71 protein-coding genes, 1 pseudogene and 1 riboswitch are annotated in these 90108 nt (G+C 73.3%); of the genes and pseudogenes, 46 read left to right on the top strand and 26 right to left on the bottom strand.

Annotated features, from left to right (window positions below):
* Positions 1 to 118: 118 nt before the first annotated feature.
* The 4 genes from ACZ3IL_RS01380 to ACZ3IL_RS01365 all read right to left on the bottom strand — a co-directional run bounded on the left by ACZ3IL_RS01380 (position 119) and on the right by ACZ3IL_RS01365 (position 2806).
* Positions 119 to 595, bottom strand: a complete 477-nt coding sequence (locus ACZ3IL_RS01380) for a MarR family winged helix-turn-helix transcriptional regulator (protein ID WP_467385522.1) — start codon at positions 593 to 595, stop codon at positions 119 to 121.
* A 140-nt stretch (positions 596 to 735) separates the two neighbouring features.
* Entirely contained in the window at positions 736 to 1521 is a 786-nt protein-coding gene (locus ACZ3IL_RS01375; protein ID WP_467385521.1) for an AIM24 family protein, read from the bottom strand.
* Entirely contained in the window at positions 1518 to 2168 is a 651-nt protein-coding gene (locus ACZ3IL_RS01370) for an AIM24 family protein (protein ID WP_467385520.1), read from the bottom strand. The genes ACZ3IL_RS01375 and ACZ3IL_RS01370 overlap by 4 nt, the downstream gene beginning before the upstream one ends.
* A complete protein-coding gene (locus ACZ3IL_RS01365) occupies positions 2168 to 2806 on the bottom strand; it encodes an AIM24 family protein (RefSeq protein ID WP_467385519.1) in 639 nt (212 codons plus the stop codon). Before ACZ3IL_RS01365 ends, ACZ3IL_RS01370 begins: the two co-directional genes overlap by 1 nt.
* Before the next feature lie 107 nt (positions 2807 to 2913).
* Between ACZ3IL_RS01365 and ACZ3IL_RS01360 the strand changes: the two genes are divergently transcribed.
* Positions 2914 to 3258, top strand: coding sequence for a DUF3817 domain-containing protein (locus ACZ3IL_RS01360; RefSeq protein WP_467385518.1), 345 nt, complete (start codon positions 2914 to 2916; stop codon positions 3256 to 3258).
* Complete coding sequence (locus tag ACZ3IL_RS01355; protein ID WP_401289571.1) at positions 3255 to 3548, top strand: MTH1187 family thiamine-binding protein; 294 nt, start codon at positions 3255 to 3257, stop codon at positions 3546 to 3548. Before ACZ3IL_RS01360 ends, ACZ3IL_RS01355 begins: the two co-directional genes overlap by 4 nt.
* A gap of 481 nt (positions 3549 to 4029) precedes the next feature.
* Here the strand turns inward: ACZ3IL_RS01355 and ACZ3IL_RS01350 are convergent.
* Positions 4030 to 5013, bottom strand: a pseudogene (locus tag ACZ3IL_RS01350) (ArsR/SmtB family transcription factor); the annotation flags it as partial.
* 254 nt (positions 5014 to 5267) lie between these two features.
* Here ACZ3IL_RS01350 and ACZ3IL_RS01345 point away from each other — a divergent pair.
* The 4 genes from ACZ3IL_RS01345 to ACZ3IL_RS01330 all read left to right on the top strand — a co-directional run bounded on the left by ACZ3IL_RS01345 (position 5268) and on the right by ACZ3IL_RS01330 (position 9325).
* Positions 5268 to 6578: an MFS transporter gene (locus ACZ3IL_RS01345; RefSeq protein ID WP_467385517.1), complete on the top strand. Its 1311-nt coding sequence runs from the start codon at positions 5268 to 5270 to the stop codon at positions 6576 to 6578.
* Between the two features lie 9 nt (positions 6579 to 6587).
* Positions 6588 to 7097, top strand: a complete 510-nt coding sequence (locus tag ACZ3IL_RS01340) for a MarR family winged helix-turn-helix transcriptional regulator (RefSeq protein ID WP_467385516.1) — start codon at positions 6588 to 6590, stop codon at positions 7095 to 7097.
* A gap of 98 nt (positions 7098 to 7195) precedes the next feature.
* Positions 7196 to 7528, top strand: a complete 333-nt coding sequence (locus tag ACZ3IL_RS01335; RefSeq protein ID WP_467385515.1) for a DUF3817 domain-containing protein — start codon at positions 7196 to 7198, stop codon at positions 7526 to 7528.
* A gap of 96 nt (positions 7529 to 7624) precedes the next feature.
* A complete protein-coding gene (locus tag ACZ3IL_RS01330; RefSeq protein WP_467385514.1) occupies positions 7625 to 9325 on the top strand; it encodes an acyl-CoA mutase large subunit family protein in 1701 nt (566 codons plus the stop codon).
* A 65-nt stretch (positions 9326 to 9390) separates the two neighbouring features.
* Here ACZ3IL_RS01330 and ACZ3IL_RS01325 read toward each other — a convergent pair whose 3' ends face one another.
* Entirely contained in the window at positions 9391 to 10023 is a 633-nt protein-coding gene (locus tag ACZ3IL_RS01325) for a TetR/AcrR family transcriptional regulator (RefSeq protein WP_467385513.1), read from the bottom strand.
* 339 nt (positions 10024 to 10362) lie between these two features.
* On the opposite strand from ACZ3IL_RS01325, the gene ACZ3IL_RS01320 reads away from it, so the two are divergent.
* The 4 genes from ACZ3IL_RS01320 (at position 10363) to ACZ3IL_RS01305 (ending at position 14588) form a co-directional block, all read left to right on the top strand.
* Positions 10363 to 11331: a tetratricopeptide repeat protein gene (locus ACZ3IL_RS01320; RefSeq protein WP_467385512.1), complete on the top strand. Its 969-nt coding sequence runs from the start codon at positions 10363 to 10365 to the stop codon at positions 11329 to 11331.
* A 600-nt stretch (positions 11332 to 11931) separates the two neighbouring features.
* Complete coding sequence (locus tag ACZ3IL_RS01315) at positions 11932 to 12621, top strand: DUF6230 family protein (protein WP_467385511.1); 690 nt, start codon at positions 11932 to 11934, stop codon at positions 12619 to 12621.
* Positions 12622 to 12730: 109 nt separating this feature from the next.
* Positions 12731 to 13288: a DUF6114 domain-containing protein gene (locus ACZ3IL_RS01310; RefSeq protein ID WP_467385510.1), complete on the top strand. Its 558-nt coding sequence runs from the start codon at positions 12731 to 12733 to the stop codon at positions 13286 to 13288.
* Positions 13278 to 14588 (top strand): hypothetical protein, encoded by a 1311-nt coding sequence (locus tag ACZ3IL_RS01305; RefSeq protein WP_467385509.1) that lies wholly within the window; start codon positions 13278 to 13280, stop codon positions 14586 to 14588. Before ACZ3IL_RS01310 ends, ACZ3IL_RS01305 begins: the two co-directional genes overlap by 11 nt.
* An 81-nt stretch (positions 14589 to 14669) precedes the next feature.
* Here ACZ3IL_RS01305 and pyk read toward each other — a convergent pair whose 3' ends face one another.
* From pyk to pta, 3 genes are all read right to left on the bottom strand, one after another.
* Entirely contained in the window at positions 14670 to 16100 is a 1431-nt protein-coding gene (pyk, locus tag ACZ3IL_RS01300; protein ID WP_467385508.1) for a pyruvate kinase, read from the bottom strand.
* Between the two features lie 82 nt (positions 16101 to 16182).
* Entirely contained in the window at positions 16183 to 17442 is a 1260-nt protein-coding gene (locus ACZ3IL_RS01295; RefSeq protein ID WP_467385507.1) for an acetate kinase, read from the bottom strand.
* The gene (gene pta, locus ACZ3IL_RS01290) at positions 17439 to 19520 is read right to left on the bottom strand and encodes a phosphate acetyltransferase (RefSeq protein ID WP_467385506.1); all 2082 of its coding nucleotides are present in this window, start codon (positions 19518 to 19520) and stop codon (positions 17439 to 17441) included. Before pta ends, ACZ3IL_RS01295 begins: the two co-directional genes overlap by 4 nt.
* A 371-nt stretch (positions 19521 to 19891) precedes the next feature.
* Here pta and ACZ3IL_RS01285 point away from each other — a divergent pair, with 371 nt between their 5' ends.
* Together ACZ3IL_RS01285 and ACZ3IL_RS01280 are read left to right on the top strand one after the other, a co-directional pair.
* On the top strand, positions 19892 to 20917 hold the full coding sequence (locus ACZ3IL_RS01285; protein WP_467385505.1) for an ATP-dependent 6-phosphofructokinase: 1026 nt from the start codon (positions 19892 to 19894) through the stop codon (positions 20915 to 20917).
* Positions 20918 to 21229: 312 nt separating this feature from the next.
* The gene (locus ACZ3IL_RS01280; RefSeq protein ID WP_467385504.1) at positions 21230 to 22444 is read left to right on the top strand and encodes a helix-turn-helix domain-containing protein; all 1215 of its coding nucleotides are present in this window, start codon (positions 21230 to 21232) and stop codon (positions 22442 to 22444) included.
* Between the two features lie 119 nt (positions 22445 to 22563).
* On the opposite strand, the gene ACZ3IL_RS01275 is transcribed toward ACZ3IL_RS01280, so the two are convergent.
* The 3 genes from ACZ3IL_RS01275 to ACZ3IL_RS01265 form a co-directional block, all read right to left on the bottom strand.
* On the bottom strand, positions 22564 to 23172 hold the full coding sequence (locus ACZ3IL_RS01275; RefSeq protein WP_467386754.1) for a helix-turn-helix domain-containing protein: 609 nt from the start codon (positions 23170 to 23172) through the stop codon (positions 22564 to 22566).
* Between the two features lie 295 nt (positions 23173 to 23467).
* Entirely contained in the window at positions 23468 to 24172 is a 705-nt protein-coding gene (locus tag ACZ3IL_RS01270; protein WP_467385503.1) for a response regulator, read from the bottom strand.
* Positions 24169 to 26163, bottom strand: a complete 1995-nt coding sequence (locus ACZ3IL_RS01265) for a sensor histidine kinase (RefSeq protein ID WP_467385502.1) — start codon at positions 26161 to 26163, stop codon at positions 24169 to 24171. The genes ACZ3IL_RS01270 and ACZ3IL_RS01265 overlap by 4 nt, the downstream gene beginning before the upstream one ends.
* Positions 26164 to 26352: 189 nt before the next feature.
* On the opposite strand from ACZ3IL_RS01265, the gene ACZ3IL_RS01260 reads away from it, so the two are divergent.
* The 4 genes from ACZ3IL_RS01260 (at position 26353) to ACZ3IL_RS01245 (ending at position 31109) form a co-directional block, all read left to right on the top strand.
* Positions 26353 to 27705, top strand: coding sequence for a cation:dicarboxylate symporter family transporter (locus ACZ3IL_RS01260; protein WP_467385501.1), 1353 nt, complete (start codon positions 26353 to 26355; stop codon positions 27703 to 27705).
* 176 nt (positions 27706 to 27881) lie between these two features.
* On the top strand, positions 27882 to 28298 hold the full coding sequence (locus ACZ3IL_RS01255; RefSeq protein ID WP_467385500.1) for a MerR family transcriptional regulator: 417 nt from the start codon (positions 27882 to 27884) through the stop codon (positions 28296 to 28298).
* A 5-nt stretch (positions 28299 to 28303) separates the two neighbouring features.
* Positions 28304 to 28645, top strand: a complete 342-nt coding sequence (locus ACZ3IL_RS01250) for a thioredoxin family protein (protein ID WP_467385499.1) — start codon at positions 28304 to 28306, stop codon at positions 28643 to 28645.
* A gap of 226 nt (positions 28646 to 28871) precedes the next feature.
* Positions 28872 to 31109 (top strand): HelD family protein, encoded by a 2238-nt coding sequence (locus tag ACZ3IL_RS01245; protein ID WP_467385498.1) that lies wholly within the window; start codon positions 28872 to 28874, stop codon positions 31107 to 31109.
* A gap of 114 nt (positions 31110 to 31223) precedes the next feature.
* Here the strand turns inward: ACZ3IL_RS01245 and glgB are convergent, their stop codons facing one another.
* The 4 genes from glgB to ACZ3IL_RS01225 all read right to left on the bottom strand — a co-directional run bounded on the left by glgB (position 31224) and on the right by ACZ3IL_RS01225 (position 39081).
* Positions 31224 to 33599 (bottom strand): 1,4-alpha-glucan branching enzyme, encoded by a 2376-nt coding sequence (gene glgB / locus ACZ3IL_RS01240; protein ID WP_467385497.1) that lies wholly within the window; start codon positions 33597 to 33599, stop codon positions 31224 to 31226.
* Between the two features lie 196 nt (positions 33600 to 33795).
* Positions 33796 to 35145 carry a maltokinase N-terminal cap-like domain-containing protein gene (locus ACZ3IL_RS01235; RefSeq protein WP_467385496.1) on the bottom strand — a complete coding sequence of 450 codons (1350 nt, stop codon included), beginning with the start codon at positions 35143 to 35145 and terminating at the stop codon, positions 33796 to 33798.
* A 232-nt stretch (positions 35146 to 35377) separates the two neighbouring features.
* A complete protein-coding gene (gene treS, locus ACZ3IL_RS01230) occupies positions 35378 to 37090 on the bottom strand; it encodes a maltose alpha-D-glucosyltransferase (RefSeq protein ID WP_467385495.1) in 1713 nt (570 codons plus the stop codon).
* On the bottom strand, positions 37087 to 39081 hold the full coding sequence (locus tag ACZ3IL_RS01225) for an alpha-1,4-glucan--maltose-1-phosphate maltosyltransferase (RefSeq protein WP_467385494.1): 1995 nt from the start codon (positions 39079 to 39081) through the stop codon (positions 37087 to 37089). The genes treS and ACZ3IL_RS01225 overlap by 4 nt, the downstream gene beginning before the upstream one ends.
* 702 nt (positions 39082 to 39783) lie before the next feature.
* Between ACZ3IL_RS01225 and glgP the strand changes: the two genes are divergently transcribed.
* Positions 39784 to 42333, top strand: a complete 2550-nt coding sequence (gene glgP / locus ACZ3IL_RS01220) for an alpha-glucan family phosphorylase (protein WP_467385493.1) — start codon at positions 39784 to 39786, stop codon at positions 42331 to 42333.
* Between the two features lie 123 nt (positions 42334 to 42456).
* Here glgP and ACZ3IL_RS01215 read toward each other — a convergent pair whose 3' ends face one another.
* The 3 genes from ACZ3IL_RS01215 to ACZ3IL_RS01205 all read right to left on the bottom strand — a co-directional run bounded on the left by ACZ3IL_RS01215 (position 42457) and on the right by ACZ3IL_RS01205 (position 48845).
* Entirely contained in the window at positions 42457 to 44484 is a 2028-nt protein-coding gene (locus tag ACZ3IL_RS01215; protein WP_467385492.1) for a M4 family metallopeptidase, read from the bottom strand.
* Positions 44485 to 45162: 678 nt separating this feature from the next.
* On the bottom strand, positions 45163 to 47001 hold the full coding sequence (locus ACZ3IL_RS01210) for an ABC transporter ATP-binding protein (protein WP_467385491.1): 1839 nt from the start codon (positions 46999 to 47001) through the stop codon (positions 45163 to 45165).
* A complete protein-coding gene (locus ACZ3IL_RS01205) occupies positions 46998 to 48845 on the bottom strand; it encodes an ABC transporter ATP-binding protein (RefSeq protein WP_467385490.1) in 1848 nt (615 codons plus the stop codon). The genes ACZ3IL_RS01210 and ACZ3IL_RS01205 overlap by 4 nt, the downstream gene beginning before the upstream one ends.
* Positions 48846 to 48988: 143 nt before the next feature.
* On the opposite strand from ACZ3IL_RS01205, the gene ACZ3IL_RS01200 reads away from it, so the two are divergent.
* Genes ACZ3IL_RS01200 through ACZ3IL_RS01185 form a run of 4 tightly spaced genes read left to right on the top strand, consistent with a single transcriptional unit; the run spans position 48989 to position 52657 of the window.
* Complete coding sequence (locus ACZ3IL_RS01200; protein ID WP_467385489.1) at positions 48989 to 49900, top strand: ABC transporter ATP-binding protein; 912 nt, start codon at positions 48989 to 48991, stop codon at positions 49898 to 49900.
* Positions 49897 to 50664 carry an ABC transporter permease gene (locus ACZ3IL_RS01195; RefSeq protein WP_467385488.1) on the top strand — a complete coding sequence of 256 codons (768 nt, stop codon included), beginning with the start codon at positions 49897 to 49899 and terminating at the stop codon, positions 50662 to 50664. Before ACZ3IL_RS01200 ends, ACZ3IL_RS01195 begins: the two co-directional genes overlap by 4 nt.
* 50 nt (positions 50665 to 50714) lie before the next feature.
* Positions 50715 to 52013 carry a sensor histidine kinase gene (locus ACZ3IL_RS01190; RefSeq protein ID WP_467385487.1) on the top strand — a complete coding sequence of 433 codons (1299 nt, stop codon included), beginning with the start codon at positions 50715 to 50717 and terminating at the stop codon, positions 52011 to 52013.
* Positions 52010 to 52657, top strand: coding sequence for a response regulator (locus ACZ3IL_RS01185; protein WP_467385486.1), 648 nt, complete (start codon positions 52010 to 52012; stop codon positions 52655 to 52657). The genes ACZ3IL_RS01190 and ACZ3IL_RS01185 overlap by 4 nt, the downstream gene beginning before the upstream one ends.
* A gap of 93 nt (positions 52658 to 52750) precedes the next feature.
* On the opposite strand, the gene glgX is transcribed toward ACZ3IL_RS01185, so the two are convergent.
* Positions 52751 to 54952, bottom strand: a complete 2202-nt coding sequence (glgX, locus tag ACZ3IL_RS01180) for a glycogen debranching protein GlgX (protein WP_467385485.1) — start codon at positions 54950 to 54952, stop codon at positions 52751 to 52753.
* A 114-nt stretch (positions 54953 to 55066) separates the two neighbouring features.
* On the opposite strand from glgX, the gene ACZ3IL_RS01175 reads away from it, so the two are divergent.
* The 5 genes from ACZ3IL_RS01175 to ACZ3IL_RS01155 all read left to right on the top strand — a co-directional run bounded on the left by ACZ3IL_RS01175 (position 55067) and on the right by ACZ3IL_RS01155 (position 59979).
* A complete protein-coding gene (locus ACZ3IL_RS01175; RefSeq protein ID WP_467385484.1) occupies positions 55067 to 56335 on the top strand; it encodes a L,D-transpeptidase in 1269 nt (422 codons plus the stop codon).
* A gap of 205 nt (positions 56336 to 56540) precedes the next feature.
* Complete coding sequence (locus ACZ3IL_RS01170) at positions 56541 to 57806, top strand: L,D-transpeptidase (RefSeq protein ID WP_467385483.1); 1266 nt, start codon at positions 56541 to 56543, stop codon at positions 57804 to 57806.
* An 84-nt stretch (positions 57807 to 57890) separates the two neighbouring features.
* The gene (locus ACZ3IL_RS01165; protein ID WP_467385482.1) at positions 57891 to 58658 is read left to right on the top strand and encodes an enoyl-CoA hydratase/isomerase family protein; all 768 of its coding nucleotides are present in this window, start codon (positions 57891 to 57893) and stop codon (positions 58656 to 58658) included.
* Positions 58659 to 58730: 72 nt separating this feature from the next.
* A complete protein-coding gene (locus ACZ3IL_RS01160) occupies positions 58731 to 59249 on the top strand; it encodes an ATP-binding protein (protein ID WP_467385481.1) in 519 nt (172 codons plus the stop codon).
* Positions 59250 to 59763: 514 nt separating this feature from the next.
* Positions 59764 to 59979, top strand: a complete 216-nt coding sequence (locus ACZ3IL_RS01155; protein WP_351895805.1) for an EF-hand domain-containing protein — start codon at positions 59764 to 59766, stop codon at positions 59977 to 59979.
* A 70-nt stretch (positions 59980 to 60049) separates the two neighbouring features.
* Here ACZ3IL_RS01155 and ACZ3IL_RS01150 read toward each other — a convergent pair whose 3' ends face one another.
* The 4 genes from ACZ3IL_RS01150 to gcvT form a co-directional block, all read right to left on the bottom strand.
* Positions 60050 to 61420, bottom strand: coding sequence for an L-serine ammonia-lyase (locus tag ACZ3IL_RS01150; protein WP_467385480.1), 1371 nt, complete (start codon positions 61418 to 61420; stop codon positions 60050 to 60052).
* A gap of 158 nt (positions 61421 to 61578) precedes the next feature.
* Positions 61579 to 62838 (bottom strand): serine hydroxymethyltransferase, encoded by a 1260-nt coding sequence (gene glyA / locus ACZ3IL_RS01145; RefSeq protein ID WP_467385479.1) that lies wholly within the window; start codon positions 62836 to 62838, stop codon positions 61579 to 61581.
* 32 nt (positions 62839 to 62870) lie between these two features.
* Positions 62871 to 63251 carry a glycine cleavage system protein GcvH gene (gene gcvH, locus ACZ3IL_RS01140; protein ID WP_030218599.1) on the bottom strand — a complete coding sequence of 127 codons (381 nt, stop codon included), beginning with the start codon at positions 63249 to 63251 and terminating at the stop codon, positions 62871 to 62873.
* 77 nt (positions 63252 to 63328) lie between these two features.
* Positions 63329 to 64444, bottom strand: coding sequence for a glycine cleavage system aminomethyltransferase GcvT (gcvT, locus tag ACZ3IL_RS01135; protein WP_467385478.1), 1116 nt, complete (start codon positions 64442 to 64444; stop codon positions 63329 to 63331).
* 157 nt (positions 64445 to 64601) lie between these two features.
* A riboswitch (glycine riboswitch) is annotated at positions 64602 to 64701 on the bottom strand.
* A 167-nt stretch (positions 64702 to 64868) separates the two neighbouring features.
* On the opposite strand from gcvT, the gene ACZ3IL_RS01130 reads away from it, so the two are divergent.
* The 11 genes from ACZ3IL_RS01130 to ACZ3IL_RS01080 all read left to right on the top strand — a co-directional run bounded on the left by ACZ3IL_RS01130 (position 64869) and on the right by ACZ3IL_RS01080 (position 77178).
* Positions 64869 to 65531: an AAA family ATPase gene (locus ACZ3IL_RS01130; protein WP_467385477.1), complete on the top strand. Its 663-nt coding sequence runs from the start codon at positions 64869 to 64871 to the stop codon at positions 65529 to 65531.
* 223 nt (positions 65532 to 65754) lie between these two features.
* Positions 65755 to 66492, top strand: a complete 738-nt coding sequence (locus ACZ3IL_RS01125) for an enhanced serine sensitivity protein SseB (RefSeq protein ID WP_467385476.1) — start codon at positions 65755 to 65757, stop codon at positions 66490 to 66492.
* A gap of 92 nt (positions 66493 to 66584) precedes the next feature.
* A complete protein-coding gene (locus ACZ3IL_RS01120) occupies positions 66585 to 67412 on the top strand; it encodes an enhanced serine sensitivity protein SseB C-terminal domain-containing protein (RefSeq protein WP_467385475.1) in 828 nt (275 codons plus the stop codon).
* 351 nt (positions 67413 to 67763) lie between these two features.
* Complete coding sequence (locus ACZ3IL_RS01115; protein ID WP_467385474.1) at positions 67764 to 68783, top strand: ABC transporter permease; 1020 nt, start codon at positions 67764 to 67766, stop codon at positions 68781 to 68783.
* 110 nt (positions 68784 to 68893) lie between these two features.
* Positions 68894 to 70660 (top strand): ABC transporter substrate-binding protein, encoded by a 1767-nt coding sequence (locus ACZ3IL_RS01110; RefSeq protein ID WP_467385473.1) that lies wholly within the window; start codon positions 68894 to 68896, stop codon positions 70658 to 70660.
* A 116-nt stretch (positions 70661 to 70776) separates the two neighbouring features.
* Positions 70777 to 71775, top strand: a complete 999-nt coding sequence (locus tag ACZ3IL_RS01105) for an ABC transporter permease (RefSeq protein ID WP_467385472.1) — start codon at positions 70777 to 70779, stop codon at positions 71773 to 71775.
* Positions 71772 to 72878 (top strand): ABC transporter ATP-binding protein, encoded by a 1107-nt coding sequence (locus tag ACZ3IL_RS01100; RefSeq protein ID WP_467385471.1) that lies wholly within the window; start codon positions 71772 to 71774, stop codon positions 72876 to 72878. Before ACZ3IL_RS01105 ends, ACZ3IL_RS01100 begins: the two co-directional genes overlap by 4 nt.
* A gap of 8 nt (positions 72879 to 72886) precedes the next feature.
* Entirely contained in the window at positions 72887 to 74188 is a 1302-nt protein-coding gene (locus tag ACZ3IL_RS01095; RefSeq protein ID WP_467386752.1) for an ABC transporter ATP-binding protein, read from the top strand.
* Between the two features lie 168 nt (positions 74189 to 74356).
* Positions 74357 to 75034 (top strand): trimeric intracellular cation channel family protein, encoded by a 678-nt coding sequence (locus tag ACZ3IL_RS01090; RefSeq protein ID WP_467385470.1) that lies wholly within the window; start codon positions 74357 to 74359, stop codon positions 75032 to 75034.
* A gap of 22 nt (positions 75035 to 75056) precedes the next feature.
* Complete coding sequence (locus ACZ3IL_RS01085) at positions 75057 to 75920, top strand: thioesterase family protein (protein WP_467385469.1); 864 nt, start codon at positions 75057 to 75059, stop codon at positions 75918 to 75920.
* A gap of 94 nt (positions 75921 to 76014) precedes the next feature.
* On the top strand, positions 76015 to 77178 hold the full coding sequence (locus ACZ3IL_RS01080) for a cysteine desulfurase family protein (RefSeq protein WP_467385468.1): 1164 nt from the start codon (positions 76015 to 76017) through the stop codon (positions 77176 to 77178).
* Between the two features lie 34 nt (positions 77179 to 77212).
* Here ACZ3IL_RS01080 and ACZ3IL_RS01075 read toward each other — a convergent pair whose 3' ends face one another.
* Positions 77213 to 77908: an N-acetylmuramoyl-L-alanine amidase gene (locus tag ACZ3IL_RS01075; RefSeq protein ID WP_467386750.1), complete on the bottom strand. Its 696-nt coding sequence runs from the start codon at positions 77906 to 77908 to the stop codon at positions 77213 to 77215.
* 61 nt (positions 77909 to 77969) lie between these two features.
* On the opposite strand from ACZ3IL_RS01075, the gene mnmA reads away from it, so the two are divergent.
* Positions 77970 to 79115, top strand: a complete 1146-nt coding sequence (gene mnmA / locus ACZ3IL_RS01070; protein ID WP_467385467.1) for a tRNA 2-thiouridine(34) synthase MnmA — start codon at positions 77970 to 77972, stop codon at positions 79113 to 79115.
* 200 nt (positions 79116 to 79315) lie between these two features.
* Here the strand turns inward: mnmA and ACZ3IL_RS01065 are convergent, their stop codons facing one another.
* Complete coding sequence (locus ACZ3IL_RS01065) at positions 79316 to 80029, bottom strand: alpha/beta fold hydrolase (RefSeq protein ID WP_467385466.1); 714 nt, start codon at positions 80027 to 80029, stop codon at positions 79316 to 79318.
* Between the two features lie 97 nt (positions 80030 to 80126).
* Between ACZ3IL_RS01065 and ACZ3IL_RS01060 the strand changes: the two genes are divergently transcribed.
* The 8 genes from ACZ3IL_RS01060 to ACZ3IL_RS01025 all read left to right on the top strand — a co-directional run bounded on the left by ACZ3IL_RS01060 (position 80127) and on the right by ACZ3IL_RS01025 (position 90060).
* Complete coding sequence (locus ACZ3IL_RS01060) at positions 80127 to 80660, top strand: LOG family protein (RefSeq protein WP_467385465.1); 534 nt, start codon at positions 80127 to 80129, stop codon at positions 80658 to 80660.
* 218 nt (positions 80661 to 80878) lie between these two features.
* The gene (locus ACZ3IL_RS01055; RefSeq protein WP_467385464.1) at positions 80879 to 81313 is read left to right on the top strand and encodes a hypothetical protein; all 435 of its coding nucleotides are present in this window, start codon (positions 80879 to 80881) and stop codon (positions 81311 to 81313) included.
* Positions 81310 to 83118, top strand: a complete 1809-nt coding sequence (locus ACZ3IL_RS01050) for an alpha/beta hydrolase (RefSeq protein WP_467385463.1) — start codon at positions 81310 to 81312, stop codon at positions 83116 to 83118. The genes ACZ3IL_RS01055 and ACZ3IL_RS01050 overlap by 4 nt, the downstream gene beginning before the upstream one ends.
* Before the next feature lie 92 nt (positions 83119 to 83210).
* Positions 83211 to 83681 carry a hypothetical protein gene (locus tag ACZ3IL_RS01045; RefSeq protein ID WP_467385462.1) on the top strand — a complete coding sequence of 157 codons (471 nt, stop codon included), beginning with the start codon at positions 83211 to 83213 and terminating at the stop codon, positions 83679 to 83681.
* 14 nt (positions 83682 to 83695) lie between these two features.
* A complete protein-coding gene (locus ACZ3IL_RS01040; RefSeq protein WP_467385461.1) occupies positions 83696 to 84394 on the top strand; it encodes an SDR family oxidoreductase in 699 nt (232 codons plus the stop codon).
* A 2-nt stretch (positions 84395 to 84396) separates the two neighbouring features.
* The gene (locus ACZ3IL_RS01035; protein ID WP_467385460.1) at positions 84397 to 85395 is read left to right on the top strand and encodes a methionine synthase; all 999 of its coding nucleotides are present in this window, start codon (positions 84397 to 84399) and stop codon (positions 85393 to 85395) included.
* A gap of 32 nt (positions 85396 to 85427) precedes the next feature.
* Entirely contained in the window at positions 85428 to 87608 is a 2181-nt protein-coding gene (gene ligA, locus ACZ3IL_RS01030) for an NAD-dependent DNA ligase LigA (protein WP_467385459.1), read from the top strand.
* A 280-nt stretch (positions 87609 to 87888) separates the two neighbouring features.
* Positions 87889 to 90060, top strand: a complete 2172-nt coding sequence (locus ACZ3IL_RS01025; RefSeq protein ID WP_467385458.1) for a putative bifunctional diguanylate cyclase/phosphodiesterase — start codon at positions 87889 to 87891, stop codon at positions 90058 to 90060.
* The last annotated feature ends 48 nt before the right edge of the window (positions 90061 to 90108 follow it).

Raw genomic sequence — 90108 nt, 5'->3', positions numbered from 1 at the left:
CGGCCGGGGGGGGGGGGGGTTGGGGGGGGGGGGGGGGGGGGGGGGGGGGGGGGGGGGGTGGGGGGGGGGGGCCCCCCCCCGGGGGGGGGGGCCCCCCCCCCCCCACCCACGGCTCCGGTCAGGGCTTGCCGCGCCGTCCGCGCAGCTGTTCCGCGATCGGCTTCAGGGACTCGTGGAGGTCGCCGAGCGCCTCCGGGGTGAGCTGGTCGATGAAGTGCCGGCGCACCGACTCGACGTGGTGCGGGGCGACCTTGTGCATGGTCTCCATGCCCTGGTCGGTGAGGACGGCGTAGAGGCCGCGCCGGTCGGACTCGCAGTTCTCGCGCCGTACGAGTCCGGCGCTCTCCATCCGGGTGATCTGGTGGGAGAGCCTGCTCTTCGACTGGAGGGTGGCCGAGGCGAGGTCGCTCATGCGCAGCCGGCGCTCGGCCGACTCCGAGAGGTTCACCAGGATCTCGTAGTCGTTCATCGTCAGGCCGAAGGGCTGGAGGTCCTTCTCCAACTGGTACGCCAGCATCCTCTGGACGTCCAGGAAGGTGCGCCAGGCACACTGCTCGCCGTCGGTGAGCCACGGGGTGGCCGTCTCGGTCTCCATGTATGGATTCTACCTAAGAAGTTGAATTCTTGACGAAGTCTGGGAGCGTGACGCCGGGCACCCGGTGCCCCGCCCGGACGGCGGCCCCGGCTCCGCCACCGGCGCGGACGTCCGGGGCGTCACACTCCGCAGACTACCGCTCACAGCCCGAAACGACGCTGGAGGTCCCCCAGCTGGCCGGGAAGGCGCGGTGCCGAACCCTGCTGACCCTGGCCCGATCCGTACCCTCCGTGACCGCCCGGCACCCCCGGCTCGGCCGGCGGCTGCCCGGCGGCCCGCTCCGCCATCAGCAGCTCCGTCGACTGGAGCAGGACCGTCCCCGCTCCCACGAACTCGAACTGGTGCTCCTCGCCCGACGTGCCGCCGAGTCCCGTCAGGGACCGCAGGCCGCCCATGACGCCCGTCAGATAGCCGTGGTCGTAGTGGTGGCAGGGCGAGGGGCAGTCCGCCCAGCCCACCAGGGCCTGCGGGTCCACCCGCAGCGGCGGCTCCATGAAGACCACCGGCCCGTTCGACGCCGCCACGAACTTGCCCGTGCCGATCAGCGTCACGAAGCCCGGCACGATCGACTGCTTCAGCGCCAGGGTCGGCTGGTAGGCCAGCAGGTTCCCGGACCGGATCGTCAGGTTGCCCTCGTCCAGGTCGTACGAGTTCACGTCGAACGCCCGGTCCGCGAGCAGCATCTTGCCGCTGCCCTCGGCCACCACCCAGTCGCTCGCGTGCAGCGGCGAGTGGAAGGACGTCCGCACCAGCCGGTCGAGCCGCCCGTGCCCGATGCCGTTGAACTCGATCCGCCCGTAGTAGGCGATCATCTTGCCCTTCTGGAGGAACCACGGGGAGCCCTTGAGGTCCACACAGAAGGTGTACGGGTTGACGTTGTCGTCCGACGGCAGGGTCTGCGGATCGTGGATGACGGGGGTGCTCACAGCTTCTCCTCCGATGCCTGCACGTACACCGTGCCGCTGCCGCTCAGCTCCAGCTGGAACGCCTCGCCCGAACCGCGCCCCACCATGTCCCGCCAGCCGAGCGCGGTGGAGAGCTTGTTCCGCACGTCGCCGCGGTGGGCCACGTACGCCTGCGGGTCGACGTGCACCGGGCGGCCCGGGGCGATCGGCAGCTCGATCACGCCGCCGTGCGCCATGACGGCCACCGAGCCGTGGCCCTTCAGGGTGGTCGTGAAGAGGCCCTGGCCGGTCACCTGGCCCCGGACCAGCCCCATGACCCCGCCCTGCGAGCCCATGAACATCGTGCCCTGCTCCAGGGACCCGTCGAAGGCGAGCAGCCGGTCGGCCTCGACGTACAGGGTGTCGCCGGACAGCGCGATCACCCGGACGTGGTGGCCGCCGTGCCCGAACATCACCGTGCCGCTGCCCTCGACCGTCATCAGCGGGGTCGCCTCGCCGGCCACCCGCCGGCCGATCATCGACATCAGGCCACCCTGACCGCCCGCCGTGTTCGGCGTGAAAGTGACGTCGCCCCGGTAGGCCAGCATCGCGCCGCGCTGGCTGAACATCCGCTGACCGGGGACGACGGTCGCCTCGACCATCTTCGAGTTGATCTCGCGGAACGGCATCAGACGTCGCCCCCGATCGTGTTCCGCTCGCTGGGCTGGACGTACACCAGGCCGTCCCCCTCGAAGCGGATCTGGAAGGCCTCGCCGCCGCCCTCGCCCATGAGGGTGCGGAAGGTCACCCCCGACTGGAAGTGCTGCTGGAGGTTGCCCTGGTGGGCGATGTAGGCGCCGGGGTCGACCTGGAGCGGGTACTGCGGGGACACCCGCAACACCACCGCCGGGCCGTCCGACATGATCGCGGCCTGCCCCGTCCCCTCCACGGTCGTGGTGAAGAGGCCGTTGCCGGTGGCTCCGCCGCGCACGCCCGTGAAGGCGGTGCCGGTGCGCAGCCCCGCGTCGGCGCACAGCAGGTTGCTCGCCTCCACCCACAGCTTGTCGCCGTGCAGCGAGACGAGGTTGATCTCCGAGGCCCGGTCGGCGAACCAGCAGGTTCCCTGGCCCCGCACCTCCATCACCTCCATCTGCTCACCCGTGAGCCGGCGGGTCACCATGCCGCGCAGGCCCTCGCCACCCCCGCTCATCTTCTTGAACGCCATCTGGCCGTCGTAGGCGACCATCGAGCCGTTCTTGGCCTTGACGGCATCGCCGGTCATGGAGACGGCGAGCACCTTGCTGCCCTGGAGTCGGAACGTTGCCACGGGCCGACGGTACTGGGGACCCGCTTAAAGGGACAGCAAAGTCGGCGTGCACAATGGACGGGCCCTTGTGCATCCGTTCACAAGACCGAACGAAGGTGACCCCCTCCGTGGACATCAAGACCGCATCCTCCCTCCACCGGCTCCGGCTCGTCTCCGCGCCGGAGGCCGTCTCGTTCCTGCTCCTGCTGGTCTGCTCGGTGCTCAAGCGGACGACGGAGTTCAACGCGGTGCCCGTCATGGGCGCGGTCCACGGCCTCCTCTTCGTCCTGTACGTCCTCTTCTGGCTGGACGCCTGGAACCGGACCAGGTGGAGCTTCGGCACCGCCGCCCTGTACTTCGTCCTCTCGGTCCTCCCGCTGGGCGGCTTCTACGCCGAGCGCCGGCTGAAGCGCGAGGCCGAGGACGCGGTCATCGCGTCCCGCGCCCGCCGCGAGGGCACGGTGAACGCGTGATCGTCGCCTTCTCCGTGACTCCCCTGGGCGTGGGGGAGGAGGTCGGCGCGTACGTCGCCGACGCCGTCCGGGTCGTCCGGGAGTCCGGCCTGCCGAACCGCACCGACGCCATGTTCACCTCGATCGAGGGCGAGTGGGACGAGGTGATGGACGTCGTGAAGCGGGCCGTCGCCGCCGTCGAGGCCCGCGCGCCCCGCGTCTCCGTCGTCCTCAAGGCCGACATCCGCCCCGGCGTGACGGACGGCCTGAACGGCAAGGTCGCCACCGTCGAACGGCATCTGGAGGGCTGAGCGCCCTTCGCGGGAGAAAGCCCCCGGGACCGGTCCGCCGGCCCGGGGGCTTTCTCCTGCCCGCGCGGGGTCTTCCCGTGCGGGGTCCTCCCGCGCGGGGTCTTCCCGTGCGGGGTCTTCCTGTGCGCGCGGGGCTCTCGACGCCGCCGCCTCGGCGGTCTGCCGCGTCGCCGTGGTCCTCCCGCGCGGGGCTCTCCCGTCCGCCCGGCCCTGCCCGTCCGCCCGGCCCCGCCCGTCCGCGCCGGTCCGTCCTCCCGGGCCCCGGCCTCCCACCGGTTTGGGCGATCGCTCACGATCGGATAGCTTCGCCCGCAGGCGGTCTTGAGCAGTCGCTCAAGATGCCGGTCGTCGCCGGTACCGGTGTCTCCGCGGGGGAGCGCCACCGGATCGACGGCGACCGGACCTCCGTCCTCCCCGCCCCGGAGCGGCCGTGCTCCCGTTCCTCGCGCGGACGCCCCCGGCCGGCGCCGCGGCCGCCCGGTTCCGGGTGCGACATCGCGAGACCCAGCGGGGTCCGCTCGTACAGCACCTGGTGCCCGTACCGCCGGGAGGTCAGCAGCCCCGCGTCCCGCAGCACCGACAGGTGCGCGGAGACGGACGAGGGCGCCCGGCCGAGCAGGTGGGCGAGCGCCGTCGTCCCCATCGGTTCCGTCAGGGCGCACAGCACGTCCGCCCGCACCGGGCCGAGGAGCCGCCCGAGCGCCTCCGGGGTGCGGCCCCCGGCGTCCGTCCACAGCCCGCCGATCCCGCGCGCCGGGTACACCACCGCCGGCTGCCACGGCGGGTCGAAACCGCTCACCACGTCGGGCCAGGCGAACACGGACGGCATCAGGACGAGGCCCTGCCCGTCCAGCGGCCGTACGTGCTCGCCGTGGTGGTCCACCCGGAGCGTGGCCGTCTCCGCCGCCCAGTCGAAGGACGGGTGCAGCTCGCCCAGGAGCCGTTCGAGCCCGCCCTCCGCGAGCCGCCGCGAGTGGTACGCCACGTCCGCCTCCAGGAGCGCCCGCAGCCGGGGCCAGTCGGGCGCGACCAGCGCCTCCCACGCGGCCCGCAGCAGCCCGGCCAGCCGTTCCACCGCCCCGGCCGGGTCCGCGAGCATCCGCCGCCCCTCACCGGTGTCCGCAGCCCCGGGGGTCGAGGCCAGCGCCCGCTCGAAGTCGTCCAGGGCGAGCGCCGGATCGGTCTTCCGCACCGCCTCGATCTCCTCCTCGAAGGAGGCGGCGGGCCCCGGCGGCGGCGGGGACAGGAAGTCCGGGCTGTGCCCGCGCAGCGGCATCAGCAGGTGCAGCGGCGCTAGGTCGAGCCCCCGCGCGGCGCCCGCGATCCGCCGCAGCCAGGGCAGGTGGTAGCCCTGCTGCCGGGGCCGCGCGAGGACCCGCACGGCGGAGTACGTCTCCCAGAGCGGCGAGACCGCGAACCTGATCCGCAGCGGGTCGGCCCCTCCGAAACGCAGGTGGTACGGCACGGCGCCCGCGCTCCCTCGCCTCACGACATTCGTCCGGAGCCGAAAGTCTAGGGCGGGCCCCGCCCCGGCGGCACGCTGCCACCATGCCGACACCCGACGCCCCCGACGCGCTCCCGCCCGCCGGGGGCACGCCGCCGGCCCCGGAAGCGCCCACGCGCACCGCGGCCCCCGCGCCCACGAGGGACCCCGCGACGCCCGCGCCCGCCGGGTCCGCGCCCGCGTCTGCCGGGTCCGCGCCCGCCGGGGACCCCACCGTGCCCACCGCATCCACCAAGCCCCTCGCCACCCCCGCCGTGCCCGCCGTCCCTCCCGTCCCGCCGGGGTCCCCCGTGTCTCCCGGCTACCGGGCGGTCTTCCGGGTCCGGGAGTTCCGCTTCGTCTTCGCGGCGCACCTGTTCTCGCTGCTCGGCGTCGTCGTCAGCGAACTCGCCCTCACCGTGCTCGTGTACGACCTCACCCGCTCCCCGCTCCTCTCCTCCCTCACCTTCGCCCTCGGTTTCCTCCCCCACCTCGTCGGCGGCACGCTCCTCGCCGGTCTCGCCGACCGCCTCCCGCCCCGCCGGGTCCTCGTCGTCTGCGACCTCGTCTGCGGCGGCTGCGTCGTCCTCATGACCGTCCCGGCCGCCCCCGTCGCCGCCCTGCTCGTGCTGCGCTGCGCCGTCGCCGTCGTCTCGCCCGTCTTCCACGGGACCCGCGCGGCGACCCTCGCCGACGTGCTCGGCGAGGGCGACCTCTTCGTCCTCGGCCGCTCCCTCCTGCGGATCGTCTCCCAGAGCGCCCTCCTCGCCGGTTTCGCCGCCGGCGGCGTCCTCCTCACCGCCGTCCCGCCGCGCGGCGCCCTCGTCGTCACCGCCGCCACCTTCCTCGCCTCCGCGCTCCTCCTCCGCCTGGGCACCGTCCGCCGCCCCGCCCGGGCCGCCGGAGAGGCTCCGGGGAGCGGGCTCTCCGGCACCTGGGCGGTCCTGCGCGACCGCCGTGTCCGCGCCCTGATGGTGATGTCCTGGGTGCCGCCGCTCTTCGCCGTCGTCCCCGAGGCGCTCGCCGCCCCCTACGCCGACGAGGCCGGCGTCTCCACCGCAGCCCTCGGCCTGCTCATGTGCGCCCTGCCCGTCGGCACCGTCACGGGCGAACTCCTCGCCGGCTCCCTCCTCTCCGCCGCCGCCCGCTCCCGGATCGTGCTGCCGCTCGCGGTCACCGGCGTCCTGCCCTACCTCCTGTACGCCGTCGGGCCCGGCGTCGCGCTCGCGGCCGCCGCCCTCTTCCTGGCCGGGGCCACCGGCGCGTACACCCTCGGACTCGACGCCTGGTTCGTCGCCGCCGTCCCCGAGGAGCGGCTGGGGAGGGCCATGACCCTGATGACGGCGGGCATGATGACCGTCCAGGGGGTCGGCATGGCCGGGGCCGGGCTCGCGGCCGAGTTCCTGCCCGTGCACACGGTCGTGGCGGGCACCGGCGTCCTCGGCACGCTCTGCCTCCTCGCCGCCGCCGCCGAGCTGAGGGCGGCCGGGGCCGCCGGGGCGACCGAAGGACGAGACGGGGCTGTCGGCCATGTTCCCCATGGGTAAGGTCGTCGCGTGCCGAAGCCGCTCAGTCTCCCCTTCGACCCCATCGCCCGCGCCGACGAACTCTGGCAGAAGCGCTGGGGCCCGGTGCCCTCGATGGCCGCGATCACCTCGATCATGCGCGCCCACCAGATCCTCCTCGCGGAGGTCGACGCCGTCGTCAAGCCGTACGGCCTGACGTTCGCGCGGTACGAGGCCCTGGTCCTGCTCACCTTCTCCAAGGCGGGCGAGCTGCCGATGTCCAAGATCGGCGAGCGGCTGATGGTCCACCCCACCTCGGTGACGAACACGGTCGACCGGCTCGTGCGGTCCGGGCTCGTCGCCAAGCGCCCCAACCCGAACGACGGCCGCGGCACCCTCGCCACCATCACCGGCAAGGGGCGCGAGGTGGTCGAGGCGGCGACCCGCGACCTGATGGCGATGGACTTCGGTCTCGGCGCGTACGACGCGGAGGAGTGCGCCGAGATCTTCGCGATGCTCCGCCCGCTCCGGGTCGCGGCGCACGACTTCGACGAGGCCTGACCGCCGCGAGGGCCGCGACGGGCCCGTCCCGCGCGAGGACCGCGACGGGGCCCGACCCGCGCGAAGATCGCCCGGAACGTGCGTTTACGCTCGTAGCCATGAAATCCAGCGTGCTGACCCGCTACCGCGTCATGGCGTACGTGACCGCGGTCATGCTCCTCATCCTCTGCGCGTGCATGGTGGCCAAGTACGGCTTCCACACCGGCGAGGACCTGACCTTCGCGGTCTCGCAGCTCCACGGCGTCCTCTACATCGTCTACCTGGTCTTCGCCTTCGACCTGGGCTCCAAGGCGAAGTGGCCGTTCGGCAGGCTCCTCTGGGTGCTGCTCTCCGGGACCATCCCCTTCGCCGCCTTCTTCGTCGAGCGCAAGGTCCACCGCGAGACGCTTCCGCTGGTCGGCGACGCGCGGCCGGTTCCCGCCAAGGCGTAGGACGCGTCCGCCGGGCACGCCCCGCCCCCGCCCCGCGCCACACCGGCGCGGGGTCTGCCATCGACATTTACTAGGACGTCCTAGTAAATTCGAAGCATGGACGCTGACGCCATCGAGGAGGGCCGCCGACGCTGGCAGGCCCGTTACGACAAGGCCCGCAAGCGGGACGCCGACTTCACCACGCTCTCCGGCGACGCCGTCGAGCCCGTCTACGGGCCCCGGCCCGGCGACACCTACGAAGGGTTCGAGCGCATCGGCTGGCCGGGCGAGTACCCCTTCACCCGGGGACTCCACCCGACCGGCTACCGCGGCCGGACCTGGACCATCCGCCAGTTCGCCGGCTTCGGCAACGCCGAGCAGACCAACGAGCGGTACAAGATGATCCTGGCCGCCGGCGGCGGCGGCCTCTCCGTCGCCTTCGACATGCCCACCCTCATGGGCCGCGACTCGGACGACCCCCGCTCCCTCGGCGAGGTCGGCCACTGCGGCGTCGCCATCGACTCCGCCGCCGACATGGAGGTCCTCTTCAAGGACATCCCGCTCGGCGACGTCACCACCTCGATGACGATCTCCGGCCCCGCCGTGCCGGTCTTCTGCATGTACCTGGTCGCCGCCGAGCGCCAGGGCGTCGACCCGGGCGTGCTCAACGGCACGCTCCAGACCGACATCTTCAAGGAGTACATCGCGCAGAAGGAGTGGCTCTTCGAGCCCGAGCCCCATCTGCGCCTCATCGGCGACCTCATGGAGCACTGCGCGGCGAAGATCCCCGCGTACAAGCCGCTCTCCGTCTCCGGCTACCACATCCGCGAGGCCGGGGCGACGGCCGCGCAGGAGCTGGCGTACACCCTCGCGGACGGCTTCGGCTACGTGGAGCTGGGCCTCTCCCGGGGCCTGGACGTCGACGTCTTCGCCCCCGGCCTCTCCTTCTTCTTCGACGCCCACCTCGACTTCTTCGAGGAGATCGCCAAGTTCCGCGCCGCCCGCCGGATCTGGGCCCGCTGGATGAAGGAGGTGTACGGCGCGAAGACCGACAAGGCGCAGTGGCTCCGCTTCCACACCCAGACCGCCGGCGTCTCCCTCACCGCCCAGCAGCCGTACAACAACGTCGTGCGCACCGCCGTCGAAGCCCTCTCGGCGGTCCTCGGCGGCACCAACTCCCTCCACACCAACGCCCTCGACGAGACCCTCGCGCTCCCCAGCGAACAGGCCGCCGAGATCGCGCTCCGCACCCAGCAGGTCCTCATGGAGGAGACCGGCGTCGCCAACGTCGCGGACCCCCTGGGCGGTTCCTGGTACGTCGAGCAGCTCACCGACCGCATCGAGGCCGACGCCGAGAGGATCTTCGACCGGATCAAGGAGCGCGGCCGCCTCGTCCACCCCGACGGGCGGCACCCGATCGGCCCGATGACCTCCGGCATCCTGCGCGGCATCGAGGACGGCTGGTTCACCGGCGAGATCGCCGAGTCCGCCTTCCAGTACCAGCGTTCCCTGGAGAAGGGCGACAAGCGGGTCGTCGGCGTCAACGTCCACCACGGCTCCGTCACCGGGGACCTGGAGATCCTGCGGGTCAGCCACGAGGTCGAGCGGGACCAGGTCCGTGTCCTCGGCGAGCGCAGGGCCCGCCGCGACGACGCGCGGGTCCGCGCCTCGCTCGACGCGATGCTGGCCGCGGCCCGCGACGGCTCGAACATGATCGCCCCCATGCTGGAGGCCGTGCGCGCCGAGGCCACGCTCGGCGAGATCTGCGACGCCCTGCGCGACGAGTGGGGCGTCTACACGGAGCCCCCGGGCTTCTGAGGCCGCCCGGCACGGAGCGGGGGCGGTACGGGACCTCCCGTACCGCCCCCGCCGCGTCGTACGCCTCAGCCGCCGGCCGCCACCGCGCCCAGGCCGCCCACCAGGAGCGCCGAGAGGCGGGCCACCCAGGGCGCGTCCACCGGCTCGGCGCTGACCAGGGCGCGGTGCACGACCGCGCCCGCGATCACGTCGAAGATCAGGTCGTCCGTGGTGCCCAGGGCCCTCAGCTCGTGGTCCGGCGGGAGTTCGCCGCGCCGCTGCGCCCGCATCCGGCCCTCCAGGACGAGCCGCTTCTGGCGGTCCACGATGGAGGCGCGGATGCGCTCGCGCAGCGGCTCGTCCCGGGTCGACTCGGCCACCACCGCCATCAGGGCCGTCTTGGTCTCGGGGCGTTCCAGGAGCGCCGCGAACTGGAGCACCACGTGCTCGATGTCGGCCCGGAGGGAGCCCAGGTCGGGGAGTTCGAGCTCGTCGAAGAGGACGGCGACCGCGTCCACCACGAGTTCGCTCTTGTTGGCCCAGCGGCGGTAGAGGGTCGTCTTCGCGACCCCGGCGCGCCCCGCGACGTCCCCCATCGTCAGCTTGGACCAGCCCAGCTCGACCAGTGCCGCGCGGGTCGCCTCCAGGATGGCCGCGTCCGCCTCGGTGGAGCGGGGGCGTCCGGTACGGCCGGTGCGGGGGTCGGTGCGGCTGCGCATGAACGCCGACCATACCCGCCAGTAGGTTTCGCGCCAGGGCCCAGCGGTGTGAGGCAGTTCACCGTGCGGATCGCTTCCGCGCCCTCCCGCCGCCTCCGCCCCGGCAGTTACGCTACGACGCGTAGCGAAAGGCCCTGAGCGGCCCCAGCGACGACCACGGTGCCGGGTGGGGACCCGGCACGCACCGAAGAACACGAAGAACGCGAAGAGTACGAACAAGGCACGGAAGACCGGACGGGCCGTGCCGCCGGGCGTCCCGCACACCGGCGGGAGGCGTGCGGACGGCGCTGTTCGGCCACGGCTTACCGCTTACGCGCGCGGAGGGGGGAGGATGGAGCCATGCAGCCCCGAAACATGTCCATGAGCGGCGTCGTCGACCTCGCCGCGGTGAAGGCGGCCGGAGAGGCCAAGGCGAAGGCGGAGCAGGCGCGCGCCGAAGCCGCCCGGCAGGGCGGTCCCGCCGCCGTGCCCCCGTCCGCCCTGGTGATCGACGTCGACGAGGCGGGCTTCGAGCGCGATGTGCTCCAGCGTTCCGCCGAGGTCCCGGTCGTCCTCGACTTCTGGGCCGAGTGGTGCGAGCCCTGCAAGCAGCTCGGTCCCCTCCTGGAGCGGCTCGCCGCCGAGTACCGCGGCCGCTTCCTGCTCGCGAAGATCGACGTCGACGCCAACCAGATGCTGATGCAGCAGTTCGGCATCCAGGGAATTCCGGCCGTTTTCGCGGTGGTCGCCGGCCAGGCGCTGCCGCTCTTCCAGGGCGCGGTGCCCGAGGCCCAGATCCGCGAGACCCTCGACCAGCTGATCGCGGTCGGCGAGGAGCGCTTCGGCCTCACCGGCATCGCCGTGGACGCGGACGCGGACACCGGTTCCGCGGCCCCCGCCCGCCCGGCCGGCCCGTACGACTCGCTCCTTGAAGCGGCCATGTCCGCGCTCGACGCGGGCGACCTCGCGGGCGCCGTCCAGGCGTACAAGAACGTGCTCGCCGACGCCCCGGCCCACCCGGAGGCCAAGCTCGGTCTCGCGCAGGCCGAACTCCTCACCCGCGTACAGGATCTGGACCCGGCCGCCGTCCGCAGGAACGCCGCCGAGAACCCGGCCGACGTCACCGCGCAGTGCGCCGCCGCCGACCTGGACCTGGCGGGCGGTCACGTCCAGGACGCCTTCGGGCGGCTCGTGGAGACCGTGCGCCGCACGTCGGGCGAGGACAGGGACGCGGCGCGGCTGCGGCTCCTCGACCTGTTCGAGGTGATCGGCGCCGAGGACCCCCGCGTGACGGCGGCCCGGCAGGCGCTCGCCCGCGTGCTCTTCTGAGGCCTTTCCGGGGCCCGCCCGGAGCGCCGGATCGTCGGACGATTTGGCAGCGGAGTGACAAAAGGCGGCCGCGCTTTACCAAATCTTGGTAATCGCGGCCGCTGTTACTTGCAGTAAATCAAGTCGGGCGTTCTGTCCGCATTCTTACGGCGATCTGCCGATATTCCCTGCTGCTCGAACGTACCGAGCGTGCCCGTTCGATCCCGTCTCGCCACGGCGCCGTCGCCTACCCGTTACTAGCCAGTAATGAACCCCCTTGTGCGGGCGCCCGGAATGGACCACGATCGGCCACGCCCGGTCCGAACCGCACCACCCGGCAGCCAACCGGGACCGCGGCGAAGGTCCCCACCGGGCGGACCGGTGCTCCGGCGCCGGTCGCGGACAGGGGGGTTCCCGCTCGCACCGAACGGGGCCTGTCCAATCAGGCCACGCGCACCGCGTGGCCCGTGGTTGTCGCTCGGGGGTGATCGCCGGTGACCGGGACGCGCTTCGCGCCACCCGCCGTCCAGGCGCTCTCCTTCCCGAGGACGTAGCTCTTCTCCCATCGCAGATCGGGCCCACGCCCCTTCTGGAGATGTACGTCCGAGAAGGAGGATTCTCATGCAGTCCCAGGTTCGTGGTGGAACCAGATGGAAGCGGTTCGCCGTCGTCATGGTCCCGAGCGTGGCCGCGACGGCCGCGATCGGCGTCGGGCTGGCGCAGGGCGCGCTCGCGGCGTCGTTCAGCATCTCCGGCCAGGAGTTCAAGGTCGGGGCGCAGTCCCTCGAGGGCTACGACTTCGTCCAGTACGGCAGCGTCGACTCCGGCAGCACCCTTGAGGGCAAGCCGTTCGCGGCACCCGTCGCGGTCTCCGGTTTCTCCGAGGCGTACATCACCAAGATGTGTCAGTCGGTCGTGACGCCGAAGGTGCCGTTCATCGGCGACGTCACTCTCCGTCTGGAGGCCGGCAACGACGGCGTGAAGGACAAGGACAAGCGCGTCTACGCCAAGGACATCTACCTCGATGTCTCCGACCTGAGCGCCGACGCTCAGTTCGACAAGATCGACATCGGTGTCGCGGCCGGTGACCTCAACAAGGCGAACGGCAAGGTGATCGAGGGCAAGCCGGGCATCGACCCGAAGACCCCCGAGGGCCGGGCGAACGCGAACGGCTTCGCCCAGCGCGCCGAGAAGGCGACGCTCACCGGGGTCAAGCAGAAGGCGTGGGCGACCACGGCCGCCACGTTCAAGCTCCCCGGTCTGCACCTGTCCCTGAGCAGGGGCACCGACGCCGAGTGCTACAAGGACTGATCCGGTCCTGAAGGTGCGGGCCGCTCCGGTGGCCCGCATCCTTCCCCGGGGCCGGGCCCCACTCCTCTCCACCTTCTTTCAGCAACACCGCTTCAAGGGAGCTGTTTCCATGAGCGCCGAGAACTCCGCTTCCCGCGAAGTCCCCAAGGAGAACCGGTTCAAGGTCTGGCGGCAGACCCGGCCCTTCTGGGCGGGACTTTTCACCATGCTCGGCGGCGTGCCGATCGCCTACCTCCCGTACGGGGACCTGCGCCTCGGCAACATCACCCTCGCCATGAAGACGACCGCCGGGTCCAGCGCGCTGATCATCGGCGTCCTGCTCATCACCCTCGGTCTGACGATGTGGTTCCAGCCCATCGTGCGGGTCTTCGCAGGTGTCGCGTCGATCCTCTTGGGCCTGGTCTCCATCCCGGTGTCGAACTTCGGCGGACTGGGCGTCGGCTTCCTCCTCGCCCTCGTCGGAGGCGGCATGTCGGCCTCCTGGGCTCCCAGGCCGCCCGCCAAGGAGATCGCCGAAGCGGAGCACGACGACGAGGACCCGGGATCCTTCGCCGGTACCGGAGCGACCGAGGCAGTGACGGTCGCCGTCCCGGAACAGCGCGAGGCGGAGCACCACGCCACCGAAACGACGATCGACGCCAAGGGCGGGAGGAACAGTGCGGGGTGACGAGTCCCAGCCGGCGCTCGTGAAGGGGGGTCCGCGACACGCGGCCCCGCGCAAGACGCTGCTGAACCGCATACAGGGCCCCGCGGGCAAGGCGATGGCGCTGGCCGCCATGCCGACCGCGGTGTTCGTGGGCATGGGCCTCACGCCCAAGCTCGCCCTCGCCGACGACGAGGCCCCCTTCGCGTCCGCCCCGTGCGTGTCGCGCTCGGACGAGCCCGCGTCGGAGGCGACGGAGAAGCCGAAGCCCTCGGAGAGCGCCGGGCCGACGGCCACCCCCTCGGCGTCCGCGAGCGCGACCGCCGCGCCCACCGGCTCCCCGTCCGCCACCGCGACACCTGCGCCGGCCGCGACGGACGCCGCGACGACGACCGGACGGCAGGCGCAGGAGGAGGCGAAGACCACCGCCGCGCCCACCGCGACGCCGACGCCCACGGCGACTTCCTCCCCGGCCACGTCCAGGAACCCGCTGGACCCGCTGGGACTGGGCGACGCACTGAAGGACCTCTTCGGCGGACTGGATCCGTCGAAGCCGAAGGCCACGCCGACCACGGCGGCGCCCACGACGGCGGCACCCACCGCTCGGCCCCCGGCCGCGCCGGCCACGGCCGACGAGAAGCCGGCCGCGTCCGCCGCGCCGAAGACCGCCGCGGACCCGAAGCCGGCCGCCGACCCGGTCGCGGAGAAGACGAAGGCCGCGATCCGCGAGGCCGCCGAGAAGGCGGGCGTCGGGGTCGCGGAGCTGCCGGAGGACGTCAAGGGCCTCGACGCCAGGAAGGACGAGGACATACCCGAGGGCGCCAAGCCCCGCTACCCGTGCCCGGAACACGACGCGAAGGCGCTCGCGGACGCCGACCTGGAGCCCGGCATCCCGCTGCTCCCGGACGATCCGTGGCGCCTGGAGAGCTCGCTGCTCACGCTCTCGGGCCTGAAGTACCACGGCATCGTCGAGGTGAGGACCTACGGCGGCAAGACCAAGAAGGTCCTGAAGTTCACCGCCACCAAGGTGCAGATCAAGGACCTGCACCAGCTGACGGTGCACTCCGAGGGCCGTACGGGCCACGTCCGGTCCACCCCGGGCAAGGAGTCGACCATCACCGACGGCAAGGTCACGATGTACACGGAGGAGCTGAAGGGCAAGATCTTCGGCATCCCCTTCCTCCCGATCACCTTCAGTCCGGAGACCCCGCCCCCGCTGGACGTCTCGTACGTCTGGTTCACCGACGTCAAGCTCAAGCAGGCCGGCCAGTTCGGCGGCACCCTCAGAGTCCCGGGCCTCCGCAACACGATCGAACCGAACTGACCCCCGTACTCCTCCGGGAGCCGCACGCGACGAGGCCCCCGTCCTGTTCCGGACGGGGGCCTCGCCGTGTGCCGCGGCGCGTCAGTCGCGCTCGCCGCCACCCAGGTGGTGGACCCGGACCATGTTCGTGGTGCCCGGGACGCCGGGGGGCGAGCCGGCCGTGATGACCATGAGGTCGCCCTCGTTGTAGCGCTGGAGCTTGAGGAGTTCGGCGTCCACCAGGTCGACCATCGCGTCCGTGTTGTCCACGTGCGGGACGACGTAGGACTCGACGCCCCAGCTCAGGGTGAGCTGGTTGCGGGTGTTCTCGTCCGTCGTGAAGGCGAGGATCGGCTGCTGGACGCGGTAGCGGGAGAGGCGGCGGGCCGTGTCGCCGGACTGGGTGAAGGCGACGAGCGCCTCGCCGCCCAGGAAGTCGGCGATCTCGCAGGCCGCGCGGGCGACCGAACCGCCCTGGGTGCGCGGCTTCTTGCCCGGGACCAGGGGCTGGAGGCCCTTGGAGAGCAGCTCCTCCTCGGCCGCCGAGACGATCTTCGACATCGTCTTGACGGTCTCGATCGGGTACGCGCCGACCGAGGACTCGGCCGACAGCATGACCGCGTCCGCGCCGTCCAGGATCGCGTTGGCGACGTCGCTCGCCTCGGCGCGGGTCGGGCGCGAGTTGGTGATCATCGACTCCATCATCTGGGTGGCGACGATGACCGGCTTGGCGTTCCTGCGGCAGAGTTCCACCAGGCGCTTCTGCACCATCGGGACCTTCTCCAGCGGGTACTCCACGGCGAGGTCGCCGCGGGCCACCATGACCGCGTCGAAGGCCGCGACGACGGCCTCCATGTTCTCGACGGCCTGCGGCTTCTCCACCTTGGCGATGACGGGGACCCGGCGGCCCTCCTCGTCCATCACCTTGTGGACGTCCTTGACGTCGTTGGCGTCGCGCACGAACGACAGGGCGACCATGTCGCAGCCCATCCGCAGGGCGAAGCGGAGGTCGTCGACGTCCTTCTCGGACAGGGCGGGGACGTTGACGGCCGCGCCCGGCAGGTTGATGCCCTTGTGGTCCGAGACGACACCGCCCTCGATGACGATGGTCCGGACCCGGGGGCCCTCGACCTCGGTCACCCGCAGCTCGACGTTGCCGTCGTTGATGAGGATCTGGTCGCCCTTGGAGACGTCGCCGGGCAGCCCCTTGTAGGTGGTGCCGCAGATCGACTTGTCGCCGGGGACGTCCTCGGTGGTGATGGTGAACTCGTCACCGCGCACCAGCTCGACCGGTCCCTCGGCGAAGGTCTCCAGACGGATCTTCGGGCCCTGGAGGTCGGCGAGGACGCCGACGGCGCGCCCGGTGTCCGCGGCGACCTGCCGGACGCGGTCGTACCGCTCCTGGTGTTCTGCCTGGGAGCCGTGGCTGAAGTTGAATCGGGCCACGTTCATGCCGGCCTCGATGAGAGCCTTCAGCTGCTCATACGAGTCGACGGCGGGGCCCAGCGTGCAGACGATTTTGGAACGGCGCATGAGGCGAATCCTATCCGTTTGTTTCGCTGCGGAATATTCCAACTGGCGGAAAGTACATATGGGCGGGAGGTCGCTCAGGCGATCACTCGTTCGAGCCCTCCGGGTTCCCGGTGAGCGGGCCCCGCACCAGCGCGTAGCTCTGGCGCGCGATCTCCAGCTCCTCGTCCGTCGGCACCACGGCGACCGCCACCCGCGCGTACTCCGGCGAGATGATCCGCGCCCCGCCGGAACGCGCGGCGTTGAGGTCCGCGTCCACCGCGAGGCCCAGCTCCTCCAGGCCCGCCACCGCCGCCTGCCGCACCGGGGCCGCGTTCTCCCCGACCCCCGCCGTGAACACCACCGCGTCCACCCGGCCGAGCACCGCGTAGTACGCGCCGATGTACTTCTTCAGGCGGTGGACGTAGATGTCGAAGGCGAGCGCCGCCCGCTCGTCGCCCTCGTCGATCCGGCGGCGGATCTCCCGCATGTCGTTGTCGCCGCAGAGCCCGACCAGACCGGACCTCTTGTTCAGGAGGACGTCGATCTCGTCCGCCGACATCCCCGCCACCCGCCGGAGGTGGAAGGTGACCGCCGGGTCGACGTCGCCCGAACGGGTGCCCATGACCAGGCCCTCCAGGGGCGTCAGCCCCATCGAGGTGTCCACGCACCGGCCGCCCCGCACCGCCGAGGCGGAGGCCCCGTTCCCCAGGTGCAGCACGATCACGTTCACCTCCTCCGGCTCCTTGCCGAGCAGCTCCGCCGTCTTCCGCGAGACGTACGCGTGCGAGGTGCCGTGGAAGCCGTACCGCCGGATGCGGTGCGCGTCCGCGGTCTCCACGTCGATCGCGTACCGCGCCGCCGACTCCGGCATCGTGCGGTGGAAGGCGGTGTCGAAGACCGCCACCTGCGGCAGGTCGGGGCGCAGGGTCATCGCCGTGCGGATGCCGACCAGGTTCGCCGGGTTGTGCAGCGGCGCCACCGGGACGAGCCGTTCGATCTCCGCGAGCACCTCGCCGTCGATCACCGTCGGCTCGGTGAACCGCAGCCCGCCGTGCACCACCCGGTGCCCGATCACCGCCAGCTCGGGGGAGTCCAGGCCCAGCCCGTCCGCCGCCAGCTCCCCGGCGACCGCCTTCAGGGCCGCCGCGTGGTCCGCGATCGGGCCGTTCCGCTCGCGCCTCTCCCCGTTCCCGCCGGGCGGGGTGTGCGCGAGCCGCGAGGTCTCCTCGCCGATCCGCTCCACGATCCCCTGCGCCGGGCGGCTGTCGTCGCGCATGTCGATGAGCTGGTACTTCAGCGACGAGGAACCGGAGTTGAGGACCAGCACGCGGCTGGGGGCGGCGGGGGACGGACGGGTGGTCATGCGGGAAGCTCCTGACCCTGGGACTGGATCGCCGTGATGGCGACCGTGTTGACGATGTCGCTGACGAGCGCGCCGCGCGAGAGGTCGTTCACCGGCTTGCGCAGGCCCTGCAGCACCGGCCCGACGGCCACGGCGCCGGCCGAACGCTGCACGGCCTTGTACGTGTTGTTGCCCGTGTTCAGGTCGGGGAAGACGAACACGGTCGCCTGCCCGGCCACCTCCGAACCCGGCAGCTTCGTCGCCGCGACCGAGGGCTCCACGGCCGCGTCGTACTGGATGGGCCCCTCGACCCGCAGCTCCGGGTGCGCCTCCCGGACGAGCCCGGTCGCCTCCCGCACCTTGTCGACGTCGGCGCCGGAGCCCGAGGTGCCCGTGGAGTACGAGAGCATCGCGATCCTCGGCTCCACGCCGAAGCGGGCCGCGGTGGCCGCCGACTGGACGGCGATGTCCGCGAGCTGCGCCGCGTCCGGGTCCGGGTTGACCGCGCAGTCGCCGTACACCAGCACCCTGTCCGCGAGGCACATGAAGAAGACCGACGAGACGATCGACGCCTCCGGCTTCGTCTTGATGATCTCGAAGGCGGGCCGGATCGTCGCGGCCGTGGAGTGCACGGAGCCGGACACCATGCCGTCGGCCAGGCCCTCCTCGACCATCAGGGTGCCGAAGTAGTTCACGTCCGACACCACGTCGTGCGCCAGCTCCACGGTGACGCCCTTGTGGGCGCGCAGCGCCGCGTACCTCTCCGCGAACGCGTCCCGCAGCTCCGAGGTCCGCGGGTCGATCAGCTGCGTCCCGCCCAGCGCGATGCCCAGGTCCGCGGCCTTCTTGCGGATGACGTCGACGTCCCCGAGCAGGGTCAGCTCGCACACGTCCCGGCGCAGCAGCACGTCGGCGGCGCGCAGGACCCGTTCCTCGGTGCCCTCCGGGAGCACCACCCGGCGGCGGTCGGCCCGCGCCTGCTCCAGCAGCTCGTGCTCGAACATCATCGGGGTGACCCGGCCGCTGCGGGCCACCGAGATCCGCTTGAGCAGGTCGGCGGTGTCCACGTGCCGTTCGAACAGGCCGACGGCGGTCTCCGCCTTGCGCGGTGTGGCCGCGTTCAGCTTGCCCTCCATCGCGAAGAGTTCGGCGGCGGTCGGGAAGCTGTTCCGCGCGACCGAGACCACCGGGGTGCCGGGCGCGAGGCGGGCCGCCAGGGTCAGGACCTCCTCGCCGGGCCGCTCGTTCAGGGTGAGCAGCACTCCGGCTATCGGCGGGGTGCCGGCCGAGTGCGCGGCGAGCGCGCCCACGACCAGGTCGGCCCGGTCGCCGGGGGTGACGACCAGGCAGCCCGGGGTCAGCGCCTTGAGGAAGTTCGGCAGCATCGCCCCGCCGAAGACGAAGTCCAGGGCGTCCCGGGCGAGTCCCGCGTCGTCCCCGAGGACGACGGTGCCGCCGAGCGCGTGGGTGATCTGGGCGACGGTGGGCGCCGACAGGGCCGGCTCGTCCGGCAGGACGTAACAGGGCACGGGCAGCCGGGCGGACAGCCGCTCCGCGATCGCCGCCCGGTCCTCGGCCGCCGCCCGGTTGACCACCATCGCGAGCACGTCGCAGCCGAGCCCGTCGTACGCCCGGAAGGCGTTGCGGGCCTCGGACCGCACGGACTCCGCCGGCTGGTCCTTGCCGCCGACCACCGGGATGACGGAGGCGCCGAACTCGTTGGCCAGGCGGGCGTTGAGGGCCAGTTCGTCGGGGAGCTGGGTGGCGGCGTAGTCGGTGCCCAGGACGAGGACGACCTCGTAGTCGCGGGCGACGGCGTGGAACCGGTCGACCAGCTCGGAGACCAGCTCGTCGGTGCCCCGCTCGGCCTGGAGCGCGGACGCCTCCCGGTAGTCCATGCCGTGGACCGTCGAGGCGTCCTGCGAGAGCCGGTAGCGGACGCGCAGCAGGTCGAAGAGCCGGTCGGGTCCGTCGTGCACCAGCGGGCGGAACACCCCCACCCTGTCCACCTGGCGGGTGAGGAGTTCCATGACTCCCAGCTCGACGACCTGGCGGCCGTCACCGCGGTCGGTCCCGGTCACGTACACGCTGCGCGTCACGCCGTGGTCTCCTGTCCAGTCCTGCGGAAGGGGCCGGGCGGTGTCCTCGCGCCGCCTCGTCGGCCCGTGCGTCGGTCCGTGCGTCGATCCGTCGGCCGGTCCTCCCGTCTCCCCGCCGGTCTCCGCGTCCCTCCGCGCGTCAACCCGACGTGACCGGAAAGCATCCGACAGAGCGTTGTCACCCCCTTGACAATACCCCCGGGACTGGTTACGACGCCCGCCGGGCGAAAGGCCCGGAACTCCGGGCCGGAAGGCCTCCGCGAAGGCACCGGAGGGGACGCGCGGAACGGCGACGAGCGCACCCGTCAGGCACGGCGTGTGAGAATCGGGGTGGCTCATACGGACCGCGACCGAGCAGGAGACACAGCACGATGCGCATCGGAGTTCTCACCGCAGGCGGCGACTGCCCCGGCCTGAACGCAGTGATCCGGTCGGTCGTGCACCGGGCGCTGACCGGCCACGGCGACGAGGTCATCGGCTTCGAGGACGGGTTCAAGGGACTCCTCGACGGCCACTTCCGCCCCCTCGACCTGAACGCCGTCAGCGGCATCCTGGCCCGTGGCGGCACCATTCTCGGATCGGCCCGTCTGGAGCGCAACCGCCTGCGCGAGGCCGCCGAGACCGCCCCCGACCTGGCCCGCCAGTACGGCATCGACGTCCTCATCCCCATCGGCGGCGAGGGCACCCTGACCGCCGCCCGGATGCTGTCCGACGCCGGGATGCCGGTCGTCGGCGTCCCGAAGACGATCGACAACGACATCTCCTCCACGGACCGCACCTTCGGCTTCGACACCGCCGTCGGCGTCGCCACCGAGGCCATGGACCGCCTCAAGACCACCGCCGAGTCCCACCAGCGGGTGATGGTCGTCGAGGTGATGGGCCGCCACGCCGGGTGGATCGCCCTGGAGTCCGGCATGGCCGGCGGCGCGCACGGCATCTGCCTGCCCGAGCGTCCCTTCCAGGTCGACGACCTCGTCAAGATGGTCGAGGAGCGCTTCGCGCGCGGCAAGAAGTTCGCCGTCATCTGCGTCGCCGAGGGCGCGCACCCGGCCGAGGGCTCGATGGAGTACGCGAAGGGCGAGATCGACCAGTTCGGCCACGAGCGCTTCCAGGGCATCGGCAACCAGCTCGCCGTCGAGCTGGAGCGGCGCCTCGGCAAGGAGGCCCGCCCCGTCATCCTCGGCCACGTCCAGCGCGGCGGCACGCCGACCGCGTACGACCGGGTGCTCGCGACCCGCTTCGGCTGGCACGCGGTGGAGGCGGCGCACCGCGGCGACTTCGGCCGGATGACGGCGCTGCGCGGCACGGACATCGAGATGGTGCCGCTGGCGGAGGCCGTGACCCAGCTCAAGCGGGTCCCGGCGCACCGCATGCGGGAGGCGGAGTCGGTCTTCTAGACCGCCGGCCCGCGCCCGCGCCCGGAAACGCGACCGGAACCGCGTCCGCGACCGGAAACTCGACCGGAACCGCGCCCGCGACGGCGCCCGGAATCGCGCCCGGAACCCGGCCCCGGCCCCGGGCCGGGGTGACCGGCACCGTACGGCCGAGCGGCCCCGACCGTCCCCCCGTGAACGGTCGGGGCCGCTTCCCGCGCCCGGCGTCCTCCTGGAAACGCCGGGTTCCACTCTTGAGCCGCGGCGCGCGATCAACAAGGCTTGGGGCCTGTCCCGGACATGTCCCGACCCTGTCCGGCGGAGGGGGAGGCACGGATGACACCGGGGGAGCACGCCCCTGACCCGCGGGGGGCCCGGACCCCCGCCGAATTCCTCGCGCGCCTCCGGGCGCTCAAGGACTGGTCCGGTCTGACCTACCGCGAACTCTCGGCGCGCGCGGAGGAGCACGGTGACGTCCTGCCCCGCTCCACGGTGGCGAACATGCTGGCCCGCACGACCCTGCCCCGCGAAGAACTCCTGATCGCCTTCGTCCGCGCGTGCGGGGCCGGACCGGCCGCGCCCGAGGAGTGGCGGGCGGCGCGCGGGGCCCTCGCGGAGCGGAGGGGGTACGGGCCGCCGGACGCCGCACCGGACCGGGACGGGACCGGCGGCCACCCCGTGCCGGCCCCCCGTGCCGGCGGCACGCCCGCCGGGACCCCTCCGGGCGGGACTCCTTCCGGCGGGTCCCCTCCCGGCGGGACTCCTTCCGGCCACGCGGCTTCCGCCGACGCCCCTCTTGCCGACGCGGCTCCCGGCGACGCGGCCCCTGCCGGCGTTCCTCCCGCCGAAGCGGTTCCTGCCGACGCTCCTCCCGCCGAAGCGGCACCCGCCGCCCCTCCCGCCGGCGCGGCTCCCGGCGGCCCGTCCCGCCGGTCCGGCCCCGGCGAGGTCCTCGCCGGGGGGACGGAAGCCCGGTCGCGGATACGGCGCCTCCTCGTCCCGGCGGTCGCGGTCACCGCCCTCGTGCTCGCCGGCGTCAGCGTCGTCGCCTTCCTGCGGGACGGCCGCCCCGGGCCGCCCCGTACCCCCGTCGCCCCCGTCGCGGGCGACGTGCGGGTCCGGGTCGCCGGCACCGGTTTCTGCCTCGGCGAGCGGCGGGGCACCCGCACCGGCCAGGTCCACCAGGTGCCGTGCGACGAGGCGGACGTGCCGCTCTACTCGCTCGCGGCGGCGGGCGGCGGCCGGTGGCGGATCGTCACCCACCACCCCGACTACGGCCCCGGCTGCTCCGGCATACCCTCCGGCGGCCGCGTGCCCGGCGCGGCGTACGAGGACTCCGAGTGCGGCGACCCCACCCGGGTCGAGGAGTTCGCCCTGGAGCCGTACGGCACCCCCGTCGAGGGCTACCGGATCGTCCCCGTCGGCTCCGCGACCCCCGGAAGCTGCGTCACCGTCGTCGGCGACCGCACGGCCGCCTGGGCCCGCCTCGCCCAGGCCCCCTGCGCACCGGACGGCGCGGGCCAGCTCTTCGACTTCCCCCGGCGGGACTGAGCCCCGTCCGGCGGACCACCGGAACCGGGCTCCCGGCCGGGCCGGGGTACGGGGCGGGCCGGAGTACGGGGCGGGCCCGCCCGGCGCACCGGGCGCCGCGTCCCCGTACCCGCCGGACTTCAGGCTCCGGCGGCCGCCCAGAAGTGGGCGAGGACGTCGTCCAGGTAGGCCCGGCCCTCGTCGCCGGTGGTCCCCGACGCTCCCCAACCGCCGGTCGCCGCCATCCGGGCGTGGTAGTCCGCGTGCAGCCGCTGGAGCGCCGACTCCAGGGTCCTCCGGGGCAGCGGCACCATCCGCACCGCAGGTTTCACGTACGCCTGCCAGCGTGTGGTGGCCGCGTCGCGCAGCAGTCCGGTGAGGCGCTCGTCGCCGCCGGTCGCGGTGATCAGGGCGCGCGGGCCGAGACCGAGCACGTCCGCGAGGGCGGCGGTCTGGCGTTCGGTGCCGCGCCAGCGGCCCTCCTCCTCCATCCGCCGGTACGCGGAGGCCGCGAGCCCCACCCGCCGGGCCAGCTCCTCGGGGGCCAGCCCGCGCGCCGTCCGGTGCTCGCGCAGGGTGGAGGCGGCGGTGAGCAGGTCGGTGGGGGAGCACCACAGGACGCCCGCGAGGGCGGTGAGTTCCCGCGCGTTCGGCGTGGCCCGGCCGTGTTCCCAGTCGAGGACGGTGTCGGGCGTGACGAGGACGTCGTACTGCGCCCGCAGGCCGTACGCGACGTGGCCGTGGGCCATGCCGAGGCCTTCGCGCAGGCGGCGCGCGGCCAGGGCGTCGAAGGGAGGGGAGGCTTGGTGCACGCCGCCACCGTAGGGGGGAGGGTCACGGGTGGCTACGGTGTGTTCACCCAAACATGCGGAGCTGTGGGAACGGGGGAACCGGAGAACCGGACGGTAACCGCTCAAAAGCCGCCCCGCGCCCGTGCGCGGCCTTCCCGCGACCCTCCCGTGCCCGCGCGCGGCCCTCCCGTGCCCTTCCGGGCCGCGTCCGCCGCCCCGGAGCATGCACGGCGGCCGTGCAGCGGCCGCCGGCTCAGCGGCTCCCCGCCGGGCGCGCCGGGCCGTCGAGCCAGCGGTACTGGAGTTCGGGCCGCCCTATCTGCCCGTACTGCGGCGCGCGCACGGCCCGGCCCTCGGCGACGAGGTGCTCCAGGTAGCGGCGCGCGGTGATCCGGGAGATCCCCACGGCCGCCCCCGCCTCGGCGGCGGTGAGCCCGCCCGGAGCGGACCTGAGGGTGCGGGTGACCGACTCCAGGGTGGGCGCGCTCAGGCCCTTGGGGAGCGCGGCCGGGTGCGGGGCGCGGAGGGCGGCGAGCGCCCGGTCCACCTCGTCCTGCCCGGACGCCTCCCCGGCGGCCGCCCGGAACTCGGCGTACCGGACGAGCCGGTCCCGGAGGGTCGCGAAGGCGAACGGCTTCAGGACGTACTGGACGACCCCCAGGGACACGCCCTCCCGGACCACCGCCAGGTCCCGCGCGGAGGTCACCGCGATGACGTCGGCGGTGTGCCCGGCGGCGCGCAGGGCGCGGAGGAGCTGGAGGCCGTGACCGTCCGGCAGGTACAGGTCGAGCAGGATCAGGTCGACGGGCGTCCGGTCGAGCAGGCGGGCGGCGGCGGCCCGCGAGTGGGCGACCCCGACGACGGTGAACCCCTCGACGCGCCCCGCGTAGAGCGCGTGGGCGTCCGCCGCCACGGGGTCGTCCTCGACGACCAGGACCCGCAGGGGTGCCGTCCTCACGCCGTCACCCCCGGCCCGGAACGACCGTCCGCCGCACGGGTGGACCCGCCCTCCGCCCCGGGGCAGCCGTCTCCCACGCCGGAACGGCCGTCCTCCGCGCCGGAACGGTCGTCCCCCACGTCGGGAGGTCCGTCCCCCATGCCGGAGCGGCCGTCCTCCGCGCCGGAACGGCCGCTCCCCGTGCCGGAGGTGCCGCCCGCACGGAGCCCGCCCGCGCCGTCGTTCCGGGGCGCGGGCACACGGCCCGGCCCGGACGGCGGCTCCGGTCCCGTTCCCGGCCCCCGGTCCGTTCCCGGCCCCCGTTCCGGTCCCGGCTCCCACCCCCGGCCCATCCCCGGCTCGCGTCCCGCCCCCGGCTCCCGGTCCGTCCCGTTCCTCCCCAGCGGCAGCCGTACGGTGAACTCCGCCCCGCCCTCCTCGCCGTCCGCGAGGTCCAGCGTGCCCGCCGCGCGGGAGACCGCCTGGCGCACCAGGGCGAGGCCGAGGCCGCGCCCGGGACCCCGGGTGGACCAGCCGCGCCCCAGGACCGCGTCCCGGTCGGCGGACCGGACGCCGGGCCCGCTGTCCCCGACCCGGAGGAGCAGCTCCCCGTCGCCCGCGCGGGCCGCGACCGTGACGGTCACGCGCGCGTGCGGGGTCCCGCCCACCGCCTCCACCGCGTTGTCGATCAGGTTGCCCAGGATCGTGACCAGGTCCCGGGCGGGCAGGGCCGCCGGCACCCGGCCGTCGTCGATGCGGCTGTCCTCGGTGAGGACCAGTTCCACGCCCCGCTCGTTGGCCTGCGCCGCCTTGCCGAGCAGCAGTGCGGCGAGGACGGGTTCGCCCACGGCGTCCACGACCCGGTCGGTGAGCGCCTGCGCCAGCTCCAGCTCCGCCGTCGCGAACTCCACCGCCTCGTCCACCCGGCCCAGTTCGATGAGCGAGACGACCGTGTGCAGCCGGTTCGCCGCCTCGTGCGCCTGCGAGCGCAGGGCCTCGGTGAAGCCCCGCTCGGAGTCCAGTTCGCCCGAGAGCGCCTGGAGTTCCGTGCGGTCCCGGAGCGTCACGACGGTTCCGCGCCGCTCCCCGCCCACCACCGGACGGGTGTTGACGACGAGGACCCGGTCCGCCGTCAGGTGGGTCTCGTCCACGCGCGGCTCCGAGGAGAGCAGCGCCCCCGTCAGCGGCGCGGGCAGGCCGAGTTCCGCCGCCGGGCGTCCCACGACCCCCTCGTCCAGGCCCAGCAGCTCCCGCGCCCCGTCGTTGATCAGGGCGATCCGCCGCCGTCCGTCGAGCATCACGAGCCCTTCCCGGACCGCGTGCAGGGCGGCCTCGTGGTAGTCGTGCATCCGGCTCAGCTCCGTGGCGTTCATGCCGTGCGTGTGGCGGCGCAGGCGCGCGTTGACGACGTACGTCCCCGCCCCGCCGAGCGCGAGCGCCGCGCCCGCCGTGCCGAGCAGGGCGGTCACCTGTTCCCGCACCTGCTCGCTGATCCGCTCGATCGTGATGCCCGCGCTGACGAGGGCGACGACCCGTCCGCCGCCGTCGAAGACGGGCGCCACGGTCCGCACGGACGGGCCGAGGACCCCCAGGTGGGTCTCGGAGTGGACCCGTCCCCGCCGGGCCTCCTCGATGTGGCCGAGGTACGTGCGGCCGATCTGGTCCGGGTCCGGGTGCGTCCAGCGGGTGCCGTCCGGGGCCATGACCACCACGAAGGCGACGTCCGCGTGGCGGCGCAGCGACTCCGCGTACGGCTGGAGCGCCGCCGACGGGTCGGCGGAACGCGCCGCCGCCACCACGGACGGGGAGTCGGCGACGGCCGCGGCGGTCGCCGTCGCCTGGCGCCGCGCGGTCTCCTCGGCCTGGGCCCGGTCCGTGACGTACGCGAAGACCGCGCACCCCGCCACGACGGCGGCCACGAGCACGATCTGCATCGCGAAGAGCTGGCCGGCCAGGCTGCGGGGCCGGGGGAACCGGGAGAGCCGGGAGAGCCGGGAGAGGGGGACGCGCATGCCGGTAAGTGTGCACGCCCCGGTCCGGGCGCCGGAGTCGCGGTCCGGGCGTCCCGCCGGCCCGCTCCGCCGCCCCGGCCGTGAACGAAAGGCACGCAACGGTGACCCGGGTCACAGGCTGGTGGATAGTCGCGGGGATCCACCGGGACGCGGACGCCCGAAGGACACCCACCAGCACGAGGAGGACCCGTGGCCGCACGCCGGGACCGCACCCATTATCTGTATCTGGCCGTCATCGGAGCCGTTCTGCTCGGCATCGCGGTCGGTTTCCTGGCGCCGGGCGTCGCCGTCGAGCTCAAGCCGCTCGGCACCGGCTTCGTCAACCTGATCAAGATGATGATCTCCCCGATCATCTTCTGCACGATCGTGCTCGGTGTCGGTTCGGTCCGGAAGGCCGCGAAGGTCGGCGCCGTCGGCGGTCTCGCCCTCGGCTACTTCCTGGTCATGTCGACCGTCGCCCTCGCGATCGGTCTGCTCGTCGGCAACCTCCTGGAGCCAGGCTCCGGGCTCCACCTCACCAAGGAGGTCGCGGAGGCCGGCGCCAAGCAGGCGGCGGGCGCGAGCGAGTCCACGGCGGACTTCCTGCTCGGGATCATCCCCACCACCCTCGTCTCCGCCTTCACCGAGGGCGAAGTGCTCCAGACCCTCCTGGTCGCCCTGCTCGCGGGCTTCGCGCTCCAGGCGATGGGGGCGGCCGGGGAGCCGGTGCTGCGCGGGATCGGGCACGTCCAGCGGCTCGTCTTCCGCATCCTCGCCATGATCATGTGGGCCGCTCCGGTCGGCGCGTTCGGCGCGATCGCGGCCGTCGTGGGCGCGACCGGAATGGACGCCCTCAAGTCCCTCGCCGTCATCATGATCGGCTTCTACCTGACCTGCGGGCTCTTCGTCTTCGTCGTGCTCGGCGCGATCCTGCGGCTGGTCGCCGGGATCAACATCTGGGCCCTCCTGAAGTACCTGGGCCGCGAGTTCCTGCTGATCCTCTCCACCTCCTCCTCCGAGTCGGCGCTGCCCCGCCTCATCGCGAAGATGGAGCACCTGGGCGTCAGCAAGCCGGTCGTCGGCATCACGGTGCCGACCGGTTACTCCTTCAACCTCGACGGCACCGCCATCTACCTCACGATGGCCTCGCTCTTCGTCGCCGAGGCGATGGGCGACCCGCTCTCGCTCGGCGAGCAGGTCTCGCTCCTCGTCTTCATGATCATCGCCTCGAAGGGGGCGGCCGGCGTCACCGGCGCGGGCCTCGCCACGCTCGCGGGCGGCCTCCAGTCGCACCGCCCCGAGCTGGTCGACGGGGTCGGCCTGATCGTCGGCATCGACCGCTTCATGAGCGAGGCGCGCGCCCTCACCAACTTCGCGGGCAACGCGGTGGCCACGGTGCTCGTCGGCACGTGGACCAAGGAGGTCGACAAGGAGCGGATGGCCGAGGTCCTCGCCGGGCGCGTCCCCTTCGACGAGGAGACCCTGCTCGACGACCACGCGCCGGCCCCGGTCACGGACCAGCGGGCGGACGGGGAGGGCGAGAAGACCCCCGCGGCGGTCTGACGGACTCCCTCTCCCCCTCTCCGGCGGAGGGAGGGGCCCCGCCGCCCCGCCGGACCGGGAACACGTCCGGCGCGCGGCGGTCCGGCCGCCTCCGGCGCGATCCGGGGCCCGCTCCGCGCACGGGCCGGAGGGCCGGCCCTTGCCCTGACGCCGACGTCAAGGCCTACGGTCGGGGCATGCGCATCGGAGAGCTGGCCGAGCGGGCCGGAACCACCACGCGGACCCTGCGGTACTACGAGTCGCGCGGTCTCCTGACCGCCCGGCGCACGGACCGGGGCCACCGCACGTACGACGAGGACGACCTGCGGCTCCTCCGGCAGATCAGGACCCTCCAGGACTTCGGGTTCGAGCTGGAGGAGACGCGCCCGTTCGTCGACTGTCTGCGCGCGGGGCACCCGGCGGGGGACTCCTGCCCGGCCTCGATCGCCGTCTACCGGCGGAAGGTCGCCGAGCTGGACGCCCTGATCGCGCAGCTCGGGGCGGTGCGCGCCCAGGTCGGGGCCCAGCTGCTCCGGGCCGAGGCGGAGCTGCCGCACGGTCCGGAGCCCCGGTGCGAGATCGGTACGGAACGGGACGCGGAGACGGAAGGGTGACGGAGATGACGACGTACACGGAGGACGTGGCCGAGGTCACGGACGCGGACTTCGGCACGGAGGTGCTGGAGTCCGGGCTGCCGGTCCTGGTGAAGTTCACCGCCACGTGGTGCGGGCCCTGCCGCCAGCTGAAGCCGGTGCTCGGCGCGATCGCCCGGGAGGAGGCCGGACGCCTCCGGATCGTGGAGATGGACGTGGACCGCAACCCGGGCACCACGACCCGCTACGGGGTCCTCGCGACTCCGACCCTCATGGTCTTCGAGGGGGGCGAGCCGGTGAGGTCGATCGTCGGCGCCCGCCCGAAGCGCCGTCTCCTGGAGGAGCTGGAGGACGTGCTCCGGGGCTGACCGGACGCGCCGGCCCCGCCGGCCGGTCCACGGACGGGGGCGGGCCGGAACCCGGACCCGCTCCCGTCCGGGCGTCCGGCGGCACATACGGAAATACCCCGACCGGAATTGACGGTCGGGGTATTGCGTCGCGTATATTGGTGAATTCCGTGCCCGCGCATACCGAAGGCATGCCAAATGGCGCGGAGAAGTTGAATAACCACACCGTATCGCGCCGGGAGTCGAATTGTCAACCGAGGAATTCCGGAACGAACAGCGATTCATCACCGATCTCTACACCCGGCTCGACGCGCTGAGGGACCGGGCCGAGGACGCCGTGGAGCGGGCCCTGCGCGCCCCCGGCACCGGCAACAACCAGAGCCGGCTCGAACGGGACGTGATGGTCGCCGAGCAGTCCGGGCTGCTCTCCGCGCTCAACGCGGGGGAGAGCGGGCTCTGCTTCGGCCGCCTCGTCTTCCGCGACGGACGGGACCACCACATCGGCCGGCTCGGCATCCGCGAGGACGACCCGAACCGCACCCCCCTCGTGGTGGACTGGCGCGCGGAGGTCGCCCGCCCCTTCTACCTCGCCACCGGGTACGAGCCGATGGGCCTCTCCCGCCGCCGGCACATCGGCACCGCCGGACGCACGGTCACGTCCCTCCACGACGAGGTCCTCGACCTCGCCGACACCACCCGCACCGGGCACGAGGGCCGGGACGCCGACGAGGTGCTGCTCGCCTCGCTCGACGCCGCCCGCACCGGCCGCATGCACGACATCGTGCAGACCATCCAGGCCGAGCAGGACGCCATCATCCGCTCCCCGCACCGGGGCGTCCTCGTCGTGGAGGGCGGCCCCGGCACCGGCAAGACCGCCGTCGCCCTGCACCGCGCCGCCTACCTCCTCTACGCCCACCGCGAGCAGCTGGCCCGGCGGGCCGTCCTCGTCGTCGGCCCCAACCCCGCCTTCCTCGGCTACATCGGCAACGTGCTGCCCTCCCTCGGCGAGACCGGCGTCCTCCTGGCCACCCCCGCCGAACTCTTCCCCGGCGTCCGCGCCACCGGCACCGACACCCCCCGCGCCGCCGCCGTGAAGGGCTCCGCCGCCATGGCCGGCGTCCTCGCCGCCGCCGTGCGCGACCGTCAGCGGGTCCCCGCGCACGACGAACCCCTCGTGGTGCCCCACGAGGACGGGGACCTGGTCATCGACCGGGGCATGGCCCTGGAGGCCCGCCACCGGGCCCGCGAGACCGCCCTCCCGCACAACCTCGCCCGTCCGTACTTCGTCTTCCGGGTCCTGGACGACCTCGCGCGGCAGCTCGCGGACCGGATCGGCGCCGACCCCTACGGCGGCCCCAACTTCCTCGGACCCGACGACATCGCCCTGCTCGCCAAGGGCGTCGCCGCCAACCCCGGGGTCCACGCCGCCCTCGACACCCTCTGGCCCGCCCTCACCCCGCAGGACTTCCTCGCGGACTACCTCGCCGACCCCACCCACCTCCCCGGGGAGGACGCCGCCGCGATCCGCCGCGAGGGCGGCGCGTGGACCCCCGCCGACGTGCCCCTGCTCGACGAGGCCGCCGAACTCCTCGGCGAGGACGACTCGGCCGCCCGCGCCGCCGAGGAGGCCGAGCGGCAGAAGCGGATCCAGTACGCGCAGGGCGTCCTCGATGTCTCCTACGCCTCCCGCACCTACGAGTTCGAGGACAAGGAGGAGCGGGACAAGGACGCCTCGGAGGTCCTCTCAGCCCACGACGTCATCGACGCCGAGCGGTTCGCCGAACGGCACGAGGAGGCCGACCACCGCAGCGCCGCCGAGCGGGCCGCCGCCGACCGCACCTGGGCCTTCGGGCACATCATCGTGGACGAGGCCCAGGAACTCTCCGCGATGGCCTGGCGGCTCCTCATGCGCCGCAGCCCCAGCCGCTCCATGACCCTGGTCGGCGACCCCGCCCAGACCGGCGACCCGGCCGGCGTCGGGGACTGGGAGGACATCCTCGCCCCGTACGTGGAGGACCGCTGGGAACTGGTCCGGCTCGGCGTCAACTACCGCACGCCCGCCGAGATCATGGCCGTCGCCGCCGCGGTCCGCCGGGAGACCGACCCCGGTTTCGAACCGCCGGGCTCGGTGCGCTCCACCGGCGTCGAGCCCTGGGACCGGACCGTCCCGGACCCGGTGGCGGAGACCGCCCGCGCGGTCGCCGACGAGCTCCGCCCCGACGGGCGGCTCGCCGTGATCGCCCCGGCGGAGCTGCACCCCGCCCTGCTCGCCGCCCTGCCGGACGCCGCCCACGGCACCGCCCCGGACCTGACCCGCCCGGTGGTCCTGCTCGACCCCCGGCAGGCGAAGGGCCTGGAGTTCGACACGGTCCTGGTGGTCGACCCGGACGGCATCCGGGCCGGCGTCCCGCACGGCGTGAACGACCTGTACGTGGCGCTGACCCGGGCCACCCAGCGGCTGGGGATCGTCAGGCCGGCCCGCTGACCGGCGGGCGGCCGGGCCCGGCGGGCGTTCCCGGCCCGGTCCGGGCCCGGGACCCCGGCCCGGACCCCGCCGGTACCCGGGGCCGGCCGGGCCCGTGCCTCAGGCCCGCCTCCTTCAAGCCGGCCTGAGCCAGACCGTCGCCAGCGGCGGCAGCGTCATCCGCACGCTGGACGGGCGCCCGTGCCACGGCACCGACTCGGTCTTCACCGGATCGGTGCCGGTCACGCCCGAGCCCCCGTACCGGGCCGCGTCCGTGTTCAGCACCTCCGTCCAGGCCGCGAAGGTGTCCGGCACGCCGAGCCGGTAGTCGTTCCGGACCACCGGCGAGAAGTTCGACACGGCGAGCAGCGGCGAGCCGAGGCCGTCGAAGCGCAGGAACGCGAAGACGTTGTCGTCGGCCGCGTCCCCCACCACCCACTCGAATCCCTCGGGGGAGGTGTCCCGCTCCCACAGCGACGGCGTCGCCGTGTACACCGTGTTCAGGTCGCGGACGAGGTCCCGCACGCCCCGGTGGTCGGCCTCCGCCCCGTACGCCGGGTCGAGCAGCCACCAGTCCGGGCCGTGGTCCGCCGACCACTCGCCGCCCTGCGCGAACTCCTGCCCCATGTACAGGAGCTGCTTGCCGGGATGGGCCCACATGTAGCCCAGGTAGGCGCGGTGGTTGGCCCGCTGCTGCCACCAGTCGCCCGGCATCTTCGACACCAGGGACCGCTTGCCGTGCACCACCTCGTCGTGCGAGATCGGCAGGATGTAGTTCTCGCTGTACGCGTACACCATCGAGAACGTCATCTCGTCGTGGTGGTACTTCCGGTGCACCGGCTCCTTCTGCACGTACTCCAGCGAGTCGTGCATCCAGCCCATGTTCCACTTCATGCCGAAGCCCAGGCCGCCGAAGCCGCCCGGCCCCACCTGGTCCGTGGGACGCGTCACGCCGTCCCAGGCCGTGGACTCCTCCGCGAAGGTCACGATCCCCGGGCAGCGGCGGTACACGGTCGCGTTCATCTCCTGGAGGAACGCCACCGCGTCCGGGTTCTCCCGGCCGCCGAACTCGTTCGGCACCCACTCGCCGTGCTCGCGCGAGTAGTCCAGGTAGAGCATCGAGGCGACCGCGTCCACCCGCAGGCCGTCGATGTGGAACTCCTGGCACCAGTACACGGCGTTGGCGACCAGGAAGTTCCGCACCTCCTTGCGCCCGTAGTCGAACTCCAGGGTCCCCCAGTCGGGGTGGTGCGAACGGCGCGGGTCCTCGTGCTCGTACAGCGGCCGCCCGTCGAACTCCGCGAGCGCCCAGTCGTCCTTCGGGAAGTGCGCCGGGACCCAGTCCATCAGGACCCCGATGCCCGCCCGGTGCAGCGCGTCCACCAGGTACTTGAAGTCGTCCGGGGTGCCCATGCGGGCCGTCGGCGCGTAGAACCCGGTCACCTGGTAGCCCCACGAGCCGCCGAAGGGGTGCTCGGAGACCGGCATGAACTCCACGTGCGTGAAGCCGAGGTCCCGCACGTACGCGGGCAGGTGCTCGGCCAGCTCGCGGTAGGTGAGCCCCGGCCGCCAGGACGGCAGGTGCACCTCGTACACCGAGAGCGGGGACTCGTGGGCCGGGCGGTTGCCCCGCCGCTCCATCCACTCGCGGTCGTCCCACGCGTAGTGCGACTCGGTGACGATCGACGCGGTGTTCGGCGGGCACTCGGTCCGGCGGGCCATCGGGTCCGCCCGCAGGGTGTGCGAACCGTCCGGCCGGGTGATGTCGTACTTGTAGACGGCGCCCTCGCCGATCCCCGGCACGAACAGCTCCCACACGCCCGTCGAGCCGAGGGAGCGCATCGGCAGCCCCGTGCCGTCCCAGCACGTGAACTCGCCCGTGACCCGCACCCCGCGCGCGTTGGGCGCCCAGACCGCGAAGCGGGTGCCGGTCACGCCCTCGTGCGTCATCACCCGGGAACCCAGGGCCTTCCACAGCTCCTCGTGGCGGCCCTCCCCGATCAGGTGGAGGTCCAGCTCGCCGAGCGAGGGGAGGAAGCGGTAGGGGTCCTGCACGGCCAGTTCCGTGCCGTCGGCGTCCCCGGCCCCTCCGTCGTACCGCACCCGCAGCTCGTAGGCGGGCACCTTGCGGAGCAGCGGCAGCAGCCCCGAGAAGAGGCCGTCCCCGTCGTCGTGGAGCGTGATCCGGCGGCCCTTGACGAGGACGGCGACCTCACGGGCGAACGGGCGCAGCACCCGCACCACCACGCCGCCGCGCACCGGGTGCGCGCCGAGCACCCCGTGCGGATCGTGGTGCTCCCCGGCGAGCAGCCGCGCCCGGTCGCCCGGGTCGAGCGGTGGCGCCTCCCGCACGGCGGGCCGGTCGGGAACGGGCGCCTTCCGCGCCGCCGGTCGGTCCGGAGCGGGTGCCTTCCGCACGGCGGACCGGTCCGACGCGGGCGCCTTCCCGGCAGTGTCCGACGCGAGCGCCTTCCTGGCTGTGGACGTCTTTCCTGCGGATCGGGCGGTCACGGCGAAGCCTCCTGGGGGCGGGAGAAGAGGGAGAGGGGTACACGGATACGGAACGGCCCGCCGGGCGCCCGGGACACTCGGCCGAACGGGGCGGGCCGGGCTTTCCGCGGGCGGGAGCGGGGCACGGCGGTCCGGGGCGCTGCTCCGGACGGGGGAGCGGCCGCGCGGGCGGGCGCTCCGGTCCGGCACGGGCGGTTCACGGGACCGCCGCCAGACGTTCGATGGCGGCCATCGGGACCGGGAGCCAGTCCGGGCGGTGGCGGGCCTCGTAGACGACCTCGTAGACCGCCTTGTCGGTCTCGTAGGCGCGCAGGAGCGCCGGGTCCGAGCGGGGGTCGGTGCCCGCCGCCCCGGCGTAGCCGGCGCAGAAGGCGGCGCGGCAGCGGGCCGCCCAGTCGGCGTTCCAGGGGCGGTGGGTGCGGGCCGCGTAGTCGAAGGAGCGGAGCATCCCGGCGACGTCGCGGACCGTGGGCTGGGGACTGCGCCGCTCGTCCAGCGGCTTCGCGGGCTCGCCCTCGAAGTCGATGACCGCCCAGGCCCCGTCGGAGCCCCGCAGGGTCTGGCCCAGGTGCAGGTCGCCGTGGACGCGCTGGAGCACGCCCGCCCCGGCGGCCCCGCCCGCCGCCGCGAAGACGGCCCGGAGCCCCGGCACGTACGGCAGCAGCGCGGGCACGGCCTGCGCCGCCGCGTGGAGCCGCCGGTCCATCGCGCCGGCCAGTCGTTCCGCCTCCTCCTTCCCCAGCCGCCGCGTGGGCAGCGCGGCGGCCAGTGCCAGGTGCACCTCGGCCGTGGCGCGGCCGAGCGCCCGCGCCTCGGCGGTGAACTCCCGTCCGGCGGCCAGCGCGTCGAGCGCGAGCCGCCAGCCGTCCCGGGAGTCCCGCAGATAGGGCTGGAGCACCCCGAGGGTCGCGGCCCCCGACTCGAACCAGGCGACCGGCGCGGGCACCCGGGCGCAGCCGGCCCGGCCGAGCGCGAGCGGCAGTTCCAGGTCGGGGTTGGCGCCGGTGCTCACCCGGCGGAAGATCTTGAGGATGTACGCGTCCCCGTAGACGAGAGAGGAGTTGGACTGTTCGGCGTCGAGCATGCGGGGCGCGAGCGCGCCCGGCAGGGCGCTGGTGGCGTGGAAGCGCAGGGGGCCGGTCCGGCCCGGGGTGCGCAGCCGTTCGTAGAGGAGGCCGGCGAGCCGCGGGTCGCGCAGCCCTTCGTAGACGGCCCGTCCGGCGAGCGGCCCCTGCCGGACGCGCCCGATCAGGGCGGGGGCGAGGCGGGGCGGGAGCTGGGCCCGCACGCCCAGGAGCAACTGGTAGCAGTCGGAGGGCGAACCGGCCGGGCGGCCCGGCTGTTCGACCCGTACGAGCAGGTGGAGGAGGCCGGGCCCCGGGCCGTCCAGCGGCAGCAGCTCGGTGGCCGCGTCCAGGGTGAATCCGGTGACCCGGCGGCCCTTTCCCGCGAACCAGCGCTGCCGTGGCAGCCAGTCGTGGAGCAGGGGGGCGAGGGACGGGAGGAGGGCGTCCGGTGCCCGGGTGGTGGATGCGGTCTCCGGCATGGCGTCGCGTCCTTTCCCCGGGGCGCGCAAATGGCGTTCGTATACGTTCAAATGCGCAGAGTGTCCCGGATGGCGGCTTGGGCTGTCCGGAAGTGCGGGACGTGTCGGAAGGGGAAGATCCGTATGGGCCCGGGAAGAAGGCCCGTATGGACCTGAATCGTGTGGGTTCACAGTGCCCCCGGCGGGGCGGGCGAAACCGCCCCGCCGGGGACGTGGCCGAACCGGTGCGGTGTCAGGCCTTCCTGAGGCGGAACCAGTAGAACCCGTGTCCCGCGAGGGTCAGGAGGTACGGGAGCTGCCCGATGGCCGGGAACTCCACCCCGCCGATCAGCTCCACCGGGTGGGAGCCGGCGAAGCGGCGCAGGTCCAGTTCGGTCGGCTGGGCGAACCGCGAGAAGTTGTTCACGCAGAGGACCAGGTCGGCGTCCATCCCCTCCTCGGGGGCGGTCTCGCGCAGGAACGCGAGCACGGCCGGGTTCGACGCCGGGAGTTCGGTGTACGTCCCCGTCCCGAAGGCCCGGTTCTGCTTGCGGATCTCGATCATCCGCTTCGTCCAGTGCAGCAGCGAGGACGGCGAGGCCATCCCCGCCTCCACGTTGGTCACCTGGTAGCCGTGGACCGGGTCCATGATGGCCGGAAGGTACAGCCTCCCCGGGTCGCAGGAGGAGAACCCGGCGTTCCGGTCGGGGGTCCACTGCATCGGGGTGCGCACCCCGTCCCGGTCGCCCAGCCAGATGTTGTCGCCCATGCCGATCTCGTCGCCGTAGTACAGCACCGGCGAGCCGGGCAGCGAGAACAGCAGCGCGGTGAACAGCTCCATCTGGTTGCGGTCGTTGTCCAGGAGCGGGGCGAGCCGGCGCCGGATGCCGATGTTGGCCCGCATCCGCGGGTCCTTGGCGTACTCGGCGTACATGTAGTCGCGCTCTTCGTCCGTGACCATCTCGAGGGTCAGCTCGTCGTGGTTGCGCAGGAAGATGCCCCACTGGCAGCCCGACGGGATCGCCGGGGTCTTCGCCAGGATCTCCGAGACCGGGTAGCGGGACTCGCGCCGCACGGCCATGAAGATCCGCGGCATGACCGGGAAGTGGAAGGCCATGTGGCACTCGTCGCCGCCCGACCGGAAGTCGCCGAAGTAGTCCACGACGTCCTCGGGCCACTGGTTCGCCTCCGCGAGCAGCACCGTGTCCGGGTAGTGGTCGTCGATCTCCTTGCGGACCCGCTTCAGGAAGGCGTGGGTGGCCGGGAGGTTCTCGCAGTTGGTGCCCTCCTGCTGGTACAGGTACGGCACCGCGTCGAGCCGGAAGCCGTCGATCCCCAGGTCCAGCCAGAACTTCAGCGCGGACAGGATCTCCTCCTGCACCGCCGGGTTCTCGTAGTTGAGGTCCGGCTGGTGCGAGAAGAACCGGTGCCAGTAGTACTGCTTGCGGACCGGGTCGAAGGTCCAGTTGGAGGTCTCCGTGTCGACGAAGATGATCCGGGCGTCCGCGTACTGCTTGTCGTCGTCGGCCCAGACGTAGTAGTCGCCGTACGGCCCGTCCGGATCGCGCCGAGACTCCTGGAACCACATGTGCTGGTCGCTGGTGTGGTTCATGACGAAGTCGATGATCACGCGCATGCCGCGCTGGTGGGCCGCGTCCACGAACTCCACGAAGTCGGCCAGGTCGCCGAACTCGGGGAGCACCGACGTGTAGTCGGCCACGTCGTAGCCGCCGTCCCGGAGCGGGGACTTGAAGAACGGCGGCAGCCAGAGGCAGTCCACGCCCAGCCACTGGAGGTAGTCCAGCCGGGAGGTGATGCCCTTCAGGTCGCCGACGCCGTCGCCGTTGCTGTCCTGGAAGGAGCGGACGAGGACCTCGTAGAAGACCGCCCGCTTGAACCAGTCGGGGTCGCGGTCCTTGGCGGGGGTGTCCTCGAACGTGTCGGGGACGGGCTCGTTGACAGTCATGAGGTGGGTGACCCTCCGGTCTGCGGGGACGGTCGCAGGACCAGCACGTGCGCGGGCGTGACGCCCGGTTCCAGGCGCACGTAGTTGGCCCTGCCCCAGTGATAGGTCTCGCCGGTGAGCTCGTCGCGCACCGGCACGGTCTCGTGCCGGTCGAGGCCGAGTTCCGGCATGTTCAACGAGACCGTCGCCTCCTGGGTGTGGTGCGGGTCGAGGTTGACGACCACCAGAACGGTGTTCGAACCCGCGCGCTTGCTGTACGCGATCACCTGCGGATTGTCGGCGTGGTGGAAGACCAGGTTCCGCAGCCGGTGGAGCGCCGGGTTCCGGCGCCTGATCCGGTTCAGGGCGGTGATCAGGGGAGTGATCGTGGCCCCCGACCGCTCCGCCGCCTCCCAGTCGCGCGGCCGCAGCTCGTACTTCTCGGAATCGAGGTACTCCTCGCTGCCCTCCCGCAGCGGGGTGTTCTCGCACAGCTCGTACCCGGCGTACATGCCCCAGGACGGGGAAAGCGTCGCCGCGAGCACCGCCCGCACCTCGAACGCGGGCCGGCCGCCCTCCTGGAGGTAGGCGTGCAGGATGTCCGGGGTGTTGACCCAGAGGTTCGGCCGCATCTGCGCGGCCGTCTCCCGGGACAGCTCGGTCAGGTACTCCGTCAGCTCCTCCTTGGTGTTGCGCCAGGTGAAGTACGTGTACGACTGCTGGAAACCGATCGCGCCCAGGGTCCGCATCATCGCGGGCCGGGTGAACGCCTCCGCCAGGAAGATCACGTCCGGGTCGGCCCGGTTGACCTCCCCGATCACCCGCTCCCAGAAGACCACCGGCTTGGTGTGCGGGTTGTCGACGCGGAAGATCCGGATGCCGTGGTCCATCCAGTGCCGCAGCACCCGCACGGTCTCCGCGACGATCGCGTCCATGGTGCCGGGGGCTCCGTCGAACGCGATCGGGTAGATGTCCTGGTACTTCTTCGGCGGGTTCTCCGCGTACGCGATCGAACCGTCCGGACGGTGGTGGAACCACTCCGGGTGCTTCTCCACCCACGGGTGGTCCGGCGAGCACTGGAGCGCGAAGTCCAGCGCGATCTCCAGACGCAGGTCCCGGGCCCGCGCCACGAAGGCGTCGAAGTCTTCGAGGGTGCCCAGGTCCGGGTGGAGCGCGTCGTGCCCGCCCTCCGGCGAACCGATCGCCCACGGCACGCCCACGTCGTTCGGCGACGCCGACAGGGAGTTGTTGGGGCCCTTGCGGTGGGTCTCGCCGATCGGGTGCACCGGCGGGAGGTACACCACGTCGAAGCCCATCGCCGCCACCGCGGGCAGCCGCTCGGCGGCCGTGCGGAAGTTCCCCGGAACCGTCCGCCCGTCGACCGTGCGCGCCCCCTCCGAGCGGGGGAAGAACTCGTACCACGCGCCGTACAGGGCCCGCTCCCGCTCCACCTGGAGGGGGAACTTCGGCGAGGAGGTGAGCAGTTCGCGCAGCGGATGGCGGTCCAGGATCTCCACCACCCGGGGCGCGAGCGCCGCCGCGAGCCGGACGGCGGCGGGCCGGGACGGGTCGCGCAGCGTGTCCGCCGCGGCGAGCACGGTCTCCCGGCCGCCGCCCTTCTTCGGCACGCCCTTCGCGGCCCGCTCGTGCAGCCCGGCCCCCTCGGCGAGGACCAGTTCGGAGTCGATGCCCGCCGGGATCTTGATCTTCGCCGTGTGGCGCCAGGTGGCGATCGGGTCGCTCCAGGCCTCGACGGCGTACGTCCACGAACCCTCGGCGTCCGGGGTGACCTCGGCACCCCACCGGTCGGTCCCCGGGGCCAGTTCGCGCATCGGGGTCCAGGGGCCGGGACGGCCCGACGGACCGCGCAGCACGACGTTGGCGGCGACCGCGTCGTGACCCTCGCGGAAGACGGTCGCCGTCACCTCGAAGGTCTCGCCGGCCACCGCCTTCGCGGGGCGCCGGCCGCAGTCGACCAGTGGGCGGACGTCCAGTACGGGAATGCGTCCCATGAGCGGATTCACAGCATCACCTGACGGTTTACGGGGGTGCGGGTGGTGGTGCGCTCTTTCTAGCTCCGCCGACGGCCGGTGGGTCGCGGGCGTGGCCGCTCCCGTCCGCGTTCACCCGGACGGCCGATCCACGGGGGTGAAAGGGGGTCAGGAGCGGACGGGTGCCTGGCGTTGCCGGAGGAGCCTTCCCATGGTGCACCCTCGGGCAATCCGGCGCTTTGTCGACTACTGGGTCATAGCAGAACGGGCAAGGCCGGGAGTCGGACAGGAAAAGGGGCCCGACCTCGCGGTGAAGGGGCCGACGGGGCACGTCGGAGCGGTCCGGGCCGCGTGAAAGCGCCTTCGAAGACGGCCGGATCTGTTCCCTCCCGGTTCCCGTCCGGCCTCCGCCCGTCCTGGGCCGGACGGGTGAGGGGGCGAAGGGTCCGGTCCCGCCCCGCGCCCCCGGGGGCCGGCGGGACCGGACGGGTGAGGGACGGGAGGGCCGGGGGACGGGAGGGGCGGACGGGGCGGGTGGGAGCGGGCCCCGCATGAGGGTGTGCGCCCCCCTCCGTCCGTGTCCGGGGCGCACGCCCCGCCACGCCGGGGCCGCCCGCGCACCGCGTTCCGGCGGGGCGGCGTGCCCTAACGTCGGAGCGGCACGCCGGACGCACAGCGTGGTGCGTCCGCTCCGCTCCGTACTCGCCTGCGAAGGTGGAACACGTGAAGGCAATCCGTCGATTCACCGTGCGTCCCGTCCTCCCCGACACCCTTCGACCCCTCGCCGACCTGGCGCGCAACCTGCGCTGGTCCTGGCACGAGCCCACCCGGGCGCTCTTCGACTCCCTCGGCGCCCCGGCCGGCACCGACCCCGTCCGGGTCCTCGGCACCCTCGACGCCTCCCGGCTCACCGCCCTCGCCGCCGACGAGGACTTCCTGGCCCGCCTGCGCGCCGCCGCCGAGGACCTCGACGGCTACCTCCGCGCGCCCCGCTGGTACCAGCACCGGTCCGACGACCTGCCGGCCGCCGTCGCCTACTTCTCACCCGAGTTCGGCGTCGCCGCCGCCCTGCCCCAGTACTCCGGCGGCCTCGGCATCCTCGCCGGCGACCACCTCAAGTCCGCCAGCGACCTCGGCGTCCCCCTGATCGGGGTCGGCCTGCTCTACCGGCACGGCTACTTCCGCCAGTCCCTCGGCCGGGACGGCTGGCAGCAGGAGCAGTACCCCGTCCTCGACCCCGGCGAGCTGCCGGTGGTCCCGCTCCGCGAGGCCGACGGCGCCCCCGCCCGCGTCACCCTCGCCCTGCCCGGCGGGCGCAGTCTGCACGCCCACGTCTGGATCGCGCAGGTCGGCCGCGTCCCGCTGCTCATGCTCGACTCCGACGTCGAGGAGAACGCGCCCGGCGAACGCGGCGTCACCGACCGCCTGTACGGCGGCGGCAGCGAGCACCGGCTCCTCCAGGAGATGCTGCTCGGCATCGGCGGCGTCCGCGCCGTCCGCGCGTACACCCGGCTCACCGGCCATCCCGCCCCCGAGGTCTTCCACACCAACGAGGGCCACGCCGGGTTCCTCGGGCTCGAACGCATCCGTGAACTCCAGGCCGAGGGGCTCGACTTCGACAGCGCCCTGGAGACCGTCCGGGCCGGGACCGTCTTCACCACCCACACCCCCGTACCGGCCGGCATCGACCGCTTCGACCGCGCCCTGGTCGCCCGCCACCTCGGCCAGGACGGCGCCCTCGCCGGCGTCGACACCGGCCGCGTCCTCGCCCTCGGCGACGAGACCCCGCTCGGCGGCGATCCCGGCGTCTTCAACATGGCCGCCATGGGCCTGCGCCTCGCCCAGCGCGCCAACGGCGTCTCCACCCTCCACGGCGCCGTCAGCCGCGCCATGTTCGCCGGGCTCTGGCCGGGCTTCGACGCCGACGAGGTGCCGATCACCTCCGTCACCAACGGCGTCCACGCCCCCACCTGGGTCGCCCCCGAGGTCGGGCCGCTCGGCCCCGACGCGGGCGACCGGGAGCTGTGGGAACTGCGCCGCACCCTGCGCGAACGGCTCGTCGCCGACGTGCGGGAACGGCTGCGGGCCTCCTGGCGGCAGCGCGGCGCGGCCGCCGCCGAACTCGGCTGGACCGACTCCGTCCTCGACCCCGACGTCCTCACCATCGGCTTCGCCCGCCGCGTCCCCTCGTACAAGCGGCTCACCCTGATGCTGCGGGACAAGGACCGGCTGCGGTCGCTGCTGCTCCACCCCGAACGGCCCGTGCAGCTCGTCGTCGCCGGCAAGGCCCACCCCGCCGACGACGCCGGGAAACGGCTCGTGCAGGAGCTGGTCCGGTTCGCGGACGACCCCCGGGTCCGGCACCGGATCGTCTTCCTGCCCGACTACGGCATGGAGATGGCCCGCCGCCTCTACCCCGGCTGCGACGTCTGGCTCAACAACCCCCTCCGCCCCCTGGAGGCCTGCGGCACCAGCGGCATGAAGGCCGCCCTCAACGGCTGCCTCAACCTCTCCGTCCTCGACGGCTGGTGGGACGAGTGGTTCGAGCCCGACTTCGGCTGGGCCATCCCCACCGCCGACGGCGCGGTCGCCGCCGACGAGGAGCGCCGCGACGACCTGGAGGCCGCCGCCCTCTACGAGCTGATCGAGCGCCGGGTCGCCCCCCGCTTCTACGACCGGGGCCCCGACGGGGTGCCGGCCGGCTGGGTCGCGATGGTCCGGCGCACCCTCGCCGACCTCGGCCCCCGGGTCCTCGCCGACCGGATGGTCCGCGAGTACGTCGAGCGGCTGTACGCCCCCGCCGCGGCCGCCCGCCGGGCGCTCACACCGGCCCGCGCCCGGGACCTCGCCGCCTGGAAGGCCCGGGTCGGGGAGGCCTGGCCCCGGGTGGCCGTCGACCGCGTCGAGGTCGGCGACGGGCTCACGGACGACGTGGCCGACGCGGAGCTGGGGGCGACCCCGGTCGTCCGGGTCCGGGTGGCGCTCGGCGCGCTCGGCCCCGAGGACGTCGAGGTCCAGGCCGTCACCGGCCGGGTCGACGCCGACGACACCCTCACCGCCACCCGCACCGTCACCCTCAAGCCGGCGGGCGGCCCGGACCTGGAGGGCCGCCTCCCGTACGAGGGCGCCCTGGAGCTCGACCGGACCGGCTCCTTCGGCTGCACGGTCCGTGTCCTGCCCTCCCACCCCCTCCTGGCCCACCCGGCCGAACTCGGCCTGGTCGCCCTGCCGGAGGAGACGACGGGCGCGGGCGCGGGGCTGCTGCTGCGGTAGCGGCCCGCCGGGTGGTCCGGGGCGCCCCGGCCGCGCGCCCCGGGCCCGGAGACGCGGGGACGCCCCGGGGATGTTCCCCGGGGCGTCCGTCGTGACGGGGTGCTTCCGCGTTCTCCTCCCGGACTACGGGAAGGTCAGCTTGAAGCCGTTGATGTAGCCGGTGTCGGCGGACGCCTTGTCCTGGACGCGGAGCTTCCAGACGCCGTTGGCGACCTCGGTGGAGGCGTTGACGGTGTAGGTCTGGACGATGTTGTCGGCGCTGCCGCCGGAGCGGTTGCTCAGGCTGTAGACCGACCCGTCGGGGGCGATGAGGTCGACGACGAGGTCACCGCGGTAGGTGTGGACGATGTCCACGCCGACGGCGAGGTTGCTCGGGGCGTTGCCGGTGACGCCGGTGACGGTCACGGAGGAGGTCACCGCGGCGCCGTTGTCCGGGATGGAGACGTCGGCGGTGTTCTCGAAGACCTTGCCGCCGGGGGTGCCGCCGCCGGGACGGGCGCCGACGTTGATCGCGGCCCAGGCGTTCTCGACGGCCGTGACCTCGGGGCTGGTGGCGCCGTAGAGGGCCTTGGCCACGTCGACCGTGCCGGTGCGGGCCCCGGCGTAGTTGGTCGAGGAGCCGAACTTGGTGGTGAGCGCCTTGAACCAGATCAGCGCGGCCTTGTCCCGGCCGATGCCGGTGACGGGCAGGCCGTCCGAGGTCGGCGAGTTGTAGGTGACGCCGTTGATGGTCTTGGTGCCGCTGCCCTCGGAGAGCAGGTAGAACCAGTGGTTCGCCGGGCCCGAGGAGTAGTGGACGTCGACGTTGCCGATGCCCGAGTACCAGGCGTCCTTGGACGAGCCGTCCTTGCTCGGCTTGTCCATGTAGCGCAGCGGGGTGCCGTCGCCGTTGATGTCGATCTTCTCGCCGACGAGGTAGTCGCCCTTGTCGTTGGCGTTGTTGGCGTAGAACTCGACGGCCGCGGCGAAGATGTCGGAGGTGGCCTCGTTGAGGCCGCCGGACTCGCCGCTGTAGGTCAGGTTGGCGGTGGCGGCGGTGACGCCGTGGGTCATCTCGTGGGCGGCCACGTCGATCGAGGTCAGCGGCTTGGCGTTGCCCTGGCCGTCGCCGTACGTCATGCAGAAGCAGGAGTCCTGCCAGAACGCGTTGACGTAGGCGTTGCCGTAGTGGACCCGGGAGTACGCGCCGACGCCGTCGCCGCGGATGCCGGAGCGGCCGTGCACGTTCTTGTAGTAGTCCCAGGTGAGCGCGGCGCCGTAGTGCGCGTCGGCGCCGGCCGTCTCCTTGTTGGAGGGGAGGCCGTTGCCCCACACGTCGGTGGAGTTGGTGAACAGCGTCCCCGTGCCGGACGAGCCGCCGTTGAGGTTGTACGTCTTGTGGTTGCCGCGCCCGGTGTCGGTCAGCGTGTACGAGGGCGCGGTGCCGAGGGTCACCTGGCCGCTGTACTGCGTGTTGCCGGTGCCGTTCTCGACGCCCTGCCACTCGAAGAGCTTCGCGCCCGTCTTGGCGTCGGTGACGACGTGCAGCTCGTTCGGGGTGCCGTCGTGCTGGAGGCCGCCGACGACGGTCTCGTACGCGAGGACGGGGGTGCCCTGGGCGGCCCAGACGACCTTGCGCGGGGCGCGGTCGGCCTCGGCCTTGGCGGAGCCCTCCGCCCGGGCGAGGCCGAGGGCCTGCTTCTCGGCGACGGCCGGGGCCACCGTGGCGGTGGTGTCGACGTTCTTGAGCTCCGCGCGGGAGGACTTGGTGACGCCCCGGGTGACGCCGGCCCCGGTCTCCTCGACGATCAGGTCGCCGCCGAGGACGGGCAGCCCCGCGTAGGTGCGCTCGTAGCGCGTGTGGGTCGTGCCGTCGCGGTCCTTGACGACGTCACGGACGACCAGCTTCTCCTCGGCGCCGAGGCCGAGGGACTTGGCCGTGGCGGCCTTGTCGGCGTCCGCCGCCTTGATGAGCGCGGTGCGCTCGGCGGGGGTGAGGTCGGCGGGGAGCTTGCCGGGGTTCGCCGACGTGCCCCGCTGGGCCTGGGGGGCGGTCCCGAACGGGGAGTCCGCCGCGGTGGCGGCGCCCGTCTGGACGCTCACGGCGATCATGGCGGCGGCAGCGATCAAAGCACCGGTCGCGGTGGCGCGACGGCTGGGCGTGGATCTCACGCAGACTCCTTATGCGAGGGGGGTACCGGCGGGCTTGGGTGAGTCCGCCGGGCGGAGCAAGGAGAGCGGTGAAGCACGTTCGGATGAAGCTGCGAACGCTGGTGCGAAGGGCCGGGGAGAGAGTCGCAGGAATGACGGGGACCTGTCAGGACTGTGGCGGCAAGTTGGCCGGAAATCGTCCGCTGCCCGTACGCGCGCGTTCGTTAAGCGGACGTTTCACCGATCATGGGCATTCCGTCATCCCCCGTTCTTCGCAAGGGAATCCACCGGCCGGCCGTCGCGCGGACTCCGGCCTTCCGCCCCACCCGCAGGGCACGGGCCGCCGGTACCGAGGAGATGGCCGAAAAACGCGGGGCGAACCCCGCCTTCCGCACGGCTCCGCTTCTCGCCCGCGCGGCGAAACGCCCCCTGACGCGACCACCGGCGGTCGTGCCGCGACGGCGCGGCGGGAAGGGACCCCGGTGAACGCCGGCGCGGTACCGCCCGTGATCGGGGCCTCCGGAGCCGTCCGGGGCGCGACGAGGGCCTTCGGCCTGCGGGGCGCGCCCGGGAAGGCCGCCGCCCGCCGCGACGCCGCCCGCGCGCGGGTGGGGGCGCGCACCGGCACCCGTCCCCGACCGCACCGTCCGGCCCCGGAAGCCGCGCCCCCGGGGCCGTTCCGGCGGCCGGTCCCGGGCCTCAGCCCACCAGGCTGTCCCGCCAGGCCCGGTGCAGCCCCGCGTAGTGGCCGTCGCCCGTGACCAGCTCGGACGGGGAGCCGTCCTCGACGATCCGGCCCGACTCCATCACCAGGACCCGGTCCGCCACCTCGACCGTGGACAGGCGGTGGGCGATGACCACGGCCGTGCGGCCCGCGAGGACCGTGTCCATCGCCCGCTGCACCGCCCGCTCGCCCGGCACGTCCAGCGAACTCGTCGCCTCGTCCAGGATCAGGACCGCCGGGTCCGCGAGCAGGGCCCGCGCGAAGGCGACCAGCTGGCGCTGGCCCGCCGAGATCCGGCCACCGCGCTTGCGCACGTCCGTGTCGTAGCCGTCGGGAAGGGCGGTGATGAAGTCGTGCGCCCCGATCGCCTTCGCCGCCGCCTCGATCTCCCCGCGCGTCGCGTCCGGACGGCCGATCGCGATGTTCTCCGCCACCGTGCCCGAGAACAGGAACGCCTCCTGCGTCACCATGACGATCCCGCGCCGGAGGTCCGGGGCGGCCAGGTCGCGGAGGTCGACCCCGTCCAGCAGGACGCGGCCGTCCGTCGGGTCGTAGAAGCGGGCCAGCAGCTTCGCGAGGGTCGACTTGCCCGCGCCCGTCGCCCCCACCACCGCCACCGTCTGGCCCGCCGGGATCGTCAGGTCGAAGCGGGGGAGGACCTCGCCCCCGGTGCGGTACGCGAACCGCACCCCGTCGAAGACCACCTCCCGGCCGGGAGCGCCGGGGCGGGGCGGGAGACCGCGCGGGGCGGTCGTCTCCGGGATGCCCGGCTCCTGGGCGAGGAGGCCGGCGATCTTGGTGAGGGAGGCCACCGCCGACTCGTACGAGTTGAGGAACATGGCCAGCCGGTCGATCGGGTCGTACAGGCGCCGCACGTAGAGCACGGCCGCCGCCAGGACGCCCAGCGCGAGCGATCCCTCCGCGACCCGGTACGCGCCCCAGAGACACATTCCGGCCACCGCCGTGTTCGCCACCAGGCGCGAGCCGACGACGTAGCGCGCCATCTCCAGGAGCGCGTCGCCGTTGCTCCGCTCGTGACGGTGGTTGAGCACGGCGAACTCGGCGTCGTTGGCCCTCTCGCGGCGGAACGCCCTGACCGGGCGGATGCCGTTCATGGTCTCCGCGAACTTCACGATCACGCCCGCCATGGCCGTGGACCGCTCGCCGTACGCCCGGCCCGCGCGCCGGCGGTAGAGCCGTACGAGCAGGTACAGGGGGACGAAGGAGAGCGTCGCCACCGCGCCGATGCCCAGGTCCAGCCAGAGCAGGACCAGGGTGATCGAGACGAAGGAGAGGACCACGCCGATCAGTTCCTGGAGGCCCTCCGAGAGCAGCTCCCGCAGCGACTCGACGTCCGTGGTGGAACGGGAGATCAGCCGGCCCGAGGTGTACCGCTCGTGGAAGTCGACGCTCAGCAGCTGCGCGTGGCGGAAGATCCGGCCGCGCAGGTCGAGCAGGACGTCCTGGTTGATCCGGGCCGCCCCCCGGACGAAGGCGTACTGCAGGAGGCTCGCGAGGCCCGCGCAGAGGAGGTAGCCGACCGCCACGGCGATCACGGGACCGTGGTCGCCGGCCCGGAAGGCCGGGACGCCGCGGTCGATGGCGTACGCGACGAGCAGCGGGCCCGCCTGCACCGCCGCCTCCTTGACCAGGAGGACGAGCGAGGCGGCCACGACCCGGGCCCGGTGCGCGGACAGGAGCGAGCGGAGCAGGGAGCCCGTCGCCCCCTCGGGCGCCGGGAGGTCGTCGCGGTCGAAGCGGTCCGTTTCCTCCGGCGGCGCGGCGGGCGTCTGGGTGAGCGTGGTGTCCGTCATCGCCGTTCCTTCCCGCCCGACATCAGCCAGGCGTACTCCTCGCTGTCGCGCAGCAGTTCCTGATGGGTGCCCACGGCCGCGATCCGGCCGCCGGACAGCAGCGCGACCCGGTCGGCCAGCATCACCGTCGACGGGCGGTGCGCCACCACCAGGGCCGTCGTCTCCCGCAGCACCTCCCGCAGGGCCGCCTCCACCCGCGCCTCCGTGTGCACGTCGAGGGCGGAGAGGGGGTCGTCCAGGATCAGGAAGCGGGGCCTGCCGACCACCGCGCGCGCCAGGGCGAGCCGCTGCCGCTGGCCCCCCGACAGGCTCAGGCCCTGTTCGCCGACCCGGGTCGCCGCGCCCTCGGGCAGCCGGTCCACGAACCCGTCCGCCTGCGCCACCGCGAGGGCGCGCCGCAGCTCCGGCTCCCCGGCCCCCTCCCCGGCGCCCATCAGGACGTTCTCGCCGACGCCGGCGGAGAACAGGGTGGGCTCCTCGAAGGCCACCGACACCAGGGACCGCAGCCGTTCCCGTTCCATCAGCGCGATGTCCTCGCCGTCGAGGAGGATACGGCCGCCGGTCACCTCGTGCAGGCGGGGCACGAGCGCGGTGAGGGTGGTCTTGCCCGAGCCCGTCCCGCCGACCAGGGCCAGCGTCTCGCCGGGCCGGATGTGCAGGTCGACGCCGTCCAGGACGGGGGGCGCGTCCTGCGGGGCGTCCGGGTGGCGGAACGACACGTTCTCGAAGCGCACCCCGCCCGAGCCCCCGCCCGAGCCCCCGCCCGAGCCCCCGCCCGAGCCCCCGCCCGGGCCCCCGTCCCGGCCCCCGGCCGGCACGGCGCCCGCCGGGGCCGTGTCCGACTCCTCCTCGGCGTCCATCACCTCGAAGTACCGCTCGGTCGCGGTCACCGCCTCCTGGCTCATCGCGAGGAGGAAGCCGATCGACTCCACCGGCCAGCGCAGCGCGAGGGCCGTCGTCAGGAACGCCACCAGCGTGCCCGCCGACAGGTCCCCGTCCGCGACCCGCACCGTGCCGAGGACGAGCGCCGCCCCGATGGCCAGCTCCGGCACGACGGTGATGACCGCCCAGATCGTGGCGAGCAGCCGGGCCTTGGCCAGCTCGGTGCCCCGCAGGCGCTCGGAGAGCTCCCGGAACGCCCGCGCCTGGCTGCGGTGCCGGCCGAAACCCTTGATGATCCGGATGCCGAGGACGCTCTCCTCCACGACCGTCGTCAGGTCGCCCACCTGGTCCTGCGCCGTGCGCGCCACGACCCCGTACCGGCTCTCGAAGAGCGAGCAGAGGACCACCAGCGGCAGCACCGGCGTCAGGAGCACCAGGCCGAGCGTCCAGTCCTGGGCGAGCAGCAGCACGTAACCCGCGAGGATCGTCACGCCGTTGACCAGGAGGAAGGTCAGCGGGAAGGCGAGGAACATCCGCACCAGCATCAGGTCGGTCGTCCCGCGCGAGAGGAGCTGGCCCGACGCCCACCGGTCGTGGAAGGCGATCGGCAGCCGCTGGAGCCTGGCGTACAGCTCCGACCGCATCCGCGCCTCCACCCCGGCGAGCGGCCGCGCGACCAGCCAGCGGCGGAAGCCGAACAGCCCCGCCTCCGCGATCCCGAGCAACAGCAGGTACAGCGCGCCGAGCCACACGCCCCCGGGGTCCCGGTCCGCGACCGGCCCGTCCACCATCCACTTCAGGACGAGCGGGATGACGAGCGACAGGCAGGAGGCGACCACCGCGACGAGGGCGGCCGTGATCCACCGCTTCCGCACGGGCCGTACGTACGGCCACAGGCGGAGCAGGACGCGCACCGCCGAGCGGTCGGGGGACTTCGCTGGGGGAAAGGGTTTCTCGGGCATCAGGCCCGACCTTACGGTTCGCCACTGACACGTCTCACCCGGTTTTCCCCCGGGGTCGTACCCGCGGTCAACCGATCGGTTGACCGCGGGCACGAGCGGATCGGCCGATACCGGCGGACGGCCCGGACCGGGAACCTGGGGACATGACGACAGCAGCGATCGAAGTGCGGGGACTGCGCAAGTCCTACGGCGGCCGGAAGGTCGTCGACGGGATCTCCTTCGAGGTCGGCGAGGGGGAGGTCTTCGGAATCCTCGGACCCAACGGCGCCGGCAAGACCACCACCGTGGAGTGCGTCGAGGGACTGCGGACCCCCGACGAGGGCCTGGTGCGCGTCTGCGGGTACGACCCGGCCGTGCGGCGCGCCGAGGTCACCCGGGTCCTCGGCGTCCAGCTCCAGGAGAGCGAGCTCCAGCCCAAGCTGACCGTCCGCGAGGCGCTCGCCCTGTACGCCTCCTTCCACGAGCGGCCCGCCGACCCGGGGGAACTGGCCGAACGGCTCGGGCTCCTGCCGCACCTCAAGACCCGCTTCGGAAAGCTGTCCGGAGGACAGAAGCAGCGGCTGTTCATCGCCCTCGCGCTGATCGGCCGCCCCCGGGTCGTCGTCCTGGACGAACTCACCACCGGCCTGGACCCCCGCGCCCGCCGCGAGGTCTGGGCGCTCGTGGAGTCGCTCGGGGACACCGGGGTGACCGTCCTGCTCGTCACCCACTTCATGGAGGAGGCCCAGCGCCTCTGCGACCGGATCGCCGTCCTCGACCGGGGCCGGATCACCGCCCTCGACACCCCCGGCGGACTCGTCGGACGCTCCGGCACCGCCAAGGAGATCTCCTTCGCCGCCGACGACCGGATCGACCCGGCCGAGCTGCGGGCGCTCCCCGGGGCCGTCTCCGTCACGACCGCCGGCGGGCGGACGGCCGTCGGCGGCACCGACGAGACCGTCACCGCCTTCGTCTCCCTCCTCGCCCGGCACGGCGTCACCGCCCACCAGCTCCGGGTCACCGACGCCACCCTCGACGACGCCTACCTCGACCTGACGGGAACCGACCACCGATGAACACGCTCCTCACCGCGCGTCCCTCCGGCGCCACCGCGACCGTCCTGAGGACCGAGGCGCGCCTCTTCGCCCGCGAACCCGGCTCCCTGTTCTGGGTGATGCTCTCGCCGACCGTCCTGTTCGTGATCCTCGGCCTGATCCCCTCCTTCAGGGAGGCCTCCGACGACCTCGGGGGACGCCGCGTCATCGACCTCTACGTCCCCGTCTCCGTCCTCTTCGCGCTCATCATGGCCGGGCTCCAGGCCATGCCCCCGGTCCTGGCCGGCTACCGCGAGCGCGGCATCCTGCGCCGGATGTCCACCACCCCCGTACGGCCCGGCTCCCTGCTCACCGCCCAGCTCGCGCTGCACGCCGCCGCCGCGCTCGTCTCCTCGCTCCTCGTGATCACGGTCGGCCGCCTCGCCTTCGGCGTCGCCCTGCCGGAGAACCCGGCCGGGTACCTGGCCGCCCTGCTGCTCGCCGTCGCCGGCGGCCTCGCGCTCGGCGCGGCCGTGTGCGCGGTCTCCCGCACGCAGAAGGCCGCCACCGCCGTCGGCTCCGTCGTCTTCTTCCCCACCATGTTCACCGCGGGGGTCTGGGTGCCGGTCCAGGCCATGCCCGATACCCTGCAGCGGATCGTCGGGCTCACCCCGTTCGGCGCCGCCTCCGAGGCCCTCGACGCGGCCGCCTCGGGCGGGTGGCCCGGCTGGACCGCGCTCGGGGCGATGCTCCTGTGGACGACCGTGCTGACCGGCGCCTCGGTGCGCTGGTTCCGCTGGGAGTGACCGCCGGCGACCGCGAACGACCGCGAAGGGGAAGGGGAGGGGGAGGGGCGATGCCGACCACCGTCGAGGAGCGCTGGCGCCAGTTCTTCCGCTGGGGACCGTACGCCCTGCTCGGCGTCGGCGCCGTGATCGCCGCGGCGTCGGCGGACGCGCTGATGGACCGTACGGAGAAGACGGCGGCCGGGGCCCTGGTGGCGGCGGCGCTCCTCCTCCACGCGGTGTGGGACCGCCGCTGCGCCCGGGTGGTCGCGACCGCCGGGTGGGGACCCGAACGCCCCGGCGCCGGGCCCGTGCTCGTCCCCGGGGCCCCGGGGCCCGCCTCCACCGCCCACTTCGCCCTGCGTACCGCCCTCGCCTTCGCGCTGACCTGGCTCAACCCGTTCTTCGCGATCTACGCCTGCGTCGGCTACTTCGACGCCGTCCACCTGCTGCCCCGCCGCCTCGCGCACACCGGGCTCCTCCTCGTCGCCGTCACCATGGCCGGCTCCCAGTCCGGCGGCCTGCCGCCCGTCTCCCCGATGAACTGGCTCGCCTTCGGCGGGCTGTTCGCCCTGAACGCCTGTCTGGCCGTGGGCTTCTCCCACCTCGGTACGAAGGAGGCCGAGAAGGCCGCCGAACGCGCCGCCACCATCGCGGAGCTCGGCCGCGCCAACAGCCGCCTCGAACAGGCCCTCGCCGAGAACGCCGCCCTCCAGGCCCAGCTGCTCCTCCAGGCACGGGAGGCCGGGATCGCCGACGAACGCCGCCGGCTCGCCGCCGAGATCCACGACACCATCGCCCAGGGCCTCACCGGGATCGTCACCCAGCTCCAGGCCGCCTCCGCCGCCCCCGACCGGGAGAGCGCCGGGACCCATGTGCGGCGCGCCGCCGACCTCGCCCGGCACAGCCTCGGCGAGGCCCGCCGTTCCGTGCGGAACCTGAGCCCCGTCGCCCTGGAGCACGACACCCTCCCCGGGGCCCTGCGCAGGACCGTCGAGGAGTGGGCCGAGCGCACCGGCGTCGACGCCCGCTTCACCGTCACCGGCACCGAGGCGCCGCTCCACGACGAGGTCGCCGCCACCCTCCTGCGGATCGCCCAGGAGGCCCTGTCCAACACGGCCCGCCACTCCGGTGCCGCCCGCGCCGGCGTCACCCTCTCCTACATGGGCGACGAGATCACCCTGGACGTACGGGACGACGGCCGCGGCTTCGACCCGCTCGCCCGCCCCGAACGGGGCCCGGGAGAAGGCGGGTTCGGCCTCGACGGCATGCGGGCCCGCGCCGAACGCCTCACCGGCACCGTCACCGTCGAGACCGCCCCCGGTGAGGGCACCGCGGTCTCCGCCCGCATACCGTTGGCCACACCATGACCGACATCACCCTGCTGATCGTCGACGACCACCCCGTCGTACGGGACGGCCTGCGCGGCATGTTCGCCGCCGGGGACTCGGGCTTCCGCGTCCTCGGCGAGGCCCCCGACGGCGTGCGGGGCGTCGAGCTCGCCCTGGAACTCGACCCCGACGTGGTCCTCATGGACCTGCGCATGCCGGGCGGCAACGGCGTCGACGCCATCGCCGCGCTCACCCGGCACGGGGCCCGCTCCCGGGTCCTCGTCCTCACCACGTACGACACGGACACCGACACCCTCCCGGCCATCGAGGCCGGCGCCACCGGCTACCTGCTCAAGGACGCCCCCCGCGAGGAACTGTTCGCGGCCGTGCGGGCCGCCGCCGAGGGCCGCACCGTCCTCTCCCCGGCCGTCGCCTCCCGGCTCGTCACCGCCGTCCGCGCCCCCGCCCCGCCGCCCGCCGACACCACCCTCTCCGCCCGCGAGGCCGAGGTCCTCGCCCTCGTCGCCAGGGGAACCGGCAACCGGGCCGTCGCCGCCGAACTCTTCATCAGCGAGGCCACCGTCAAGACCCACCTCACCCACATCTACGCCAAGCTGGGCGTCAAGGACCGGGCGGCCGCCGTCGCCGCCGGCTACGACCGGGGCATCCTGGGCCGCTCCTGACCCCCGGCCCCCGCCCCCGGCCGGGAGCGGGGCCGTCCGCCGGCACGGGGCCGGCGCCGGGCGCCCGCCACGCCGCCGGTCCTCTCCGGGGCGTCACCTCGCCACCCGCAGCAGCACCACCGACCGGGCCCCCACCGTGAGCGTCTCCCCGCCCCGGTGGACCGTGCCCGGCGCCCCGGACTGGTCCTCCAGGGCGGTGTCCACGACCAGTTCGTACGACTCCGCCCAGGGCGGCCCCGGCAGCCGGAAGTCCAGCGGCCGGTGGTCCGCGTGCAGGACGGCGAGGAAGCTGTCGTCGGCGATCCGCCCGCCCCGCGCGTCCCGGCCCGGGATGTCCCGGCCCGACAGGTAGAGGCCGAGCGTGGCCGTGGGCGCGTACCAGTCGCCCTCCGTCATCTCGGTGCCCCCGGCGGTGAACCAGGCCAGGTCCCGCAGCCCGTCCGCCCGCTGCGGCCGTCCGGAGAAGAAGGCCCGGCGGCGCAGCACCGGGTGGCGGTGGCGCAGCGCGAGCAGCCGCCGGGACAGGGCGAGGAGCTGACCGCGCCCGGGGTCCTCCGGCAGCGACCAGTCGAGCCAGCCGATCTCGTTGTCCTGGCAGTACGCGTTGTTGTTGCCGCCCTGGGTGCGGCCCATCTCGTCCCCGGCGACCAGCATCGGGACCCCGGTCGACAGGAGCAGGGTGGTGAGCAGGTTGCGCTGCTGGCGCAGCCGCAGCGCCCGGATCTCCGGGTCGCCGGTCTCGCCCTCGGCGCCGCAGTTCCAGGACCGGTTGTCGTGGGTGCCGTCCCGGTTGCCCTCGCCGTTGGCCTCGTTGTGCTTGCGCTCGTACGTGACGAGGTCCCGCAGCGTGAAGCCGTCGTGGGCGGTGACGAAGTTGACGGAGGCGTACGGCCGCCGGCCGCCCCAGGCGTACAGGTCGCTGGAGCCGGAGAGCCGGTAGCCGAGGTCCCGGACGTCGGGCAGCGCGCCCCGCCAGAAGTCCCGCACCGTGTCCCGGTAGTGGTCGTTCCACTCGGTCCACAGCGGCGGGAACGCCCCGACCTGGTAGCCGCCGGCGCCCACGTCCCAGGGCTCCGCGATCAGCTTGACCCGCCGCAGCACCGGGTCCTGGGCGATGACCGCCAGGAAGGGGGAGAGCATGTCCACGTCGTGGAAGGAGCGGGCGAGCGCCGCCGCCAGGTCGAAGCGGAAGCCGTCCACCCCCATCTCGGTCACCCAGTAGCGCAGGCTGTCGGTGATGAGCCGCAGCACCTGCGGCCGCACCACGTGCAGGGTGTTGCCGCAGCCCGTGTAGTCGGCGTACCGGCGGGCGTCGGACTGGAGCCGGTAGTAGGCGCGGTTGTCGATGCCCTTCAGGGAGAGGGTGGGGCCCAGCTCGCCCGCCTCCGCCGTGTGGTTGTAGACCACGTCGAGGATGACCTCGATCCCGGCCGCGTGCAGCGCCCGCACCATCCGCTTGAACTCGCCGACCTGCTGGCCGGCCGTCCCCGAGGAGGAGTAGCCGGCGTGCGGCGCGAAGTAGCCGACGGAGTTGTACCCCCAGTAGTTGCGCAGCCCCCGGCGCAGCAGGTGGTCCTCGTGCGCGAACTGGTGCACCGGCAGCAGCTCGACCGCCGTCACCCCGAGCCGCACGAGGTGGTCGATCGCGGCCGGGTGCGCGAGGCCCGCGTACGTGCCGCGCAGGTGCTCGGGGACGCCCGGGTGCAGCTTGGTGAAGCCCTTGACGTGCACCTCGTAGATGACCGAGTCCTGCCAGGGCGTCTTGGGCCTGCGGTCGTCGGACCAGTCGTCGTCGTCGTGGACGACGACCCCCTTCGGTACGTACGGGGCGGAGTCCCGCTCGTCGCGCACGGTGTCGGCCACGTGCTGCTGCGGCCAGTCCCGGACGTGCCCGTACACCTCGGGGGGAAGGGCGAACTCGCCGTCGACGGCCCGCGCGTACGGGTCGAGGAGCAGCTTCGCCGGGTTCCAGCGGGCGCCCGTCCACGGGTCCCAGCGGCCGTGCACCCGGTAGCCGTACCGCTGCCCCGGGCCCGTCCCGGGCACGAAGCCGTGCCAGATCTCGTGGGTCAGCTCGGTCAGCGGCAGCCGCCGCTCCGTGCCGTCCGCGTCGAACAGGCACAGCTCGACGGCCTCCGCCCCGCCCGCCCACAGGGCGAAGTTGGTGCCCCGCACCCCGTCGGGGCCGACCCGGCAGCGGGCGCCGAGGGGCGTCGGCGCCCCCGGCCACACGGGTGGCCCCGCCCGCTCCGGCGCATGCTCCTGTACGGCCTCCTGCTCGGCTGCGCTCGCCACCGTCCGGCCTCCCGCGGCTCCGTCGGGACCGCGTCCGGGGACCGGCGGCGTCCCGGCCGCCGCTCCCCGGGTGCGGTTCTCCTCCTGTTCTGCCCGCCCGGCCGTGCTCCCAACATGACCCGTACGCGCGATTCCCCCCGGAGGGCGGCGGTCGTTGGTCCGGGCGTGAGATCTGCAAGGAGACGGGCGGCACGCGCCCTCGCGGTGGCGGGACTGGTGGCGGGCCTCGCCGGCTGCACCGGAGCGGACGGCGGCGGGGGCACCGGCCCCTTCTCGCCGGGCAAGGGACGGGCCCCCGGCGACGTCATCCGGGTGAGCCCGGAGGACGGCAGCCGCGCGGTCCCGGCCGGAAGCCCGGTCGAGGTGAGGGTGGACGACGGACGGCTCGAACGGGTGACCGTCGCCCGGATCGAGGACGGCCGGCGGACCGAGGTGGCCGGGGAGGTCTCGCCGGACGGGCTGCGCTGGCGGCCCCGGCCGGGGACACGGCTGGCCCCGGCCGCCAAGTACAGCGTGGACGCGGTCGCGCGCGACGCCCGCGCGCGCCGCTCGGCCCGGCACACCACCTTCACCACCGAGGTGCCCGGCTCCCGGCTCGTCGGCTACTTCACGCCGGAGAACCGCTCCACGGTCGGCACCGGCATGATCGTCTCCTTCTCGTTCAACCGGCCCGTGGTGAACCGCGCCGCCGTCGAACGCGCCGTCCGGATCACCTCGGTGCCGCCGGTGGAGGTCGTCGGCCACTGGTTCGGCGGCGAACGGCTCGACTTCCGCCCGGAGGAGTACTGGGCCGCCGGCACGGAGGTCACCGTCGAGCTGGACCTGCGGGACGTGGAGGGCGCCCCGGGCGTGTACGGCGTCCAGCGCAAGAAGGTCGGCTTCACCGTCGGCCGCTCCCAGGTCTCCGTGGTGGACGCCGCCGCCCACACCATGGAGGTGCGCAGGGACGGCGAGGTCCTGGCCACGCTGCCCGTCACGGCCGGGGCGCCGAAGACCACCACGTACAACGGGAAGATGGTCGTCACCGAGCTGTACGACGTGACGCGGATGAACGGGGCCACGGTCGGCTTCGGCGGCGAGTACGACATCAAGGACGTGCCGCACGCGATGCGGCTCACCGAGTCCGGGACCTTCCTGCACGGCAACTACTGGGCCCCGCCCGGCACCTTCGGCTCCGCCAACGTCAGCCACGGCTGCGTGGGCCTCCGGGACGAGAAGGGCGGCAGCGAGCGGTCGCACGCCGGCTGGTTCTTCGACCGGACGCTGGTCGGCGATGTGGTGGAGGTGGTCAACTCCCGCGACCGCGAGGTCGCTCCCGACAACGGCCTCGGCGGCTGGAACATGGACTGGAAGCGGTGGAGGGCGGGCTCCGCCCTGCGCTGACCCTCCCCGCCCCGGCGTCCGGTGCCCGTCCTCCGTTTCCGGCGCCCGGCGCCGCCGTCCCGTCGCGCCGATCGGGACGGAACGGTGACATACCCGGGAATCTTTCGTGTCCTGCGGTGTGATTATCTGGCGTCGTGTGCGCGAGTGAATGCGCACGGGGGCGGGGCCGTGGTGTTGCCGGCCCGTGTGAGGGGAGACGACCACAGTGAACGGGCAGCCGATATCGGGGGCATCGGTAGGGGCGACGGGGCGGTACGGCCGGCGGCGCGGGGGCGCCCGGCTGAAGGCGCTGGCGGCGGGTGCGCTGCTCCTTGCGCTGACCGCCTGCGGCGGGGGCGGTACGGCCGGCGGCGGCGCGGGCCAGGGGGGCCCGGCCGCCCAGGGCGGCGGGAAGCAGGACAACGCGGCCTCCCAGGCGGTCGTGACGGTCCTTCCGAAGGACGGCGCCGACTCGGTCGCCACCAGCGGCGCCCTCAAGGTCACCGCCCAGCAGGGCAAGCTGACCACGGTCACGGTCGCCGACTCCAAGGGCACCCCGGTCGAGGGGAAGATCGCGGCGGACGGCGCCAGCTGGCAGCCGACCGCGCACCTCGCCGCGGGCACCCAGTACAAGGTCCACGCCATCGCCAAGGACACCGAGGGCCGCGAGTCGGCGAAGGACACCACCTTCACCACCCTCGTCCCGAAGAACACCTTCATCGGCCAGTACACGCCGGAGGACGGTTCGACCGTCGGCGTCGGCATGCCGGTGTCCATCAACTTCACCCGGGGCATCACCAACCCCGAGGCCGTCGAGAAGGCCATCAAGGTCACGGCCCGGCCGGCCGTCGAGATCAAGGGCCACTGGTTCGGCAACGACCGCCTCGACTTCCGCCCGGAGAAGTACTGGGCCGCCGGCACCAAGGTGACGGTCCACCTCAACCTGGACGGCGTCGAGGGCCGCCCCGGCGTCTACGGCAAGCAGAAGAAGACGATCACCTTCACCATCGGCCGCCGTCAGGTCTCCACGGTCGACGCCGAGGCCAAGACGATGAAGGTCGAGCGCGACGGGAAGATCGTCAAGACGCTGCCGATCACCGCGGGCGCGCCGTCCACGACCACGTACAACGGTCAGATGGTCATCAGCGAGAAGTACAAGGTGACCCGGATGAACGGCGCCACGGTCGGCTTCGGCGGCGAGTACGACATCAAGGACGTGCCGCACGCGATGCGCCTGTCCAGCTCGGGCACCTTCGTGCACGGCAACTACTGGGCCCCGAAGAGCACCTTCGGCTCGCAGAACGTCAGCCACGGCTGCGTCGGCCTCTCGGACACCCGGGGCGCGGGGGACAGCTCGACCCCGGCCGCTTGGTTCTACGACAGCTCGATCATCGGTGACGTGATCGTCGTGAAGAACTCCAAGGACAAGCAGATCAAGCCGGAGAACGGTCTCAACGGCTGGAACATGCCGTGGTCGGAGTGGATCGCCTAGGCGCTCCCGGACCTTTCCGCGGGACCCGGTGCTGTGAGCAACAGCACCGGGTCCCGCGCCGTTAACGGCCACTAACCTTCTCCCATGACTGTGAACCTCGAAGTCGCCGAAGGCGTCGGAACCATCCGCCTCGACCGCCCCCCGATGAACGCGCTGGACGTCGCCACCCAGGACCGGCTGCGCGAGCTGGCCCAGGAGGCGACCGACCGCGACGACGTGCGGGCCGTGGTCCTGTACGGCGGCGAGAAGGTGTTCGCGGCCGGCGCGGACATCAAGGAGATGCAGGCCATGGACCACGTGGCCATGGTCAAGCGCTCGCGCGCCCTCCAGGACGCCTTCACCGCCGTCGCCCGCATCCCCAAGCCGGTCGTCGCCGCCGTCACCGGCTACGCGCTCGGCGGCGGCTGCGAGCTGGCCCTCTGCGCCGACTACCGGATCGCCGCCGACGACGCGAAGCTCGGCCAGCCGGAGATCCTGCTCGGCCTGATCCCGGGCGCGGGCGGCACCCAGCGCCTCTCCCGGCTCGTCGGCCCCTCCAGGGCCAAGGACCTCATCTTCACCGGGCGGATGGTGAAGGCGGACGAGGCCCTCTCGCTCGGCCTGGTCGACCGGGTCGTCCCGGCCGCCGAGGTGTACGCGCGGGCGCACGCGTGGGCCGCGAAGCTGGCGCAGGGGCCGGCCGTCGCCCTGCGGGCCGCGAAGGAGGCGATCGACCAGGGCCTGGAGACCGACGTCGACACCGGCCTCGCGATCGAGCGCACCTGGTTCGCGGGCCTGTTCGCCACCGAGGACCGGGAGCGCGGGATGCGCAGCTTCGTCGAGGAGGGGCCGGGGAAGGCGAAGTTCGCCTGATTCGCCCGGAGGAGAGCACCCGTCGGGGGCCGATTCCGGTGGAACGGCCCCCGGGGGCGGCTCCGTGCGGCCATGATGGGGGGCATGGCGGGCCTGGAGGACAGGGAACAACCTTGGCAGCGCGCGAGCGCCGCCGCAGCGCGGTGGTCACCGACCGCGGATGACCAACAGGCAGCTGAGGCAGTGGAGTTGTACGGCAACCCCGCCGAGGAGGACATCTGGCTGCCGTCCCGGCCCAGATCCGCGTGGGTGGCCCGCAGGCTGACGCAGCACGTCCTGATGCGCCAGTGGGGGCTGGGCCCGCAGATCGCCGAGCACGCCGTCCTGCTCGTCTCGGAGCTGGTGGGGAACGCCGTCCGGCACACCGGGGCGCGGGTCTTCGCCCTGCGGCTGCAGCGCCGCCGGGGCTGGATCCGGGTGGAGGTGCGCGACCCGTCGCGCGGACTGCCCTGCCTGATGCCGGTGCACGAGCTGGACACGAGCGGGCGGGGGCTCTTCCTCGTTGACAAGCTGGCGGACCGGTGGGGCGCGGACCTGGCGCCGCGCGGCAAGACGACGTGGTTCGAGATGCGGGTGGTGGACCGCGCCTGAACGGGCCGGCCTCCGGGCCGCTCCCGCGCCGCCGGCACGGCCGGCGCGTGCCCGTGCGCGCGGAGGGGGCCCGGACGCACGGAAGCCCCCGTGCGCCGTGGTGGGGCTGCTGGGGGCTTCCGTGTGGTGCGCCGTGGACGGGGGGGTGTATCCACGGCCGCTTGTCGACCTCGCCCGGGTCAATGGGGGCCGTGTCATCGACTATGCCAGACGGGGCCCCTTCTGCCAAAAGGCCCTAGTGGGGCAAGGTGGGGCGAAACCGGACGTTTTAATAGTGAATCGTTGGTGACATGCGGCACTCACCTTGAAAACCATGAATGACTATGCGGTTCACTGGTTGTTTCCCGGCCTCGTCCGCATGGTGGACGCCCGGTGGGGCGAGGGGAACGCCCACGGCGGGCGGCCCCGCGCCCCCGGTCCCGGACGGCGGCCCCGCTCGTACCCCCCTCATCCGGCGGTACCGGGCCAGCTAATCTGACCTCCGTCAGAGAAGCACCACGAAGGGGCGGAAACAGTGGCGGACATCGAGTCGGCACGCACGGCATTCAACCGGTACGACGTGGACGGCGACGGCTTCATCACCGCCGCCGAGTACAAGAGCGTGATGGCCCAGCTGGGCGACTTCCACGTCACCGAGACGGTCGCCGAGGCGCTCATCAAGCAGCGCGACGACAACGGCGACGGCCGTCTGTCGTGGGACGAGTTCTGGTCGCACCTCAGCAAGGCCTGACCCGCGCCCGCCCGGACGGGACCGCGACTCCGGTCGCCGCCCGTCCGGGGCCCCTCCGGCGCCCGCGCCCTCAGCACTCGATGATGTTCACCGCGAGGCCGCCGCGCGCCGTCTCCTTGTACTTGACGCTCATGTCCGCGCCCGTCTCCTTCATCGTCTTGATGACCTTGTCGAGGGAGACCAGGTGGCTGCCGTCGCCGCGCATCGCCATCTTCGCCGCCGTGACCGCCTTGACCGCCGCCATGCCGTTGCGCTCGATGCAGGGGATCTGGACCAGACCGCCGACCGGGTCGCAGGTCAGGCCCAGGTTGTGCTCCATGCCGATCTCGGCCGCGTTCTCCACCTGCTCCGGGGAGCCGCCCAGGACCTCGGCCAGGGCGCCGGCCGCCATCGAGCAGGCCGAGCCGACCTCGCCCTGGCAGCCGACCTCGGCGCCCGAGATCGAGGCGTTCTCCTTGAAGAGCATGCCGACCGCGCCGGCCGCGAGGAGGAAGCGGACCACGCCGTCCTCGTCCGCGCCGGGCACGAAGTTCATGTAGTAGTGCAGGACGGCGGGGATGATGCCGGCCGCGCCGTTGGTCGGGGCGGTGACCACCCGGCCGCCCGCCGCGTTCTCCTCGTTCACCGCCATCGCGTACAGGGTGATCCACTCCATGGCGTGCGCCGCCGGGTCGCCCTCGGAGCGCAGCTTCCGGGCGGAGTTCGCGGCGCGCCGACGCACCTTCAGGCCGCCGGGCAGGATGCCCTCGCGGGCCATGCCGCGCGAGACGCAGGACTGCATGACCCGCCAGATCTCCAGCAGGCCCGCCCGGATCTCGTCCTCGGTGCGCCAGGCCTTCTCGTTCTCCAGCATCATCGCCGAGATCGACAGGCCGGTCTCCCGGGCGAGGCGCAGCAGCTCGTCGCCGGTGCGGAAGGGGTACTTCAGGACGGTGTCGTCCGGGACGATCGGGTTCTCGCCCGCGACGGCGTCCTCGTCGACGACGAAGCCGCCGCCGACCGAGTAGTACGTCTTCTCCAGGAGGAGCGCGCCCCCGGCGTCGTACGCGAAGACCGTCATGCCGTTGGCGTGGTACGGGAGCGCCTTGCGCCGGTGCAGGACCAGGTCGGCGTCGAAGTCGAAGGGGATCTCGTGGGCGCCGAGCAGGTCGATCCGGCCGCTCTCCCTGATCCGCTCGAACTCCTCGTCCGCGCGCTCGACGTCGACCGTGCGGGGCGAGTTCCCCTCCAGGCCGAGCAGGACGGCCTTCGGGGTGCCGTGGCCGTGGCCGGTCGCCCCCAGGGAGCCGTACAGCTCCGCCCGCACCTTCGCCGTGTGGGCCAGCAGGCCCTCGTTCTTCAGCCGGCGGGCGAACATCCGGGCCGCGCGCATCGGGCCCACCGTGTGGGAGCTCGACGGACCGATGCCGATCGAGAACAGGTCGAAGACCGAGATGGCCACGGGAGGACTCCTTGTGGGGGCTGGACGTCGTTGTCTGCCGGGGTGGTGCAGAAAGCGCGTGGGCGGGGGACATGGGTCGGGGCACCGCGCCCGTTGTTCCAGTGTGCGCGGTGCCCCGGATGTCCGTACGAACAAAAGCGTACGAAATTACTGCGGGATCACTTCAGGCCGGGGTACAGCGGGTGCTTGTCCGCGAGGGCGGTCACCCGGGCCCTGAGGGCCTCGGCGTCGAAGCCGGGCTTGAGGGTCTCGGCGATGACGTCCGCCACCTCGCGGAAGTCCTCGGCCCCGAAACCGCGGGTCGCGAGCGCCGGCGTGCCGATGCGCAGGCCCGAGGTGACCATCGGGGGACGCGGGTCGTTCGGGACCGCGTTCCGGTTGACCGTGATGCCGACCTCGTGGAGCCGGTCCTCGGCCTGCTGGCCGTCCAGCTCCGAGTCGCGCAGGTCGACCAGGAGCAGGTGCACGTCCGTACCGCCGGACAGGACCGAGACGCCGTGGGCGGTCACGTCGTCCTGGACCAGGCGCTCGGCGATGATCCGGGCGCCCTCCAGGGTGCGCTCCTGGCGCTCCTTGAACTCCTCCGAGGCCGCGACCTTGAAGGAGACGGCCTTGGCCGCGATCACGTGCTCCAGCGGGCCGCCCTGGAAACCGGGGAAGACCGAGGAGTTCAGCTTCTTCGCGAACTCCTTCTTCGCCAGGATGACGCCGCCGCGCGGGCCGCCGAGCGTCTTGTGCGTGGTGGAGGTCACCACGTCCGCGTACTCGACCGGGTTCGGGTGCAGACCGGCGGCGACCAGGCCCGCGAAGTGGGCCATGTCGACCCACAGGTGGGCGCCGACCTCGTCCGCGATCCGGCGGAACTCCGCGAAGTCCAGCTGACGCGGGTAGGCCGACCAGCCCGCGATGATCACCTTGGGGCGGTGCTCCTTGGCCAGGCTCTCGACCTCGGCCATGTCGACCAGGCCGGCCCCGTCCACGTGGTACGCGACCACGTTGAACTGCTTGCCCGAGAAGTTCAGGCGCATGCCGTGGGTGAGGTGGCCGCCGTGCGCCAGGTCCAGACCCAGGATCGTGTCGCCGGGCTGGGCGAGCGCGAAGAGGGCGGCCTGGTTCGCGGAGGCGCCGGAGTGCGGCTGGACGTTGGCGTACTCGGCGCCGAACAGGTCCTTGATCCGGTCGATCGCGATCTGCTCGGTCACGTCGACGTGCTCGCAGCCGCCGTAGTAGCGGCGGCCCGGGTAGCCCTCGGCGTACTTGTTGGTGAGGACGGAGCCCTGTGCCTCCATGACCGCGACCGGAGCGAAGTTCTCCGAGGCGATCATCTCGAGGGTGGACTGCTGGCGGCGGAGCTCGGCGTCGACGGCGGCGGCGACGTCGGGGTCCAGCTCGTGGAGGGGGGTGTTCAGAAGCGACATGAATCGATCCCTAAGGGGTTTCGGGCCCGGTCTCAGTTCCCGGCGGAGAACGCGGCGTACTCGTCGGCGGTGAGCAGGTCGTCCGGCTCACCCGCGACGCGCACCTTGAACAGCCAGCCACCCTCGAACGGAGCCGTGTTCACCAGGGACGGGTCGTCCACCACGTCCTGGTTGGCGGCGACGACCTCGCCCGAGACGGGGGAGTACAGGTCGCTCACGGACTTCGTCGACTCCAGCTCGCCGCAGGTCTCGCCCGCGGTGACGGTGTCGCCGACCTCGGGGAGCTGGGCGTAGACGACGTCACCGAGCGCGTTGGCCGCGAACTCGGTGATGCCGACGGTCGCGACGCCGTCCTCGGCGTCCGACAGCCACTCGTGCTCCTTGGTGTAGCGCAGCTGCTGGGGGTTGCTCATGACCTGATTCTCCTGGATCGGGGGAGTGCTGATGAACGTCGGTCTTGCGGTGTGAGACGCCGGGCGGGACGGGTGCGTCACTTCCGGCGCTTGTAGAACGGCAGCGCCACGACCTCGTACGGCTCGTGGGTGCCCCGGATGTCCACCCCCACGCCCGGGGTGCCGGGCTCCGCGTGCGCCGCGTCCACGTACGCCATCGCGATCGGCTTTCCGAGGGTCGGGGACGGGGCGCCGGAGGTGACCTCGCCGACGACCTCGCCGCCGCAGACGACCGGCATGCCGGCGCGCGGGACGCGGCGGCCCTCGGCGACCAGGCCGACCAGCTTGCGCGGCGGGGCGGTCTCGGCGCGCCCGGCGGCGGCCTCCAGCGCCTCGCGGCCGACGAAGTCGCCCGGCTTCTCGAACTTCACGACCCGGCCGAGGCCCGCGTCGAAGGGGGTGAGGGAGGTGGTCAGCTCGTGGCCGTACAGCGGCATGCCCGCCTCCAGGCGGAGCGTGTCGCGGCAGGACAGGCCGCAGGGGATCAGGCCGACGCCCTCGCCCGCCCCGGTCAGCGCCTTCCACACGCCCTCGGCGTGCTCCGGCTTCAGGAAGAGCTCGAAGCCGTCCTCGCCGGTGTACCCGGTGCGGGCGATCAGGGCGGGCACGCCCGCGACCGTGCCCGGCAGGCCGGCGTAGTACTTCAGGCCGTCCAGGTCGGCGTCGGTGACCGCCTTCAGGATGCCGGGGGACTCCGGGCCCTGGACCGCGATGAGGGCGTACGCGTCGCGGTCGTCGCGGACCTCGGCGTCGAAGCCGGCCGCGCGCTCGGTGAGGGCGTCCAGGACGGTCTGGGCGTTGGAGGCGTTGGCGACGACCATGTACTCGGTGTCGCCCAGGCGGTAGACGATCAGGTCGTCCAGGATGCCGCCGTCCTCGCGGCAGATCATCGTGTACCGGGCGCGGCCCGGGCCCACCGTGGAGATGTTGCCGACCAGGGCGTGGTCGAGCAGGTTGACGGCCTCCGGGCCGGTGACGGTGATCTCGCCCATGTGGGAGAGGTCGAAGAGGCCGGCCCGGGTGCGGACGGCGTTGTGCTCGTCGCGCTCGCTGCCGTAGCGGAGCGGCATGTCCCAGCCCGCGAAGTCGGTCATGGTCGCGCCCAGCGAACGGTGCAGGGCGTCGAGGGCGGTGAGGCGGGGGGCGGTGGTCATGGGGTGGCTCCCGGGTCCCAAGGGCGTTCGGTGACGAAAGAACATGACGGGCGAGGACGTCCTCCCCATCTGTCATGGAACCTGAGAGGTTCACCGGGGGCATCCCCGGCTTGCACCTTGGGTGGGGACACGACGGTGTCCCGCTTTTCAGATCTGCCTCATCCGCGCGGTACGGGGCCTGAGAGATTCAAGGGAGGGTCTTGCTCCTTCGGCGTCCGGACGCACCCTGTGCGCCGGAACTCTCCCGCGCGGATTCGAGCGGCCGGTATGCGGTTGTGGGGCGGCCGGGCCCGTGCGGGGCCTGTCCGGTCCTGGCGGGCACATCATTGCACGCGGTGTCGGCGCGGCAAATCGCTTGTGTCCCATTACCGTTTCTTTACACTTCTTGGGAAGGGTCCTCCGGGGCCCGGCAGGGGGAGAAGCGATGACGATCCAGCACACCGGCGCGTACGCGGCGGGCACCGGCATACCGTCCCGGCGGGCCCGGGCCCGGACCCGGGGGCGGGCCCGCGTCCTGCGGGACCTGCGCGAGCGCGGCGGCCGGGGCCCCCGCACCCTCGCCTTCGCCCCGGGCGACCTCGTGGTCGTCTCCGGGCTGCCCGGCAGCGGCAAGTCCACCCTCATGAGACGGACCGCCGAAGGACGCGGCATCGACTCCCAGGACGTCCGCGAGCGCTGGGAGGCCCGGATGCCCCGCCTCCTGCCGTACGCCGTCTACCGCCCGCTGGTCCGGCTCGCGCACTACGCCGGGCTGCGCCGCGCCCTGCGCTCCGGCGCGAGCGTGGTCGTGCACGACTGCGGCACCCAGTCCTGGGTGCGCGGCTGGCTCGCCCGCGAGGCCCGCCGCCGGGGCCGGTCCCTGCACCTGCTCCTCCTGGACGTCACCCCGGACACCGCCAGGGCGGGCCAGGACGCCCGGGGCCGGGGCGTCTCCGGGTACGCCTTCGCCCGGCACCGGCGCGCCGTCGGCCGGCTGCTGCGGGCGGTCGAGTCCGGCCGGCCGCCGGCCGGCTGCGCCTCGGCGACCCTCCTCGACCGGGACGCCGCCGACACCCTGCGGGCGATCACCTTCCGGGAGGCCGGCTGACGGAGGGTGCCCGGCGTCCGGCGGGCCCCGCCGGAGCCGTCGGCCCCGTCGGCGGGACCGTCCGGCGGAGCCACCGCCCGGGCCGTCCGGCGGAGCCGTCGCCGGGAGCGGGACGGTCCCGGACGCTCGTACCCTTCTCTTCTGGGCACGGCGGCGCCGGGGCGGCGTTAGGGTGCTGCCGGGCGGCCGGAGCGGCAGGCCGTGCGAGGAGGGGAACGGGACCGTGGACGTGACGTGGCCGGGCAACGAGCTCGAAGAGGTGCTGGCGGCCTCGCTCGGCAACCCCGAGGCGGGCGGCCGCCTGATCGAGGTGCTCGGCCGCAGCCCGGTCTGGGTGCCCCTGCCCAACGGCCGCGCCCCCGGCAGCACCGACCTGGACCTCGCCACCATGGAGCTCGACGGCGCGGCCTACACCCCCGTCTTCAGCTCCGAGCAGCAGTTCCGCGCCTGCGCCGGCGACATGTCCTTCGCCGTCGCCCCCGCCCGCGACTTCGCCCGCGGCCTGCCCCCGCAGCTCGGCATCGCCGTGAACCCCGGCGGCGTCGTCGGCGTCCCGCTGCCCCCGCCCGCCGTGGCGGAACTCTGCCGCGTCGGCCGCACCCCGCTGGACGGGCCCGCGTCCGGCGGCCGCGTCCGGCTCTTCGAACCCGACTGGCAGGACGACCCGGTCGACTTCCTCGCCGCGGCCTCCGCCGAGTTCGAGGCCACCGGCACCGTCGCCACCGCCCGCCGCGCCCTCGCCAGCGTCGAGGGCACCGAACCGGCCCTCTTCGTCGGCGTCCAGCTCTCCCACTGGGAGGGCGCCGACCGCACCGAGCCCCTGAACGCCCTCGGCCGCGCCCTCGGCCGGGTCGAGGTGGCCTGGCCGGTCAACCTCATCCTGCTCGACATGGCGCAGGACCCGGTCGGGGACTGGATGCTGGAGCGGGTGCGGCCCTTCTACCAGCGCGCCGCCGTGTGAGCGGCCCCCTGTTTAAGCTGAACTGACTCGGCGGCCGCGCGGACCTCGGCGGCCGCACACACGTGGTGGACGGAAGAGGGGCGGAACCCAGGGTGAGCGCGTCAGGCACGGCCGAGGACAACGGGGCCTCCTCCGCCCGGGCGGAGGAGGCGGCCCGGGAGAAGGTCGAGCACGCGCTGAGCCAGGTGGCGCCCGGACGCTACGACGCGTACGAGCGGCTGCTGCACGCCCTCGCCGACGGCGAGCTCCGGATGCTGCTCTGGCAGGGCTCCCCGGGCTCGCCCGACGCCCAGTACGGGAACATGGAGGTCGACGGCTTCGGCTACGCGCCCTGCGTCACCTCCGCCCAGGAGCTCGCCGCCTCCGGCTGGAACCGCGCCCACGAGCGCGTCACCGGCCGGGAGATCGCCCGCGCCCTCTATCCCGACCGCTGGGGCGTCTGGCTCAATCCGCACGCCCCCGGCGGCGGGGTCGGCATCCCCTGGGCCGACCTGCGCCGGATCGCCACCGGTCTCGACCGGATGCCCGCCGGGCCGCTGCGCGTCACCGAGCCCGCCCTGGAGGTCCCCCAGTTCTACGCCCTGCTGACCCAGAACGCGCACCGCACCCCGGCCGTCCGGGCTCTGCGCCGGGGCTGGGTGCAGCCCGCGCTGGGCTCCCCGTACCTCGTCATCGGTCTCGACCTGTACGACACCTCCCCGGCGGCCGTCGACACGGTCCGGACGATGATGCGCCAGTCCATCGGCGGCGTCCCCGACGGCCTGCCCGTCTCGACGGTCGCCCTCTCCGACGCCTACGACCCGGTGGCGCTCTGGCTGCGGGCGAACGCGCGCCCCTTCTACGACCGCGAGGCGCACGCCGGCCGCGGTTCCGCCGTCCCGGGGTACGGGTACCCGCCGGCCCCTCCGTCCGGATACTGAGACGCCGCACCCGCCCCACGCGTCCCGCCCCCCACCGGAAAGGCCCTTCGTTCGCCCCAATTCAGGAGGTCGAACGCCACGTTGGGCGACATGTCCGGTTGAGGGGAGGAGGGCCCGGGTTGGTCCGCTGACATCCGCGCGACGTCCGGATAACGGAATTCACAGCACCGCATCACGTTTGGGCAACCATTCCCCGCCAGGTCTGGCGGGTGATCACAAACGCGTTGAAGACTCCCGGAACACCGGGTGCCCGACTCCTTTCGAGCAGGTGCCCCGCAGGTTGTTCCACCGAGCCGCCACCCGCGGCGGGCAAGGGCCGGCTACCGGCGGCCGAGAGGGGTCCTCACCACGATGACGGCACCACTGCACGAGACGAGTGCGGGTGCGTCGACCGCCACCGTCGACGGCGCGCCCGCCGCCCCCGGCACTCCCGGAACCCCCGGCAAGGGAATCCAGGGCCGTTCGCCCTGGAAGATCGCCTGGACCCGCCTCAAGCGCGACAAGCTCGCCCTCGCCGGCGCCTTCGTCGTCCTCTTCCTCATCGTGGTCGCGGTCCTCGCGCCGGTCATCGTCGGCCTGCTCGGCCACCCGCCGGACGAGTTCCACGAGGATCAGATCGACCCGCTGTTCGGCACCCCGATCGGCTCCTGGGGCGGCATCAGCTCCGACTTCCTCCTCGGGGTGGAACCGGTCAACGGCCGCGACGTCTTCAGCCGCATCGTCTACGGCGCCCGGATCTCGCTGCTCGTCGCCTTCCTGGCGGCGGTCTTCGCGGTCTTCCTCGGCACCGTCCTCGGCATCGTCGCGGGCTACTTCGGCGGCTGGATCGACGCGGCCCTCAGCCGGGTCATGGACGTCATGCTCGCCTTCCCGCAGCTGCTCTTCACGATCGCGCTGGTCTCGGTGCTGCCCAACGAACTGCTCGGCATCGAGGGCTCGGGCGTGCGCATCGGCGCCCTCGTCGTCGTGATCGGCTTCTTCGGCTGGCCGTACGTCGGCCGCATCGTCCGGGGCCAGACCCTCTCGCTGCGCAACCGGGAGTACGTGGAGGCCGCCCAGAGCCTGGGCGCGGGCCGCCTCTACATCCTCCGCAAGGAGCTGCTGCCCAACCTGGTGGCCCCGATCACGGTCTACGCGACCCTCATGATCCCCACCAACATCCTCACCGAAGCGGCCCTCAGCTTCCTCGGGGCCGGCGTGAAGCCCCCGACCGCCTCCTGGGGCCAGATGCTGTCCAAGGCCATCAACACCTACGAGTCGGACCCGCTGTTCATGGTGATCCCCGGCCTCGCGATCTTCATCACCGTACTGGCGTTCAACCTCTTCGGCGACGGCGTGCGCGACGCGCTCGACCCGAAGGGCTCCCGCTGACCGTTCGCCGACGACCCCCAAGAACCGCCCCTGCCGCTGGCGACAGGAGGCCCCACCCCAACGGCGGACCGCCGCAACGGCCGCCCACTCTCCCGGAGGTTGCGAGACCCATGACCCTGATGAGCACTCAGAGGCGCAGGATCGCCGCGGGCGCGCTGCTCGCGGCGGCCACGATGGTCGTCACCACGGCCTGCGGCGGCGGCAACGGCGACGGCGGCGACAAGGGCAAGGGCGGCCTCGCCTTCAACGGCGGCGTCAACAAGGTCCTCAACGCCTCCGACAAGAAGGGCGGCGAGCTGAAGTTCATCGGCTCGCAGGAGGCCGACAGCTGGGACCCGCAGCGCGGCTACTACGGCTTCGTGTGGGACTTCGCCCGCTACTACACGCGCCAGCTGGTCACCTTCAAGGCGCAGCCCGGCGCGGCCTCCACCGAGCTGGTCTCCGACCTCGCCACCGACACCGGCAAGGTCTCGCCCGACGGCCTCACCTACACCTTCACCCTGAAGGACGGGATCACCTGGGAGGACGGCAAGCCGATCACCTCCAAGGACATCAAGTACGGCATCGAGCGCATCTGGGCCCAGGACGTCATCTCCGGCGGCCCGATCTACCTCCAGCAGGTCCTGGACCCCAAGGGCGAGTACAAGGGCCCCTACAAGGACACCTCGCCCGACAAGCTCGGCCTGAAGGCGATCGAGACCCCGGACGACAAGACCATCGTCTTCAAGCTGCCGGTCGCCAACGGCGACTTCCTGCAGATGCTGGCGATGCCCGCCGCCTCCCCGGTCCGCCAGGACAAGGACACCAAGTCCAAGTACGGTCTGAAGCCGTTCTCCTCCGGCCCGTACAAGTGGGAGTCCTACACCCCCAACAAGTCCATCAAGCTCGTCCGCAACGACAAGTGGGACGCCAAGACGGACACCGTCCGCAAGGCCCTGCCGGACAAGATCAGCGTCACGTTCACCACGAACTCCGACGACATGGACAACCGCCTGATCGAGGGCGAGTACGACCTCGACATCAACGCGACCGGCGTCGGCGCCGCCGCCCGCCAGAAGGTGCTCCAGCAGCACAAGGGCAACATCGACAACCCGCAGACGGGCTTCATCCGCTACGCGGTCTTCCCGCAGACGGTCACGCCCAACATCGAGTGCCGCAAGGCCATGATCTACGCGGCGGACTCCAAGTCCCTGCAGACCGCCCGCGGCGGCCCGCAGGCCGGCGGCGACATCGCCACCAACATGCTGCCGCCGGCGATCAAGGGCGCCGACCCGAAGGCCGACCCGTACGGCAAGCTCGCGGGCAAGCCGGACCTGGCGAAGGCCAAGGAGGCCCTCGCCAAGTGCGGCAAGCCGAACGGCTTCAAGACCACCATCGCGGTCCGCAACAACAAGCCGATCGAGATCGCCACCGCCGAGTCCCTCCAGCAGTCGCTGAAGGCCGTCAACATCGACGCCCAGATCGACCAGTTCGACGGCGCCCAGACCTCGGGCATCATCGGTTCGCCGAAGGTGGTCAAGGAGAAGGGCTACGGCATCATCATCATGGGCTGGGGCGCCGACTTCCCGACCGGCCAGGGCTTCCTCCAGCCGCTGGTCGACGGCCGCTTCATCCTCCAGAGCGGCAACAACAACTTCTCCGAGCTGAACGACCCGGCCGTCAACGGCCTGTTCGACCAGGCGCTGAAGGAGACCGACCCGGCCAAGGCCGGCGAGCTCTACAAGCAGATCAACACGAAGGTGTCGGAGGCCGCGGTCTACCTGCCCTTCACCCACGAGAAGAACATCATCTGGCGCAGCTCCCGGCTGACCAACGTCTACACCGCGGACGCCTACAACGGCCGCTACGACTACGCGTCGCTCGGCGTCGTCAAGTAATCCGACCCGCTCCACCGGCGCACCACCCGCCGCCAGGTCCGAAGGGCAGGTGATGGCCGTGGGCGGCGGGCCCGGGGCCCCCCCCGGGGCCCCGGGGCCGCCGACCGGCCGACCGCATGCTTGCATACATAGTCCGGCGACTCCTCGCGGTCGTCGTGATGCTGCTCGTCGTCACGCTCGTGACGCTCAGCATCTTCTTCCTCATTCCCAAGCTGACCGGCAGCGACCCTGCCGCGATGTTCGTCGGCAAGCAGGCGGACCCGGCATCCATCGAGGGCATCCGGCAGAAGCTGGGCCTGGACGAGCCGATCCTGGTGCAGTTCTGGCACTTCGTCTCCGGCATCTTCGTCGGCCGGGACTACGTCGGCGGCGGCGACAGCATCCACTGCGCGGCCCCGTGCTTCGGCTACTCCTTCAAGACCGAGCAGGACGTCTGGACCATGCTGGTCGACCGCATCCCGGTCACCCTCTCCATGGTCCTCGGCGCGGCCGTGCTCTGGCTCCTGATGGGCGTCACCACCGGCGTCGTCTCCGCGCTCAAGCGGGGCACCGTGATCGACCGGGCGGCGATGGTCACCGCGCTCGCCGGCGTCTCGCTCCCCATCTACTTCACCGCCATGCTGGCGATGTTCCTCTTCCGGACCCAGCTCGGCTGGCTGGACGCCAAGTACGTGCCGATCACCGAGTCCCCCGGCGCGTGGTTCGGCGGCCTGCTCCTGCCCTGGGTCACCCTCGCCTTCCTCTACGCGGCGATGTACGCGCGCCTCACCCGCGCCACCATGCTGGAGGTCCTCGGCGAGGACTACATCCGCACCGCCCGCGCCAAGGGCCTGCCGGAGCCGGTCGTGCTCGGCAAGCACGCGATGCGCTCCACCATGACCCCCATCCTGACCATCTTCGGCATGGACCTCGGCGCCCTCGTCGGCGGCGCGGTCCTGACCGAGACCGCGTTCAACCTGTCGGGCCTCGGCAACGCCGCCTTCAAGGCGGTCGGCGACCGCGACCTGCCGGTGATCCTCGCGGTCACCCTCATCACGGCCGCCTGCGTGGTCATCGCCAACCTCGTGGTGGACCTCCTGTACGCGGTGATCGACCCCCGAGTGAGGCTCGCATGACGGACAACCCGACGAAGACCGGAACGGCGGTGGGGGAGCCCGCCGCCGCCGGGAAGTCCGCCCCCTCCGACGCCTTCCTCGACGTGCGCGACCTGAGGATCCACTTCCCGACCGACGACGGTCTGGTCAAGTCGGTCGACGGCCTCTCCTTCCAGCTGGAGAAGGGAAAGACCCTCGGCATCGTGGGCGAGTCCGGCTCCGGCAAGTCGGTGACCTCGCTCGGCATCATGGGCCTGCACACGGTCGGGCAGTACGGCCGGCAGAAGGCCAGGATCTCCGGCGAGATCTGGCTCAAGGGGCGCGAGCTCCTCTCGGCCGACCCGGACGAGGTCCGCCGGATGCGCGGCCGCGAGATGGCCATGATCTTCCAGGACCCGCTGTCCGCGATGCACCCGTACTACACGGTCGGCGCCCAGATCGTGGAGGCGTACCGCGTCCACCACGACACCGACAAGAAGACGGCGCGCCGGCGGGCCGTCGAACTCCTCGACCGGGTCGGCATCCCCGAGCCCGCCAAGCGGTTCGACAACTACCCGCACGAGTTCTCCGGCGGCATGCGCCAGCGCGCGATGATCGCGATGGCGCTGGTCAACAACCCCGAGCTGCTCATCGCCGACGAGCCGACCACCGCGCTCGACGTGACCGTGCAGGCGCAGATCCTCGACCTGATGCGCGACCTGCAGAAGGAGTTCGGCTCGGCGGTCGTCATCATCACCCACGACCTCGGCGTCGTCGCGGAGCTGGCCGACGACATCCTCGTCATGTACGGCGGGCGCTGCGTCGAGCGCGGCCCGGCCGAGTCCGTCTTCTACGAGCCGCAGCACCCCTACACCTGGGGCCTGCTCGGCTCGATGCCCCGCATCGACCGCGAGCAGACCGAACGCCTCATCCCCGTCAGGGGCAACCCGCCGAGCCTCATCGACATCCCGAGCGGCTGCGCCTTCAACCCGCGCTGCCCGTACGCGGACGTCCCCAAGGGCGGCATCACGCGCACCCAGCGGCCCGAGCTGGCTCTCGTCGGAGAGCGCCACCACTCCGCCTGCCACATGCCGCAGGAGGAGCGCACCCGCATCTGGACCGAAGAGATTGCGCCGAAGCTGTGAGCGAGACCATGGAACCCCTGCTCAAGGTCACCGGCCTGCAGAAGCACTTCCCCATCCGGAAGGGCCTCCTCCAGCGCCGTACCGGCGCGGTCAAGGCGGTCGACGGCCTCGACTTCGAGGTCTACCCCGGTGAGACCCTGGGCGTCGTCGGCGAGTCCGGCTGCGGCAAGTCGACGATGGGCCGGCTCATCACCCGCCTCCTCGAACCGACCGGCGGCACGGTCGAGTTCCAGGGCAAGGACATCTCCCACCTCGGGGTGGGCGGGATGCGGCCGTTCCGCCGGGACATCCAGATGATCTTCCAGGACCCGTACGGGTCGCTGAACCCGCGCCACACGGTCGGCACGATCGTCTCGGCGCCCTTCCGGCTCCAGGGCGTCGAGCCCGAGGGCGGCGTGAAGAAGGAGGTGCAGCGCCTCCTCGGCCTGGTGGGCCTGAACCCGGAGCACTACAACCGCTACCCGCACGAGTTCTCCGGCGGCCAGCGCCAGCGCATCGGCATCGCCCGCGCGCTCGCGCTCAAGCCGAAGCTGGTCGTGGCGGACGAGCCGGTCTCGGCCCTGGACGTCTCCATCCAGGCGCAGGTGGTCAACCTCCTGGACGACCTCCAGGACGAGCTGGGCCTCACCTACGTGTTCATCGCCCACGACCTGTCGGTCGTGCGGCACGTCTCGGACCGCATCGCCGTGATGTACCTCGGCAAGATCGTCGAGCTGGCGGACCGCAAGTCCCTGTACGAGAACCCGATGCACCCGTACACCCGGGCCCTGCTGTCCGCCGTCCCGGTGCCGGACCCGCGCCGCCGGGGCGTCAAGAGCGAGCGCATCCTCCTCACCGGGGACGTCCCCTCCCCGATCTCCCCGCCCCCCGGCTGCCGCTTCCACACCCGCTGCTGGAAGGCCACGGACCTCTGCCGGACCCAGGAGCCGCCGCTCGTGGAACTCCGCCCCGGGCAGCGCGTGGCCTGCCACCACCCGGAGAACGCCGAGGGCGTGACGGTGCCGGGGGCGAGGGAGTCGGTGGAGATCACGAAGAAGGAGCCCGGAACCGCGACCGGAACGGAGTCCGGGACGAAGACGCCCGCCGGGACGGACGCGCCGGCGGGGGACGGGTCCGGGTCCGGGCCGGACGCCCCGGCCGGGACCGAGGCGCCGGAGCCGGCCGGGAGCGCCGCACCTGCGGCCGGGACGGCCGAACCCGCCGGGAGCGCCGAGCCGGCCGACGGAGGCGCCGCATCTGCTGCCGGGAGCGCCGCACCGGCCGTCGAGGGCGCCGCACCCACCGCCGGGGGCGACGCCCCGAAGGCGTGAACCGCGGGAGGCCCCGTCGCCGCACGGCGACGGGGCCTCCCGCGCGTGCGGGGCGCGCGGCGAGCCGGGGTCCGGTGCCGGGCCTCCCGCGCGTGCGGGCCGCCCGCCGGGCCGGGCCGGAACGGGGCGGGCGCCGGCCCCCGTGGGGACGACCGGCACAATTGGGCGGTGCTCCACAACCTGTTCACCCCCTCCGTCCAGCACGCCCTCGACCTCGTCGGCATCTTCGTGTTCGCCATCTCGGGCGCGCTCCTCGCCGTCCGGAAGAACTTCGACGTCTTCGGCATCGCCGTCCTCGCCGAGGTCACCGCCCTCGGCGGCGGGCTCTTCCGCGACCTGGTCATCGGCGCCGTACCCCCCGCCGCCTTCACCGACCTCGGCTACTTCCTCATGCCCCTGGTCGCGACGGTCCTCGTCTTCTTCCTCCATCCGGTGGTGGAGCGCACCCAGGCCGCCGTCAACGTGTTCGACGCGGCGGGCCTCGGCCTCTTCTGCGTCACGGGGACGACGAAGGCGTACGACTACGGGCTCGGCCTCACCTCCTCGGCCGCCCTCGGGCTCGCCACCGCCGTCGGCGGCGGCGTCCTGCGCGACGTGCTGGCCAACGAGGTGCCCTCCCTGCTGCGCTGGGACCGGGACCTGTACGCCGTCCCGGCGATCGTGGGCGCGACGACGGTCGTGCTCTGCATCCGCTTCGAGGCCCTCAACGCCTTCACGAGCGGCGCCGCGGTCCTCGTGGCCTTCACGCTCCGCCTCCTCGCGATGCGCTACCACTGGCGTGCGCCCCGTGCCTGGAACCGCCGTTCCACCGCCCGTGAAGTGCCGGAGAAAGCTACCGCTCAGTAGCACCCTGCGGTACCGTCACCCCATGAGCACGAGCACCGAGACGAACGCCGCCGCGCCGTCCGCCGGGACGAGCGAGTTCGACCGCGACACCGCCGTCACCCTCCGGGAACCCGGTGTCTACGACGCCGACCTCTCCGCCGGCTGGACCATCATCCACGCCGTCAACGGCGGCTATCTCCTGGCCCTGCTCGGCCGCGCCCTCGGCCACCACCTCCCGCACCCCGACCCGTTCACGATCTCGGCGCACTACCTGACGCCGTCCGTGCCCGGCCCGGCGGTGATCCGGACCGAGACCGTCCGCACCGGCCGGACCCTCTCCACCGGCCAGGCCTCGCTCCTCCAGTACGACGAGAACGGCGCCGAGGTCGAGCGCATCCGCGTCCTCGCCTCGTACGGCGACCTCGGCGCCCTCCCCGACGACGTCCGCACCAGCGCGACGCCCCCGGCCATGGCCCCGATCGAGAACTGTTTCGGCGCCTCCGACGGCCCCGCCCCGGACCTCCCCGGCTCCTCCGCCATCACCGAGCGGCTCGACATACGCCTCGACCCCTCCTGCGTCGGCTGGGCGGTCGGCGCCCCCTCCGGCAAGGGCGAGATGCGCGCCTGGTTCGGCCTCGCCGACGGCCGCGAGCCCGACGCCCTCTCCCTGCTCCTCACCGTCGACGCCCTCCCGCCGACCTCCTTCGAGCTGGGGCTGAAGGGCTGGACCCCGACGGTGGAGCTCACCACCCACGTCCGCTGCCGCCCGGCCCCCGGCCCGCTGCGGGTCTCCATCACCACCCGCAACCTGGCCGGCGGCTTCCTGGAGGAGGACGCCGAGGTCTGGGACAGCACCGACCGCCTGGTCGCCCAGTCCCGCCAGCTCGCCCGCGCCCCGCGCGGCTGAGCCCGTCCCGGCGGTCCCGCCCCGCGCCGGAGGCGGGGCCGTGAACCGGCCACGCGCCGGGAGCGCCGCGGCGGGCTCGTAGAATCGACCCACCATGGCTTACCTCGACCACGCCGCGACCACGCCCATGCTGCCCGAGGCGATCGAGGCGATGACCGCCCACCTCGCCGTCACGGGCAACGCCTCCTCCCTGCACGCCGCCGGACGGCGGGCCCGGCGGACCGTCGAGGAGGGGCGCGAGACCCTCGCCGCCGCCCTCGGCGCCCGGCCGAGCGAGGTCGTCCTCACCTCCGGCGGCACCGAGGCCGACAACCTCGCCGTGAAGGGCCTCTACTGGTCGCGGCGCGCCGCCGACCCCCGACGCACCCGCGTCCTGGCCAGCCCGGTCGAACACCACGCCGTCCTCGACGCCGTCGACTGGCTCGCCGTCCACGAGGGGGCCCGGGTCGAGTACCTGCCCGTCGACCACCACGGCCGGGTGCACCCCGAAGCGCTGCGCGAGGCGATCGCCCGCGACCCCGGCTCCGTCGCCCTGGCCACCGTGATGTGGGCCAACAACGAGATCGGCACCCTCATGCCGGTCCGTGAACTCGCCGACGTCGCCGCCGGGTTCGGCGTGCCCCTGCACGCCGACGCCGTTCAGGCCGTGGGGCAGGTTCCGGTCGACTTCGCGGCCTCCGGACTCGCCGCCATGACCGTGTCCGGCCACAAGATCGGCGGCCCCTACGGCATCGGCGCCCTGCTCCTGGGCCGCGAGCACACCCCCGTGCCCGTCCTGCACGGCGGCGGTCAGGAGCGGCACGTCCGCTCCGGCACCCTCGACGTCCCCGCCGTCGCCGCCTTCGCCGTCGCCGCCCGGCTCGCCGCCGAGCGGCGCGAGGACTTCGCCCGCGAGATCGGCGCCCTCCGCGACGAGCTCGTCACCGCCGTCCGCGCGGCCGTCCCCGACGCGATCCTCGGCGGCGACCCGGTCGGCCGGCTCCCCGCCAACGCCCACTTCACCTTCCCCGGCTGCGAGGGCGACTCGCTGCTCCTCCTGCTCGACGCGGCCGGCATCGCCTGCTCCACCGGCTCCGCCTGCACCGCCGGCATCGCCCAGCCCAGCCACGTCCTGCTCGCCACCGGCGCCGACCCCGACCTGGCCCGGGGCACCCTGCGCTTCTCCCTCGGCCACACCTCCACCGCGGAGGACGTGGCGGCGGTCGCCGGGGCGATCGGCCCGGCCGTCGAACGGGCCCGCACCGCCGGCCTCACCTGACTCCGGGCGGCCGCACCCGCCCGCCCCTCCGGGCTCAGGCGGGCTTCCGGGACGCCTCGCGCCCCCCGGACGCCGCCCGCCTCTCCGCCGCCTCCCGCACCAGCCGCAGGTACCGGTCCCAGTCCCAGTGCGGACCGGGATCGGTGTGGTCGGTGCCCTCCACCTCCACGTGCCCGATGATGTGCTCCCGGTCCACGGGTATCCCGTACCGGGCGCATATGTCGGCCGCCAGCCGCGCCGAGCCCTCGTACATCGCCGCCGTGAAGTCCTGCGGCCGGTCCACGAAGCCCTCGTGCTCGATGCCGATGCTCCGCTCGTTCATGGCCCGGTTGCCCGCGTGGAAGGCCACGTCGAGCTCCCGGATCATCTGCGCCACGTGCCCGTCCCTGCGGACCACGTAGTGCGCGGCGGCCCCGTGCCCCGGGTTCTTGAAGACCCGCAGCGCCGTCGCGTAACTGCCCTGCACGACGTGGATCACGATCCGGTCGACCGTGTAGTCGTCCGGCCGGTCCGCCCGCCGCCAGTTCGCCCGCGCCGCCGCCGTCCACTCGGCGCCCGCGTGGTCCAGCTCCCCCTCGGTCCGCTTCCGCTGCGCCCCCGGCAGCCGCGCCCAGGCGCGCGCCAGCTCCTCCCGGGCCAGTACCGCCGTGCCGACCACGGCGGCCCCGCCGCCGAGCAGGACGGCCCGCCGCCCCACCGCGCTGTTCCCCTTGCTCCCCTTGTTCCCCATGTCTTCGAGAACGCTCACTACCGCGACGGTGGTTCCCGGCGCCCCGTACCCTGGTGGGGCTATGACTCAGACCCCGCCCCCGCGCCCCCGCACCCGCCCCCTCCGGGTCCTCGCCGCCATGTCGGGCGGAGTGGACTCCGCCGTCGCCGCCGCCCGTGCCGTCGAGGCGGGCCACGACGTCACCGGCGTCCACCTCGCCCTCTCCGCGAACCCGCAGTCGTTCCGCACCGGAGCGCGCGGCTGCTGCACGATCGAGGACTCCCGCGACGCGCGCCGGGCCGCCGACGTCATCGGCATCCCCTTCTACGTGTGGGACCTCGCCGAGCGGTTCCGCGAGGACGTCGTGGACGACTTCGTCGCGGAGTACGAGGCCGGCCGCACCCCCAACCCCTGCCTGCGCTGCAACGAGAAGATCAAGTTCGCGGCGCTCCTCGACAAGGCGCTCGCCCTCGGCTTCGACGCCGTGTGCACCGGCCACTACGCCACCGTCGTCCTGAACGACGACGGCACCCGCGAGCTGCACCGCGCCTCCGACACGGCCAAGGACCAGTCCTACGTCCTCGGCGTGCTGGACGAGAAGCAGCTCGCGCACGCGATGTTCCCGCTGGGCGACACCCTCACCACCAAGGACGAGATCCGGGCGGAGGCCGAGCGGCGCGGGCTCGCGGTCGCGAAGAAGCCCGACAGCCACGACATCTGCTTCATCGCCGACGGCGACACGCAGGGCTTCCTCGCCACCCGCCTGGGGAAGGCGGAGGGCGACATCGTGGACGAGTCGGGGACGAAGGTCGGCACCCACGAGGGCGCGTACGGCTTCACCATCGGGCAGCGCAAGGGCCTGCGGATCGGCCACCCCGCCCCGGACGGCAAGCCCCGCTACGTCCTCGACATCTCGCCCGTGGACAACACGGTCACGGTCGGCCCCGCCGAGGCCCTGGACGTCACCGCCCTCACCGCGATCAGGCCCCGCTGGTGCGGCACCGCCCCCGAGGGCCCCGGCCGCTACACCGCCCAGCTCCGCGCCCACGGCGGCGAGACGGGAGTGAGCGCGGCGATGGAGGACGGCGAGCTGAAGGTCACCTTCGACGAGCCGGTCAGGGGCGTGGCCCCCGGGCAGGCGATCGTGCTGTACGACGGCACGCGCGTGGTCGGCTCGGCGACGATCGCGGCGACGGTACGGGGACGGACGGCGCCCGCCACCGCCTGAGACGCCGCCGGGCGGCCCCCGCGACCCCGTCGGACAGGCGCTGGGACACCGCCGGGTGGGCTGGGCCCTGAGACCCGCCGGGCGGGCTGGGCCCTGAGACCCGCCGGGCGGTCCCTGAGGCCCTCGCCGGGCGGTGGGTCCCCTGAGATCCCGCCGGGTGGACCCTGAGGCTCCGCCGACCAGGCCCTGAGGGGCCGCCCCTACGGGGCCCCGGCCGTCTCCCGGTCCCCGGAGAAGAACCCCTCCAGGACCGGTGCCAGGACGTGCGGGGCCACCTCGTGCGTCTGGCCCGTCAGGGTGCGGTGCCGGCCCCGGGGGAGGGCCGCCGCCAGGGCGCGGGCCGCGCGTCGGACCTCCACGGGGCTCGCGCCCCCGTCCACCACCAGCACGCGCGCGCGGACCGCGGCCAGACGCCGCCCCGGCGCCACCCCGCCGGGCCCCGCGAGGCCGTACGCGGGCGCGTGCGCGGACCTCGCGGCCGCCCGGGACGGCGGCACACCGGTCTTCCGCGCGGGCAGGCCGGTCTCCCGCGCGTACGGCTCGTACACCGGCGCGGGCGGCTCGTACACCGACACCGCCTCCACCGGCAGCCCGGCCGCCACCGCGGCGAGCGCCAGCGCGCCCCCCGTCCCCGTCCCGTGCACGACCGCGCCGGGACCCGCCGCCGCCAGGACCGCCGCCAGGTCCTCGAACTCCCGCTCCACGGCGTACGGTCCGCGCCCCCGGCGGTCGTACACCACGACCGGGAAGCGCCGGGCCAGGAGCCCGGCGAGCGGCCGCCCGCTCGCGGCCGTCCCCCGGCCCCCGGCCACCAGGACGAGGGGCGGCCCGTCCCCGTCCCCGTACCGCTCGTACGCGACCGGCGTCCCGTCCCGCGACGCGACGCGTCCCCCGACCCTGCTCACCTCGTCCATGGCAGGGGAGACCGGACCGGCCGCCACAACTCATCGCCGCCGCGCAAGATTTCCCGGAGAATCCCGGAAACCCCAGGTCAGGCCCTACCGTAGGGCCATGAACATCTGCGTCTTCCTCTCCGCGGCGAACCTGGACGAGCGGTACACGGCTCCGGCCCGCGAGTTCGCCGGCCTGCTCGGCAAGGCCGGCCACACCCTCGTCTGGGGCGGTTCCGACACCGGCCTGATGAAGGTCGTCGCGGACGGGGTCCAGGAGGCGGGCGGGCGGCTCGTCGGCGTCTCCGTCGACTTCCTCGCCCACAAGGCCCGCCCGAACGCCGACGAGATGGTCGTCGCCGGGGACCTCGCGCAGCGCAAGGCGCTGCTCCTCGCCAAGTGCGACGCGATCGTCGTCATGGTCGGCGGCACCGGCACCCTGGACGAGGCCACCGAGATCCTGGAGCTGAAGAAGCACGGCAAGCACCGCAAACCGGTGGTCCTCCTCAACACGGCCGGCTTCTACGACGGGCTCAAGACCCAGTTCCGGCGCATGGAGGAGGAGGGCTTCCTGCCGATCCCCCTCGCGGACCTCGCCTTCTTCGCGGACGACGGCCCGGCGGCCCTCGCGTACCTGGAGGCGGAGCTGAGCTGAGCCGGGCGCCCCGCCGTCCGCTCCGGCGGCACGGGGGGCGCGCGTGCCCGCGCGGCCACGGTGGGCACGCGGACGCGCCACCGGACGCCGAAACGGTTCCTCCGCGCGGTTCACTCCGGGGTGCTCGCGATTGCGCGCACCGTCACTCTCTGCACTACCTTCGTCACGCACGAGAACGGAACGCGCGGTGATCGGGGGAAACGGTGCCGGGGGAAACGATGTCGTCCACGGAGCGGTGGCGGGAACTGTTCGGACCGACCGGCGACGGCGGCGGAGCCGTCACGGGCCCCGCCCCGGCGCCCCCGGGCCCGAGGTCCGGCGGAGGCGCGAACGGCACGCTCCGGCACAGCGGAGGGCCCTGGACCAGCGCCTCCCGAACCGCCGGTGAACTCCGCGCCGGCACGGAGGCGAGCCGGTCGGCGCTCGGCCCCGGCCACGAAGGCGTCGGGGCGGAAGCCGCGGGCCTCACCTCCGTCGCGGTCCTCGGAGAGGTCCTGAGGTCCTGGGAGGCGCGCCTCGGGGCGGTGCGGGACGAGTGCGAGCACCTCGGGGACGCCCTGCTGGCGGTCGCCCGGGAAATGGGCGAGACGGACACCGGGGTCGAGAGGTCCCTCAGGGGGATCGACGCGGGCGGAACGGGCGGCAGGCGGTGACCGGAACCCTCACCTGGCAGCTCCTGCGGGACCTCAGGACCTCCGGACTCACGGAGGCGGGGGACAGGTGGCACGCCGTGTCGAACCGCTCGGGCTCCGACCGCGTACGGGTCGACCGGGCGATGTCCGCGAAACTCCGCGAGACCCAGGAGAGCGAAGCGGCCGAAGCGGCCCTCGGCAGACTCCGGCGCCTCAGCCGCAACTTCACCTACCTGCACACGGAATGCGGCCTCGTCCGTACGGCGCTCAACGGCCTCGCCGCCGACCTCGCCGCACCGCGGAACGCGCTCGGGCAGGCCCTCGCGGACGCCGCCGCCCAGAACCTCACCGTCCACGAGGACGGTTCCGTGAGCTATCCGGCCGCCGGGATCGAGGACCTGACCGGCACGAGGAGGGAGGCCCCGGGCGGCACGGTCCGCGGCGCCCACGGCCTCTTCCCGTCCCCGCCCGCCCCCGGCGCGGACGGGAGGCCGTCGCTCCACCCGGGTCCCGCGGGCCTCGGGCCGCTCAACCCGAACGCGGCGAGGGCGCAGGACGTGGCGGACCGCATCGTCAGGGCCGTACGGGCCGCGCGGGAGGTCGACGCCCGGTACGCGAGGACCCTGGCCGGCCTCATGGCGGAGAAGGGCCTCGACGTCACCGAGGCCACGTTGAAGGACGCCGCCCGCGACACCTCCGACGTCCGCTCCGCCGCCGGCACGTACCTCGGCGGGACCGTACCGGAGGACAGGAGCCCCGCCGAACGCAAGAAGTGGTGGGACGGCCTGACCGACGAACGGCGCCAGGAGTACCTGGAGGTGGCACCGGACCTGATCGGCGGCCTGGACGGCATCCCGGCGGCCGTACGGGACCAGGCGAACCGGGCCTACCTGCCGGTCCTCATCGACGAACTGGCGCGCAAGGGCGGCGACGACGCGCAGACCAGGCTCGATGCCCTCCGGATGATCCAGGACAGGCTGGGAAAACCGAGCGACCCGCCGATGTTCCTCCTCGGCATCGGGGACGAGGGCAACGGACGGGCGATCGTGTCCTACGGCAACCCGGACATCGCGAAGAACGTCTCGGCGTACGTACCGGGGCTGGGCACCAGGCTCGACGACGGGTTCGTCGAGGACACGATGAAGCGGGCCCAGGACACCGCCAAGGGTGCCCGGAGGATCGACCCGTCCAGCGCCTCGATCGTCTGGCTCGGTTACGACGCCCCGCAGCACGTGGACGTCATGGGCGAGGGCGACGCCGAGCGGGGCGCTCCCGCGTACAACCGGTTCATGGAGGGCCTTTCGGTGACCAACGGGAACGAGGACCCCCACCTGACCGCGATCGGGCACTCGTACGGTTCGTTCACCGTGGGCACGGCCGCCAGGCAGTCCGGCGGGATTCCGGGCGTGGACGACATCATCCTGCTCGGCAGTCCCGGGGTGGGGGCGGAGAAGGCGCAGGACTTGGGAGTGGGCAGGGAGCACGTCTTCGTCGGCGCCGCCGACAACGACCCGGTCACCCATCTGCCGACGAAGGACGAGGCGGCGCTGGGATGGGCCCTGGGAGGCCCACTGGGCGTGCTGCCCGCCCGCGACCTCTTCGACGCCGGTGACGACGACGTGTACTTCGGCAAGGACCCGGCGAGCGAAGCCTTCGGGGCCCGTCGTTTCAAGGTTGACGACGGCCCGAAGATGATTCTGGATGGCGGCGGTTTCGGTGCCCACTCCCAGTACTTCACGCCGGAACTGGACCCTGAATCGGCGAAGAACATCGCCAGGGTCGTCGCAGGGCACCCCGGCAGGATCACCACGGAGGAGCACCGATGAAACGGCCTGCGCGGGTGGTCGTCACTGTACTTCTGATGGGCACACTGATCGCCGGGTGCGGAAGCCAGGGCGGTCGGGGAACGAGGATGGACATGGACATGCAGGAGGCTGCGGAGCGGGCGGACGCCATGCTGGACGCGACGCTGAACGCGGTCGTACCCGAGCTCCGGTGGGCACACGACACCTGGACCAGTGGAAGCTGCACGGTGACGCGGCGCCGGACCGTGACGACCATCATCTCCGAGCAGCGGCGCGGAAATTTCCTCGGAGTGGTCGAGCGGTCCTGGAAGAAGTCCGGCTACGAGATCACCGGTGTGAACAAGGACCGTGAGATGCCGGCCATCTTCGCCCGGACGCCGGACGGCTTCATGATGACCGTGGAGGTCGGTCACAAGGGCCAGGCCTTCTTCGACGTCACCACCCCCTGTGTCGAGAAGTCCGAGGTCGCCGATCCCGCCGGCGCGCCCAACGGCCCCGCCCACCCCTACGGAAAGATCCCCACCCCCCACGTCCGCTCCGACTTCTGGTCCGCCACGGCCCCCGCCCCCACCCCCTCCGCCTGAGCGCAGGTGGGAGCATGGCTCCCATGGCTACACATGTGATCACCGGAGCCGGTTCCGGCATCGGCGCGGCCGTCGCCCGCCGCCTCCACGCGCGCGGGGACGAACTCGTGCTCCACGCGCGCGACGCGGGACGGGCCAGGGAACTGGCCGCCGAGTTCCCGGGCGCCCGCACCCTCGTCGGGGACCTGGCCGACCCGGACCGGCTGTCCTGGGCGTTCTCGCACCAGAGCCTGCCCGAGCGGGTCGACGGCCTGCTGCACGTCGCGGGCGTCGTGGACCTCGCCCCGATCGGGGACCTCACCCCGAAGACCTGGCACCACCAGCTCAACGTCAACCTGGTCGCCCCGGCCGAGCTGACCCGTCACTTCCTGCCCCAGCTCCGGGTCTCCCAGGGGCACGTCGTCTTCGTGAACTCGGGCGCCGGGCTCAACGCGCACGCCGAGTGGGGCGCGTACGCCGCCTCCAAGCACGGCCTGAAGGCCCTGGCGGACTCCCTGCGCCACGAGGAGCACGCCCACGGGGTGCGGGTGACCTCGGTCTACCCGGGCCGCACCGCGAGCCCCATGCAGGCGAAGGTGCACCAGCAGGAGGGCAAGGAGTACGACCCGTCGAAGTGGATCGATCCCGAGTCGGTCGCGACGGCGATCCTCGCCGCGCTCGACCTGCCGCGCGACGCGGAGATCAACGACCTCACCGTTCGTCCGGGGCGGTAGACGTGAACGACACCAGACTCTGGGGGCCCGCCACCGGCGTCGGTTCCCTGCCGGGCGGCGACGCCCGCGAGGCCGCCAGGGCCGCCACCGGCTCCTTCGAGGACTTCCCGTTCCTCCCCGAGCTGCCCGCCCGGGGCCCCGGCGCCGACATGATCGGCCGGACGATCGGGATGCTCGTCGAGCTCTACGCGCACGTGGAGCCGAGCGGCTGGCGGATCAGCGACCGCCCCGGCCGCGACACCCGGCGGGCCCGTTCCTGGCTCGGTGAGGACCTCGACGCCCTGGAGGAGTTCACCCAGGGGTACGAGGGACCGCTCAAGGTGCAGGTGGTGGGCCCCTGGACGCTCGCCGCCGCCCTGGAGCTGCGCGGCGGCGAGGCCGCCCTCGGCGACGCGGGCGCCTGCCGCGACCTGACGGGTTCCCTCGTGGAGGGGCTGCACCAGCACCTGGCGGAGCTGCGCAAGCGCGTCCCCGGCGCCCGGCCGGTCCTCCAGCTCGACGAGCCCTCGCTCACCGCCGTCCTGCGGGGCGAGGTCCGCACGGCCAGCGGTTACCGGACCTACCGGGCCGTGGACCGGCAGACCGTGGAGAGCGCCCTGCGGCAGGTGAGCGCCGTCCACGACGGGCCGGTGGTCGTCCACTCCTGCGCTCCCGACGTGCCCTTCGCGCTGCTGCGGCGGGCCGGCGTCGCCGGGATCTCGTTCGACTTCGGGCTGCTCACCGAACGTGACGAGGAGGTGATCGGGGAGGCCGTGGAGGGCGGTACGAAGCTCCTGGCCGGTGTGGTGCCGTCCACCGACGGCCCGTTGTCGGACCCTGGCGGTAGCGTCATGGGTGTCAGGACGCTGTGGCGCAGGCTGGGGCTGAATCCGGGGACCCTCGCGGAGTCCGTGGTGGTCACTCCCGCGTGCGGACTGGCGGGCGCCTCGCCCGCCTACGCCCGCGCGGCGCTCGCCCACTGCGTCCGGGCGGCGCAGTCGCTCGCGGACAACCCGGAGTGACCGGGCTTCGAGACACGGGAGGACGGACGAAGGTGGCAGTCGACGAGGGGGCCCCGCCCGCCGGGGCGCGGGAGAGGCACGCCGATCTGGCGCAGGAGATCGAGGAGCACCGCTTCCGGTACTACGTGAAGGACCAGCCGGTCATCAGCGACGGCGAGTTCGACGGGCTCCTGCGTTCCCTGGAGGCGCTGGAGGAGGAGTATCCGGAGCTGCGGACGCCCGACTCCCCGACCCAGAAGGTCGCGGGCCAGTACGAGACCGAGTTCACCGCCGTCGAGCACCGCGAGCGGATGCTCTCCCTCGACAACGCCTTCGACGACGAGGAGCTGGCCGCCTGGGCCGAGCGGGTCGCGCGGGACGTCGGCACCCCCGACCACCACTTCCTGTGCGAGCTGAAGGTCGACGGCCTGGCCGTGAACCTCACGTACGAGCACGGGCGGCTGACCCGGGCCGCGACCCGGGGCGACGGCCGCACCGGCGAGGACATCACGCCCAACGTGCGGACGATCGCCGACATCCCGGAGCGGCTGCGCGGCGACCGGATTCCGGCGCTGGTGGAGATCCGCGGCGAGGTCTACTTCCCGATGGAGGCCTTCCAGGGGCTCAACGCCCGTCTGGTCGAGGCCGGTGACAAGCCCTTCGCCAACCCGCGCAACGCGGCCGCCGGTTCGCTCCGGCAGAAGGACCCGAAGATCACCGCCTCCCGCCCGCTCCACATGGTGGTGCACGGCATCGGCGCCCGCGAGGGCTTCGACATCGCCCGGCTCTCGGAGGCGTACGGACTGCTCCACGAGTGGGGCCTGCCCACCGCCCGGCACAACAGGGTGGTGGGGACGCTCGACGAGGTGCGGGAGTTCATCGCGTACTTCGGGGAGAACCGGCACTCCGTCGAGCACGAGATCGACGGGGTCGTCGTCAAGCTGGACGAGATCCCGCTCCAGGGCCGGCTGGGCTCCACGGCCCGCGCCCCGCGCTGGGCCATCGCCTGGAAGTACGCGCCGGAGGAGGTCAACACCAAGCTGGTCGACATCAAGGTCGGTGTCGGCAGGACCGGGCGCGTCACCCCGTACGCGCAGGTGGAGCCGGTGACCGTGGCCGGTTCCGAGGTCGAGTTCGCCACCCTCCACAACCAGGAGGTGGTGAAGGCGAAGGGCGTCCTCATCGGCGACACGGTCGTGCTGCGCAAGGCCGGTGACGTCATTCCGGAGATCCTCGGGCCGGTCGCGGACCTGCGGGACGGCAGCGAGCGGGAGTTCGTGATGCCGTCCGCGTGCCCGGAGTGCGGGACGCCGCTGAAGCCGATGAAGGAGGGCGACATCGACCTCCGCTGCCCGAACGCCCGGACCTGCCCGGCGCAGCTGCGCGAGCGGCTCTTCTTCCTGGCCGGACGGCAGTGCCTGGACATCGAGCACTTCGGCATGGTGGCGGCGGCGGCCCTCACCCGCCCCCTGGAGCCGGCCGAGCCGCCGCTCGACGACGAGGGCGGCCTCTTCGACCTCACCATCGAGCGGCTGCTGCCGATCAGGGCGTACGTCCTCGACCCGAGCAGCGGGCTGCCCAAGCGGGACCCGAAGACCGGCGAGGAGAAGATCGCCACCGTCTTCGCCAACCAGAAGGGCGAGCCGAAGAAGAACGCCCTGGCGATGCTGAAGAACATCGAGGAGGCGAAGACCCGGCCGCTGGCCCGGTTCATCAACGGGCTCTCGATCCGGCACGTGGGGCCGGTCGCGGCCGAGGCGCTCGCCCGCGAGTTCCGTTCCCTGGAGCGGATCGAGCAGGCGAGCGAGGAGGAGCTGGCGGCCGTCGACGGGGTCGGCGGGATCATCGCGGCGGCGGTGAAGCAGTGGTTCTCCGAGGAGTGGCACCGCGAGATCGTGCGCAGGTGGCGGGCCGCCGGGGTCACCCTGGAGGACGAGGGCGCCGGCGAGGACGAGGGGCCGCGTCCGCTGGAGGGGCTGACGGTCGTGGTGACCGGCACCCTGGAGAAGTTCACCAGGGATGGCGCAAAAGAGTCGCTTCAGCGGCTCGGAGCGAAGGTGACCGGTTCCGTTTCGAAGAAGACCGGCTTCGTCGTGGTGGGTGAAAACCCAGGTTCGAAGTACGACAAGGCGATGCAGCTGAAGGTTCCGGTTCTGGACGAGGAAGGCTTCTCGATCCTGCTCGAACAAGGGCCGGAGGCGGCGCGGGAGGCCGCGGTGCCGATCCCCGAGTGACCCCGGAGGGCTCCCGCGGGCGCGGGAAACTTCACCCGTTCGGCGCATACCAGATCGTGACGGGTGACCAGGTCTCATTCGGGCAAGACAAGGAGAGCGCTGCCCGTCGGGGCCCTCGGCGGCCTAGTGTGGTGCCCGTGCGTCTCGTCCTGCGCGGCCGCGCGAGGGCTCTGCCGGTCGTGGCGTCAGGACGACGGCCCCGTGGCACGAGCAAAGGCCGCCCGACGGCGGCCCCGCGACGGACGGCCGGACGACGGACGGCCGCCCGGACGGGACGGCCTTGGCCCATCGCACACCGACGGCACCGCCGCCTGTGAGAGGGACGGAAATGGAACCGACCGAGAGCGCCGCCCCGGTCCCGCGGCCGCACGGCCGCGCGGTCCCGCAGGGCTCCATCTCCCTGCTGCCCGCGGCCGTGGTGGGCATCGCCGCCGTCGTGCTCGCCGCGGGGCTCCACCGGGCCCTGACCCCCGGGCACGGGCTCTTCCCCGGCGGGGTCGCCGGCTGGTCCCTCGCCCTCCTCACCGGCCTCGTCGTCGGCCATCTGGTCGCCCTCGGCCGCGACCGCTGGTGGGGAGGCACCGGCTCCGGCGCCGCCCTCACCCTCGCCGTCCTCCTGCTGTACGGCTGGGTGCCCGCAGGGCTCGTCTCGCTGACCGTCGTCACCCTCGTCGGCGCCGCCCGCCACCACCGGTGGCGCCAGGGCCTGCTGCACGGCGCCGCCGACGTCCTCGGCATCGGCGCCGCCGCCCTCGTCCTCGCCCTCTTCGGCGACGTGCCGAGCGTCGGACGGCCCTGGCGGCCCCTCGACTGGACGATCGGGGACCTCCCGGAAATCGCGGCCGCCGCGACCGTCTACCTCGTGGTGACCCGGACCCTCCTGTGGTACACGCTCGCCCCCCAGGGGAGCGGACTGCCCACCGTCGCCCGCACCGCCCTCCTCCGGCAGGGCCTCGTCGCCGTCGCCCTCCTCGGCATCACCCCCCTCATCTGCGTCGTCGCCGCGACCCGCCCGGTCCTGCTGCCGCTCTTCGCCGTCCCCCTCATCGCCCTCGACTCCACCCTCTGGATCGCCCGCGCCCGCGCCGAGGAGCAGCTGCGCGACCCGCTGACCGGACTGCCCAACCGCCAGTGGCTCCTGGAGCGGGCCTGGACCGCCCTGGAGGACGCCGAGGGCGAGGGTGCCCGCGCCGCCCTCGTCCTCATCGACCTCGACCGCTTCCGCTCGGTCAACGACACCCTCGGCCACCTCGCCGGCGACCGGCTCCTCCTGCAGATCTCCGACCGGCTCCGGCACGCCCTGCCCCGCGGCGCCGAGGCCGCCCGGCTCGGCGGCGACGAGTTCGCCGTCCTGCTGCCCGCCACCGACTCCACCACCAGCGCCCAGCGCGTCGCCCGCCACCTCGTCGCCGAACTCTCCTCCCCGCTCGACCTCGACGGACTCACCCTCGTCCTGGAGGCCAGCGCCGGCGTCGCCGTCTTCCCCGACCACGCCCTCGACGCCGAGGGCCTGCTGCGCCGCGCCGACGTCGCCATGTACCAGGCCAAGCGGGACCGCACCGGCGTCGAGGTCTACGAGTCCAAGCGCGACTCCAACACCCCCGACCGGCTCGGTCTCCTCGGCGACCTGCGCCGCGCCCTCGACGCCCACGAGGTCCAGCTCCACTACCAGCCCAAGGTCCGCTTCGACGGCCAGGTGGCGGGCCTGGAGGCGCTCGTCCGCTGGGTCCATCCCGAGCGCGGAAAGGTTCCGCCGGACGAGTTCATCGCCATCGCCGAGTCCTCCGGACTGATGCCGCACCTCACCGAGTACGTCCTGGAGACCGCCCTCGCCCAGGTCGCCCGCTGGCGCGCCCAGGGCCTCGACGTCCCGGTCGCCGTCAACGTCTCCCCGCGCGACGTCCACACCCCCGGCTTCGCGGGCGCCGTCGCCGCCCGGCTCGCCCGCCACGGCGTCCCGGCCGGCTCCCTCCAGCTGGAGATAACGGAGCACGTCCTCCTGGAGGACCCCCAGCGGGCCGCCGACACGCTCAACGCCCTCACCGGCCACGGCGTCAAGATGTCCCTCGACGACTTCGGCACCGGCTACTCCTCCCTCGTCCACCTGCGCCGGCTGCCGGTCAGCGAACTGAAGATCGACCGCTCCTTCGTCGCCCGGCTCGCGATCGACACCGAGGACGCCGAGATCGTCCGCTGCACCGTCGACCTCGCCCATTCCCTGGGCCTCCTGGTCGTCGCCGAGGGCGTCGAGGACGACGAGACCTGGGAGCGGCTGCGCGACCTGGGGTGCGACGCCGTCCAGGGCTGGCTGGTCGCCGCCGCCATGCCGCCGGACGAGGCGACCGCCTGGCTCCTGGCCCGCGGGGAGCACGGCTGGCGCCGCCCCGCGGACCTCGCGGCCCGGATCGACCTGGACGACCGCCCCTCGGGCCGGGCCGTTCCCCGGGGGTGACCCCGCCCGGAGCGGCGAGGGGTTACGGCGCGGGGAGAGGCACCGGCC

The organism is Streptomyces sp. NPDC014907, assembly GCF_055562975.1.
Note: the sequence above shows the minus strand (reverse complement) of the source record. Positions and strands in the feature narration are given on the sequence as shown.

What these genes read in the sequence shown, in the direction of transcription:
- ACZ3IL_RS01380 (WP_467385522.1), bottom strand. Translation starts at nt 595, where the DNA reads ATGGAGACCGAGACGGCCACCCCGTGGCTCACCGACGGCGAGCAGTGT.
- ACZ3IL_RS01370 (WP_467385520.1), bottom strand. Translation starts at nt 2,168, where the DNA reads ATGCCGTTCCGCGAGATCAACTCGAAGATGGTCGAGGCGACCGTCGTC.
- ACZ3IL_RS01335 (WP_467385515.1), top strand. Translation starts at nt 7,196, where the DNA reads ATGAAATCCAGCGTGCTGACCCGCTACCGCGTCATGGCGTACGTGACC.
- ACZ3IL_RS01330 (WP_467385514.1), top strand. Translation starts at nt 7,625, where the DNA reads ATGGACGCTGACGCCATCGAGGAGGGCCGCCGACGCTGGCAGGCCCGT.
- ACZ3IL_RS01325 (WP_467385513.1), bottom strand. Translation starts at nt 10,023, where the DNA reads ATGCGCAGCCGCACCGACCCCCGCACCGGCCGTACCGGACGCCCCCGC.
- ACZ3IL_RS01320 (WP_467385512.1), top strand. Translation starts at nt 10,363, where the DNA reads ATGCAGCCCCGAAACATGTCCATGAGCGGCGTCGTCGACCTCGCCGCG.
- ACZ3IL_RS01315 (WP_467385511.1), top strand. Translation starts at nt 11,932, where the DNA reads ATGCAGTCCCAGGTTCGTGGTGGAACCAGATGGAAGCGGTTCGCCGTC.
- ACZ3IL_RS01310 (WP_467385510.1), top strand. Translation starts at nt 12,731, where the DNA reads ATGAGCGCCGAGAACTCCGCTTCCCGCGAAGTCCCCAAGGAGAACCGG.
- pyk (WP_467385508.1), bottom strand. Translation starts at nt 16,100, where the DNA reads ATGCGCCGTTCCAAAATCGTCTGCACGCTGGGCCCCGCCGTCGACTCG.
- ACZ3IL_RS01295 (WP_467385507.1), bottom strand. Translation starts at nt 17,442, where the DNA reads ATGACCACCCGTCCGTCCCCCGCCGCCCCCAGCCGCGTGCTGGTCCTC.
- ACZ3IL_RS01285 (WP_467385505.1), top strand. Translation starts at nt 19,892, where the DNA reads ATGCGCATCGGAGTTCTCACCGCAGGCGGCGACTGCCCCGGCCTGAAC.
- ACZ3IL_RS01280 (WP_467385504.1), top strand. Translation starts at nt 21,230, where the DNA reads ATGACACCGGGGGAGCACGCCCCTGACCCGCGGGGGGCCCGGACCCCC.
- ACZ3IL_RS01275 (WP_467386754.1), bottom strand. Translation starts at nt 23,172, where the DNA reads ATGGCCCACGGCCACGTCGCGTACGGCCTGCGGGCGCAGTACGACGTC.
- ACZ3IL_RS01265 (WP_467385502.1), bottom strand. Translation starts at nt 26,163, where the DNA reads ATGCGCGTCCCCCTCTCCCGGCTCTCCCGGCTCTCCCGGTTCCCCCGG.
- ACZ3IL_RS01255 (WP_467385500.1), top strand. Translation starts at nt 27,882, where the DNA reads ATGCGCATCGGAGAGCTGGCCGAGCGGGCCGGAACCACCACGCGGACC.
- ACZ3IL_RS01250 (WP_467385499.1), top strand. Translation starts at nt 28,304, where the DNA reads ATGACGACGTACACGGAGGACGTGGCCGAGGTCACGGACGCGGACTTC.
- ACZ3IL_RS01235 (WP_467385496.1), bottom strand. Translation starts at nt 35,145, where the DNA reads ATGCCGGAGACCGCATCCACCACCCGGGCACCGGACGCCCTCCTCCCG.
- treS (WP_467385495.1), bottom strand. Translation starts at nt 37,090, where the DNA reads ATGACTGTCAACGAGCCCGTCCCCGACACGTTCGAGGACACCCCCGCC.
- ACZ3IL_RS01225 (WP_467385494.1), bottom strand. Translation starts at nt 39,081, where the DNA reads ATGGGACGCATTCCCGTACTGGACGTCCGCCCACTGGTCGACTGCGGC.
- ACZ3IL_RS01210 (WP_467385491.1), bottom strand. Translation starts at nt 47,001, where the DNA reads ATGACGGACACCACGCTCACCCAGACGCCCGCCGCGCCGCCGGAGGAA.
- ACZ3IL_RS01205 (WP_467385490.1), bottom strand. Translation starts at nt 48,845, where the DNA reads ATGCCCGAGAAACCCTTTCCCCCAGCGAAGTCCCCCGACCGCTCGGCG.
- ACZ3IL_RS01200 (WP_467385489.1), top strand. Translation starts at nt 48,989, where the DNA reads ATGACGACAGCAGCGATCGAAGTGCGGGGACTGCGCAAGTCCTACGGC.
- ACZ3IL_RS01195 (WP_467385488.1), top strand. Translation starts at nt 49,897, where the DNA reads ATGAACACGCTCCTCACCGCGCGTCCCTCCGGCGCCACCGCGACCGTC.
- ACZ3IL_RS01190 (WP_467385487.1), top strand. Translation starts at nt 50,715, where the DNA reads ATGCCGACCACCGTCGAGGAGCGCTGGCGCCAGTTCTTCCGCTGGGGA.
- ACZ3IL_RS01185 (WP_467385486.1), top strand. Translation starts at nt 52,010, where the DNA reads ATGACCGACATCACCCTGCTGATCGTCGACGACCACCCCGTCGTACGG.
- ACZ3IL_RS01175 (WP_467385484.1), top strand. Translation starts at nt 55,067, where the DNA reads ATGACCCGTACGCGCGATTCCCCCCGGAGGGCGGCGGTCGTTGGTCCG.
- ACZ3IL_RS01165 (WP_467385482.1), top strand. Translation starts at nt 57,891, where the DNA reads ATGACTGTGAACCTCGAAGTCGCCGAAGGCGTCGGAACCATCCGCCTC.
- ACZ3IL_RS01160 (WP_467385481.1), top strand. Translation starts at nt 58,731, where the DNA reads ATGATGGGGGGCATGGCGGGCCTGGAGGACAGGGAACAACCTTGGCAG.
- glyA (WP_467385479.1), bottom strand. Translation starts at nt 62,838, where the DNA reads ATGTCGCTTCTGAACACCCCCCTCCACGAGCTGGACCCCGACGTCGCC.
- gcvH (WP_030218599.1), bottom strand. Translation starts at nt 63,251, where the DNA reads ATGAGCAACCCCCAGCAGCTGCGCTACACCAAGGAGCACGAGTGGCTG.
- gcvT (WP_467385478.1), bottom strand. Translation starts at nt 64,444, where the DNA reads ATGACCACCGCCCCCCGCCTCACCGCCCTCGACGCCCTGCACCGTTCG.
- ACZ3IL_RS01130 (WP_467385477.1), top strand. Translation starts at nt 64,869, where the DNA reads ATGACGATCCAGCACACCGGCGCGTACGCGGCGGGCACCGGCATACCG.
- ACZ3IL_RS01115 (WP_467385474.1), top strand. Translation starts at nt 67,764, where the DNA reads ATGACGGCACCACTGCACGAGACGAGTGCGGGTGCGTCGACCGCCACC.
- ACZ3IL_RS01110 (WP_467385473.1), top strand. Translation starts at nt 68,894, where the DNA reads ATGACCCTGATGAGCACTCAGAGGCGCAGGATCGCCGCGGGCGCGCTG.
- ACZ3IL_RS01105 (WP_467385472.1), top strand. Translation starts at nt 70,777, where the DNA reads ATGCTTGCATACATAGTCCGGCGACTCCTCGCGGTCGTCGTGATGCTG.
- ACZ3IL_RS01100 (WP_467385471.1), top strand. Translation starts at nt 71,772, where the DNA reads ATGACGGACAACCCGACGAAGACCGGAACGGCGGTGGGGGAGCCCGCC.
- ACZ3IL_RS01095 (WP_467386752.1), top strand. Translation starts at nt 72,887, where the DNA reads ATGGAACCCCTGCTCAAGGTCACCGGCCTGCAGAAGCACTTCCCCATC.
- ACZ3IL_RS01085 (WP_467385469.1), top strand. Translation starts at nt 75,057, where the DNA reads ATGAGCACGAGCACCGAGACGAACGCCGCCGCGCCGTCCGCCGGGACG.
- ACZ3IL_RS01080 (WP_467385468.1), top strand. Translation starts at nt 76,015, where the DNA reads ATGGCTTACCTCGACCACGCCGCGACCACGCCCATGCTGCCCGAGGCG.
- ACZ3IL_RS01075 (WP_467386750.1), bottom strand. Translation starts at nt 77,908, where the DNA reads ATGGGGAACAAGGGGAGCAAGGGGAACAGCGCGGTGGGGCGGCGGGCC.
- mnmA (WP_467385467.1), top strand. Translation starts at nt 77,970, where the DNA reads ATGACTCAGACCCCGCCCCCGCGCCCCCGCACCCGCCCCCTCCGGGTC.
- ACZ3IL_RS01065 (WP_467385466.1), bottom strand. Translation starts at nt 80,029, where the DNA reads ATGGACGAGGTGAGCAGGGTCGGGGGACGCGTCGCGTCGCGGGACGGG.
- ACZ3IL_RS01060 (WP_467385465.1), top strand. Translation starts at nt 80,127, where the DNA reads ATGAACATCTGCGTCTTCCTCTCCGCGGCGAACCTGGACGAGCGGTAC.
- ACZ3IL_RS01055 (WP_467385464.1), top strand. Translation starts at nt 80,879, where the DNA reads ATGTCGTCCACGGAGCGGTGGCGGGAACTGTTCGGACCGACCGGCGAC.
- ACZ3IL_RS01045 (WP_467385462.1), top strand. Translation starts at nt 83,211, where the DNA reads ATGGACATGCAGGAGGCTGCGGAGCGGGCGGACGCCATGCTGGACGCG.
- ACZ3IL_RS01040 (WP_467385461.1), top strand. Translation starts at nt 83,696, where the DNA reads ATGGCTCCCATGGCTACACATGTGATCACCGGAGCCGGTTCCGGCATC.